Annotated in this window: 37 protein-coding genes (2 of these 37 cut by a window edge); 12 read left to right on the forward strand and 25 right to left on the reverse strand. The window is 48.1% G+C overall.

Annotation, left to right across the window (positions count from 1 at the left end; all coding sequences use genetic code 11):
• A protein-coding gene (locus tag P6910_RS07875) for a hypothetical protein (protein WP_317145718.1) crosses the window boundary here: on the reverse strand, positions 1–9,050 show its 5' portion. Its footprint begins 571 nt before the window's first position; 9,050 of the gene's 9,621 nt are visible here — the first part of the coding sequence; the start codon lies at positions 9,048–9,050; the stop codon falls past the left edge of the window.
• 183 nt (positions 9,051–9,233) lie between these two features.
• Between P6910_RS07875 and P6910_RS07880 the strand changes: the two genes are divergently transcribed.
• Positions 9,234–9,545: a hypothetical protein gene (locus P6910_RS07880; RefSeq protein ID WP_317145719.1), complete on the forward strand. Its 312-nt coding sequence runs from the start codon at positions 9,234–9,236 to the stop codon at positions 9,543–9,545.
• A 9-nt stretch (positions 9,546–9,554) separates the two neighbouring features.
• On the opposite strand, the gene P6910_RS07885 is transcribed toward P6910_RS07880, so the two are convergent.
• The 3 genes from P6910_RS07885 to P6910_RS07895 all read right to left on the reverse strand — a co-directional run bounded on the left by P6910_RS07885 (position 9,555) and on the right by P6910_RS07895 (position 21,345).
• Positions 9,555–14,282 carry a hypothetical protein gene (locus P6910_RS07885; protein ID WP_317145720.1) on the reverse strand — a complete coding sequence of 1,576 codons (4,728 nt, stop codon included), beginning with the start codon at positions 14,280–14,282 and terminating at the stop codon, positions 9,555–9,557.
• Positions 14,283–14,450: 168 nt separating this feature from the next.
• Positions 14,451–20,642 carry a hypothetical protein gene (locus P6910_RS07890; protein WP_317145721.1) on the reverse strand — a complete coding sequence of 2,064 codons (6,192 nt, stop codon included), beginning with the start codon at positions 20,640–20,642 and terminating at the stop codon, positions 14,451–14,453.
• Positions 20,643–21,081: 439 nt separating this feature from the next.
• The gene (locus P6910_RS07895) at positions 21,082–21,345 is read right to left on the reverse strand and encodes a hypothetical protein (protein ID WP_317145722.1); all 264 of its coding nucleotides are present in this window, start codon (positions 21,343–21,345) and stop codon (positions 21,082–21,084) included.
• Positions 21,346–21,598: 253 nt separating this feature from the next.
• Here P6910_RS07895 and P6910_RS07900 point away from each other — a divergent pair, with 253 nt between their 5' ends.
• From P6910_RS07900 to P6910_RS07920, 5 genes are all read left to right on the forward strand, one after another.
• Positions 21,599–21,979, forward strand: a complete 381-nt coding sequence (locus P6910_RS07900) for a hypothetical protein (RefSeq protein WP_317145723.1) — start codon at positions 21,599–21,601, stop codon at positions 21,977–21,979.
• A 356-nt stretch (positions 21,980–22,335) separates the two neighbouring features.
• Entirely contained in the window at positions 22,336–23,322 is a 987-nt protein-coding gene (locus tag P6910_RS07905; RefSeq protein WP_317145724.1) for a transposase, read from the forward strand.
• Between the two features lie 556 nt (positions 23,323–23,878).
• Positions 23,879–24,124 (forward strand): hypothetical protein, encoded by a 246-nt coding sequence (locus tag P6910_RS07910; RefSeq protein ID WP_317145725.1) that lies wholly within the window; start codon positions 23,879–23,881, stop codon positions 24,122–24,124.
• A gap of 6 nt (positions 24,125–24,130) precedes the next feature.
• Positions 24,131–24,655, forward strand: coding sequence for a type IV toxin-antitoxin system AbiEi family antitoxin (abiEi, locus tag P6910_RS07915; protein WP_317145726.1), 525 nt, complete (start codon positions 24,131–24,133; stop codon positions 24,653–24,655).
• A 1-nt stretch (position 24,656) separates the two neighbouring features.
• A complete protein-coding gene (locus tag P6910_RS07920) occupies positions 24,657–25,547 on the forward strand; it encodes a nucleotidyl transferase AbiEii/AbiGii toxin family protein (protein ID WP_317145727.1) in 891 nt (296 codons plus the stop codon).
• A gap of 230 nt (positions 25,548–25,777) precedes the next feature.
• Here P6910_RS07920 and P6910_RS07925 read toward each other — a convergent pair whose 3' ends face one another.
• From P6910_RS07925 to P6910_RS07935, 3 genes are all read right to left on the reverse strand, one after another.
• Positions 25,778–25,975, reverse strand: coding sequence for a hypothetical protein (locus P6910_RS07925; protein WP_317145728.1), 198 nt, complete (start codon positions 25,973–25,975; stop codon positions 25,778–25,780).
• Positions 25,976–26,219: 244 nt separating this feature from the next.
• On the reverse strand, positions 26,220–26,402 hold the full coding sequence (locus P6910_RS07930) for a hypothetical protein (protein ID WP_317145729.1): 183 nt from the start codon (positions 26,400–26,402) through the stop codon (positions 26,220–26,222).
• A complete protein-coding gene (locus P6910_RS07935; protein ID WP_317145730.1) occupies positions 26,341–26,517 on the reverse strand; it encodes a hypothetical protein in 177 nt (58 codons plus the stop codon). Before P6910_RS07935 ends, P6910_RS07930 begins: the two co-directional genes overlap by 62 nt.
• 17 nt (positions 26,518–26,534) lie before the next feature.
• Between P6910_RS07935 and P6910_RS07940 the strand changes: the two genes are divergently transcribed.
• From P6910_RS07940 to P6910_RS07950, 3 genes are read left to right on the forward strand one after another with little or no spacing between them, the layout of a single operon-like run.
• Positions 26,535–26,660, forward strand: a complete 126-nt coding sequence (locus P6910_RS07940; RefSeq protein WP_317145731.1) for a hypothetical protein — start codon at positions 26,535–26,537, stop codon at positions 26,658–26,660.
• Complete coding sequence (locus tag P6910_RS07945; protein WP_317145732.1) at positions 26,657–27,841, forward strand: AAA family ATPase; 1,185 nt, start codon at positions 26,657–26,659, stop codon at positions 27,839–27,841. Before P6910_RS07940 ends, P6910_RS07945 begins: the two co-directional genes overlap by 4 nt.
• Complete coding sequence (locus P6910_RS07950; protein WP_317145733.1) at positions 27,841–28,407, forward strand: DUF4276 family protein; 567 nt, start codon at positions 27,841–27,843, stop codon at positions 28,405–28,407. Before P6910_RS07945 ends, P6910_RS07950 begins: the two co-directional genes overlap by 1 nt.
• A gap of 177 nt (positions 28,408–28,584) precedes the next feature.
• Here P6910_RS07950 and P6910_RS07955 read toward each other — a convergent pair whose 3' ends face one another.
• A complete protein-coding gene (locus P6910_RS07955) occupies positions 28,585–34,266 on the reverse strand; it encodes a hypothetical protein (RefSeq protein WP_317145734.1) in 5,682 nt (1,893 codons plus the stop codon).
• A gap of 125 nt (positions 34,267–34,391) precedes the next feature.
• Between P6910_RS07955 and P6910_RS07960 the strand changes: the two genes are divergently transcribed.
• Complete coding sequence (locus P6910_RS07960) at positions 34,392–34,631, forward strand: hypothetical protein (RefSeq protein WP_317145735.1); 240 nt, start codon at positions 34,392–34,394, stop codon at positions 34,629–34,631.
• 171 nt (positions 34,632–34,802) lie between these two features.
• Here the strand turns inward: P6910_RS07960 and P6910_RS07965 are convergent, their stop codons facing one another.
• The 8 genes from P6910_RS07965 to P6910_RS08000 all read right to left on the reverse strand — a co-directional run bounded on the left by P6910_RS07965 (position 34,803) and on the right by P6910_RS08000 (position 62,940).
• Positions 34,803–40,628 carry a hypothetical protein gene (locus P6910_RS07965; RefSeq protein ID WP_317145736.1) on the reverse strand — a complete coding sequence of 1,942 codons (5,826 nt, stop codon included), beginning with the start codon at positions 40,626–40,628 and terminating at the stop codon, positions 34,803–34,805.
• Positions 40,625–45,514: a hypothetical protein gene (locus tag P6910_RS07970; protein WP_317145737.1), complete on the reverse strand. Its 4,890-nt coding sequence runs from the start codon at positions 45,512–45,514 to the stop codon at positions 40,625–40,627. Before P6910_RS07970 ends, P6910_RS07965 begins: the two co-directional genes overlap by 4 nt.
• Before the next feature lie 58 nt (positions 45,515–45,572).
• Complete coding sequence (locus P6910_RS07975; protein ID WP_317145738.1) at positions 45,573–45,965, reverse strand: hypothetical protein; 393 nt, start codon at positions 45,963–45,965, stop codon at positions 45,573–45,575.
• 77 nt (positions 45,966–46,042) lie between these two features.
• Positions 46,043–46,324, reverse strand: a complete 282-nt coding sequence (locus P6910_RS07980; RefSeq protein WP_317145739.1) for a hypothetical protein — start codon at positions 46,322–46,324, stop codon at positions 46,043–46,045.
• A 27-nt stretch (positions 46,325–46,351) separates the two neighbouring features.
• The gene (locus tag P6910_RS07985) at positions 46,352–51,385 is read right to left on the reverse strand and encodes a hypothetical protein (protein WP_317145740.1); all 5,034 of its coding nucleotides are present in this window, start codon (positions 51,383–51,385) and stop codon (positions 46,352–46,354) included.
• Positions 51,386–51,490: 105 nt separating this feature from the next.
• The gene (locus P6910_RS07990; protein ID WP_317145741.1) at positions 51,491–51,715 is read right to left on the reverse strand and encodes a hypothetical protein; all 225 of its coding nucleotides are present in this window, start codon (positions 51,713–51,715) and stop codon (positions 51,491–51,493) included.
• Complete coding sequence (locus tag P6910_RS07995) at positions 51,693–57,707, reverse strand: hypothetical protein (protein WP_317145742.1); 6,015 nt, start codon at positions 57,705–57,707, stop codon at positions 51,693–51,695. Before P6910_RS07995 ends, P6910_RS07990 begins: the two co-directional genes overlap by 23 nt.
• Before the next feature lie 28 nt (positions 57,708–57,735).
• Positions 57,736–62,940 (reverse strand): hypothetical protein, encoded by a 5,205-nt coding sequence (locus P6910_RS08000; protein WP_317145743.1) that lies wholly within the window; start codon positions 62,938–62,940, stop codon positions 57,736–57,738.
• A gap of 193 nt (positions 62,941–63,133) precedes the next feature.
• On the opposite strand from P6910_RS08000, the gene P6910_RS08005 reads away from it, so the two are divergent.
• On the forward strand, positions 63,134–63,361 hold the full coding sequence (locus tag P6910_RS08005) for a hypothetical protein (RefSeq protein WP_317145744.1): 228 nt from the start codon (positions 63,134–63,136) through the stop codon (positions 63,359–63,361).
• An 85-nt stretch (positions 63,362–63,446) separates the two neighbouring features.
• Here P6910_RS08005 and P6910_RS08010 read toward each other — a convergent pair whose 3' ends face one another.
• From P6910_RS08010 to P6910_RS08040, 7 genes are all read right to left on the reverse strand, one after another.
• Entirely contained in the window at positions 63,447–69,713 is a 6,267-nt protein-coding gene (locus P6910_RS08010; protein ID WP_317145745.1) for a hypothetical protein, read from the reverse strand.
• 9 nt (positions 69,714–69,722) lie between these two features.
• A complete protein-coding gene (locus tag P6910_RS08015; RefSeq protein WP_317145746.1) occupies positions 69,723–73,892 on the reverse strand; it encodes a hypothetical protein in 4,170 nt (1,389 codons plus the stop codon).
• A 396-nt stretch (positions 73,893–74,288) separates the two neighbouring features.
• A complete protein-coding gene (locus P6910_RS08020) occupies positions 74,289–80,777 on the reverse strand; it encodes a hypothetical protein (protein ID WP_317145747.1) in 6,489 nt (2,162 codons plus the stop codon).
• 63 nt (positions 80,778–80,840) lie between these two features.
• Positions 80,841–87,674 carry a hypothetical protein gene (locus tag P6910_RS08025; RefSeq protein WP_317145748.1) on the reverse strand — a complete coding sequence of 2,278 codons (6,834 nt, stop codon included), beginning with the start codon at positions 87,672–87,674 and terminating at the stop codon, positions 80,841–80,843.
• A 208-nt stretch (positions 87,675–87,882) separates the two neighbouring features.
• A complete protein-coding gene (locus tag P6910_RS08030) occupies positions 87,883–94,731 on the reverse strand; it encodes a hypothetical protein (RefSeq protein WP_317145749.1) in 6,849 nt (2,282 codons plus the stop codon).
• A 142-nt stretch (positions 94,732–94,873) separates the two neighbouring features.
• Positions 94,874–100,111 (reverse strand): hypothetical protein, encoded by a 5,238-nt coding sequence (locus tag P6910_RS08035; RefSeq protein ID WP_317145750.1) that lies wholly within the window; start codon positions 100,109–100,111, stop codon positions 94,874–94,876.
• Positions 100,112–100,183: 72 nt separating this feature from the next.
• Positions 100,184–107,464 carry a hypothetical protein gene (locus P6910_RS08040; protein WP_317145751.1) on the reverse strand — a complete coding sequence of 2,427 codons (7,281 nt, stop codon included), beginning with the start codon at positions 107,462–107,464 and terminating at the stop codon, positions 100,184–100,186.
• A 40-nt stretch (positions 107,465–107,504) separates the two neighbouring features.
• Between P6910_RS08040 and P6910_RS08045 the strand changes: the two genes are divergently transcribed.
• Complete coding sequence (locus P6910_RS08045; protein ID WP_317145752.1) at positions 107,505–107,687, forward strand: hypothetical protein; 183 nt, start codon at positions 107,505–107,507, stop codon at positions 107,685–107,687.
• Here P6910_RS08045 and P6910_RS08050 read toward each other — a convergent pair.
• Entirely contained in the window at positions 107,675–114,439 is a 6,765-nt protein-coding gene (locus P6910_RS08050; RefSeq protein ID WP_317145753.1) for a hypothetical protein, read from the reverse strand. The two genes, P6910_RS08045 and P6910_RS08050, sit on opposite strands and share 13 nt — an antisense overlap.
• A 96-nt stretch (positions 114,440–114,535) precedes the next feature.
• Positions 114,536–115,343, reverse strand: partial view of a hypothetical protein gene (locus P6910_RS08055; RefSeq protein ID WP_317145754.1) — the final stretch only. Its footprint extends 4,556 nt past the window's final position; 808 of the gene's 5,364 nt are visible here — the last part of the coding sequence; its start codon lies beyond the right edge, outside the window; it ends in the stop codon at positions 114,536–114,538.

Genomic DNA, 115,343 nt, shown 5'->3' on the forward strand with positions numbered 1-115,343 from the left:
ACCTGAACCCCTTGTCCGGAACCCATGGATTTCACTATTTCCGGTACCAGACGGGAAATACTGCGATACCTGTGCGGGTTGGCATTGTACTGTCTGGTAAACAGCGCAGAGCCGGTTCTTAACAGAATGACTGATGAAGCGGCTTTGCCCAGTGGCATGGCCAGCCCGCCCACTTCAGAGATTTGTTCAATGCCGCTGTGATAGGCGTATTGACCGGTTCGGTCAAGATCAACAGCGTAGCGTTCCAGCCAGTGTTGAAAAGGTGTGAGCATTCTGTGCAGGTAATCACCTCTGTTGGTCAGATCCAGAAGATAGAGGAATGACATGTTTGCAAGGGACAGTTTGGCAGCCTGCCAGTCGCTATGAGTTGCCAGAAGAGGTTTGTAGCTGGAGTAGTACCAGGTGACAGCCTGTACCAGGAAGGCTGAAGGTTTGGCCCAGTAATCATTGAGCTGCTGCTTAACCGCTTCGGCATGAGCCTGCATCAATGTGTCATGGACAATCTTGATCAGGTCTGATTCAGACATCCCGACAACATTGGCATAGGGTGTCAGGGTATCCTGAATATTGGTCAGGAAGGCTGCCGTCCTGCGGCCATTATCAAAGGCAATATCATCAAGAACATAGTTGGCGACGACAGCAGCTGCGTACTCTGTCATGCCGACAACAGACTCTTTCATACCTGCCGGGCCAGTCGCAGTCAGGGTCACAGGAGTAAAGGCACTCTGTATGAGTTCTTCAACACCCTGGTCGGACAGCATCTGGACAACAGCTTTGAAGTGAGACACCCTGATGCCGTGTTTGTAGCCAAGGAAGTGTTCAAATTCATCCACTGTCTGATAACCATCAACACCTCTGACAGCTTTCATGTAGTTCCCAAGCTCAATCTTGCTGATCAGACCTTCCCGAAGCAGAGCTATGATCTTGTTACCACTGGCAGAACGGGTAGCGAAGTATTCAGAGAAGCTTTTCAGGTCTCCTGGTTCTTGCTCGAAGTAGTGAATGCCTGCCAAGCCCATGCCGCGAATTTCGACGTCGTATTCTCGGGCCCCGGTTTCCAGGTGCATCCTGGCCCTGCACGCCAGAAGCTCGATTTCTTCCAGCACACTATGGGGTCGATCTTTTACAGACCCGGATGGGGATTCCGGGAAGGTTGCCTTCAGGTCATTGAAAATTTCTACAATCCGACCGGCCTGTTCAAACGTCAGTTCGTCTCCGATCATTGCCTGCAGGCGAATGGCTGCAAATTCATCGTCAAAATCGAAACTCGTAAAGAGTGGTGACTTGCCACGCTCTATCACTGCTTCTATCAGGCCAATTGCGGCTTCCAGAGCTTGTTTTTTGAGAGGGTGCTGCTTCGTGAACTTGTGGATGGCGTTCAGAACTTTTACCTGGTCCGGGGTGTACTGGAAGGGACCGCCATCACTTATGACGGCTTTTTCTGCAGTATTCAGGGCTTCCTTCAGTTTCACAATGTCTGCTTTTTGGGTTTCAATTTCGCCTTCCAGACGGGTCTGTTCCTGAATCTCTTCCAGTGATCCGAGGTCACCTTTTATCCGGGTGTTCAGATTTTTTGCAGCAGCTTCGTCGTCTTCATCCGGAGCAGGGTGAACGTCATTGTCAATAATAACGGCCAATTTTTTGCGTCGAAGATCATTCAGCTTACGATGAAGCCCTGCCAGCTTATTTTCAGCTTCCGGTATTGCTCGCCTGGCCATGGCCAGATCACGATCAAGAACGTAGCGGGGTTTAGGTCCCAGGCGAGCCATTTGCCTGTCAAGCTCGTCATCGATAGCTGCGATACGCTCATTAACGTCAAGCTGGACCGCTTTGAAAAATTCTGCCTCCAGCTGCTCAAGTTTCGCCTCAATCAGACTATTTTGTTCGTCTATACCGGCATCATCTCCATAGTCCTTAATACCAAGTTGCTCAGCAATTCTATTGTTTTTGATCCTTCTGACACCTTCATCGTCATAGATTTCGTTTACTTCTTTTCTTAATTTCTGAATTCTGTTTCTCAGTGCGTATTGTTTAGACAGTTTTGAATCGTCGTCATCAAACTCTATCTGCAGATCACTGGCCAGTTTAGCCAGGAAAGTTTTGCCTCTTGTTTTTGCAGCAGGGTTTTTATCAGGATCGATATTGAGCTCGTTCTCCAGAGCAAAAAGATAATCTGCCTGTTTTTCTATGGCTCGCTTATCCGATTCTTTGACTATAAAGGTAAGACGATCACGAATATGGAAGAGTTTGAAATCCATTCTCGCCTGCTCCAGATTTTCCCGCGACCTGTATCTTTCCGGCCAGAGGGTCATGTGCAGCTGATCCAGCTGATAATTGGAGATATCACCATCATCAAGCCTTGTAAGAACGCTCTTCAGTCTTGCCGCTTTGTAATCATCTTTATCGGTTTTGATGTTGAATAAGTTTTCCAGATAACTCAGTGTCATCAGGGCATCTTCCTCTGAACGCTGTCTGGCTTCTCTGATGAATGCCCTCATGTTGATAGAAATGTCCATGCGACGGAAATACACATCCTGCTCCTCAGTGAGGCGTTCATTATTCAGTGCTTTTTCCGCAGCACGAAGTGTCCTCAATACTTCAGACATGGCTTTTGGATGGCCTGGTGTTCTGATGTCTTCCAGTTCTTGTTCCAGCTCTGCAAGCTGGAAGAGCTTGTCACGAACAATTAACTCCAGGGCGGCACGATCTTCAGGAACCCGATCTAAACCAATAACCGCTGCCAGAGCATCTTTTCTGGCCAGGGTGTAAGAATGCTCTATATCCTGTTGATTGGCCATTGTATAAAGTTGTTGACGCAGACCTTGCTCCTGGGCATTTATTTCCTCAAATTTTTGAATCAGGAGTTCTTGTTGAACGTCAATATTTGCATTGCTATCAAAACCCTCAATGTTTGAATGTTCAGCAATGGTTGCAAAGCGGGCTTTCATTTCAGCTTCTGTTTCAGTCTCTGTCCCGGTGCTCTGTTGCTGAAGAAGTTGCTGAAGATCTTGATGAAGATGTTGCTTTTGTTGAGTGAGCCGGGCTAACTGCTTCATAAGGTCTCGTTTAACGGCCTGATGAAGGACTTCCGGTTCATTGTCTGGAGTAATATCGTACCTGCTTTCAATGGCAGTCAGTTTTTCCTCTGAATTTTCTTCCTGATAGTGTGCTGTTGAGGCAATGGAAGCTGTCGCAGCCGGCGTTGCGCTAACGGGTGTTGGGGCAATGGAAACTGTCGCAACCGTCGTTGCGCTTAGCGGTGTTGAGGCAATAGAAGCTGTTGCAAGCGGCGTTACGCCAAGCGGTGTTGAGGCAATGGATTTTACGGTAACCGATTGCCTGGTTTCATGAATTTTCTGGCCTTCTATCCGGGTGTTCAGATTTTTTGTGGCCACTTCGTCGTCTCCATCCGGAACAGGGGGAACGTCATTGCCAATCATAACGGCCAATTTTTTGCCTGGAAGATCATTCAGCTTACGATGAGGTCCTGCCAGCTTATTTTCAGCTACCAGTATTGCTTGCCTGGTCATGGTTAGATCACGATCAAGAACGTCTCTGGGTTTAGGTCCCAGGCGAGCCATTTGCCTGTCAAGCTCATCATCAATGGCTGCGATACGAACATTAACCTCAAGCTGACGCGCTTTGAAAATTTCTGCATCCAGCTGTTTAAGTTTTGCCTCAATTAGACTATTTTTTTCGTCTATACCGGCAACATCTCCATAGTCCTCTTCTCTGGTATCAGGGAATTGTTGTTTCATCTTTGAAAGAAGCAGATCCTGTTGAAGATTTAGTTTCTCGAGTTCTTGAAGCAGATATTTTTGTTGATCGCCAATATCTGCATCGCTATCAAAATTCTCAATGTTTAAATGTGCGGCAATGGTTGCATAGCGGGCTTTGATTTCAGCTTCTATTTCAGTCTCTGTGCCTGTGTACTGTTGCTGAAGATACTGCTGTTGTTGAGCGATTTGGGCATTCTGCTCCCCAAGGTGTTGCTTAATGGTCTGACAGCGAACTTCCGGGTCACTTTCGATATCCGGGGCCAGGCCGAGCTGACCTTCAATCCAGGCCAGCTTATTCTCGACTTCGCTAAAATCGGTTAATTCTGCATGTTTTTGCTGCAGGTACTGTTGCACAAACCGACAGCGGGCAACCAGATCATTTTCGTCGTCTGGAGTAATATTGTGCCTGCTTTCAATGGCTGCCAGAGTTTCTTTTAAAGCTTCTTGCGGAGTGTGTGCTGTTGCGGCATTCGTTGTGGTTACCGATAATGTTGCAGTCACCAATGATGTTGCGATAACCGGTGTCGGGGCAATCGTTGTCGGGGTCATTGATGATGCGGTAATCTGAGCTTCGGTAGCCGGTTGCTTGAGACCACGAATTTTCTGTCTAATGAGGCTGTCTTGTTGTTCCAGTGGCTGGGTATCATCCCAGTCATCAATTTCGAGCGCTGCTGCCAACTGAATGTTGTAATTTTTTCTGTTTTCCTCCAGTGACTCACGGGCTTCTTTTTTCGGTATTGTAATTCGATTAACTTCATTCTGAAGAAACTGTAGCCAGTTTCTCTGTTTTGCCAGTTCTTCCTGGTTCTCAACATGTTGCAGATAGACCCTGCGTGACTCCTTCTGAATGCCCTGATGCAGGCTCAGGAGACGGACTTCAGGGTCATCTTCGTTTTCCGGAACCAGGCCGAGTTTATTTTCAAAGAAATTCAGTCTTTCCAGGATTTCCGCATAGGGCAGTTCTTCGTTTTGTTCCAGGCGCTGTCGCTGTGGAGTGAAATGAAGGGCAGCCGGATCTTCTTCATCGACCGAAGTAATGCCGCGCTTTTGGCTAATGGTCGGCGGTTTTGCCTTTACAGTTTCTTCATCAGACTGTCCTGTTGTGGCAACTGATGGTTTTATTTCATTAATTTTTTCTCTAATGAGCCTGGCTTGTTCTTCGGATGACTGGGTATCATCCCAGTCCTCCATACCAAGCTCTGCGGCCAGTTGAGCGTTGCGAACTTTTGTGGCATCGGCTCTGGCAGTGAGTACTTGTTGTTCCAGCTCTGAAATTCGTTTGTCTTCCTGTTGCTGTTGATTCTGAAAAGGTTGTTGAGCAGTCTCAGTTACCTGCTGCTTCAGGTGTTGCTGAATGGCCCGGTGACGAGCTTTAAGGTCATCATTGTTTTCCGGAACCAGACCGAGATGACTTTCAAAGGCCGTCAGTTTTTCCCGAACTTCCTCATCGGCCAGTTCGGTGTTTTTTTGCAGCTGCTGTTGAATGAACAGAAGGGTGCCCGGATTGTTTTTATTGACCGAAGCAATACCACGCCTGCTTACAATGGGCGCGGGTTCTGTCGTTACAGCTTCTTCATCAGGCTGACCTGTTGCGGCCATTGATCTGTATATGTCATTAATTTTTTCTTCTATGAGTCTGTGTTGTTCTTCGAGTGGCAGGAGTTCATCCCAGTCATCCATACCAAGCTTTGCTGCTGTATGAGCGTAGCGAGCCATCCTGGCATAATTCCTGAGAGTAGCGATTTTCTGTTCCAGCTTTGGAACCATATCGGCTTTCTGCACAAGTTTCTCTAACTGGTTTTCCTCTTCTATCTGCATGGCCGACGGTTCCGCCTCTAAAGTTTCTTCATCAGACTGACCTGTTGTGACAACCGATGGTTTCATTTCATTAACTTTTTCTCTAATGAGCCTGGCTTGTTCTTCGGGTGACCGGGTATCATCCCAGTCCTCCATACCAAGCTCTGCGGCCAGTTGAGCGTTGCGAACTTTTGTGGCATCGGCTCTGGCCGTGAGTACTTGTCGTTTCAGCTCTGAAATTCGTTTGTCTTCCTGTTGCTGTTGATTCTGAAAAGGTTGTTGAAGGATCTCGGTTATCTGCTGCTTGAGGTGCTGTTGAATGGTCCGGTGACGGGCTTTGAGGTCATCAATGTTTTCCGGAACCAGGCCGAGATGATCTTCGAAGATAGTCAGTTTTTCCCGAACTTCCTCATCGGCCAGTTCGGTGTTTCCTTGCAGCCGCTTTTGAATGAGCAGAAGGGTGGCCGGATTGTTTTTATTGACCGAAGCAATCCCACGCCTGCTACTAATGGCCGCTGGTTCTCCCGTTACAGCTTCTTCATCAGGCTGACCTGTTGCGGCCATTGATCTGTATATATCATTAATTTTTTCTTCTATGAGTCTTTGTTGTTCTTCGAATGGCAGGGTATCGTCCCAGTCATCAATACCAAGCCTTGCTGCTGTATGAGCGTAGTTACTCTGCCTGGCAATTCTCCTGACAGTAAGAAGTTGCTTTTGCAGCTTTGGGACCGTATCGGCTTTATCCACAAGTTTCTTTACTCCTGTCTGCAGAAGCTTCTCCAACCGGTTTTTCCGTTTTCTCAGCTCTCTTTGACTGACATCAAATGCCTCTTGTTCAAGGTGTTTCAGAATGTTCTGGTGACGGGCTTGCAGGTCATCTTCTTTGTTCGGGACCAGTCCGAGCTGGTCTTCCAGGTCAGACAGTTTTTCCCGAATTTCCTCGTCGGGTTGTTCCGGATTTTGTTGCAGCTGCTCGTGGGAGATCAGAAGGGTTGCCAGCTGGTCTTCATCGACCAGAATGATGCGATCTTTTTTGCCAGTGCCCGCCGGTTTTGCTTTTACAGTTTCTTCATCAGGCTCTTCTGCTGCGGCAACCGATGGTTTGATTGCCTGAATTTTTTTTCTGATGAGTCTGGCTTGTTCTTCCAGTGGCAGGGTATCGTCCCAGTCATCAATACCAAGCTCTGCTGCCGTTTGAGCGTTGCGGTCTTTTGTGGCATCTGTTCTGGCATCATGAACCTTTTGTTCCAGTTCTGGAATTCGTTTGGCCTCCTGCTGAAGTTTCTGTAACTGGTTTTTCTGTTCTTCCTGCCCCTGTTGATCCTGAAAAAGTTGTCGAGCGGACTCACGCCCCATCTGCCTGAGGAGTTCGAGAATGCTACGGAAGCGGGCTATCAGGTCTTCGTCGTTATCCGGTCGCAGACCGAGCTTATCTTCTGCCATAGCCAGTGTCTGTTGGGCCCCCTTAAAGGCAAGTTCTGACTTTTGTAGCAACTGCTCGTAAATGGCTCTAAAGCGTTCACTCAGATCGTCTTTATCGACCGGAGTAATATGGAAAATGGTTTCAATAGCTGCCATTTCCGTACGCATAGCCTGTTTATAAAAATCAGCTTTTCCTGTTGTCGACACCATTTGGTTGATTTCATCAATTTTCTTTATGATTATTCTGGCTTGTTGTTCGGTTGGCTGGGTATTATCCCAGTTATCAATACCAAGCTTCTTTGCCAGTTGACTGTTGTATACTTTTGAGGCGTCTGCCCTGGCATCAAGAACTTGTTTTTCCAATGCCGGAATTCGTTCGACTTCCTGCTGTAGTTTCTGTGACCGGTTTTGCAGTTCTTCCAGCGCTTTAAGACTCTGCGCAAGCTCATGTTCAGCCTTTTGCCTGAGTTCAAGGCTGAGTTCAAGGGCTCTGATATTTTCCTTTGCATTGTCCTCCAGGCGTTTTAGAAGCCTGTTGTAATCGCCTTCTTTTGTCCGCATTGCCTCCATTTTGTTATAGGTATTAATCATCTGCACTGACATGCCTTTCAAGACTCTGGAAGTAAACTCTTCATCTCCGGGAGTATCGGTCTGCACTTTGTGGATATATCTGATAAAGGGTATCAATTCCTCCATATCCTGAATAAAGCGCTGGTCAGTCAGAAGAGTTTTCATTGCGTCATAGAAACCGAAATATTTTACCAGTTGATAATGTATCCAGGTTGGCGTGAGGACTGACGAAGTGACTTTGAGATGTTCTAATGTGAGTTCAAATTCATCTGCCCTAAGGGGCGTAGCGCTGGCCAATGCCTGCTGGAGAGATTCATAGTATGCAAGCGAAGTCAGTTTCTCTTTGCCGAACTCAGTATCGCCACGGGCAGCCAACTCCTCCAGCAGTGCCCACTGCCTGCTTCGAATAACATGCTGGTAGCTTTTGACCCTATATGTTTTAACCTTTGTTGTTGCGTGAGTGAGGCCATCAGGCTCAGCTTCTGCCAGGAGGTTATAGAGGTTTTCTACAAAAGCGATATCGGCTGGATTCAGTTTCTGACTATAGAAAACAATAGTATCTTCCTGAGTATGACTGGGTACCAGCTTTGGATAACCCGAAGGAGCAGGGTAAACCCCTTTGGAATCTTCGCTTTGCATAACATATCCGACGGGTTTGCTCAGTGCCAACAGTCCATCAAGAGCCTCCTGTTGTAACTCCTCTTTCAGGACATGAACCTGGATGTAGGCCGAGGTGGCTGCTGCCAGAAGCGCTTCATCATTGACAAAGAGCGATTGAGTAAGGCGGTTCAGTTCAGGGGTCTGATCGCCCGAAGCGATAAGACGCATAAACGTTCGCCCATTCACTTCAACGGGTTCTACTTTAATGGTGGCAAGGGCAACATAGTGATCGCTTGTGCCGAGGTATCCTGCTCTGTCATCGGCACCTTCCAGGACTGCATGCAGTTGTTCGGGTCTGGCTATTTTCGTTGAGGGTTCTAATGACGGTATGACCGTTAATTGATCACGAACGGCTTCAACGGTCTCCTGGTCGGTCATTCCGCCTCTGACTTCAATGATTAGCTCCCTTTCTTCAAGGCTATGGGTAAACTTGAAGACTTCCTCATCACCCACCTTCAGGACTTTGGTGTATTTCTGAGCAACGTCATTCTCGCCTGTTTCAAACAGATCAACACTGGTGACGTCAGCACTAACGGCAGAAAGAATGTCTGTAAAACCATCAGAGGGAACCGTATAGCCTTCTCTGGCTTGAGTCTGATCAAGGTAAGTAGTGGTAAAGGATTTGGGTATTGGTTGCTGATCACCCGCTAAAGTTGGCTGAACACTGACCAGACTCTGGGTAAACGGCAGATGTCCTTCGTTAGAAATATCAAGAGATTTTGTCTGCAGCTTGCGCTCGGTCATTGCCTGTGTACTGATGATGGAAGAGCTGAGGGCAATAGCTACTGCAAGGCTTAATGCATTGGGGCGGGCATTTATCATTCTACTACCTCAGAGTTGGTAATTTGATTAAAGTGAAAAGTGTTTGCCACACCTGGCCAGGAAACAGCTTACAAAGGCTCATGGCTGTCAATCGCTCATGGCTGTTCCGGTAAGCTGTTGAGAGAATTTAGTTCACAGTAGAAAATCCGCTAGCTGTTGAGCGAATTTAATTTACGTGGCAAAGTGACAACTCGTTCCCACGCTCTGAGGGTGTCGCAAAACTCTCTCCAGCGTGGGAACGAGTTGACTCCCGTCATTCCCGACTTCATTCTCGTCATTCCCGCGAAGGCGGGAATCCACACTGACTCACCACCAGAACCCTACTGCCCGGTGCCCCCTTGGCCTTGTCATCCCCGAGAAGGCAGAGATCGACCGTTGGTGCTGGATTCCCGCCTTCGAGGCTGTCGCAAAACTCTGGTTCCCACGCCGGGACCCACAGGGCCTGAAAGCATGGGAACCAGAGTTTTGCGGCAGGCTCCGGGGCAGGGTAGTTGATTGGTTTTTTCAGGGGAGTGATACTGCTTTCTTAACTGTGAAGGGAGCCTCAGGCGCTGCAGTCCCTGACTCAAAGAAAGCACCCAGGGTGTAGGAATAAGGAATACTCTCTGCGTGGGAGAGTGACCATTTGGGCACATTTTCCCTGAAGTATTGCTCCCAGCTATTCTCGAACAGTTTCATGGTGCGATCCCGGCGCTCAAGGAACTGCAGGTAATTTTCGTGTCGAGTCCAGCCATACACACTGTCGTTTGTCTTAACGCGATTTGCGTACTCTTCATCGGTTTCACTATAGCGTTGAGGTGTAGCAATGGCCGTACGTTTCACATATTCATCCCGGGTTTCACCGACGCCCCGCCAGCGATTAATCCTGTCAAGGCTACGACCCAGAGGTCCACCCAGCCATTGAGTGAGCATCTTGTTGTCGTTCATAAAGAAGTCGAAAGTGAGACTCGACGCCAGAGCGAATCCAAAGGTTTGAGCGTAGGTGAACCCGGATATAAGACCGTGGGCGTATGCTCCGGCAGTAGCTATCGGGCCCAGTACCAGACCGGCTGTGGCAGAGGCCAGCGTTTTTACTTTCTGTGGTGTCACCCTGTTTAGCAGCGGTACCTGAACCCCTTGCCCGGAACCCATGGATCTCACTATTTCCGGCACCAGACGGGAAATGCTGCGATAGCTGTGCGGGTTGGCATTGTACTGTCTGGCAAACAGCGCAGAGCCGGTTCTTAACAGAATGACTGAAGAAGCGGCTTTGCCCAGTGGCATGGCCAGTCCGCCCACTTCAGCGATTTGTTCAATGCCGCTGTGATAGGCATATTGGCCGGTTCGGTCAGGATCAACACCATAAGGTTCCAACCAGTGCTGGAAAGGTGTGAGCATTCTGTGCAGGTAATCACCCCTGTTGGTCAGATCCAGCAGATAGAGGAATGACATGTTTGCAAGGGAGAGTTTGGCAGCCTGCCAGTGGCTATGAGCAACCAGAAGAGGTTTGTAGCTGGAGAAATACCAGGTGACAGCCTGTACCAGAAAGGCTGAAGGTTTGACCCAGTAATCCGACAGCTGCCGCTCAACCGCCGCGGCATGAACCTGCATCAATGTGTCATGGATAGCCTGGATCAGTTCTGATTCAGACAGGCCGACAGCATTGGCATAAGGTGTCAGGGTCTCCTGAACATTGGCCAGAAATGCTGCCGTTCTGCGGCCATTGTCGAAGGCAATATCATCAAGAACGTAGTTGGCGATGACCGCCGCTGCATACTCTGTCGTGCCGGTAACCGACTCTTTCATACCTGCCGGGCCAGTTGCAGTAGCGGCTACAGGAGTAAAGGCACTCTCCATGAATTCCTCAGCCCCCTGATCCGACAGCATCTGGACAACCTTCCTGAACTCAGGCGTATGGATGCCGTGTTTGAAGCCAAGGAAGTGTTCAAATTCATCCACTGTCTGATAACCATCAACACCTCTGACAGCTTCCATGTAGTTCTCAAGCTCAATCTTGCTGATCAGACCTTCCCGCAGCAGAGCTATTATCCTGTTACCGCTGGCAGAATGGGCCTCGAAGTATTCCGAGAAGTCTTTCAGGTCCTTTGGTTCATGGTCGACGAAGTGAATGGCTCTTTTGCCCATGCTGTGAATTTCGTCGTCGTATTGTTTAGCTCCGGTTTTCATCTCATTCCTGGCCCTGTGCGCCAGATTCTGGACTTCTTGAATAACATTCTCAGGCTGACCTTCCAGAGGCTGGGCAGGGAAGCTCATTTTCAGACTTTTGAAGACTTGTACAATCTGACCGGCCCGATCAAATGTCAGATCATCCCTCACCATCGCCTGCAAGCCAAGTGGTGCAAATTCATCGTCAAAATCGAAAGTCGCAAGGTTGGGTGTTGTCTTGCCGGTGTTGATTGTTGACTCTACCTGGCCCAGTGCAGCATCCAGAGCCTGTTGCTTTTTAGCCACGCCAGGAGGCCGATCTTTCAGAGGCACGACAGGGGTGAGCGGAAATATCCTCTTCAGGCTCTTGAAGACTTCTACAATCCGACTGGCCTGATTGAACGTCAGTTCGTCTCCGACCAGTGCCTGAAGGCGAATCGGTGCAAATTCATCGTCAAAATCGAAAGTCGTAAGCTCTGGTATTACCTTACCGCTGTTTACTGCTGATTCTGCCAGACCCAGTGCGGCATCCAGAGCCTGTTGTTTGAGAGAGTGCTGCTGCGTGAAGGTGCCCATATCGGCCAGAACTTTGGCTTGTCCCGGCGAGAACTGGAATGGACCGACGTCATTTTCGATGGCTTCCTCTGCCGTCCTCAGGACTTCATTCATTCTTTCCAGCCCACTTTCACTTTTTTGTATTGTTTGTCTGGCTCTGGTTAGCTCACGTTCAAGAACATATCGGGGTTTGGAACCCAGCCGGGCCATTTGCCTGTCAAGCTCATTCTCAATGCCGACGATGCGATCATTAACCTCAGGTTGAACCTCATTGATCCATTCTTTGTCCAGCTGTCGGAGTTTTGTTGCAATCACCCTGTTCTGGTTTTTGATAGGGGCATCTGCTTTATAATCCTCAATGTTGAGTTGCTGAGCTATTTCGTTGTTCCAGGCTCTTCTGGCTGCTTCATCGTCGAAGAGTGCCTCTGATTTTTCGATTAATTCCTGAATTTTGGTTCTCAGGGTATTTTTCTGATCAGACAGGTCGTCATCCATGTCAAATGCTGCATGCAGATCTTCTGCCAGTTTTTCAGTGAAAGTCTTGCCTCTTTTTTTAGCAGCAGAGTTTTCGCTAATGTCGATGTTCAGCCTGTCCTCTAACGTTTTTAATATCGCTTTTTGTTGTCTTATGGCTCGCTCATTCGCGTCTTTCAGTGCCTCTCCCTCTGCCTGTTGACTGACTTTTGTGATGTATCTCTGAATTTCCCCGGAAATGGCTTCACGACGGTAGTACAAATCGTCCTCTCTACCGAGGATATTCATCGCCAGGGCTTTTTCCACGGCAGTCAGTTTTTCAATGACTTCAGGCATGGCTTCTGGGTGAACGGGTGTTCTGATGTCTTCCTGCCCGACAAGAAGATCTGTAAGCTCTGACTCAAACAGCCGATAGAGTCGTTCTGTTCTCAGTTTTTCCTCTTCATGTTTAGAGGCTTTCTCCGTTATGAGCTTTAACTGCTTTCTGACCTGGATGAGTTCGCCCTTTGTTGCCAGATTCTCTGCCAGTGAGCTTTCCCATTCAATCAGCTGTTGGGTCATATCGCTCAGGACTTTGGACAGAAACGGGTCGTCGTTGCGAAGGGCATTTCTCTGTGAGGCGTCAACAGAGGGTAGATGATTCAGAATACTCTTAACAAAATGCTGTTCAGTCAGACTATCTCTGAGTATGGGTTTGAAGCTGAAGTATTTTGCCAGTTGAATCTGCTGCCAGGTTGGCGTAATGGCTAATGAAGTGAGCCTGATGTGTTCCAGAGTGAGCCCAAATTGATTCGTTCGAGCCGCTACAGGGGGAGTGGCACTGACCAATGCCTGCTGAAGAAATTCATAGTATCCAAATGCATGCATCGCCTCCCTGTCTTCGTTTGTCATCGTCGGCGGTTGGTCTTTGTTAAATCCACCCGTGCCGTGTCGTGCAATAACCTCCTCCAGCAGAGCCATCTGCTTGCTTCGTATGACGTACTGGTAGCTTCTGACTTTTTGTCTCAAAACCTTTATTACTGCTGCCGCTTCCGGGGTGGGGTTATTAAGCTGAGCTTCTTTCCAGAGGTTATGGAGGCTTTCTACAAAAGCAATATTATCGGGACTCTGCATCTGACCATGGAAAACAATGACCTCTCCCGGAGTTTCAGCGACCTCCAGTTTCGGATAACCTGCAGGCACAGGATAAACCTGTGAGTCATCCTCGACGTGGACAACATATCCGACGGGTTTGCTATGTGCCAGAAGTTCATTAAGAGCCTGCTGTTGTAAATCCTCTTCCAGGATATAAACCTGGATATAGGCAGAGACCGCTGCTGCCAAGAGAACATCATCATTGACAAAGACTGTCTGACCCAGACGTTGCAGGTCAGGGGGCTGGTCGCCCGCAGCGATAAGACGCATAAAGGTACGCCCATCCACTGCAACTTTTTCTACTTTAATGGTGGCAAGGGGAACATAGTGATCACTTGCGCCGAACCATCCTTTCAGGAGATAAACAATGCTCAAAAACCGGAACATTTCTCTGGAGCTGGCGATTTTCGTCAGCGGCTCTAATGTTAGGCCGCCAGATGACAGAGAATGAACACCCACAAGTATATCCTGATCGGTCATTCTGTCTTTGACTTCAATGACCAGTTCGTTTTCTGCAAGGTTGTGGGTAAACCTGAAGATGCCATCGTCACCCATTTTCAGGACTTTGGTGTATTTCTGAGCAACGTCATTCTCGTCTGTTGCAAACACATCAACAACAGAAACGCCCTCAGTACAATCAGCAAGAACTTCCGTAAAGCCTACAGAATTAAAGTGATGGCCATACCTGTCACGTGGCTGAGCAGGGTAGGTGGTGGTAATGGATTTGGGTATTGGCTGCTGGTCATCCCCTAAAGTTGGCTGAACCCTGACCTCACTCAGGGTAATCTCCACATGTCCATTGCCCGGGATATTGGCAGCTTTTATCTGCAACTTGCGATCGGCCAGTGCCTGTGAACCAATGATGGAAGAACTGATTGCAATGGCCACTGCAAGACTTAATGCATTGGGGCGAGTATTTGTCATTCTACTACCTTGGAGCTGAGTATTTTTATTACTGTGGCAAGTGATTAACACCGCAAGCGGGGGAACGGCTGTTAATCGCTCATGGCTGTTAATCGCTCATGGCTGTTTCTATAAGCCGTTGAGAGAATCTAGTTCATTGCGGCAAATCCGGTAAGCTTATCCCTTTCGTCAGAGTTCGTTGCGGGTGTTCTTATTTTTATCAGGATCGAACTTCCCAACTTCATGATCAGTTGCTGCTGCCTTCCAGTCATAGAAGACACCCAGGGTGTAAGAGTAAGGAATACTTTCTGCGTGGGAGAAAGACCATTTAGGCACATTTTCCCTGAAGTATTTCTCCCAGCTTTTCTCAGACAGTTTCATGGTGCGATCCCGGCGTTCACGGAACTGCAGGTAATTTTCGTGCCGCGTCCAGCCGGGCACCGCGTTATTTGCTTTAACACGGTTTGCATACTCTTCATCGGTTTCATTGAAGCTTTGAGGCAAAGCAATAGCCTTGGGTTTCGCGCACTTATTTCGCGTTTTTATCGCGCATCTCCAGCGCTTCACATTGTCAAGACTGCGGCCCACAGGTCCACCCAGCCACTGAGTGAGCATCTTGTTGTCGTTCATAAAGAAGTCAAAAGTGAGACTCGACGCCAGGGTGAATCCGAAGGTTTGAGCATAGGTGAATCCAGATATAAGACCGTGGGCGTAAGCTCCCACAGTCGCTACCGGACCCAGCACCAGAGCGGCTGCGGCAGAGGCCAGCGTTTTTACTTTTTGGGGGGTCACCCGGTTTAGCAGCGGTACCTGAACCCCTTGACCGGAACCCATGGATTTCACTATTTCGGGCACCAGACGGGAAATGCTGCGATAGCTGTGTGGGTTGGCATTGTACTGTCTGGCAAACAGCATAGAGCCGGTTTGCAGCAGAATGACTGAAGAAGCGGCCTTGCCCAGGGGCATGGCCAGTCCGCCCACTTCAGAGATTTGTTCAATGCTGCTGTGGGAGGCATATTGCCGTCTTCGGTCAAGGTCAACACCGTAATGTTCCAGCCAGTGCTGGAAAGGTGTGAGCATCCGGTGCAGGTAATCACCCCGGTGGGTCAGATCCAGAAGATAGAGGTACCACATGTTTGTCAGGGACAGCCTGGCAGCCTCCAGGGCGGTGCGGGTCACCAATAGAGGTTTGTAGCTGGAGAAGTACCAGGTGACAACCTGTACCAGAGAGGCTGAAGGTTTGACCCAGTAATCAGTCAGCTGGTGCTCAAGGGCTGCAGCATGTGCCTGCATCAATGTATCATTGAGAGCCATGATCAGGTCTGATTCAGACAGGCCTGCGGCATTGGCATAAGGTGTCAGGGTATTCTGAACATGGGTCAGAAAGGCTGCCGTCCTGCGGCCATTGTCAAAGGCCATATCGTCAAGAATGTAGTTGGCGATAACAGCAGCTGCGTACTCTTTCATACCGACAACCGACTCTTTCATACCTGCCGGACCCGTTGCAGTGACGGTGACAGGAGTAAAGGCAATCTGCATGAATTCCTCAGCACCCTTGTCGGACAGCATCAGGATAACGGCATTCAAATGAGGCAGATTGACGCCGTGTTTATAGCCAAGGAAGTGCTCAAATTCATCCACTGTCTGATAACCATCGACACCTCTGACGGCCTTCATGTGGTTCTCAAGTTCAATCTTGCTGATCAGACCTTCACGAACCAGAGCTATGATCCTGTTACTACTGGCATATCGGTTAGCGAAGTATTCCGGGAAGCCTTCCTGGCCCTTTGCTTCATGCTCGACGAAGTGAATAGCTGTTTTGCCCATGCCGCTAATGACTTGGTCGTATTCTTGAGCCCCGTTTTGCAGCTCATCCCGGGCTTCGTTCACCAGCCCCTGAATGTTTGACAGGACTTTCGCGGGCTGAAATTCCAGAGGCTCAGGGTGGACCGGAAAACTATGGAGGGCCGGGAAGGTCTTCTTCAGGCTCCTGAAGACTTTCACAATCCGACTGGCCTGACCAACTGCCAGACCATCTCCGACCAGTCCCTGCAGGTGAAAAGGCGCAAGTTCATCGTCAAAATTGAACGTCGTGAACCAGAGTTCTGGCTTACCGCTTTTCACTGCTAATTCTGTCAGACCTATGGCGGCTTCGAGCGCTTGTTTCTTGAGAGTGTGCTGCTGCATGAAGTCTTGTATACGGGACAGAACGGTTACCTGTCTGGGCGTAAACTGAAAGGGACCACCATCATTTTCCACGGCTTGCTCTGCAACCTTCAGGTCTTCCTTCATTCTCTCAATGTCTGCTTCCCTGGTTTTAATCTCGCCTTCCAGGCGGGCCTGTTCCTGAGTCAGTTGCCAGATTTTGCCGCCGGTACCATCATGCCCACCCAGTTCTACATGCTGGCTTCTAAGGGCATTAACCCGTTGTTCACAGCTGTCAGTAAAGTCAGGTTTAAGGCCCAGGGCTTCTTCAGTAGCATCAAGAGCTGCCTTATGAAAATCCGTCAGAAGCTCTTGTGCTTTTGAAACTGCATCACTTTTTTGTTTCAGGGCTATATTCAGGCGAGCTATTTCGTTCTCATGTAAAGTTCTAGCCTTTTCATCAACATTTTCAGAGTGGATCATCTCCTGTTTTTTAAGATTCAGGTATTCTTGTGTATTCCTCTCTTCATGCCGTGCATAGGCCACTTCCATACTTTTTTTGTGGTGCTCATGCAGGAATTCCGTAATTTGAGCGTACTTTTTCCTGATTAGAGGCAGTTCCCCCAGGGCTTCATCGAATTGATCCGTGTCGTCCCGGCCAGAAGTATGTACATAGGCTCTGATGGTAATAGAGCTATCAGCCTCATCCCGTAAACTGAAGTCACCTTTTATCTGGATGTTCAGATCGGTTTTGGCTTCCAGTTTCTTTAGGGTTTCATCCCGTTTTTCGGCACTGACTCCCAGCAGGACATCTTTGATGAACTCCATTTGCTGTTCAGGGGTATCCTCATCTACTGAATTCAGATCCAACTCGGTCTGAATTTGTTTTATTGCCTGAACAAGTGCCTTGTTGTCTTCGTCCGGGATAGCGTTGAGATCAGTACGGCCACTTTCAAATACCACAGGTTTGCGAGCCAGAACTTTCAGCTTGCGATGAACCTCTGTAAGCTCACTTTCAGCTTTTTGTAATACCCGTCTGGCGACGGCCAGCTCACGATCAAGGACGAATCGGGGTTTAGGTCCCAAGAGGGCCATGTGCTTGTCAAGTTCATTTTCAATAGCTGTGATACGCTCATTAACGTCAGGCTGGCCCGCATTGAGAAGTTCTTTTTCCAGCTGTCGGAGTTTTGTTTCAATCACACTGTTCTGGTTTTCGATAGGGGCATCTTCTTTATAATCCCCAATGTTAAGTTGATAAGCTATTTCATTGTTCCAGGCTCTTCTGGTAGCTTCATCGTCGTAGAGAGCGTCTGATTTTTCGATTAATTCCTGAATTTTGCTTCTCAGGGTATCTTTCTGATCAGACAGGTCGTCATCCATGTCAAATGCTACACCCAGATCTTTTGCCAGTTTGACAGTGAAAGTCTTGCCTCTTTTTTTAGCAGCAGAGCTTTTGCTAATGTCGATGTTCAGCTTGTTCTCTATGGCGGCAAGCAAACTTGTCTGTTTTTCTATGGTTTGCTTATCCAGGGACGAATCTTCGACTCTATATTCAAGAATTGCACGAAGCTTGCTGAGATTGAGATCCCTCTCGTTCAGAGCTGTGCTGTCATCTTTCCAGAGGGTCTGACTTATCTGATCCAGCATAGCTTCTGAGACATCTTCGCCGAAAAGTACGCTGCAAACCCGGGCAATTCTTGCTGCTCTGTCATTCTCTTTATTGAGTTTGATGTTGAGTATTTTTTCTACGGCTGGCAGCAGGTGGGTCCCTTGTTCTCCGGCTGGCTTATCCGGGTCAGGGGCTTCGAGTTTATAGTGGAGATGCGCAAGAAGCCTGTTACGTTTGACATCTTTATCGTCTGGATGAAGCTTTCTTTCATGCATCCAGAGGATGCTATCTATCTCATCCAGTATCTCATTTAGTACCTCATCTGAGAGATCAACCTTGTCAAGTATTATAAAAATTCTGGCGAGCCTTTTTTCTATGCCATCCTCTTTACTGACTTTCATGTTGGGGGTTTCTTCCAGGGTTGTCAGTATGTCCAGGCTCTCTTGCTCTGTCAGCGACGTGTCTTCTCTGATTCCTGATGTTTTATCATTCTTATCATTGACCTGGAGATTGAGCTTTTCTTCTGCGACTTCCAGTATATCCCGGGCCTTTTCCTCTGCCAGCTGTCTGTAGTCTCTGATGTACAACTGTAAGTTGTTTGAAATGTACTGGCGACGAAGATAAACATCGTCGTTTATAGTAAGGCCAATCATCTCAAGGGCTTTTTCTGTAGCCCTCAGTGTCTCAAGTATTTTCGGTACCGCTGCAGAATCTTCCCCAGGCTGTCCTGCTGTGGCAGGCGATTGGTTGATTTCAAAATTTTTTTTACTGAAGAGTCTGGCTTGTTCTGCGAGTGGCAGGGTGTCGTCCCAGTTTTCAATACCAGGTTCTGTTGTCAGTTCAGTGTTGCGGGCCTTTATGACTTCTGCTCTGACATCAGCAACCTGTTCTTCCGGCTCCGGGATTCGTGGGACTTCTTCCTCCCGACGTTTCCGTAATTCTTTTTGCTGTTCTTCCATTGCATTAAGAAGCTGTTCAAGCTCATTATCAGCTTGTTGCTTAAATTGAAGTGCTATGAGCTTTTGCTTTTCACTGATAGTGGTTTTCTCCGATGTGAGCTTTAACCGGTTTCTAAGCTGGGTGAGTTCGACTTCTTTTGCCAGCAGCTCTTGCAGCTTGTTTTCCCTCTCAATCAGTTGTCTGGCTATGTCGCTCAAGACTCTGGAAGCAAAAAGTTCTCCTTCGTGAGAAACATCGGTCTTTAATACATAGGCAGCGGGTAAAAGGTTCAGAAAATTTTGAACAAAATGCTGGTTAGTCAGAAGATCTCTAAGTGCGGGTTTGAAGCTGAAGTGTTTTGCGAGTTGATTATGCATCCAGGCTGGCGTAATGAGAGACGCAGCGACTCTGAAGTGTTCTATTGAAAAATTAAATTCATCTGCCTGATCTGCAGTAGCACTGGTCAATGCCTGCTGGAGAGTTTCATAAAATGCAAGCACAAGTGTCGCCACCTGATCTTCCAATGCAAACGTCATCGGTTGAGCTTTGTTTACTGTAATATGGTGCCGCGCAACTAACTTTTCCAGCAGTTCCATCTGCCTGCTTCGAATAACGTACTGGTAGTTTTTGAACTTGTCTTTTTTAACCTGTGTTAATGATTCAGTAGCGGGGGTATTAGCATTAGCTTTAACCACGATGTCAAAGAGTCCTTCCACAAAAGCGACATCGGTTGGATTCTGCTTCTGGCCATGGAAAACGATAACCTCTCCCGAAGCCTCAGTCACTTGCAGTTTTGGATAACCTGCAGACACAGGATAAGTCTGCGTGTCATCCCCAGTGTGTACTACATAGCCGACGGGTTTATGATATGAAAACAGCTTATTCAGTGCTTCCTGTTGCAGATCTTCACCCAGAACATGAACCTGGACATAGGCAGAGATAGCTGCTGCTAAAAGCACTTCATCATTGACAACAAGCGATTGACCCAGACGTTGCAGTTCAGGAGGCTGATCGCCTGCAGCAATAAGACGCATGAAGGTGCGCCCGTCCACCTCAACTTTTCCTGCTTCAAGGGTGGCAAGGACAGCATAGTCATCAGCTTCGCCCAGGTTTCCTGCTCTTTCATTCGCCCCTTTCAGGACTGCGGCCAGATGTTCGGGGCTGGCAACTTTCGTTAAGGGTTCTAATATCCTTTGGTCGTCTAATCGGGCGCGAACAGCTGCAATGGAATCCTGATGGGTCATTTTGTCTCTGACCTCAATGACCAGTCGCTCCTCTGCAAGGTTATGGGTGAACTTGAAGATTCCTTCATTACCGACCTTGAGGACTTTGGTGTATTTCCGGGCAACGTCATTCTTGTCTGTTTCAAACAGATCAACAGTGGAAACACCTCCGTCGATGCCGGAAAGAACGTCTGTGAATCCTTCAGAGGGAACGTCATAGCCAGCTCTGGCCTGAGTCTGATCGGGGTAGGTGGTTGTACAGGATTTGGGTATTGGCTGCAGGTCATCACCCAAGGTTGGCTGAACCATGACCTCACTATGGGTAAACTCTGCGTGTCCAGTGCCTGTAATATCGACAGATTTTGTCTGTAGCCTTCGCTCGGCCAATGCTTGTGAAGCAATAATAGAAGAACTGATTGCAACGGTTACAGCAAGGCTTAATACATTGGGGCGAGCGTTTGTCATTCTGTTACCTCAGGGCAGAGTACTTCTACTACCGTATAAAGTGATTGCCAAACCGGGCGAGGAAGCGACTTCTAAATAATCATGGCTGTTAATCGCTTGTTTGAGCAGCTTCAGGCTCTTTTACCAGAGAAATCTCTGTGGTCTCAGAAGGAAAGGTTACACCTGGAACCATCACCGGTATTTCATTGGGCACTGGTTTAGTATTTCTGGTCATTACTTGTCGTGTAATTAATTCACCGGGGATTTCACACTTGTCTCACTTCTGATCAATTTCAGGCTGAGCGCTTGAAGCGGCAGTTAGAAAGCCTGATTGAGAGATACCTCTGTTATCATGAACAGGAGCTTTCTTATTATCGCCCTGTGCCATTTGTAGAAGGCCCCAAGAGTGTAGGAGTAAAGAATACTTTCTGCATGGGAGAATGACCATGTAGGCATTTTTTCAACGCGTTTCCTCGCTCTGAGGGTGTCGCAAAACTCTAACAACTCGTTCCCACGCTCTGAGGTCGTCATTCCCGCGAAGGCGGGAATCCAGCGCCAACGGTGGATCTCTGACTTCTTGGGGGTGACAAGGCCAGGGGGGCACCGGGCAGTATGGTTCTGGTGGAGAGTCAGTGTGGATTCCCGCCTTCGCGGGAATGACGAGAATGAAGCCGGGAATGTTGGGAGTCAACTCGTTCGCACGCTGGAGAGAGTTTTGCGACACCTTCAGAGTGTGGGAACGAGTTGTTGGGCTTTTGCGACAGCCTCTTTAGCGGGGGGATGCAAGTAACGAATCCGCAAGGATTCGCTATGCACAATACCTGAAGTCAATCAGAGTAGTTTTTCTAGCACTTAACCTTTTGCATCCCTTCTTGATTGTTGTGCTGGTTATTATTGTTTTACCTTCTATCGTACCGCCGCAATAGTCAAACCCGACTATACTCTGTCCACCCAAACAATAACCTACGGTAAAAACAATGCTTCACAAACCTTTGTATGCCGCTTTGCTGGAAGCCGGTGCGTCCGATGAAAAAGCAAAAGCAGGGGCGCAAATGGACTGGCTCATTACAGAGAGCCGACTGGACAGAATAGAAAAAAATCTGTCAATCGTCGGCAGCGACACTGCCGCACTGAACGACGGGCAGAAAAAACTGGACTCCAGAATGGACAAGCTGGAAAACAAAGCAGACAAGCTGGAAGACGGGCAGAAAAAACTGGACTCCAGAATGGACAAACTGGAGCGCAGTCAGGAAATACTCGTCAGTGACCATAAAAAAATAGTAACCAAGCTGGAGGACCACGACGTAAAATTGGAACTAATACTCGACTGCGTAAGAAACATCATGGACAACAATTAACAGGGCAATGGATGGAACCAATTAATGGATTAACAGTCAAAAGTTAATGAGATTCGTCTTTATTCGGTCAGATCGGTACTGCAAGGACAGGAATGAGGAAATCAGGTTCAGGGTTTTTCTTTGTATTAAAGATCTGAACGCTGATTTTCCAGAACTAATGGTATTTGTCTGTCCTGTAATTGTTTCGTACGAGAAACATATGCACTTCCTGTATATGGTTCGCTGAATCAACGGCGCTCTGGTGGAACGTTGTCGTTTGGAATTAGTAAATAATAGGACACCCTCATATTTGACAAACAAGCCAGCTCGTCTAATTTTTTTCCTGTCACTGATATTTAGTTCCGGCAGGAGAGGTTATGACCCGTGCACGAAGTTCTTTGATCGACCCAGGTTCTACGCCTTATTATCACTGTATAGCTCGATGCGTGCGCAGAGCGTATTTGTGTGGGGAGGATAATTTAACGGGTAAAAACTACGAGCACCGTCGGCAGTGGGTTGTAGATAAGCTCAGGGAACTGGTTTCAATCTTTTCCATAGAAGTCTGCGCCTATGCTGTCATGTCGAATCACTATCATGTGGTTTTGCATATCAATCAGAAACCTGCCAGAGAGTGGACACGAGATGAAATTTTGAGTCGATGGACAAGGCTTTTCACTGGGCCGCTTCTGGTTCAGAGGTATCTTGCTGCTGACCAGCTGAGTCATTCGGAACTGGCTCGCGTGGACGAATTTGTTGAAGAGTATCGAAATCGTTTAACGAGTATCAGTTGGTTCATGCGTTGCCTGAACGAATATCTTGCCCGTCAGGCTAACCAGGAAGATGGCTGCAAAGGTCGCTTCTGGGAAGGGCGGTTTAAAAGTCAGGCGTTGTTGGATGAGGCAGCGTTGTTGACCTGCATGGCTTATGTTGACTTGAATCCGCTCCGTGCCGAAATGGCGGAAACTCCAGAAGGATCAGACTACACGTCGATACAGGAACGAATAGAAAATTTGGAAGGTTCTGATATCCGAAAACAGCCAATCACCCTTATGCCTTTTCGATCACAGGAGCAAAATCCGGATAAGGCATTGCCTTATATTCTTCGCAATTATCTTGAGCTGGTTGACTGGAGTGGGCGTGCAGTCCGATCCGATAAGAAAGGTTCAATCCCTTCAGATATCCCACCCATTCTGACCCGACTGGAAATTGATTCAAATGAATGGCTCAAAACCATGAGATGTAATAACCGCTTCTATCGGGCAGTGGGCAGGCTGGAAGCCATGAAAACTTTTGCTCAGGAAATGGGGCAGCAATGGGTACAGGGGGTGTTTACCTGTAGTCGTTTATTTCATGGCGTAAGCTGATTGCCCGAACTTTCCATTGTTATTTATTTCTCCTGTCATTTGGAGAGCTTTGCTATTTCTGACTTTTCCCCTTTTGAGTGATTCGCCTGTCGTTTATTATGATAAACGATGATTTTGAGTGGCTGTCAGGGTTTGATGGGCTGCTAGGATTGCGGTTTATGGGCTGTATTTTTTATGAATGGCCTATTTCCTCATTATATGAATGTCTTACTTCCCTTTCTTCCTTGTATATTTACTTAGGGTAGACATTAAGCTCAAAAAAGATTCATTTCCAGCGGCAGAACTCACCTTGAACAGCCAAAATAAAGCTTCGCGAAAAGTATCAAGGCTGAACAAGATGAGTACTGCAAATAGTAGACTAGTTGAAAAAAACTGCTGACGTGTTTCGACCGGGCTGAACTTCTCAGTATGGCGGAACAGCTTGGTTTTACTATACGACAGCGAGATATCCGCCCTTTGGACTTTATCCTTTCACTGATTGATGCCCTTGCTGGTGATGGAAACTGCGATACTCAAGCCGATCTCCACCGAAAATTTAATGAGTTGACGGGGCTGAATGTCTCCTATCGTTCCCTGGGCAAATCAAGCTAAAAAAGACGCGATGCCTGTTCTTGTCCTCTGGCTATGGGTGCAGTGTCTGGAAGTCTTTACCCGCAAAGTCATGGCGTTTGATGAGGACAGTCCATTTTCAGAGTTTGAGCACATTCTGATTCATGACGGCTCATCGCAGGCTGTCTACGCTGGTATTGACAAAATCAAATATAGGTCTACAGTAAATTACACTATAGGTAATAATATGTAGACCTTTATGACCAAGAAAGATAGACTAGTTGCCGCACTATCAGAGTCAACCAAAGCGGGAGGTGGTATCAACACAGCGGCAGAGTTAGCCTATATGATTGGCGAGAGACTCACTCCCGCGTTCACCAAGTTTCTCACTGTTTGTGCAAAAAAAGGCTTGATACGCAGGGTCGCCAAAGGCGTGTTTGAGAGCACGTTGACGCCTCCAGACCCAACGACTGCGATCTATAAGATAGCGAAAAAACTTCGCGCCAATGTCATAAGCTACATAAGCCTTGAGAGTCAACTTAGTCATACTGGGGACATCTCTCAAATACCCATGGGAAGGCTGACGATTGTGACGAAAGGCCGCAGCGGCACCTTCTCAACACCCTATGGCGTCATTGAATTCACTCACTCAAAAAAAACTATCAGAAATATTGCACCAAACCTGTATTTTGATGAATCTGTTGGCATGTACAGAGCACAATCCTCGCAAGCCATCAAAGACCTAAAAAACTGCAAAAGAAATACCCATATGCTGGAGAGCTAATGTGCTAAAGGAACAACTAAAAAGAATCGTGGAAGCAAATCCGGAATACGCAGCCATCACGCCAGTGATCGAGAAGGAAATTCTTCATCACGACATTGTGCATGTGCTGGTTAAGCAAGGGGCTATGCAGTCACTCACCTTCATAGGGGGTACATCACTCAGGATGTGCCATAACAGCTCCCGTTTGTCGGAAGATCTGGACTTTAATGGAGGGCTTGACTTCAAGCCCTCCGACTTTGACGGGCTGGAAACCGAAATCCAACAATTCATCCAGAACAAGTACGAGACCAACGTTTGGGTCAACAAGCCTAACCAAGATGAGCAGGGCGACACGTCGTCGTGGAAAATCAGCATAGAGAAGGAGGCCAACCGGCCTGATCTGCCAAGGCAGAAAGTGCACATAGACATCTGTGCCATTCCCTCGTTTGACGCGAAAAAAAGACCCCTGATCAATCACTACAATATCGTGACGCCCACCGAGGGCCTGCTGGTACCGGTCCAGTCTCTCGAAGAGACGTTGGCGGACAAGTTTATTGCTCTGGCCTATCGGGCCAGACACATAAAACCTCGTGATGTCTGGGATATCGTTTGGATAAAACAAAAAGGAATTGATGTCTCTGCAGAGCTAGTCAATAAAAAACTGGAAGCAAGAGAAAAAAACAGGCAAGACTTCATGGAAATGCTCAGCAACCAAGTAACCAAAATATTAAAAGACGATGAGGTACGCATTAATTTCAATACTGAGATAAGTCGCTTTGTTCCTGAAAGCATAAAGCGGAGAACACTCGACAATCCGGAGTATTGGGATTACATCCAGAACGAGATCAAGTCCATGGCTAAGCTTCTTCTTGATGGCGACGAGCCCCGTAACAAGTTTGACATGAGCCTTTGACATTACTGCTCATTAAAATACTCAATTCTTAATTCTGACAGTCATACCGGCCTTTTGAACATTGCTGGTTCCGTACTTCAACATTATTGAAACAGGACATCCATATAAAAAATAAAATACAGCCCATAAACCGTGACCCCATGACTCAGCTGGTCAGCAGCAAGATAACTCTGAACATGAAGCGGGCCTGTGAACATGCAGGTCCAGCGTTCAGGGACTTCATCACGCGTTCACTCCTGGGCAGGTTGCTGGTTGATATGCAACACGACGTAGTAGTTCGACATAACGGCATAGGCACAGACTTCAATTGAAAAGACAGAGATTAGCTCCCTCAACTTGTCTACCACCCACTGACGACGATGCTTGTAATTTTTGCCAGTCAGATTATCTTCACCACACAGGTTAGCCCTGCGAACACACCTTGCCACACAGTGTCATTAAAGCGAAGAGCCGTGGATCTATCAGGCAGCTTCGAGCTCGGGTCATAACTCCTCCTGTTTGAAAAACTCAGGGACAGGAAGAAAGATCGAAGTTGAACTCGTCGATTAGTCGAATTTTATGGATGTCCTTATTTTTTTTTAATGGATGTCCTTATTTTTTTTTTATTTTTTTTTTATTTCGATTAGTCAAATTTTATGGATGTCCTTATTTTTCTTTTTTCATTTTTTTTCCTTATTTTTCTCTGAGGTCGTCATTCCCGCGAAGGCGGGAATCCAGCGCCAACGGTAGATCTCTGCCTTCTCGGGGATGACAAGGCCAGGGGGGCACCGGGCAGTATGGTTCTGGTGGTGAGTCAGTGTGGATTCCCGCCTTCGCGGGAATGACGAGAATGAAGCCGGGAATGACGGGAGTCAACTCGTTCCCACGCTGGAGAGAGTTTTGCGACAGCCTCCTTCGCGGGAATGACGAGAATGAAGCCGGGAATGACGGGACTCAACTCGTTCCCACGCTGGAGAGAGTTTTGCGACACCCTCGCTCAGCGTGGGGATGCATACCTCCTCTGAAAAACTGACTCTACCCGACACCATTCCAACCAAGGCAAACCCACCAGAAAGTGATACTCTGGAAGGACAACGACCACAACAACAGCCACTGACGGAAGCCGCCGGATGAAGCTTGAGTCCCTGACAATCAAAAACTACAAGGTTTTTCAGCATGTGGAGCTGAAAGCCCTGCCCGGCATGTGCGTGTTTGTCGGCGCCAATGGCAGCGGTAAAACCACCCTGTTTGATGTGTTTGGCTTTCTCAGGGATGCCCTGCACGGTAATGTCCGCACCGCCTTACAGAAACGGGGCGGGTTTCGGGAAGTCGCCACCCGTGGCGGTATTGATCAGCCTATCGAGTTCACCCTGCAGTTCCGCTTGCCCATTGGCGGCGTTGACCGGCTGGTGACTTACCTGTTGGAAATTCGACAGGACAAAGGTCGGCCCATCGTTGCCCGGGAGATACTCCGCTATAAACGGGGCAGCCAGGGTTCACCGTTTCATTTCCTGGATTTTCGGGGAGGCCGCGGTTACGCGATTCTCAATGAAGAAGACTTTAATAAAGCCGATTCAGAGCTGGAACGGGAAGAACAGACGCTGGATAGTCCGGATATTCTGGCCGTAAAAGGACTCGGTCAATTTCAGCGATTCCGGGCGGCCAATGCCTTTCGTCAGCTAATTGAAAACTGGCATGTCTCCGATTTTCATATCAACGATGCCCGCCAGACACGGGACGCTGGCTATGCAGAGCATTTATCGCCCCGAGGGGAAAATGCCGCGCTGGTGGCCCAGTACCTCTATGAGCAACACCCGGATATTTTCCAGCATGTACTGGATAAAATGAAACAGCGGGTGCCGGGAGTAGAAGATGTAAAGGCAGTAGAAACTGACGATGGGCGCATTGTCCTGAAATTTCAGGATGGCAGCTTTAAAGACCCTTTTGTGGCTCGTTATGTCTCCGATGGCACCATCAAGATGTTCGCTTATTTGCTGTTGCTGAACGACCCGAAGCCCCATCCATTGCTTTGTGTCGAGGAGCCGGAAAGCCAGCTTTACCCAAGCCTGTTGGTGGAGCTGGCGGAGGAGTTTCGCAGTTATGCCGAACAGGGTGGCCAGGTGATGGTGTCTACCCATTCGCCGGACATGTTGAACAGCATCCGGCTGAACGAGATTTTCTGGTTGAAGAAAAGTAATGGTGTTACCACCATTGAGCGTCCTGCGGATAATACGCTGATCAAAAGTCTGGTCGAAGGCGGGGATTTACCCGGTGCACTCTGGAAACAAGGGCTGTTTGACGGAGTAAACCCCTGATGACGCAGTTGGTCTTTTTGCTGGAAGAGCCCTCTGCTCAGGTATTGCTGGATACATTGTTACCCCGACTGTTACCAGCGGAAGTGTCTTTTCGATGTATTCCCCATGAGGGTAAGCAGGATCTGGAAAAGTCCATACCCATCAAACTGCGCCATTGGAACGTCCCCAATAGCTGGTTTGTGGTGGTACGGGATAAGGACCAGGACGACTGTGAACGTCTGAAAGCACGGCTGCAAAAGTTATGCGAAGAAAACCTTCGACCGGAGACACTGGTTCGCATTGCCGTTCATGAATTGGAAAGCTGGTTTCTTGGGGATCTTGCTGCTGTTGGAGCAGCGTTTAATAAGCCCCGGCTGGCTGAAAAGCAGAATGGTCGTAAATTCCGCAACCCTGATGCTTTGGCCAATGCTCAGGAAGAGTTGAAAAAACTGATTACCGGTTATCAGAAAGTCTCTGGTGCCCGAGCCATTGCGCCCCACCTTAACCTTGCTAACAATCGGTCGGTCAGTTTTCAGCAGTTTGTCAACGGTGTTCACACGTATCTGGAACGCATCAATACAATGTAAATTGTTGTTTTTAACTCGTTTCCTCGCTCTGCGTGGGGATGCGTTCCTCCCCTGAAAAACTGACTCTAAGCGCGAGATAAGGTATGGGTTCGCACGCTGAGACCCACAGGGCCTGAAAGCACGGGAACCAGAGTTTCGCAACACCCTCCATCAGGAAGGCACTTCTGCTGAGCAATCTCACTTCTGCTCAGTTTCAGACTGAGAGCCTGAGGCGGTAGTCAGAAAGCCTGGTTGAGAGGTACCTCTGTTATCTTGAACAGGAGCTATCTGATCATAGCCCTGTCGCCACTTATAGAAGGCTCCCAGAGTGTAGGAGTAAGGAATACTTTCTGCATGAGAAAATGACCATTCAGGCACATTTTCCCTGAAGTATTTCTCCCAGCTATTCTCGAACAGCTTCATGGTGCGATCCCGGCGTTCACGGAACTGCAGGTAGTTTTCTTGTCGGGTCCAGCCGTGCGTACTGTTGCTGGCTTTAACACGGTTTGCATAGTCTTCATCGGTTTCAGTGAAGCGTTGAGGCGAAGCAACAGCGGTACGTTTCCCATATTCATCGTCTGTTTCACCCATGCCTATCCAGCGATTGATTTTGTCCAGACTGCGACCCAAAGGTCCACCCAGCCATTGAGTGAGCATCCTGTTGTCGTTCATAAAGAAGTCGAAAGTGAGACTCGATGCCAGCGCGAATGCGAATGTTTGGGTATAGGTAAACCCTGATAAAAGGCTATGGACGTATGTACCGGTGGTGGCTACCGGACCCAGCACCAGACCGGCTGCGGCGGAGGCCAGCGTTTTCACTGTGTGTGGTGTCACCCTGTGCAGCAGCGGTACCTGAATCCCTTGTCGGGAACCCATGGATTTCACTATTTCCGGCACCAGACGGAAAATGCTGCGATACATTTGAGGGTTGGCGTTGTGCTGTCTGGCAAACAACATGGAGCCGGTTTTCAGCAGAATGACTGCAGAAGCGGCCTTGCCGAGTGGCATGGCCAGTCCGCCCACTTCAGAGATGTGTTCAATTCTGCTGTGGTAGGCATATTGGCCGGTTCGGTCAAGATCAGCACTGTAGCGTTCCAACCAGTGCTGGAAAGGTGTGAGCATTCTGTGCAGATAATCGCCCCTGTTGGTCAGGTCCAGAAGATAGAGGAACGACATGTTTGACAGGGACAGCCCGGCAGCCTGCCAGGCGCTACGATCTACCAGAAGAGGTTTGTAGCTGGAGTAGTACCAGGTGACAGCCTGTACCAGAAAGGCTGAAGGTTTGACCCAGTAATCCTTTAGCTGCTGCTCAACCGCTGCGGCATGAGCCTGCATCAATGTGTCATGGATAGCCTTGATCAGTTCTGATTCAGATATTCCAACAGCATTGGCATAAGGTGTCAGGGTATCCTGAGCGTTGGCCAGGAATGCTGCTGTCCTGCGGCCATTGTCAAAGGCAATATCGTCAAGAACATAGTTGGCGATAACAGCAACTGCGTACTCTTTCATGCCAGCAACCGACTCTTTCAAACCTGCCGGGCCATTGGCAGTCAGGGTCACAGGAGTCAAGACACTCTGTATGAATTCCTCGGCACCTTTGTCGGACAGCATCTGGACAACCTTCCTGAACTCAGACACCCTGATGCCGTGTTTATAATCAAGGAAGTGCTCAAATTCATCCACTGTCTGATAACCGTCGACCCCTCTGACGGCTTTCATGTAGTTCTCAAGTTCAACCCTGCTGATCAGACCTTCACGCAGCAGGGCTATGATCCTGTTACCACTGGCAGAACGGGCAGCGAAATATTCCGAGAAGCCTTTCAGGTCCTTTGGTTCATGCTCGACGAAGTGAAGGGCTGTTTTACCCATGCCGTAAATTTCGTCGTCGTATTCTTGTGCTCCGGTTTTTATCTCATTCCTGGCTCTGTGCACCAGAATCTGAACTTCTTCCAGGGCCGTCAGAGAACTCGTTTTCAGGCGCTTGAAGAGTTCCACAAGTCGACTGGCCTGGGCAAACGTCAGTTCGTCACCCACCAGTGCCTGCATGCGAATCGCTGCAAATTCGTTGTCAAAATCGAAAGCTGTAAGACAGGGTATTGTGTTACCGCTTTTTACTGCTGATTCTGCCAGAGCAAATGCGGCTTCGAGAGCTTGTTTATTGACAGCGTGCTGCTGCGCGAATGTCTGGATAGCGTCCCGAACTTCTGCCTGTTTCGGCGTGAACTGGAAGGGACCAGGATTATTTTCGACGGCTTTCCCGGCATTAATCAGGACTTCCTTCATTTTCTCAATGTCTGATTCCCTGGTTCTAATGTCATCTTCCAGAGGGGCTTGTTCCCGGACCGTCAGCTTATGTTCAGCTTCTTCTAATACTCGTTTCGCGATGGCCAGCTCACGATCAAGAGCGTATCGGGGTTTAGGTCCCAGGCGCGCTATTTGCCTGTCAAGCTCATTCTCAATGAATGAGATACGCTCATTAACATCAGGCCAACCCCCCTTGAAAGCAGCTTCATTAAGCTGTATGAGTTTTTCTGTAATCAGACTGTTCTGTTCCTCAACAGAGACATGAACTTTAAAGTCTTCGATGTTAAGTTGATGAGCCAGTTCATTGTTTCTGAGTCTTTTGACACTTTCATCTTCATAGTTTTCGTTTACCTTATCCATCAGTACAAAAGTTTTGATACATAGATCACGCCTTCGCTGAAACAGGCTGAGATCCTTTTCAAATTCTACCCCCAGATCATTGGCCAGCTTAGCGGTTAAAGCCATGCCTTTTTCCATAGCAGTAAAGCTTTTATAAGGGTCGATTTTTAGCTCTTCTTCTATAGCCATTAGATAAAATGCCTGTTTTACTTCGGCTCGCTTATCCGACTCTTCGACTTTAAAGGTAAGACGCTCACGAATACTGTCGAGTCTGACCCTGGCCACCATCTTCTCCGAAGCTTTGCTGCCATCTTCCCAAAGGACTTTATCCATCTGGTCCAGCATGTATTCCGAAATCTGATCGCCAGCAAGTTTTATACGAACCTGGTCTAATCTTGCAGTTTTGTCATCACCTTCATTGATTTTGATGTTGAATAATTCTTCTAAGGCTTCCAGTATCTTCAGGGCCTCTTCCTGCGATCGTTGTCTGGCTTCTTTGATATGGGTCTGCATAACATCAGAAATCGCCTGGCGTCGGAGATAGGCATCGTCCTCGACAGAGAAGAGATCCATCTTCAGGACGCTTTCCACGGCTCTGAGTTTCCCAAGTACTTCAGGCATGGCTTTGGGGGGGGCGGGGGTTTTGATGTCATCCAGTTCTTTTTTCAGCTCTACAAGCTCAAAGAGCTTGGCATTGACTGTTGATTCCAGAAGATCACGGCTTTCTGGTCTGTCGTCTGGACTCAGCTCTTTACCAAGTACCGCTGCCAGAGCATCTTTTCTGTCCCTGGTGTAAGAATTCTCTAAATATTGTTGATTGCTCAATTTCTGAGTTCTCTCAGCCAAAGACTCAAGTTTCTGGTTCATGACGTCTTCGTGACTGTCCATGGTCTTAAGTTTTTGAATCAGAAATTGTTCTTGGACATGCATTATCTTAATTCTTTGAAGCAAGCGTTTTTGCTGAAAGTCAATATCTGCATCGAAATCAAAATCCTCAATGTTTAAATGTACGGCAAAGGTTTTATATTGGCTTTTTATTGCAGCCTCTGCGCTGGTGGCCAGAAAATGCCGTTGCAACCGATCAAGAATGGCCTGGCGACGGGCTACCAGATCAGCTTCGTTATCTGGCGCCAGATTGAGCTGACTTTCAATGCTCGCCAGTTTCAGGCAGGTTGCGCCATCAGATGGGTCTGGCATTTGTTGCATATGCTGTTGAATGGTCTGATAGCGGGCATCCACATCGTTTTCATCCACCGGGATAATACCGAACTGGCCTTCAATGACTGCCAGTTTTGCAGTCAGAGTTTCCATACCGGATCTTCCTGCTGCCAGCCATTGTTTGATTTCATAAATTTTTTTTCTGATGAGTCTGTTTTGTTCTTCTGGTGGCTGGGCATCATCCCAGTTATCAATACCAAGCTCTGCGGCCATTTGAGTGTTAAGGGCTTTTGTGGCTTCTGCCCTGATATTACGAACTTGTTTTTCCAGCTCCGGGATTCGTTGAACTTGCTGCAGAATTTTCAGTTCCTGATTTTCCAGATCTTCCAGCTCGATGTGAACCCTTGCAAGCTCCTCCTCAACTTCCCGATAGCGCCGCTGTGCTCTCAGTTTTCCCTTCTGACTGACATTCGCTCTCTCTGTTGTGCGCCGTAAGTTGTTATGAAGTTGGACGAGTTCCTCTTCTTCTGCCTGTAGTTCCTCCAGTTTTTCAAGCAGCTGTCTGGTCATGTCTCTTATGACTTTGGCTGCAAACTTTTTGTCGTTCCCGCGAGAATCGGTCTGCACCTGATTGATATCGTTGATAACGGGTACAAAATTCTGAATATTCCGGGCAAAATTCGGGTTGATCAGAAGATTTCTGAGTACAGGTTTGAAACCGAAGTGTTTTACTAGTTGAGTATGCACCCAGAGTGGGGTGATGACTGACGAAGCGACTCTTATGTGTTCCAGTGTGAACTCAAATTCAGTGGCAAAAATCGTATGATCGGGAGTCGCACTGGCCAATGCCTGCTGGAGATATTCGTAATAAACAAGTGCATGCATTGCCAGTTTTTCTTCGTTTGTGAGCATCGTCGGCAGGTCTTCGTGAACCTCAGCACCGTGCCGCGCAACAAACTCCTCCAGTATTGCCATCTGCATGCTTCGAATGGTGTACCGATAGCTTTTGGCCTTATATTTTTTAACCTGTGTTACCAATGCAGCGGCGTGGGTATGACCCTCAACTTCCTGCCATAGTTTATAGAGGTTTTCTACAAAAACGATTTCACGGGGATTCAGTTTCTGACCATGGAAAACAATCATCTTCCCCGGAACTTCTGCTACTTCCAGCTTTGGATAACCCGCAGGCACAGGATGAATCTGCCTGTCATCCGCGACCTGTACAACGTAGCCGACGGGTTTGCTGTGTGCTAACAGTTTATTAAGAGCCTGTTGTTGTAACTCCTCTCCCAGGACATGAACCTGGATATAGGCAGAGGTGGCAGCTGCCAGGAGAACATCGTCATTGACAAAGAGTGATTGACCCAGGCGCTGCAGTTCAGGGGGCTGATCTTTCGAAGCGATATGACGCATGAAGGTGCGCCCGTTCACTGCAACTTTTTCTACTTCAATGGTGGCAAGGGCAACATAGTGATCACTGGTGCCGAGATTTCCTGTTCTGTCATAGACAGTATTCAGCAAATCATTCAGTCGAAAGGGGTTGGCGATTTTCGTTAAGGGCTCTAATGATTGGGCGCCGTACAGTGGCCAGGGAAATCCGGCACGAACCGCCTCAATGGAATCCTGATCGGTCATTCCGGCTCTGACTTCAATGACCAGTTCCTTTTCCTCAAGGTTATGGGTGAACCTGAAGACGCCCTCATCACCTACCTTCAGTACTTTGGTGTATTTCTGAGCCACGTCATTCTCGTCTGTTGCAAACAGATCAACAATGGACATGACGCCATCAACAAAAGAAAGAACTTGTGTAAAGCTTACATCAGGAAGGACCTGGTTCTCCTTGTCTGCAGCCAGAGCAGTGTAGGTGGTTGTACAGGATTTGGGTATTGGCTGCTGGTCAGGATCTAAAGTTGGCCGAACCATGGCTTCACTGTGGGTAAACTCCATATGTCCATTGACCAGAATATTGATAGATTTTGTCCTCAGCTTCCGATCGGCCAGTGTTTGTGTGGCAATGATCGAAGAGCTGATTACAATGGCTACTGCAAGGCTTAATGCACTGGGGCGAGCATTCGTCATTCCAATACCTCAGAAGTCTGTGGGCTCAGAAGGAGAGGTTACAGTTGGCGTAACCGCCGGTGTTTAAGTACTCAACCATACGAAATCATATTTTCTGATTCATTGTTCAGGCACTCTGACTGAGGGTGTCGCAAAACTCTCTCCAGCGTGGGAACGAGTTGACTCCCAACATTCCCGGCTTCATTCCCGCGAAGGCGGGAATCCACACTGACTCTCCACCAGAACCATACTGCCCGGTGCCCCCCCCTGGCCTTGTCATCCCCGAGAAGTCAGAGATCCACCGTTGGCGCTGGATTCCCGCCTTCGCGGGAATGACGACCTCAGAGCATGGGAACGAGCTGTTGAAGTTTTGCGACACCCTCTGACTGCGTTGCAACTCTGGTCACATAGCTTGCTATGTTCCCGTCGTTGTGCCTTGCAGAGCACCTGCCCAATAAACCAGAAATATTCGATTCCGTATGGCTGAGTACTTAATGGCTGCAAACTGATCGCCCGAGGTGTTGGTTAGAAAGCTTGATTGCGGGGCATTTCTTTTATCATTGGTAAATGGCTCCAAGAGTGTAGGAGTATGGAATGCTTTCTGCGTGGGAAAACGACCATTTAGGTACAATTTCCCTAAAGTATTTCTCCCAGCCATTCTCGAAGATTTTCATGGTGCGATCACGGCGTTCACGGAACTGCAGGTAATTTTCATGTAGGGTCCAGCCATACATCTTGTTGCCTGCTCTAACACGGTTGGCATAGGCCTCATCGGTTTCACTGAAGCGTTGAGGCGTGGCAATAACCGTACGTTTCACATATTCATCCTGCGTTTCACCGATGCTTCGCCAGCGATTAATGCTGTCAAGAGCGCGGCCCAGAGGACCACCCAGCCATTGAGTGAGCATCTTGTTGTCGTTCATAAAGAAGTCGTAAGTGAGACTCGACGCCAAGGCGAATCCGAAGGTTTGAGCATAGGTAAAACCGGATAAAAGACCGTGGGCGTACGTTCCGAAGGTGGCTACCGGGCCCAGCACCAGACCGGCTGTGGCAGAAGCCAGAGTTTTTACTTTTTGTGGTGTCACCCTGTGCAGCACAGGTACCTGAATCCCTTGCCCGGAACCTATGGATTTCATTATTTCGGGTACCAGACGGGACATGCTGCGATACATCTGCGGGTTGGCGTTGTACTGTCTGGCAAATAGCATGGAGCCGGTTTTCAGCAAAATGACGGAGGAAGCGGCTTTACCCAATGGCATGGCCAAGCCACCCACTTCAGAGATTTGTTCAATCCTGCTGTGATCGGCATATTGTTTGGTTCGGTCAAGATCAATACCGAAGCGTTCCAACCAGTGCTGGAAAGGTATGACCATCCGGTGCAGGTAATCACCCCTGTTGGTCAGATCCAGAAGATAGAGGAATGCCATGTTTGAGAGAGACAGTGTGGCAGCCTGCCAGGGGGTCTGGGTCGCCAGCAGGGGTTTGTAGCTGGAGAAGTACCAGGTGACAGCCTGTACCAGAAAGGCTGAAGGTTTGACCCAGTAATCATTGAGCTGCTGCTCAACCGCTGCGGCATGAGCCTGCATCAATGTGTCATGGACAGCTTTGATCAGTTCTGATTCAGAGAGTCCGGCAGCATTGGCGTAAGGTGTCAGGGTATCCTGAACATTGGCCAGAAACGCTGTCGTCCTGCGGCCATTGTCAAAGGCAATATCGTCAAGAACATAGTTGGCGATGACAGCAACCGCGTACTCTTTCATGTCGACAACAGAAGCTTTTATACCCGCCGCGCCAGCCACCGTCACAGGGTTAAAGGCACTTTCCAGGAATTCATCAATCCCCCTGTCGGACAGCATCCGGACGACCTTCCTGAACTTAAGCACCTTGACGCCGTGTTGGTAACCAAGGAAATGTTCAAATTCGTCCACTGTCTGATAACCGTCGGCACCTTTGACGGCCTTCATGTAGTTCTCAAGTTCAATCTTGCTGATCACGCCTTCACGCAGCAGAGTTATGATTTTGTTACCGCTGGCAGAATGGGTAGCGAAGTATTCCGGGAAATCTTTCAGTTTCCCCGGTGCATCTTTGACGAAGTGAATGGCTGTTTTGGCCATGCCGTTAATTTCGTCGTTATATTGTTGAGACTCGGTTTTCATCTCTTTTCTGGCCCTGTTTGCCAGAGTCTGGACTGCTTCCAGAACATTCAAGGGCCGATCTTCAACAGGTTCGAAAGGGCGTTCCGGGAAGTTTGTCTTCAAACGCGTGAAGAATTCCACAATTCGACTGGCCTGACCGAACGTCAGATCGTCTCCAGCCAATGCCTGCAAACGAATTGGCGCAAATTCATCGTCAAAGTCGAGACTTGAAAGAGGGCGTATATTCTCAGGTTTTTTTGCTGCTAATTCTGCCAGACCTAATGCGACGTGCAGAGCTTGTTTCTTGAGAGGGTGCTGCTCCATGAAGGTGTGCATATCGGTCAGAACTTTTAACTGCCCCGGCGTGTACTGGCAGGGACTACCCTCATTTTCGAGAGCTTCCTCTGCAGTCCCCGGGGCTTCCTCTGCAGCCCCAAGGGCTTCCTTTAACCTCTCAACATCTGCTTGCCTGGTTTCAATCTCCTGTTCCAGGCGGGCCTGTTCCTGAGTCAGTTGTTGGATATAGCCGCCAGTACCATCATCACCGCCTAGCTCTGCCTGCCTGTTTCTCAGGGCATTAACCCGGTATTCATTGGTGTTAGTGGCGTCTGGTTTAAGACCGATGAGTCTTTCCATCGAGTCAAGATGGGCTTCAAGATCCGTCAGGTCCTCTTCTGCTTTTGCTACAGCCTTACTTTTCTGCTCCAGGGCTTTATTCAGCTGAACTATTTCTTTCTTGTATACGGCTTCAGTCTTCTCATCGGTGTTTTCAAAACGCTTAATTTCCTCTTTCTTAAGTTCCAGATTCTCTCGTGCATTCCTCTCTTCAAGCAGTGCACTGGTCACCTGCCTGTTTTTCTTGTCGTGACGACGCAGGAACTGCCTGACTTGAATGTACTTTGCCTTGGCCAGAGGCAGTTCACCCAATGGTTCAGCAACTTTATCATCTTGGTCTTGATCATTATTATCTGGATTGCTCCGAAAGATAACAAAGTAATCATCATCTTCCCGAAAACTTTCGACATCTCCTCTCATCTTGAGGTTCGTATCTGTTTTGGCTCCCAGTTGCTCAAGGATTTCATTCCGTGTCGCTTTACTGTACCTCCCCAGGAAATGCATGATGTCCTCAATTCGCCCTGCAGGTCTTTGTTCATCACCTGCAGCCAGGCCGAGGCCGGTCTGCAATTGTTTCATTGCCTTAGTGAAAAGCATGTCGTCTTCATCGGAGATATGTTGGACGTCAGCACGGTTCCCCGCAAATAACACATTTTTGCCACGAATTTCATTCAGTTTGCGATGAACATCAGTCAGCTCGCTTTCAGCTTCTTTTAATGCTCGACTGGTCATGGCCAGATCACGATCAAGGACGAATCGAGGCTTAGGTCCCAGGCGAGCCATTTGCCTGTCAAGCTCTGCATTAATGGCTGCGATACGCTCATGAACCTCGGGCTGATCTACTTTTAAAACGATTTCATGCAGATATTGGAGAGTTTCCTTAATGAGATTGGACTGAACATCCACAGCCGCATCGTCTTTATAGTTCCCAATGCCAAGGCGATGGGCAATCTCGTTATTTCTGGTTCTTATGATACCTTCGTTATCGTAGAGTTCGTCTAGCTGATAAATCAGTGCCTGAATTTTGGCTGCCATAACTTCCTTCTGTTCATTCAGGCTGGCATCTTTTTCAAATTCTATTTCTAGAGCATTGGCCAGTGGAGCAATGAAAGTCTGGCTTGCTTTTTTAGCAGCAACGTTTTTACTTGTGTCGATACCCAGCTCGTCTTCTACAGTTTCAAGCATCCTTGTCTGTTCCTGTAAGGCTCGATGACCGGCGCCTTCGATATAAAAGACAAGACGCTTACCAAGCCTCCGAATTTTATCTTTCCAGTATTCGTTCTCAGGTATGAAGTCTTCTTGCCTGAAGGCATGCTCTAGATGATCCAGTTTTTTTTCGGTGATATCATCGCTGACAAGTTTTGTAAGAACTCTGTGAAGTCGTTTTTCGTCGTGATCACCTTCATTGACCTCGATCCCGAGGATTCCTTCGGCGTTTTTCAGTAACTCCAGTGCCTCTTCCTCTGTCCGCTGTCTGGCTTTTGTGATGAATGTCTGAATTTCTTCAGAAATGGCCTGACGACGACTGTACTCATCGTCCTCTCTACCGAGGACATCCATGTCCAGGGCTGCTTCCAGAGCACTCAGTTTATGAAGTACTTCAAGCTTGAATTCGGGGGGATTTTCTACACCTGCAAGTCTGTCGTCCCCGTGCTTAGTGTCTTCTGACAGTACCTGACGGTCTTCTAACCTGTTGCCTTCAATCAGTGTAAAACCAAGAACCTCCCTCAGGGTATCTTTCCTTAATTTGACGCAAGCTTCGTCCTCAGTGGCTTGAGCATTCAGGTTCTGAATACTCTGAATCAGGCGTTCTTGTTGAGCGTCAATATCTGTATTGCTATCAAAATTCTGAACGTTTAAATGTTCGGCAAGAGCTGCAAAGCGGGCTCTGATTTCAGCTGATTTTTCAGCCTCTGTGCTGGTGCTTTGTTGCCTCTCTTTCACCAGTGCCAGTTTTTCCGGGTCGGACAGGTCTGTCTGTTGTTGCTGATACTGTTGAATGGAGTGAGCGTTGGCAAGCGCTCTGTGCATGTCGTTAATTTTCTCCAGAAGGCGTATGGCTTGCTCATCCGGTGACCAGGTATCATCCCAGTCATCTATGCCAAGCAGTATTGCCATTTCAGAGTTGTAAACACTTCTGGCATCAAGGACTTGTCGTTCCAACTCGTCGTCGGTCTCAGTCAGCTGTCTGGCCATGTTGTCGGAGAAACTGACGACATTGGGTATATAGCTCAGAATCTTCTGAACAGAATGCTGGTCAGTCAAAAGATTTCTGAGTACGGGTTTGAAGCTGAAGTGTTTTAAGAGTTGGTCCTGCATCCAGGCTGGCGTGATAACTGACGAAGCCGCTTTGATGTGTTCCAGTGTGAGCTCAAATTTATGTGTTTTATCCGGAGTCGCACTGCTCAATGCCTGCTGCAGAGATTCATAGTTCGCAAGCGCAATCGCCGTCAATTTATCTTCCTGTGCAAGCGTCATTTGATCTTTGTTAACTCCGGCTTCGTGCCGTGCAACAAACTCTTCCAGTACTGCCATCTGCCTGCTTCGAATGACGTACCGGTAGTTATTGACCTTATGTTCTTCAATCTCTGTTGTTACTTTATGAATGGGGTCATTACCCTCAGCTGCTGCCAGGAGGTTATTGAAGGTTTCCACAAAAGCGATATCGGCTGCGCTCTGTTTCTGACCATGGAAAACAATAATCTCTCCGGGGGCCTCGGTCACTTCGAGTTTTGGATAACCGGCGGGCACAGGGTAAGCCTGCGTGTTATCCTCAACGTGCACAACATATCCGACGGGTTTATGGTACGACAGCAGTTTATTGAGAGCTTCCTGTTGTAACTCTCCTCCCAGTACATGAACCTGTACATAGGCGGAGGTGGCCGCTGCCAGGAGAACCTCATCATTGACAAACAGCGATTGACCCAGACGCTCCGGTTCAGGAGGCCGGTCACCCCCTGAGATAAGACGCATGAATGTGCGCCCATCGACATCAACCTTGTCTACTTCAATAGTGGCAAGGGCAACATAGTGATCACGCGAGCCGAGGTTTCCTGCTCTCTCATCGACGCTTTCCAGCACTGCAAGCATCTGTGTGGGTCTGGCGATTTCCGTTAAAGGTTCCAGGGATTTCATGTCAGCCCATTGAGAAAGAACAACCTCAACTGAGTCCTGATCGGTCATTCCGCCTCTGACTTCAATGACCAGTTTCTTTTCTTCAAGGTTATGGCTGAACCTGAAGACTCCCTCATCTCCCACCTTGAGGACTTTGGTGTATTTCTGAGCAACGTCATTCTCGCCGGTTTCAAACAGATCAACACTGGAAACCTGACAATCGAAATCGGAAAGAATGTTTGTAAAGCCTCCGGCAGGACCAATATAGCCCGCCCTGAGTCCAGAGAAAACAGGATCAGGGTAGGTGGTTGTATAGGATTTAGGTATTGGCTGCTGGTCATCATCTAAAGTTGGCCGAACGATAAACTCGCTCTGGGTAAACACCACATGTTTATCGCTCTGAATATCGATAGATTTTATCTGCAACCTGCGATCGGCCAGTGCCTGTGTAGTAAGCATGGAAGAATTGATTGCAATCGCCACTGCGAGGCTTAATGCGCTGGGGTAAGCATTTGTCATTCTACTACCTCAAACAAAGCATCCAAAGTGTAGGAGTAAGGAATACTTTCTGCATGGGAGAATGACCATTTAGGCACATTTTCCCTGAAGTATTTCTCCCAACCATTGTCAAACAGTTTCATGGTGCGATCCCGGCGTTCACGGAACTGCAAATAGTTTTCGTGTCGAGTCCAGCCATGCATCGTGTTGTTTGCTTTAACACGGTTTGCATATTCTTCGTCGGTTTCACTGAAGCGTTGAGGCGTGGCAATAGCCGAACGTTCCACATATTCATCGTTCGTTTCGCCGATGCCCCGCCAGCGATTTATCCTGTCAATACTCCGGCCCAGAGGTCCACCCAGCCAATGAGTTAGCATCTTGTTGTCGTTCATAAAGAAGTCGAAAGTGAGACTCGATGCCAGTGCGAATCCGAATGTTTGGGCATAGGTAAACCCAGATAAAAGACCGTGAGCGTATGCTCCGACAGTGGCTACCGGGCCCAGCACCAGGCCAGCTGTGGCAGAGGCCAGATGTTTTACTTTTTGCGGTGTCACCCTGTGCACCAGCGGCACCTGAACCCCTTGCCCGGAACCCATGGATTTCACTATTTCGGGCACCAGACGGGAAATGCTGCGATACCTGTAAGGATTGGCGTTGCGCTGTCTGGCAAACAGCATGGAGCCGGTTTTTAGCAGAATGACTGAAGAAGCAGCTTTACCCAATGGCATGGCCAGTCCGCCCACTTCAGAGACTTGTTCAACTGCACTGTGGCAGGCATATTGACCGGTCCGGTCAAGATCAACACCGAAGCGTTCCATCCAATGCTGGAAAGGTGTCAGTATCCTGTGCGTATAATCGCCCCTGTTGATCAGATCCAGAAGATAGAGGAACGACATATTCGAGAGGGACAGCTCGACAGCCTGCCGGGCGCTTTGGGTCACCAGTAGCGGTTTGTAGCTGGAGTAGTACCAGGTCACAGCCTGTACCAGAAAAGCTGAAGGTTTGACCCAGCAATCCTTTAGCTGCTGCTCAACCGCTGCGGCATGAGCCTGCATCAAGGTGTCATGGACAGTCTGGATCAGTTCTGATTCAGATATTCCGGCAGCATTGGCATAAGGTGTCAGGGTATCCTGAACATTGGCCAGGAAAGCTGCCGTCCTGCGGCCATTGTCAAAGGCAATATCGTCAAGAACGTAGTTGGCGATGACCGCAGCTGCGAACTCTTTCATGCCGGTAACAGACTCTTTCATACCTGTCGGGCCAGCCGCAGTTACAGGAGTAAGGGCACTTTCTATGAATTTCTTAACGCCCTTGTCGGACAACATCCTTACGGCCGCCTTGAAGTGAGTCAATTTGGTGCCGTGTTTGTAGCCAAGGAAGTGTTCAAATTCGTCTACTGTCTTATAATTATCAGCTCTTCTGATGGCCTTTATATAGTTCTCAAGTTCAACCTTGCTGATCAGGCCTTCATGCAGCAGCGCCATGATCCTGTTACCAGTGGCAGAATGGGTAGCGAAGTATTCCGGGAAGCTTTGCAGGTCACCTGGTTTATGATCGAAGTAGTGAATGGCTGTGTTGCCCATGCTGTGAATTTCTTCGTCGTATTGTTGAGGCCCTTTCTGTATCTCATTCCTGGCCCTTTGCACCAGCGACTGGACTTTTTCCAGGATATTCTGAGACTGATCCTCCGTAAGCTCGTGAGAAGGTTCCGGGAAGCGGGTTCTCAGGTTCCTGAAAACGGCCACAATTCGGCTGGCCTGGTCAAACGTCAGTTCGTCTCCGACCAGTGCCTGTAAGCGAACCGGTGCCAATTCATTGTCAAAATCGAAAGATCCAAGCCAGGGTATTGCCTTGCCGCTTTTTACTGCTGATTGTGCCAGACCCATTGCGGCTTCCAGAGCTTGTTTCCTGAGAGGGTGTTGTTGCACGAAGGCGTGCATATCGGCCCGAACTTTTTCCTGTCCTGGTGTGAACTGGAAGGGACCGCCGTTATTTTCGACAGCTTCCTCTGCAGACTTCAGGACTTCTTTTATTCTCTCAACGTCTGCTTTCCTGGCTTCAACCTCAGCTTCCAGACGGGTTTTTTCCTGAGTCAGCTGCTGGCTCATCTTGCCACCAGTACCATCATCACTGTCCGGTTGTGCCTGTCTGTTTCTCACGGCATTAACCGGTTGTCCATTGGTGTCAGTAGCGTCCGTTTCAAGATCCACGGCTTCTTCAATGGTATTAAGAGCGGGTTGTTGCGAGATACGTCGGAGGTAAGCACGGGTTCCGGTAAATACAAGTTGTTTGACGCGCATAACATCCAGTTTTTGATGAGCAGTCTCCAGCTCACTTTCAGCTTCTTTTAATAAGCGCCTGGCTGTGGCTAACTCACGATCAAGAGCGTATCGGGGTTTAGATCCCAGGCGGGCCATTTGCTTGTCAAGCTCATCCTCTACAGCCGCAATACGCTCATTAAGATCAAGTTTGCCCGCTCCGAGAACTGCTTTGCGCAGCTGTGTGAGTTTTTCTTTAATCAGACTGACCTGGTCGTCAATAGTGGCATGATCCTGATAGTCTTCAATGTTGAGTTGATGGGCAATTTCATTGTTTCTGTCTCTTTTGATACTTTCATTTTCATAGACTTCTGAAACTTCATCAGTGAGTGCCCAAGCCTTGGCTAATAGAAGATGCTTCTTGCCAGACAGGCTGAGATCCTTTTCAAACTCCACCTGCAGAACATTGGCCAGTCTGGCAGTCAGAGCCTTGCCTTTTTCTATGGCGGCATCGCTTTTATAAGGGTAGATCTCCAGCTCATCTTCTACAGACGAAAGATAATAGGTCTGTTGTTCTTTGGCTTGTTGTTCCCATTCTTCGACTTTAAAAGTAAGACGCGCATGAATCGAGTTGAGTCTGACATCCCTTCCTTCCAGATCTTCCGGGGCTGTGCTGAAATCCTGCCAGAGGATCTTGTCCATCTTATCCAGGTCGTAAGCTGAGACAGCTGGGCCATCAAGCCTTTTATGAATCCTCTCAAGTCTTGCTGCTTTGTCATCACCTTCATTGATTTCGATGTTGAAAATTTTTTCTATGGCTTCCAGTATGTTCAGGGCCTCTTCCTCTGAGTGCTCTCTGGCTTCTCTGATGTATTTCTGTATGTCTTCAGAAATGATCTGGCGATGGAGATACACATCGTCTTCATAACTGAGGCGGTTGTCCTCAAGGGCTCTTTCCACAGCTTTTAGTTTATTGAGTACTTCAGGCCTGGTTTTGGGGTGACATGGCGTTCGGTCTATTGTTTCTTCCAGTTTTTCAAGCTTATTTTCCGCTTCCCAATAGGGACTTTGTGCTTTCTGCTTTTCCTTGGCACTGGCATCGGCTCTTTCCGTTTCGCGCTGCAACTGGCTTTTAAGCTGGAAGAGTTTGGCCTCTATGGTCTGTAGCTGTTCTCGCCTGCTGTCCATCTTAATATGCTCTTTGGCCATGTCACTCAGGACTTTGGCAGCAAACTGTTCATCGTCGTAAAAAAAATCGGTCATTAAATGGGAGTAGACAGGTATAGTATTGAGAATATCCTGAACAAAATGCTGGTTAGTCAGAAGATTTCCAAGTGCGGGTTTGAAACTGAAGTGCTCTGAGAGTTGAATCTTCAACCAGGTTGGCGTCATGACTGACGAAGCGATTCTGAAGTGTTCCAGTGCAAACTGAAATCCATCTGCCTGATCTGAAGCAGCACTGGTCAATGCCTGCTGGAGAGATTCATAGTAGGCCAGCGTAATCAGTTGACTTTCGTCAAGGTCAGCATCGTGCTGAGCAGCAATCTTTTCCAGCATTGTCATCTGCCTGCTTCGGATGACGTACTGATAGCTTTTGACTTTATGTTTATTAACCCATACTGCAGGAGTCAGGTTATTTGCCTCGGCTTCTGCCCATGATTTATAGAGGCTTTCTACAAAAGCGACATCATCCGGACTCTGCATCTGACCATGAAAAACAATCACCTCCCCCGGAGCTTCTGCCACTTCCAACTTTGGATAACCGGCGGGCACAGGATAAACCTGTGTGTCATCCTCGACGTGTACAACATATCCGACGGGTTTGCTCTGTGCCAGCAGTTCATTAAGCGCCTTCTGTTGTAAATCCTCTTGCAGGACATGGACCTGGATATAGGCAGAGGTAGCTGCTGCCAGGAGAACATCATCATTGACAAAGAGTGATTGACCCAGACGATGCAGTTCAGGAGGCTGATTACCTGCAACGACAGGACGCATGAAGGTACGCCTGTTCACTTCAACTGCTTCTACTTCAATGGTGGCAAGGGGTACATAGTGATCACTTGTGCCAAGCTTTCCTGCCCTGATATTGGCAGCTTCGAGCACATTAGCCAGACCTTCGGGCCCGGCAATTTTTGTTAGCGGTTCCAATGCTTCGATGCCAGGAAATCGATCACGCACAGTCTCAACGGTATCCTGATCGGTCATTCCGCCTCTGACTTCAATGACCAGTTTCTTTTCATTAAGGCTATGGGTGAACCTGAAGACTTCCTCATCACCGACCTTCAGGACTTTGGTGTATTTCTGGGCAACCTCATTCGCGCCTGTTTCAAACAGATCAATGCTGGAAACGTCAGCACTGATGGCAGAAAGAATGTTTGTAAAGCCATCAGAAGGAACGATATAGCCCTCTCTGGTTGGCGTCTGATCCGGGTAGGTGGTGGTAAAGGATTTAGGTATTGGCTGCCCGTCTTCACCTAAAGTTGGCTGAACCCTGACCTCACTCCGGGTAAACTCCACTTGTCCATTTTTCACAATATCAATAGATTTTGTCAGCAACCTGCACTCGGCCAGTGCCTGGGTACCGATAATGGAAGAGCTGATTGCAAGTGCCACTGCAAGGCTTAATACATTGGGGCGGGCAACTGTCATTCTATTACCTCAGAGCTGCCAAACGCTGATGGCTGTTCTGTTAAACTGTTGAGTGAATTTAGTTCACGATGGCAAAGTTGGATATACTCTGGTTCCCATGCTCTGAGGTCGTCATTCCCGCGAAGGCGGGAATCCAGCGCCAACGGTGGATCTCTGCCTTCTCGGGGATGACACGGCCAGGGGGGGCGCCGGGCAGTAGGGTTCTGGGGGTGAGACAGTGTGGATTCCCGCCTTCGAGGCTGTCGCAAAACTCCATTCGAGGCTGTCGCAAGACTCCAACAGCTCGTTCCCATACTCTGAGGTCGTCATTCCCGCGAAGGCGGGAATCCAGCGCCAACGGTGGATCTCTGCCTTCTCGGGGATGACACGGCCAGGGGGGGGCGCCGGGCAGTATGGTTCTGGTGGTGAGACAGTGTGGATTCCCGCCTTCGAGGCTGTTGCAAAACTCCATTCGAGGCTGTCGCAAGACTCCAACAGCTCGTTCCCATGCTCTGAGATCTTCATTCCCGCGAAGGCGGGAATCCAGCGCTAACGGTGGATCTCTGCCTTCTCGGGGATGACAAGGCCAGGGGGGGGCACCGGGCAGTAGGGTTCTGGTGGTGAGTCAGTGTGGATTCCCGCCTTCGCGGGAATGACGAGAATGAAGTCGGGAATGACGAGAATGAAGTCGGGAATGACGAGAATGAAGTCGGGAATGACGAGAATGAAGTCGGGAATGACGAGAATGAAGTCGGGAATGACGGGAGTCAACTCGTTCCCACGCTGGAGAGAGTTTGGCGACGCCCTGAGAGCGTGGGAACGAGTTGTCAAGAAGGGATCACCCGCTGGTTTCTGATATCAAAGTTCGTCGCGGGTATTCTTGTCTTTATCAAGATCGAACTTCTCAACCTTGTGATCAGTCAGTGCTGCTTTCCGCTCGTAGAAGACACCCAGAGTGTAAGAGTAAGGAATGCTTTCTGAGTGAGAGAATGACCATTTAGGCACATTTTCCCTGAAGTATTTCTCCCAGCCATTGGCAAACATCTTAATGGTACGATCCCGGCGTTCACGAAACTGCAGGTAATTTTCGTGCTGCGTCCAGCCATGCATCCTGTTGCTTGCTTTAACACGTTTTGTATAGGCTGCATCGGTTTCATTGAAACGCTGAGGCGAGGCAATAGCGGTACGTTGCACATATTCATCTTGCCTTTCACCCATGCCTGTCCAGCGATTCATCTTGTCAAGGCTGCGGCCCAGAGATCCACCCAGCCATTGACTGAGCATCTTGTTGTCGTTCATAAAGAAGTCGAAAGTGAGGCTCGACGCCAGCGCGAATCCAAAGGTTTGAGCGTAGGTAAACCCGGATACAAGGCCGTGGGCGTATGCTCCGACAGTGGCTACCGGACCCAGCACCAGGCCGACGGTGGCAGAAGCGAGAGTTTTTACTTTTTGTGGTGTCACTCTGTGTAGCAGCGGAATCTGAACTCCCTGTCCTGAGCCCATGGATTTCACCATTTCCGGCACCAGGCGGGAAATACTGCGATACCTGTGAGGATTGGCATTGTGCTGTCGGGCAAATAACATGGAGCCGGTTTTCAGCAGAATAACCGAGGATGCGGCCTTGCCCAATGGCATGGCCAGTCCGCTCACTTCAGAGATTTGTTCAATCCCGCTGTGGCAGGCATATTGAACGGTCCGGTCAAGATCAACACCGTAGCGTTGCAACCAGTGCTGGAAAGGTGTGAGTATCCGTTGCAGGTAATCACCCCGGTTGGTCAGATCCAGAAGATAAAGGAACGACATGTTTGAGAGGGACCGCTCGGCCGCCTGCAGGGTGGTATGGGTCACCAGTAGCGGTTTGTAGCTGGAGTAGTACCAGGTCACAGCCTGTAGCAGGAAGGCTGAAGGCTTGACCCAGTAATCGTTGAGTTGCTGCTCAACTGCGGCGGCATGAGCCTGCATCAATGTGCCATGGACAGTCTGGATCAGTTCTGATTCAGATATTCCGGCCGCATTGGCATAGGGTGTCAGGGTATCCTGAAGATGGGTCAGGAAAGCTGCTGTTCTGCGGCCATTGTCAAAGGCAATATCGTCAAGAATGTAGTTGGCAATGACCGCAGCTGCGTACTCCTTCATGCCGGTAACAGACTCTTTCATAGCTGCCGGACCGGTCGTGGTCACAGGGGTGAAGGCAGTCTGTACGAATTCCTCGATACCTTTTTCTGACAGCATGCGGACAACGGATTTGAACTCAGCCACCCTCATGCCGTGTTTATAGCCAAGGAAGTGCTCGAATTCCTGCTCAATCTCGTAACCGCCGACACCTCTGGCGGCCTTCATGTAGTTTTCAAGTTCAACCTTGCTGATCAGACCTTCACGGAGCAAAGTGATGATCTTGTTACCACTGGCAGAACGGGCAGAGAAGTATTCCATGAAGCTTTTCAAATCTTCTGATCCATGCTCCATGTAATAAATGGCTGCAGAGCCCATACTGAAGATCTCATCGTCGTATGACTGTGCGCCTTTTCCGGCATGGGTGAAAGAATCTATCTGAGTATCAAAATCCTGCATGTCTGAATGTGCGGCAATGGTTGTATAGCGGGTCTTGATTTCAGCTTCTTTTGCAGTATTTTGTCTGGTGCTTTGTTGTTGAAGATGCTGTTTAGCGGTCTGAGCTTCATGCTTGTTAAGGTATTGCTGAATGGCCTGGCGACGGACTTCCGGGTCCTTTTCGTTGTCTGGAGTAATACCCTGCTCGCTTTCAATGGCCGACAGTTTTTCTCTTAAAGCCTCTTCCCTGGTCTGTCCTGTTGTAGCAAACGATGTTAGGGCAACCGGTGTTGCGACAACCGGTGATGGGACAACCGGTGATGGGACAACCGGTGATGGGACAATCGGTGATGGGACAACCGGTGATGGGACAACCGGTGATGGGACAACCGATGTGGGGGCAACCGATATTGGAGTAACAGTTTGACTGATTTCATGAATTTTCTGGTTGGTGAGTCTGGCTTGTTTTTCTGGTGGCTGGGTATCATCCCAGTTATTAATACCAAGCTCTGCCGCCATTTGAGAGTTGTAATCTTGACTGATTTCTTCTACGGCGGCACTAATTACTTTTTTCAGAATTGGGATTCGATCGACTTGCTCCTGAAGACTCTTTAACCAGTTTCTCCGTTCTGTCAGTTCTTTTGCGATCAGAGCGCCTTGTAACCTGATGTGTTGATGAACAGCCTGACAACGGATTTCCGGGTCCTTTTCGCTATCCGGAACCAGACCGAGCTGAACTTCAATGCGAGCCAGCTTCTTATGGATTATCCGGTGGGTTAGTTCTCTCTTTTGTTGCAGGTATTGTTTAAAGGACTGAAGGATACCCAGGTCATCTTTATTGACCGAAGTCATATCTCGCTTGCCTTCTGTGAGCGGTGTTTTTGCTTTTACAGCTTCTTCATCAGGCAGTCCTGTTGCGGGTATCAATTGCCTGATTTTATTCGTTCTTTTTCTGATGAGTCTGGTTTGTTCTTCGGGTAGTCGGGTATCATCCCAGTCATCAATACCAGGCTCTGCTGCCTGTTGAGCGTTGCGAACTTTTGTGGTGCCTGTTCTTGCATCATGAATTTGTCGCTCCAGCTCTGGAGTTCGTTCGACTTTCTGCTGAAGTTTTGTTCTGGTGCTCTGTTGTTTAATAGGTTGCTGATCACTCTTATCTTCCAGCTTCTTGTTGTCCTGTGGAAGGTCAGGGTCATCTTCGTTTTTCGAAATCAGGCTGGGCTTAACTTCAAAGACAGCCAGTCTTTTCGGGACTTTCTCATCGGTTACTTGTATGTCCTGTTGCAGCAGCTGTCGAATGAACTGAAGGTAACCCAGAGCGTTTTTATTGACCGAAGCAATACTGCACTCGCCTTCGGTGGCCACCGGTTTTGCTTTGACAGCTTCTTCATCAGACTGACCTGTTGCGGCAAATATTGCGGTAATCAATTGGTTGATTTTAAGCACTTTATTTTTGATGAGTCTGTCTTGTTCTCTAAATGGCAGGATGTCATCCCAGTCGTCAATACCAAGCTCTGCTGCCATTTGAGCGTTGCGAGCTGTTGTCAGGGCATAACGAATTCGTTGTTCCTGTTCTGGAAGTCGTTCAACTTCCGGCTGAAGTTTCTGTACCAGGTTGTTCTGTTGTTGCAGCTCATTACGAAGCTGCGTAAGCTCATCATCAATTCGTTGTTTGAGTTGATATGTTTTGAGATTTTCTTTTTCACTGGTAGTGGTTTTCTCTATTCTAAACGTCACTTGCCTTCTAAGATGGGTGAGACCGTATTCTTTTAACAGCAGCACTTTCCGATTGTTTTCCATCTCAACCATCTTAATCATCTGCCTGGTAGTGTCGCTCACGACTTTGAAAGCAAGCTTTTTGTTGATCTCAGGAGCATCATCCAGCACTTGGTTGATACGAATGTGAGCAGGTATCAAGCCCTGAATGTCTTGAATAAAGAGCTGGTTATTCAGAAGATTTTCAATTGCAGGTTTAAAGCTGAAGTGTTTTTCGAGTTGATTAAACATCAAGGCAGGCGTGAAGGCCGACGAAGTGACTTTAATCTGTCCTATTGAGAGGTCAAATTCATCTGCTCCATCTGACATAGCAACGGTCAACGCCTGCTGAAGATATTCATAGTATAAAAGCGTCGTCAGTTGCTGTTCGTATGAAAGCATTGACAGCTTCTGTTTGAGCGTAAGTGTCGTTTTTCTACCTTTGGCAGGTTCAGGATTGTTCTGTTCGGCTATCCTCTCCAGCATTGCCATCTGCTTGCTTCGAATGATGTATCGGTAGCTTTTGACTTTGTCTTTTTTAACTCGTGTTATTGCTTCAGGAGAGGGGGATTCGCAACCATACCATTGCAACCAGATGTCATATAGAACCTCTACAAAAGCGACATCGGCCGGGTTCTGCTTCTGACCACGGAAAACAATAACCTCTCCCTGAGCCTCAGTTACTTCCAGTTTTGGACAATCCTCAGGCACAGCATAAGCCTGTGTGTCATCCTCAACGTGTACGACGTATCCGACGGGTTTATGAAATGACAACAGATCGTTCAGAGCTATCTGTTGTAATTCTTTTCCCAGAACATGAACCTGGGTATAGGCAGAGGAAGCTGCTGCTAAAAGTGCTTCATCATTGATAAAGAGCGATTGACCCAGGCGCTGCAGCCCGGGAGGCTGATCACCGGCAGCGACAAGACGCATGAAGGTACGCCCATTCACTTCAACCTGGTCTACTTCTAGAGTGGCAAGGGCGACATAGTTATCAACTTCGCCAAGCTTTCCTGCTCTTCCATGGGCACCCTTCAGCACTGCAACCAGTTGTTCGGGGCTGGCGATTTTTGTTAACGGATCTAATGGTTGGATGTCGCCTGATTGAGTTCGAACAGCCTCAATTGAGTCCTGATCGGTCATTCCGTTTCTGACTTCAATGACCAGTTTCTTTTCTGCAAGATTATGGATGAATTTGAAGACCCCCTCATCACCCACCTTCAGAACTTTGGTGTATTTTTGAGCAGCGTCATTCTTGCCTGTTTCAAACTGATCAACGCTGGAAACGCCACCATCAATGCCTGAGAGAACATCCGTGAAGCACTCAGAAGGAACCTCGTAGCCCGCTCTGGCCTGAGTCTGATCAGGGTAGGTGGTTGTGAAGGATTTGGGTATTGGCTGCCGGTCATCATCTACAGTTGGCTGAACTATGACCTCGCTCTGGGTAAACTCCACATGTACATTACTATGAATATCGACAGATTTTGTTTGCAGTCTGCGATCGGCCATGGCCTGTGCAGTAATGATGGAAGAGCTGATTGCAACGGCCACTGCAAGGCTTAATGCATTGGGGCGAACATTTGTCATTCTACTACCTCAGAGCTGCCAAACGCTCATAGCTGTTCTGTTAAACTGTTGAGTGAATTTAGTTCAAGGTTGCAAAGTTGGATATCAGTAAAATTGAGTGGTTTTTCAGGGAAGGAATAGATTCATACTTGTACCGGTTTCACTCCCGTCATTCCCGGTTTCACTCCCGTCATTCCCGCGAAGGCGGGAATCCACACTGACTCTCCGCCAAAACCATACTGCCCGGTGCCCCCCTGGCCTTGTCATCCCCGAGAAGGCAGAGACCAACTGTTGGCCCTGGATTCCCGCCTTCGCGGGAATGACGACTTCAGAGTGACTCGAAGAAGACACCCAGAGTGAAGGAGTAAGGAATACTTTCTGTATGGGAGAACGACCATTTAGGTACATTTTCCCTGAAGTATTTCTCCCAGCCATTCGCAAACAGTTTCATAGTGCGATCACGGCGTTCACGGAACTGCAGATAATTTTCGCGCCGGGTCCAGCCATACATCCTGTTGTTTGCTCTAACACGGCTTGCATATTCTTCATCGGTTTCACTGAAGCCTTGAGGCGAAGCAATAGCGGTACGTTGCAAATACTCATCATCCGTTTCACCCAGGCCGCGCCAGCGATTAATTTTGTCAAGACTTCGTCCAAGAGGCCCAGCCAGCCATTGAGTGAGCATCTTGTTGTCGTTCATAAAAAAGTCGAAAGTAAGACTCGACGCCAGGGCGAATCCGAAGGTTTGGGCATAGGTGAACCCGGATAGAAGACCATGAGCGTATGCTCCGACAGTGGCTACCGGGCCCAGCACCAGGCCGGCGGTGGCAGAAGCCAGAGTTTTTACTTTTTGTGGAGTCATCCTGTGCAGCAGCGGAATCTGAACTCCTTGTCCTGAGCCCATGGATTTCACTATTTCGGACACCAGACGGGAAATACTGCGATACCTGTGGGGGTTGGCATTGTGCTGTCGGGCAAACAGCATAGAGCCGGTTTTCAGCAGAATGACTGAGGACGCGGCTTTACCCAATGGCATGGCCAGTCCGCCCACTTCAGAGATTTGTTCAATGCCATTGTGGAAGGCATATTGGCCGTTTCGGTCAAGATCAACACGGTAATCTTCCAGCCAGTGCTTGAAAGGTGTGAGCATTCTATGCAGATAATCACCCCTGTAGGTCAGGTCCAGCAGATAGAGGAACGACATGTTTGAAAGGGACAGCGTGCTAGCCTGTGAGGCGGTATGAGTCGCCAGTAGCGGTTTGTAGCTGGAGAAGTACCAGGCGACAGCCTGTACCAGGAAGGCAGATGGTTTGACCCAGTAATCCTTTAGCTGCCGCTCAACCGCGGCGGCATGGGCCTGCATCAATGTACCATGGATCACCTTGATCAGGTCTGATTCAGACAGGCCGGCAGCATTGGCATAAGGTGTCAGGGTATTCTGAACATGGCTCAGGAAAGCTGTCGTCCTGCGGCCGTTATCAAAGGCAATATCGTCAAGCATGCAGTTGGCGATGACTGCCGCTGCGTACTCTTGCATGCCGGCAACCGACTCTTTCATACCCGCCGGACCCGTTGCCATCACGGTCACAGGCATAAAGGCACGCTGCATGAGTGCCTCAGCACCCTCATCGGACAGTATACGGACAACGCCCTCGAACTCAGGTAACCTGACGCCATGTTTGTAGCCAAGAAAGTGTTTAAATTCATCCACTGTCTGATAACCGTCGATTCTTTTGACGGCTTTTATATAGCTCTCAAGTTCAACCTTGCTGATCAGACCTTCACGCAGCAGAGTTATGATCTTGTTACCACTGGCAGAATGGCTGGCGAAGTATTCCGAGAAGCCTTTCAGGTCCACCGGTTCATGCTCGACGGAGTGAATACCTGCTGAGCCTATTCCGCAAATCAGGTCGCTGTATTGTTGGGCCCCTGTTTTTATCTCATTCCATGCTCTGTCAACCAGATCCTGAATTTCTTTCAGGACATTCTCGGGCCGATCTCCTGAAGGCTCTGAGGGGTGTACCGGGAAGTTCCTCTTCAGGCTCTTGAAGAATTCCACTATCCGGCTGGCCTGGTCAAACGTCAGATCTTTGCCAACCCTTGCCTGCAAGAGAATGGTTGCAAATTCATCGTCAAAATCGAAACAATTGAGGCGGGGCACTACCTTATTATTTTTTGCAGCAGATACTTGCAGGCCCATTGCGACTTCCAGAGCCTGTTTCCTGAGAGGGTGCTGCTGCATGAATGTGTGGATAGCATCCAGAACTTTTACCTGTTTTGGCGTGTACTGGAAGAGGCCACCGTCACTTTCGACCGTTTTCTCCGCAATCGCCAGGACTACCTTCAGTCTGTCAATGTCTGCTTTCCTGGTTTCAATCTCAGCTTCCAGACGGGCCTGAACCTGAAGGTCAGCGCGACTCCCTGCAAACAACTCCTGATCGCGACGAAGAATAGCCAGTTTAAACTTCAGCACACTTTCAGCCCATTGTATTTGCTGTCTGGCCCTGGCCACCTCACGATCAAGAACATATCGGGGCTTAGGTCCCAGGCGGTCCATTTGCCTGTCAAGCTCATTCTCAATGACTGCCACACGCTCATAAACGTCAGGCTCACCGGCCTTAAAAACTTCAACATCCAACTGTCGGAGTTTTTCATCAATCAGATCGGTCTGGTGGTCGATAGTGGCATCATCTTCATAGTCTTTAATGTTGAGTTGATGAGCCATTTCATTGTTCCAGGCTCTTTTGGCAACTTCATCATCATAGTCTTTGTAAACTTCATTCAGTAATTCACGGATTTTTGCTCTCAGAACAGACTTCTGGCGACGCAGCAGGCTGACATGGTTTTCTGCAAAGGTTACCTCCAGGTCTCTGGCCAGATTTGCAGTCAATGCCAGACCTCTTTCTTTAGCTGCAACGTTTTGATCAGAGCAGATTTTCAGTTTGTGTTCTGCATGGGTAAGATCAGGAAAATCGCCATATCCTTCTATGGCTCGCTTATCGACCTCTTCGACTTTATAGGTAAGACACCTGCGAAGCATATCAAGCCATTTTGGCCGCCTTTCTTTCCCACGAGAAAAGGTAATATGGGCATCAGGGCTTTCAGGTTCGGGATCCTCTTTGAAGTACACAAGCTCAAAGGCCACACGCAGGTGGTCTGTCTGCCAGATATTTTGTAGCTTATCCCGTATGTACTCCTGGATATTATCGTCATTGAGCCTTGCACGAACCCTGGCAAGTCTTGCTGCATTGTCGTCATCTTCATCGATTTCGATGTTAAATACTTCTTCTATGGCTTCCAGCAGGTCCTCGGCTTTTTCCTCTGCCCACTCTCTTGATTTTGTGATGAATTCCTGCATTTCTTCTGAAATATAGTGGCGACGGAGATACACATCGTCGTTTTGATTGGGGTCATATATCTCCATGGCTTCTTCTACGGCACTCAATGTCTTGAGTACTTCAGGCATGGCTTTGGGGTGGCCTGGTGTTCTGATGTCTACCAGTTCTTCTTCCAGCTCTTTAATCCTGGAGAGCTTGTCTCTTATTGTCGACTCCAGGATGTCGCGCTTGTCCAGTGTGGTGTCTTGAGAGTGTGCTGTTGCGGCAACCGATGTTGCGGCAACCGTTGTTGTGCTAACCAGCGTAGTGCTAACCGGTGTTGGAGCAATTGATGTTGCGCTGACCGGTTGCTTGATTTCATGAGTTTTCTGGTTGATAAGCCTGGCTTTTTTTTCTGGTGGCCGGGTACTATCCCGATCATCAATGCCGGGGTCCTTTGCTGTTTGAGCATTGAGAACTCTTGTGGTATCAGCTCTGGCATCATGAGTTTGTTGTTTCGGCCCTGTCATTCGATCGGTTATCTGCTGAAGCTTTTGTAACGGGTTTTTCTGTTCTTCCTGCTCTTGTCGATTCCGATCAGGTTGTTGAATGAACTCAATCGCCTTCCTGTTAAGTTTCGGCCCTGTCATTCGATCGGTTATCTGCTGAAGCTTTTGTAACGGGTTTTTCTGTTCTTCCTGCTCTTGTCGATTCCGATCAGGTTGTTGAATGAACTCAATCGCCTTCCTGTTAAGTTTCGGCCCTGTCATTCGATCGGCCATCTGCTGAAGCTTTTGTAACGGGTTTTTCTGTTCTTCTTGCTCTTGTCGCTTCCAATCAGGTTGTTGAATGAACTCAATCGCCTTCCTGTTAAGGTACTGCAGAATTTCCTGGTGACGGGCTTCCAGGTCTTTTTCGTTTTTCGGAGTCAGACCGAACTCTTCTTCAATTTCAGCCAGTCGAATCTCTTCATCGATGGGGTCTGTATTCTGTTGCAGATGTCGTTGAATGTACGGAAAGATGGCTCTCCGATCGTTTTCATCGCCCAGGACTCTACCAAAACGGCCTTCAATGGCTGCCAATGTTACTTCTACGGCCTCTTCATAAAACGGTCCTTTTCCAGTAACTGCTGCGACCGCCGTCTGATGGATTTGATCAATTCTTTTTCCGATGCATCTGGCTTGTTCTTCGAGTGGTTGGGTATCATCCCAGTCATTAATACCCAGTTCTGCTGCCCGTTGGGTGTTGTAAGCTTTTCTGGCCTCTTCTCTGGCATCACGAAGTTGTTGTTCCAGCTTTGGAGTTTGTTTGATTTCCTGCTGAAGTTTCTTTAACTGGTTTTGCAGTTCTCCCGTTGCTTTACGGGTCTTTGCAAGCCCATTCTCAATTCCCTGATTGAGCACAATTACTATGGGTTTTTCCTTTTCGGTGGCAGAGGCTTTCCCCATGGCGTGTTTTAAGTGGTCTCTAAGCTGGATCATTTCTCTTTCTTTTGTCTGCCGGGCCTCCAGTTGGCTTTCCACTTCAATCAGCTGTCTGGAAATATCTCTCATGACTTTGGAAGTAAACTTTTCCACGTCCCCGGGAGTGTCAGCCTGTGCCTGATCGATATAACTGTCATCCGGTATCACTTTCAGAATATTCTGAATAAATAACGGGTTGGTAAGAAGATTTCTAAGTGCAGGTTTGAAGCTGAAGTGTTTTTCGAGTTGATTATGCATCCAGGTTGGCGTGACGACCGACGAAGTGGCCTCGATGTGTCCTATTGTGAGTTCAAATTCATCCACTCCATCTGAAGTAGCACTGGTCAATGCCTGCTGGAGATATTCATAGTATGACAGCGTCCTCAGTTCATCTTCGTATGGAAGCGTCGTTTGTCCATCTTGATCAGGTTTAGCATTGCACTCTGCAGCTAACTCTTCAAGCAGTGCCATCTGCCTGCTTCGAATGGTGTACCGGTAGCTTTTGACCTTGTCTTTTTTAACCTGTGCTGCTGTTTCAGAGGGGGGGGTGCAGGCAAATCCTTTCGCCCAGGTATCGTAAAGGCCATCCACAAAAGCGATATCGGCCGGATTATATTTCTGACCATGGAAAACAATAATCTCACCCGGAGCCTCAGTCACTTCCAGTTTTGGATAACCAGCAGGCACCGGATAAACCTGTGTGTCATCCTCAACGTTGACAACATAGCCGACGGGTTGATGATATGAAAACAGATCATTCAGGGCTTCCTGTTGTAAATCTTTCCCCAGAACATGAACCTGGGTATAAGCAGAGGTGGCTGCCGCGAAAAGCGCTTCATCATTGACAAAGAGCGATTGACCCAAGCGCTGCAACCCGGGAGGCTCATCGCCCGCTGCGATAAGACGCATGAAGGTGCGCCCGTTCACTTCCACGCCACCTACTTCAATGCTGGCAAGGGCAACATAATGATCAACTTCGCCAAGGTTACCTGCTCTTTCATTCGCGCCACTGAGTAATCCGGCCAGTTGTTGTGGGCTGGCGATTTTTGTTAACGGTTCTAATGGTCGGATATCACCTGAGTGCGCACGAACAGCCGCAATTGAATCCAGAAGAGTCATTCCGTTTCTGACTTCAATGATCAGTTTGTTGTCTTCAAGGTTATGGCTGAACCTGAATACCCCCTCATTGCCAACCTTCAGGACTTTGGTGTACTTCTGAGCAGCGTAATTCTCGTCTGTTTCAAACTCGTCAACACTGGAAACGCCACCTTCAATGCCAGAAAGCACATCCGTGAAACCTTCAGAAGGAACCTTATAGCCTGCTCTTGCCTGAATCAGATCAGGGTAGGTGGTGGTAAAGGATTTGGGTATTGGCTGCTGGTCATTTCCCAAAGTTGGCTTAACTATGATCTCACTCTGGGTAAATTCCACATGTCCACTGCCCTGAATATCGACAGACCTGACTTGCAGCCTGCGATCGGCCAGTGCCTGTGTAGCCGTAATGGAAGAGCTGATTACAATTGCCACTGCAAGTCTTAATGGACTGGGACGGGCATTTGTCATTCTTCTGCCTCAGAGTTGGGTGCTCTTATTACCGTGAAAAGCTTGATTGAGGCGCATTTCTCTTGTCATGATCTTGAGCTTTCTGATCATCGCCCCGTTGCTGCTCATAGAAGGCACCCAGAGTGTAGGAGTAAGGAATACTTTCTGCGTGGGAAAATGACCATTTAGGCACATTTTCCCTGAGGTATTTCTCCCAGCCATTCTCGAACAGTTTCATGGTGCGATCACGGCGTTCACGGAACTGCAGGTAGTTTTCGTGTCGAGTCCAGCCATACAGGGTGTTATTTGCCTGAATGCGGTTTGCGTACTCTTCATCGGTTTCACTATAGCGCTGGGGTGAAGCAATGGCCGTACGTTTCACATATTCATCCTGCGTTTCACCGACGCCTCGCCAGCGATTAATCCTGTCAAGACTTCGGCCCAGGGGACCACCCAGCCATTGAGTGAGCATCTTGTTGTTGTTCATAAAAAAGTCGAAAGTGAGACTCGACGCCAGGGCGAATCCGAAGGTTTGGGCATAGGTAAATCCGGATACCAGACCGTGAACGTATGCTCCGACAGTGGCTACCGGACCCAGCACCAGACCGGCTGTGGCAGAGGCCAGGGTTTTCACTTTTAGTGGTGTCACCCTATTCAGCAGCGGCACCTGAACCCCTTGTCCAGAACCCATGGATTTCACCATTTCGGGGACCAGACGGGAAATGCTGCGATACATCCGGGGGTTGGCGTTGTGCTGTCTGGCAAACAACATGGAGCCGGTTCTCAGCAGAATGACTGAGGAAGCGGCCTTGCCCAATGGCATTGCCAGCCCAACGACTTCTGAGACTTGTTCAATGGCATTGTGTTCGGCATATTGGAGGGTTCGGTCAAGATCAACACCATAGCGTTCCAGCCAGTGCTGGAAAGGTGTCAGCATCCTGTGGGGGTAATCACCTCTGTAGGTCAGGTCCAGAAGATAGAGGAACAACATGTTCGAGAGGGACAGCGCGCTAGCCTGCCAGGCGTTATGGGCCACCAGTAGCGGTTTGTAGCTGGAGAAGTACCAGGTGACAGCCTGTACCAGAGAGGCTGAAGGTTTGACCCAGTAATCATTGAGTTGCTGCTCAAGCGCTGCGGCATGAGCCTGTATCAAGGTGCTATGGATAGCCTGGATCAGTTCTGATTCAGATATTCCGGCAGCATTGGCGTAAGGTGTCAGGGTATCCTGAACATGGGTCAGGAAAGCTGCCGTCCTGCGGCCATTGTCAAAAGCAATATCGTCAAGAACATAGTTGCCGATGACTGCAGCAGCGTACTCTTTCATGCCAGCAACAGACTCCTTCATACCCGCCGGGCCAGTCGCCGTCACAGGAGTAAAGGCACTCTGTATGAATTCCTCAGCGCCGTTGTCGGACAGCATCTGGACGGCGGCTTTGAAGTGAGGCACATTGACGCCGTGTTTGTAGCCAAGGAAGTGTTCAAATTCATCCACTGTCTGATAACCATCGGCACCTCTGATGGCCTGCATGCAGTTCTCAAGTTCATCCTGACTGATCAGACCTTCACGCAGCAGAGCTATGATCTTGTTACCGCTGGCAGAATGGCCAGCGAAGTATTCCGAGAAGCTTTTCAGGTCTTCTGGTCCATGCTCGGCGTGGTGTATGCCTGCTGAGCCTATGTCGTAAATTTCGTCGTTGTATTGTTGTGCCCCTTTATTCATCTCATGCCTGGCCCTGTGCACCAGAGTCTGGACCTCTTCCAGAGGCTCGAAAGAGGATTCCGGGAAGGTCGTCTTCAAATGCTTGAAAACCTCCACAATCCGACTGGTCTGTTTAAACGTCAGTTTGTCTCCGGTCAGTGCCTGCAAGTGAATTGGCGCATATTCATCGTCAAAATTGAAGGTTGTAAGACAGGGCATTGTCTTACCGCTTGTTACTGCTGATTCTGCCAGACCCATTGCAGTTTGCAGAGCCTGCCGTTTAAGAGGGTGTTGCTGCGTGAATTTGTGGATAGCTTCCAGAACGTTGGCCTGTCTCGGCGTGTACTGGAAGGGACCGTCATCATTTTCGACGGCTTTCTCGGCAGCCTTCAGGGCATCCTTCATTCTCTCAATATTTGCCTCTCTGGTTTCAATCTCAGCTTCCAGAAGGGCGTGTTCCTGAATCAGTTGCTGGATCTTGCCGCCATTACCATCATTACCGCCCAGTTGTAACTGTTGGTTTCTCAGGGCCTTAACCCATCGTTCATTGGTATCAGCAGACTCCGGTTTAACACCCACGGCTGCTTCAATGATGTTGATAACTGCTTCATCCGGGATACATTTGAGGTAAGCAAAGGTCTTGGCATATACAATGTGTTTGAAATGAATAGCATCCAGTTCCTGATAAGCCTTCTCCAGCTTATTTTCAGCTCCTTGTAATGCTTGCCTGGCTCTGGCTACCTTAAGGTCAAGAACGTATCGGGGTTCAGGTCCCAGACGGGCCATTTTCCTGTCAAGCTGATGCTCAATGGCTACGATACGCTCATTAACGTCAGGCTCACCGGCACTGAAAACTTCTTCATCCAGCTGTTGCAGTTTTGTATCAATCTGACGGACCTGGTCGTCGATAGCGGCATCATCTCTATAGTCTTTAATGCTGAGTTGATGGGCGATTTCATTGTTCCAGACTCTTCTGTCAGCTTCACCGTCAAAGTCGTCGTACATTTCATCCAATAACTCACTGATTTTGACTCTCAGAGCAATCTTCCGGTCAGGCAGGTTGGCATGGTTTTCAAACTCTAACTGCAGCTCTCTGGCCAACCTGGCAGTGAAAGCCATGCTTCTCTGTTCAGCTGCAACGTTTTCATGAAGGTAGATCTTTAGACTGTTCTCTATAGCTGCAAGGTACTTTGTCTGTATTTCACTGGCTCGCTCATCGACCTCTTCGACTTTATAGGTAAGACGCCTGCGAAGTGTATTGAGCCATTCTGGTCCCCCTTTTTTCGGATAATAAAGGGTAATATCTGTATCAAAGCTCTCGAGGTCGATGTCCTTCATGCGCAGAAGTCTGCTGTCTTCTTGCCAGACAATCTTATATATCTTATCCAGCATGAACTCTGAAATATCCTTGCCATCCAGTCTTGAACGAACCCTGGCAAGTCTTGCTGCTTTGTCATCACCTCCATTGATTTTGATGTTGAATACCTGTTCCAGGGCTTCCAGTATTTCCAGAGCCTGTTCCTCTGCCCGCTCTCTGGCTTCTGTGATGAATTCCTGCATGTTTTCAGAAATGTCTTCGCGACGAAGGTACACACCGTCGTTTTTATCAATGTCTCTCATCTCAAGAGCTTTTTCTAAGGCTGTCAGTGTCTCAAGTACTTCAGGTCTGGCTTTGGGGATTCTGAAGCCTTTGTGTTTTTGTTTCGGTTTTGAATGCCTGTAGAGCTTGAGATTTACCTTTGATTTCAGAGGGTAGCGGTTTTCTGGTGTGCTCAGCTCAATATCAGGAATCTCTGCCAGAGCAGCTTTTCTGGCCTGAGCGTAAGTCTTTTCTAAACTCTGTCGTTCATTCAATGCCTCAACTTTCTGATGCAGGTTTTTTTGTTGAGCAGTCATTGTCTTGATTTTATCAAGCAGGTGTTCTTGCTGAACGTCAGTATCGTCATCTTTTTGCTTGAGTTTAAGTGCCCTGAGTTTTTCCCTTTTTAAAACAGTGTCTATCTCAACTATGTTCTCTAAATGGTTTAGAATATCAGCCAATTCGCCTTCTTTTTGCTGCAGCTCATCGATGTTCTTATAGGTCACAAACAGTCGCGTGGACATGTCTTCCATGACTTTGGAAGCAAATTTTTTGTCCTCAATAGCATCGGCCTGCACTGTGTCGATATCGCTGATAACGGGTATCACTTTCTCCATATTCTGAATAAATCGCTGGTCAGTCAGAAGATTTTTAAGTGTGCGTTTGAAGCCGAAGTATTTTACGAATTGATGATGCATCCAGGTTGACGTGACGACCGACGAAGTCAGTTTGAAGTGTCCTGAAGTAAATTCAAATTCATATGCGCTACGTGGTGTAGCACTGGTTAATGCCTGCTGGAGAGATTCATAGTATGCAAGCGACATCAGTTTTTCTTTGCTGAATTCAGCATCTTGCTGTGCAGCTAACTCCTCCAGCAGTGTCATCTGCCTGCTTCGAATAATATGCCGGTAGCTTTTGACGGCATATTTTTTAACCTTTGTTGATACTCTGTGAGTAGGGTCTTTAGCCCCAGCTTCTTTCAGAAGCTTGTAGAGGTTTTCTACAAAAGCGACATCGGCTGGATTCTGCTTCTGACCACGAAAAAGAATGATTTCTTCCCGAGCTTGTGCTGCTTCCAGCTTTGGATAACCCGCTGGCACAGGATAAAGCTCTCGGTTATCCTCGACGTGTACAACATATCCGACGGGTTTGCTGTGTGCCATCAGATTATTAAGAGCCTCCTGTTGTAATTCCTCTTTCAGAACATGAACCTGGATATAGGCAGAAGTGGCTGCAACGAGGAGAGCTTCATCATTGACAAAGAGCGATTGACCCAGACGCTTCAGTTCAGGTGGCTGATCACCCCCTGAGATAAGAAGCATGAATGTACGTCCATTCACTTCAACTTGTTCTACTTTAATGCTGGCAAGGGCAACATAGTGATCGCTTGTGCCCAGGTTTCCTGCTCTGTCATTGACACCTTCCAGCACTATATAAAGTTGTTCGGGTCTGGCTAATTTCGTTGACGGTTCTAATGATGAGGTGCAAGCCAATTGATCACGAAGAGCGTCAACGGTATCCTGATCGGTCATTCCGCCCCTGACTTCAATGACCAGTTCCTTTTCTTCAAGGCTATGGGTGAACTTGAAGACTGCTTCATCGCCCACCTTCAGTACTTTGGTGTATTTTTGAGCAATGTCATTCTCGCCTGTTTCAAACAGATCAACAATGGAGACAAGAGTACTGACGCTGGAAAAAACGTCTGTAAAGTCATCTGAAGGAACCTTGTAACCCTCTCTGACTGGATTCTGGTCAGGGTAGGTGGTGGTAAAAGATTTGGGTATTGGCTGCTGATCATCCCCCAAAGTTGGCTGAACCTTGACCAGACTCTGGGTAAACACCATGTATCCATTGTTCGAAATATCGACAGATTGTGTCTGCAGACTGCGCCCGGCCCGTGCGTCTGTAACAACGATGGAAGAGCTGATGGCAACGGCCACTGCCAGTCTTAATGCATTGGGGAGAGTATTTGTCATGCTACTACCTCAGAGCTGACCACCTTGATGAGCGTGAAAAGCGATTACCACACCAGACGAGAAAGCGACTTCTAATCGCTCATAGCTGTCAGTCGCTGATGGCTGTTTCGATAAGCCGTTGAGAGAATCTGGTTCACAGTGGCAAAGTCGGTAAGTTGTTGAGTGAATTCAGTTTACAGAGGCAAGAGCGAGGGTGTCGCAAAACTCTCTCTTCATTCTCGTCATTCCCGCGAAGGCGGGAATCCACACTGACTCACCACCAGAACCCTACTGCCCGGTGCCCCCCTGGCCTTGTCATCCCCGAGAAGGCAGAGATCCACCGTTGGCCCTGGATTCCCGCCTTCGCGGGAATGACGACCTCAGAGCATGGGAACGAGTTGTTGGAGTTTTGCGACAGCCTCTGACAGGGTTTAATCAATAGTTTGATGAGAGAGAAACCAGTATCTATAGCTTTGTACCGGTTTCTTTTGTATGGCCATTAAGGGATTATCCACTGGTTTCTGTTATCAAAGTTCGTCGCGGGTATTTTTATCTTTATCAAACTCGTGATCAGCCAGTGCTGCTTTCTTAGCTGTGGGAGGGGACTCAGGCGCTGCAGCCCCTGACTCAAAGTAGGCACCCAGAGTGTAGGAGTAAGGAATACTTTCTGCGTGGGAGAAGGACCATTTAGGCACATTTTCCCTGAAGTATTTCTCCCAGCCATTCTCAAACAGTTTCATGGTGCGATCTCGGCGTTCACGGAACTGCAGATAATTTTCGTGCCGGGTCCAACCATACATCCTGTTGTTTGCTTTAACACGGCTTGCATATTCTTCATCGGTCTCACTGAAGCGTTGAGGTGATGCAATAGCGGTACGTTGCAAATACTCATCCTCCGTTTCACCCAGGTCCCGCCAGCGATTAATTTTGTCAAGACTACGTCCAAGAGGTCCACCCAACCATTGAGTGAGCATCTTGTTGTCGTTCATAAAAAAGTCGAAAGTGAGACTCGATGCCAGAGCGAATCCCAAGGTTTGGGCGAAGGTAAATCCGGATATAAGACCATGAGCGTATGCTCCGACAGTGGCTACCGGACCCAGCACCAGACCGGCTGTGGCAGAGGCCAGGGCTTTCACTTTTTGTGGTGTCACCCTGTTCAGTAGTGGCACCTGAACCCCTTGTCTAGAACCCATGGATTTCACAATTTGGGGGACCAGACGGGAAATGCTGCGATACATCCGGGGGTTGGCGTTGTGCTGTCTGGCAAACAACATGGAGCCGGTTCTCAGCAGAATGACTGAGGAAGCGGCCTTGCCCAATGGCATTGCCAGCCCAACGACTTCTGAGACTTGTTCAATTTCATTGTGTTCGGAATATTGGAGGGCTCGATCAAGATCAATACCGTAGTGTTCCAACCAGTGCTGGAAAGGTGTCAGCATCCTGTGCAGGTAATCCCCCCTGTTGGTCAGATCCAGAAGATAGAGGAACGACATGTTTGAGAGGGCGAGCAGTTTAGCCTGCCAGGCGTTATGGGCCACCAGTAGCGGTCTGTAGCTGGAGAAGTACCAAGTGACAGCCTGTACCAGAGAGGCTGAAGGTTTGACCCAGTAATCATTGACTTGCTGCTCAACCGCTACGGCATGAGCCTGCATTAAGGTGCCACGAATAGCCCGGATCAGTTCTGATTCAGATAGTCCGGCAGCATTGGCGTAAGGTGTCAGGGTATCCTGAACATTGGTCAGGAAAGCTGCCGTCCTGCGGCCATTGTCAAAAGCAATATCGTCAAGAACATAGTTGGCGATGACTGCAGCAGCGTACTCTGTCATGTCGGCAACCGACGCTTTCATAGCCGCCGGGCCAGTCGCAGTCACAGTAGTAAAGGCACTCTGCATGAATTCCCTGGCTGCCGAGTCGGACAGCATCTGGACGGCATCTTTGAAGTGAGGCACATTAACGCCGTGCTTGTAGCCAAGGAAGTGCTCAAATTCATCCACTGTCTGATAACCATCGGCACCACTTATGGCCTTCATGTAGTTCTCAAGTTCAACCTGGCTGATCAGGCCTTCACGCAACAGAGCCATGATCTTGTTACCGCTGGCAGACTGGGCAGCGAAGTATTCCGAGAAGCTTTTCAGGTCCTCTGGTCCATGCTCGCCATAGTGAATGCCTGCCAAGCCAATGCGGTAAATTTCGTTATCGTATTCTGGTACTCCTGTTTCTATCTCATGCCTGGCTCTGTGCACCAGATGCTGGACTGCTTCCAGAATATTCACAGGCTGATCTTCTGCAGACTCGGAAGGGGAGGGCGGGAAATACCTTTTCAGGGCCTTGAAGACTTCCACAATCCGACTGGCCTGTTTAAACGTCAGTATGTCTCCGACCACTGTCTGCAAGTGAATGGACGCCAATTCATCGTCAAAATTGAAAATCGGAAGATAGGGTATTGTCTTACCGCTTATCACTGCAAATTCTGCCAGACCCATCGCGGCTTGCAGAGCTTGTTGTTTGAGAGGGTGTTGCCGTGTGAATGTGTGGATAGCGTCCAGAACTTTTGCCTGCTTCGGCGTATACTGGAAGGGACCGCCATCATTTTCCACGGCTTTCCCGGCAGCCTCCAGGACAGCCATCATTCTCACAATGTCTGCTCTCCTGGTTTTAATTTCATCATCCAGGGAGACCTTTTTCTGAATCAGTTGCCGGACCTTGCCGCTGATAACGTTTTCACTGCCCAGTTGTAACTGTCTGTTTCTCAGGGCATCTATCCGTTGTTCCAGGGGACAAGTAGCGTCTGGTTTAAGACCCACGTTTTCTTCGACGGCTTCAAGAGCTGCTTTATGATAATTCGTCAGAGCGACTTCTGCTTTTGATACAGCTTCACTTTTCTGCTTCAGGGCTGAATCTGGATCCGTGTCTCCAGAATGGATAATCTCATGTTTTTTAGCAACCAGACCCTCCTGCGCATTCCTCTCTTCAAGCCGGGCATTGGTCAATTCCATACTTTTCCTGTCGTGCTCATTCAGGAATACTGTGACATCAGCGTATTTTTTCCTGATTAAAGTCTGTTCATCCAATGCCTCATCGATTTCATCGATTGCTTTCCGAATAATCCTGCCTGAATTGCCATCAGTATCCATAAAGGAGTAAGCTTGTTTCAGCGAAATGACGTCATCTGTTGTCTGAGTGTCATCTATTCTGGCTCTCATCTTCTGAGCGATTTCATCTCGACTTCCTGTGAAACTTCGCAGGGTCTGTTCCATGGTTTTTGTTCGCTCTAACAGGAAATCCTTGAAGTCCTCTGCTCGCTCTTGAAGGGTTTGCTCATCACTTGCAGTCTGACCATACTCGACCTGAAGTTGTTTTATTGCCTGATCGAGAGCTTCTTTGCCTTCATCCGAGATTTCCTGGCGGACAGCAGGGTTCAAGCCAAGAAAAAAATATGTGACACGAATAGTAATCAGTTTTTGATAAGCAGACCTCAGCTCACTTTTAGCTTTTTCTACTGCTTGCCTGGCTCTGATTACCTCACGATCAAGAACGTATCGGGGTTTTGGTCCCAGTCGGGCGATTTGCCTGTCAAGCTCATTCTCAATGGCGGTGATATGCTCATTAACGTCAGCAAAACCTGCCTGGTATATTTTTTGATCCAGCTGTTGCAGTTTTTTACTAATTAGAATGTTTTGGTCTTCTATGGTGGCGTCATCTTTATAGTCGTCAATGTTGAGTTGATGAGCAATTTCATTGTTTCTGTCTCTTCTGACATCCCCATGGACATAGGCTTCGTCAACTTCGTCCATTAATGCCATAATTTTTTCGCTAATTTGATACTTGTTGTAAGTCATGTGAGCATCGTTTTCATATTTCACCCCCAGATCATTGGCCAGCCTGGCAAGGAAGGCTTTACCCTTTTCTATAGCCTCATTTTTTACAACGGAGTCGACCTGCAGTTTATCTTCTATTGCTATAAGCAGCTGTTTCTGTTGTCTTCTGGCTCGCCTGTCCGGCTCTTTGACGTGAAAAGTAAGACGCCGAAGAAGCTTCTCGCGTTGCATATCCCTTTGGCCGACAGGTGTGATGTCTTCTTTGCAGAAGGTTTGTTCTATTGTATTCAGCGTGGCTTCTGAGACATCATTGCTGTCAAGTTTTGTACAAATCCGGTCAAGTCGGGCTGCTTTGTCATCAGCTTCATTGACATGAATCTTGAGTATTTCTTCTGTGGTTTTCAGTACAACCAGCGCTTGTTGCTCTGCCCTCTGGCTGGTTTCTGCAATGTATGTCCGAATTTCCTCAGAAACGGCATCACGACGGAGGTACTCACCATCGTTTTCATCAACGTCATTCATCTTAAGGAGATTTTCCACGGATTTCAGTGTCTCAAGTACTTCATGCCTGGCTCTGGGGTGGCCCGGGGTTCTGACGTCTTTCAGTTCTTCTTCCAGCGCTGCAAGCCGGTAGAGCTGGAAATTTACCGTTGATTCCAGCGTCTTGCGGGCTTCTGGTGTGCTGTCTTCACTCAGCTCAATACCAGAAACGGCTGCCAGAGCAGCTTTTCTGGCCTTGGTGTAAGAATTCTCTATATTCTTTTGATCATTCAATATCTCAACTGTTTGCAGCAGGATTTTTTGTTGCGCAGCCATTGTCTCGATTTTTTCAATCAGGCGTTCTTGCTGAACGTCAATATCTGCACTGCTATCAAAATCCTGAATGTTTAAATGTCCGGCAATGGTTGCAAAGCGAGCTTTGCTTGCTGCTATTTTTTCAGCTTCTGTTCTGATGCCCGGTTGCCGAAAATATTCCTGCTCGACCTCAGCTGCTTGCTGCTTCAGGTGCTGCGGAAGGGATTGAGAGCGGGCGTCTGGATTGTTTTCATTGTCTGGAATAATACCGGGTTGACGTTCAATAGTGGCCAGATTGGTTCTTACAGTTTCTTGCTGACGCGGTTCTGTTGCGATAATTGCTGTGAAGATTTCACTGATTCTTTCTATGATGCGTCCGGCTTGTTCTTCTTGTGGCAGGGTATCATCCCAGTCAACTATGCCAAGCCTTGCTGCTCTTTCAGAATTGTAAACATTTCTGGCATTATGAAATTGTTGTTCCAGGGCCGGGAGTCGTTTACTTTCCTGTCGAAGTCTCTTTTCCTGGTTTTCCAGAGATTCCAGTTTGTCACGGAGCTTTGCAAGCTCACCATTGATTCGTTGCCTGATTTCCAGTGCTTCGAATGATTCCTTTACCCCAGTAACTTTCGTATCCACTACGTTCTGCAGCTCATTGTTGATCTCCAGGATTTTGGCTTCTTTTATATGTAGCTCCTCCATTCTGTTGTACATTTCAGGCAGCTGTCTGGCTATGTCGCTAATGATTTTGGTAGCAAAGGGTTCGTCGTCCCCACAAGCATTGAGCTGCTCTTTGTTGATCACGTCGACAACAGGTATTAACGCCCAAAAAAAGCGATGATTAGTCAGAAGATTTCTAAGTACGGGCTTGAAGCCGAAGTGTTTTTTGAGTTGAAAATGTAACCAGGATGGCGTGATGAGAGACGAAGCTGCTGTGATGTGTCCTAATGCGAATTCAAATTGAGAGGCATCATCGGGAGTAGCACTGGTCAATGCCTGCTGGAGATATTCATAGTATGCAAGTGTCGCCATTGGATGGCTGCTAAATTCACCATCGTGATGTTCGTGTTTTGCAGCGATCTCTTCCAGCAGTGCCATCTGCCTGCTCCGAATGATGTACTGGTAGAATCTGGTTTCATAGCTTTTAACCTGTGTTTTTACTGCATCAGGTAGGTTTTTACCATCAGCTTCTCGCCAGAATTTAAGGAGGATTTCTATAAAAGCGACATTGGTCGGATACTGTACCTGACTCTTGAACACAATAACCTCCCCCGGTGCTTCTGTTACTTCCAGCTTTGGATAGTCCGCAGGCACAGGGTAAGCCCGTGTGTCATCTTCGACGTGCACAACATATCCGACCGGTTTGCTGTGTGCTAACAGTTCATTAAGAGCCTGCTGTTGTAAATCCCGTTCCAGGACATGAACCTGAAAATAGGCAGAGGTGGCTGCTGCCAGGAGAACATCATCATTGATAAAGACTGACTGACCCAGACGCTGCAGGTCAGGGGGGGGGTCGCCTGCAGCGACAAGACGCATGAAGGTACGCCCATTCACTGCAACCTTGTCCACTTCAATGGTGGCAAGGGCAACATAGTGATCACTTGTGCCGAGTTTTCCTGCTCTGTTTCCGGCAGCTTCGAGCACTTCGTCCAGTATGTAGGGTGTGGCAGTTTTTGTTAAGGGTTCCAGTGATTCGAAGCCTTCCATTTGCTCAAGCACAGCGGCAACTGAATCCCGATCGGTCATTCCGGCCCTGACTTCAATGACCAGTTCTTCTTCTTCAAGGTTATGGATGAACCTGAAGACGCCCTCATCACCCACCTTCAGGGTTCTGGTGTATTTCTGAGCAACGCTATTCTCATCTGTTTCAAACAGATCAACAATGGAAACGCCCTTGTTGATGCCAGGAAGAACGCCTATAAAAGTAGGAAAGATATCGTCGTCACTGAAATGAGACCGATCAGGGTAAGTGGTGGTAAAGGATTTAGGTATTGGCTGCTGGTCATTATCTAAAGTTGGTTTAACTGTGGCCTCACCCCAGGAAAGCACCACTTGTCCATCGTCCTGAACACCGACAAATTTTGTCTGAAGCCTGCGTGTCGCCAGTGCCTGTGTTGCCATGATGGAAGAGCTGATGGCAATGGCCACTGCAAGGGTTAACGCACGGGGGCGGGCATTTGTCATCCTGATACCTCAGAGCTGTGTAGAAAGCTTGATTGAGGGGGCGTTTCTTTTATCGTGGCCGTGAACTTTTTTATCATCACCCTGTCGCCATTTGTAGAAAACTCCAAGAGTGTAGAAGTAAGGAATACTTTCTGCATGGGTGAACGACCATTTAGGCACATTTTCCCTGAAGTATTTCTCCCAGCCATTCTCAAACAGTTTCATAGTGCGAACACGACGTTCACGGAACTGCAGATAATTTTCGTGTCGGGTCCAGCCATACATCCTGTTGTTTGCTTTAACACGGCTTGCATATTCTTCATCGGTTTCACTGAAGCGTTGAGGTGATGCAATAGCGGTTCGTTGCAAATACTCATTGTTCGTTTCACCCAGGCCCCGCCAGCGATTAATTTTGTCAAGACTACGTCCAAGAGGTCCACCCAGCCATTGAGTGAGCATCTTGTTGTCGTTCATAAAAAAGTCGAAAGTGAGACTCGACGTCAGGGCGAATCCGAAGGTTTGAGCATAGGTGAATCCGGATATAAGACCGTGGGCGTATGCTCCGACAGTGGCTATCGGACCCAGTATCAGGCCGACGGTGGCCGAGGCCAGAGTTTTCACTTTTTGTGGTGTCACTCTGTGCAGCAGCGGTACCTGAACCCCTTGTCCGGAACCCATGGATTTCACTATTTCGGGCACCAGACGGGAAATACTGCGATACCTGTGGGGGTTGGCGTTGTACTGTCTGGCAAACAGCATGGAGCCGGTTCTCAGCAGAATGACCGAGGATGCGGCTTTACCCGGTGGCATGGCCAGCCCGCCCACTTCAGAGACTTGTTCAATTCCATTGTGATAGGCATATTGGCCTGTTCGGTCAAGATCAACACTGCAACCTTCCAACCAGTGCTGGAAAGGTGTCAGCATCCGGTGTAAGTAATCACCCCTGTTGGTCAGGTCCAGAAGATAGAGGAGCGACATGTTTGAGAGGGACAGCGTGTTAGCCTGCGAGGCGGTATGGGTCACCAGTAGCGGTTTGTAGCTGGAGTAGTACCAGGTGACAGCCTGTACCAGGAAGGCTGAGGGTTTGACCCAGTAATCCATTAGCTGCCGCTCAACCGCGGCGGCATGAGTCTGCATCCATGTACCATGAGCCACCTTGATCAGGCCTGATTCAGACAGGCCGGCAATGTTGGCATAAGGTGTCAGGGTATCCTGAACATTGCTCAGGAAAACTGCCGTCCTGCGGCTGTTTTCAAAGGCAGTATCGTCAAGCAGGTAGTTGGCAATGACTGCCGCTGCGTACTCTTTCATGCTTGCAACCGATTCTTCCATACCCACCGGGCTTGTTACAGTGACGGTCACTGGCGTAAAGGCACTCTGCATGAATGCCTCAGTACCCTCATCGGACAGCATCTGGACCACCTTCCTGAACTCAGGCACCCTGACGCCGTGTTTATAACCAAGGAAGTGCTCAAATTCAGCCACTGTCTGATAACCATCGACACCTCTGACAGCTTTCATGTAATGCTCAAGTTCAATCTTGCTGACCAGACCTTCACGGAGCAAAGTGATGATCTTGTTAGCACTGGCAGAATGGGTAGTGAAGTATTCCGGGAAGTCTTTCAGATTCTTTGGATCATGCTCGACGTAATGAATGGCTGTGTCCCCCATGCCATTAATGACGTTGTCGAATGGTTGAGCCCCTTTTCCTATCTCATTTCTGGCACTTTGCACCAGAGCCTGGATTTCTTCCAGAATGTTCAGAGGCCGATCTTCTTCAGTCTCGAAAGAGGGAGTCGGGTAGTTCACCTTCAGGCTTTTGAAGACTTCTACAATCCGGCTGGCCTGATTAAACGTCAGATCTTTTCCGACCATTGCCCGCAAGCGAATGGGAGCAAATTCATCGTCAAAATCAAAAGTCGTTAGCGATGGTATTGCCTTACCGCTTTCTATTGCTGCTTCTGTCAGGCCAATGGCGGCTTCCAGAGCTTGTTTTTTGAGGGGGGCCTGCTGTGTGAATGTGTGGATAGTGTCCAGAACTTGTGCCTGCTGTTGTGTGATATCCTCTGACCACTCTAAAGCTTCTTCTCTGTGCTGTTTCGGAATCAGACCGGGCTGTTCTTCAATGCTAAGCAGTCGGAGCTCCTCATTGATTGGCTCTACCCCTTGTAGCAGACCTTGTTGAATGAACTGAAAGAAGGCTCTGTGATTGTGTTTATTGTCCGGGGTAATGGCAAACTGACCTTTAATGATTGCCAATAATTCTTGTTCAGCGTCTGCATAAGACAGTTCTGGTGTAGCAATTTTTGCGACCAACCAGTTCGTTAGATGGATGTGCTCTTCGATGCGTCTGGCTTGCTCTGCGAGTGGCTGAGTGTCATCCCAGTCAACAATACCATGGTCTGCTGCCCGTTGGATGTAGTAAGCTTTTCTGGCCTCTTCTCTGGCATCACGAAGTGGTTGTTTCAGGTCTGGAATTCGTTTGACTTTCTGCTGAAACTTCCTTAGTTGGTTTTGCAGTCCTTCCATCACTTTGGGAATCTTTGCCAGCTCATTCTCAATTTCTTTGTTGAGCACAAGTGTTAAGGGATTTTTCTGTTCACTGGAACTGGCTTTCTCCATTATGAGTTTTAACTGATTTCTAAGATGGATGTATTCTCTTTCTTTTACCTGCTGCGCTAACAGTTGGATTTCTATCTCAATTAATTGTCTGGAAATGTCTCTCATGACTTTGGAAGCAAACGTTTCCCCGACCTCGGAAACATGGGCCTGAGCCAGATTGATATCACTGTAATCCGGTATCACAGTCTGAATATCCCGAATAAAGTACCGGTTAGTCAGAAGATTTCTAAATGCAGGTTTGAAGCTGAAGTGTTTTTCGAGTTGATAATGCATCAAGGTTGGCGTGACGAACCATGAAGCGACTTCTATCTGTCCTACCGTAAGGTCAAATTCATCCACTTCATCTGAAGTAGCACTGGACAATGCATGCTGAAGGTATTCGTAGTATGACAGCGTCCTCAGTTCATCTTCGTATGCAAGCGTCGTTTGTTCATCTTCGTTAAGTTCAGCATTGTACTCTGCAGCAAAACCCTCCAGCAGCGTCATTTGCCTGCTTCGAATGGTGTATTGGTAGCTTTTGACCTTGTCTTTTTTAACCAGTGTTTTTGCTTCAGAGGGTGGATCGAAGGCAAACTCTTGTGACCACATATCATAGAGACCTTCCACGAAAGCGACATCGGCAGGATTTTGTTTCTGACCCCGGAAAACAATAATCTCGCCTGGCGGCTCAGCCACTTCCAGTTTGGGATAACCAGGAGGCACCGGGTAAGCTTGTGTGTCATGCTCAACGTGCATAACATAGCCGACAGGTTGATGGTATGACAAAAGATTATTCAGGGCTTCCTGTTGTAAATCTTCCCCCAGAACATGAACCTGGGTATAAGCAGATGTGGCTGCAGCGTAAAGCACCTCATCATTGACAAAGAGCGATTGACCCAGACGCTTCAGCCCGGGAGGCTGAGCGCCCGCAGCGATAAGACGCATGAAAGTGCGCCCGTTCACTTCTACGTCATCCACTTCAATAGTGGCAAGGGCAACATAGTGATCAACCTGGCCAAGGTTTCCTGCTCTTTTGTGTGCACCTTTCAGCACTCTGGCCAGTTGTTCGGGGCTGGCAATTTTCGTTGATGGTTCTAATGGCTGGAGGTCGCCTGACTGATTTCGGACAGCTTCAATTGAATTCTGATTGGTCATTTCGTTTCTGACTTCAATGACCAGTGCCTTTTCTGCGAGGTTATGGATGAACCTGAAGATCCCCTCATTACCTACCTTGAGGACTTTTGTGTATTTCTGAGCAACGCCCTTCTCGTCTGTTTCAAACAGATCAACACTGGAAACGCCACCGTCGATGCCAGAAAGAATGTCCGTGAAGCCTTCAGAAGGGACGTCGTAGCCCGCTCTGACTTCTGTCTGATCAGGGTAGGTGGTTGTAAAGGATTTAGGTATGGGTTGCTGGTCATCATCTAAAGTTGGCTGAACCATGACCTCACTCTGGATAAACTCCACGTGCCCACTGCCGGAAATATCGACAGATTTTGTCTGCAGCCTCCGATCGGCCAGCGCCTGTGTATCAATGAGAGAAGAGCTGATTGCAATGGTTATTGCAAGGCTTAATGCATTAGGGCGAGTATTTGTCATTTTACTACCTTAGTGCTGAGTATTTTGATTAGTGTGAAAAGCGATTGCATCATCAGGAGAGGAAGCGACTTTTAATTGCTCATGGCTGTTTAATCGCGCATGGCTGTTTAATCGCTCATGGCTGTTTAATCGCTCATGGCTGTTTTAATCGCTCATGGCTGTTGCCTTAAGCTGTTGAGAAAATTTAGTTCACACTGGCAAATACTCCAGATGAAGCTAATTATTAGTGACAAAGTTCAACGCCAATAAAATTGACTTGTTTTTGCAGGGAAGAAATACATTCATATTTTCTAACAAGGTTTAATTGATAGCCTGATCTGAAAGAAACCAGTCTGTATTCCTTTACAATGGTTGCTTTTGGATGGTTATTAAGAGTTCATCTACTGTTTTCTGATGTCAAAATTCGTCGTGGGTCTTTTTATCTTTGTAGAGATCAAACCTTTCAACCTCATGATCAGCCAGTACTGCTTTTATGGTGGCGGGAGTTTTCTCAGGCGCTGCAGTCCTTGATTCGAAGAGGGCACCCAGAGTGTAAGAGTAAGGAATACTTTCTGCATGGGAGAACGACCATTTAGGCACATTTTCCCGGAAGTATTTCTCCCAGCCATTCGCAAACAGTTTCACGGTGCGATCACGGCGTTCACGGAACTGCAGATAATTTTCGTGCCGCGTCCAGCCATACATGGTGTTGCTGTTTTTAACACGGCTTGCATATTCTTCATCGGTTTCACTGAAGCCCTGAGGTGAAGCAATAGCGGTACGTTGCAAATACTCGTTGTACGTTTCACCCAGGCCGCACCAGCGATTAATTTTGTCAAGACTACGTCCGAGAGGTCCACCCAGCCATTGACTGAGCATCTTGTTGTCGTTCATAAAAAAGTCGAAAGTGAGGCTTGACGCCAGTACGAATCCGAAGGTTTGTGCATAGGTGATTCCGAATAAAAAGCTATGAACGTATGCTCCGAAAGTGGCTACCGGACCCAGCACCAGACCGGCTGTGGCCGAGGCCAGAGTCTTAATTTTTTGAGGTGTCACCCGGTGCAGCAGGGGTACCTGAACCCCTTGCCTGGAACCCATGGATTTTACTATTTCGGGCACCAGACGGGTAATACTGCGATACATATGCGGGTTAGCATGGTTTTGTCTGGTAAACAGCATAACGCCGCTTGCCAGCAGTATGACTGAAGATTCGGTCCTGCCATAGGGCATGGCCAGCCCGAGCACTTCAGAGACTTGTTCAACTCCGCCGTGGTAGGCATATTGGAAGGTTCGGTCAAGATCAATGCCGCAGTGTTCCAACCAGTGCTGAAAAGGTATGATCATTCTGTGCATGTAATCCCCCCTGTTGGTGAGATCCAGAATGTAGAGCTCCCACGTGTTTATCAAGGACACTTTGGCAGCATCCCAGGCCTTAGCCGATGCCAGTAGTGGTTTGTAGCTGATGTAGTACCAGGTGACAGCCTGTACCAGAGAGGCTGAAGGTTTGACCCAGTAATCCTTTAGCTGAAGCTCAACTGCGGTGGCCTGAGCCTTCATTAATGTGTCATGGATAGCCTTGCTCAGTTCTGATTCCAATATTCCGGCAGCATTGGCGTAAGGTGTCAGGGTATCCTGAATATTGGCCAGATAGGCTGCTGTCCTGCGGCCATTTTCAAAGGCAATATCATCCAGCACATAGTTGGTGATGACAGCCGCTGCGTACTCTTTCATACCGGCAACAGACTCTCTCATACCTGCCGGGCCGGTTGCAGTCACGGTCACGGGAATAAAGGCGCTTTGCATAAGCGCTTCAGTACCTTTTTCGGATAGCATCCTGACAGCCCTCCGGAAGTGGTACGTGTCGACGCCGTGTTTGCGGCGCATATAGTAATCAAGTTCGCCCTGTGCCGGATAACCAGGGGTACCTCCTTTGACGGGCTTTATAATTCTGATGATCTTGATGTAGCTCTCAAGTTCAACCTTGCTAATCAAACCTTCACGGAGCAAAGTCATGATCTTGTTACCACTGGCAGAATGGCTGGCGAAGTACTCCAGAAAGCTTTTCGGGTCTGCTGGTTCATGCTTGACGAAGTGAATGGCCGCTTTGCCCATGTCGTGAATTACATCGTCGTATTGTTGAGGCCCTGCTTCTTTCTGAAGGAAGGCCCGAAACGACAGAGCTTCGACCTGTTTGATAGCGCTCTCAGGTCGATATGAAATAGACTCGAGAGTGGATTCCGGGAAGGTCTTCAGGCTCTTTAAAGCTTCCACAATCCGACCGGCTTGTTCAAAGTTAATTTTGTCTCCGACCATTCCCTGCATGCGAATCGCTGCAAATTCATCGTCAAAATCGAAAGTCGAAAGTATCGGTGCCAACTTACCGCCTTCTCTTGCCGCTTCTGTCAGGCCAATTGCGGCTTCCAGAGCCTGTTTTTTGAGAGGATGCTGCTGTGTGAATTTGTGGATAGTGTCCAGAACTTTTACCTGTTTCGGCGTGTACTGGAAGGGACCAGGGTCAGTGTCGACAGTTTGCTCCGCAGCCTTCAGGACTTCCTTCATTCTCTCAATGTCTGCTTTCCAGAATTCAATTTCACCTTGCAGATCAGCCTGTTCCTGAATCAGGTGCCGGACAGTGCCGCCATAGCCATCATTCCCTCCATACTCTACCTGTCTGTTTCTCAGGGCATTAAGCCGTTGTTCAAGGGAGTCAGCGGAGGCTGCTCCAAGACCCACGTCTTTTTCAGTGGTTTCAAGAACCGTTTTATGGAAATCCGTCAGAGCGGCTTCTGCTTTTGATACCTTATCACTGGATTGCTCAAGGGCTAAATTCAGCCAGGCCATTTCGTTTTCACGTACGGCTTTAGCCTGCTCATCGAAGTCTCCAAAATCCATAACCTGCCGTTTTTTACGCTCCAGATACTCTTGTGCATTCTTTGCATGGGTCACTTCCATACTTTTCCTGTCGTGTTCACGCAGGAAGTCTGTGAGCTGAGTGTACCTTTTCCTGTTATAAAGCAGTTTACCCAAGGCTTCATCGTCTTCGTTCTGATCATGAGAATCTGCAATGGGTGTAGTGGCAATCAGGTAATCAGATTCTTCCTCTAAACCCGGGTCACCTGTTATCTGGATGTCCAGACCTGATTTGACTCTCAGTTCCCCAAGGATTTTACCTCGTTTTTCTGCACTGCATTCCTGCAGGAAATGCCTGATGTCTTTTAGCCGCTCTTTAGTGGTTTGCCCGTCATTTGCAGCCAGACCCAGGTCGATCTGAACTTCTTTTATTCTCTGGTTGAGAACCAGGTTTTCTGTATCCGGGATATGTTGGAGGTCAGCAAGGTTCCCCGCAAATCCCAGGTTTTTGCCACGAAGCTTGTTCAGTTTGTGATGAACAGTTGCCAGTTCATGTTCAGCTTCTTTAATTTCTCGTCTGGCCATGGCGACATCACGATCAAGAACGAATCGGGGCTTAGGTCCCAGGCGAGCCATTTGCCTGTCGAGTTCATTTTCAATGGCTGCGATACGCTCATTAACCTCAGGCTGACCGGCTTTGAACACTTCCTCATCCAGATGTTCAAGTGTTGCTTCAATCAGACTGTTTTGCTCGTCTGTACTGGCATCACCTCTATAGTCCTCAATCTTGAGTTGATCAGCCATTTGATTATTTCTGATTCTTTTGTCACCTTCATCGTCATAAATTCCCTTTAATTCTTCCATTAATTCCTGAATTCTGTTTCTCAGGGCATGCTGCTGGTTGGACAGACTGGCATCGTCTGCAAGCTCTATCTGCAGATCACTGGCCAGTTTAGCTATGAAAATTTTTCCTCTCTCTTTAGTTGCGGGGTTTTCATGAGGTGAGATATTTAGCGCGTCTTCCAGAGCAATAAGATGGTTTGCCTGTCGTTTTCTGGCTCGCTGATCCAATTCGCCGATCAATAAGTTGAGACAGTCATGAATATCAGAGAGCAAGACATCCGCCGGCACCGGATCACCCTCCAGAACTGGCCTGTCAATTGCTATCCGGAGGAGCTTGTCTATGACATCCAACTGCTCATTTGAGACATCACCGCCATCAAGTTTTGTACGAACCCTTGCCAGTTTTCCTGCTGTTCCATCACTTTCACTGACTCTGTGTCTGATGTTGAGTTTCTCTTCCAGGAAATCCAGTATGATCCAGGCCTGTGCCTCTTCCCGCTGCCTGGCTTCACTGACGTATAGACGTATGTCTTTAGAAAGGAAATGACGATTGAAATACACATCGTCCCTTTCATTGATGCGAGTCTGCTTTAGAATTCTTTCCACGGCACGCAGTGTCTCAAGTACTTCAGGCGTGGCTTTGGGCTGGCCTGGTGTGATAATGTCTTTCAGTTGTTCTTCCAGTGCTGCATTCTTGAGAAGCGTGGAATGCATTGTTGACTTCAGGGCATTGAACTCTTCTGTCGTGATGCCTTCATCCAGCTCAATCTGGTCTTGGCCAGGGGGCGCTGCCAGAGCAGATTTTCTGGTCCTGGTGCAAGAGTTCTCTGAGTCCTGTTGTTCATTGATTGTTTGAGTTCTGTCATGCAAGACTTCTGGTTGGACATTCATTGTCTTGATTTTTTCAAGCAGGCATTCTTGTTGAGCGTCAATATCTGCATTGCTATCAAAATCCTGAATGTTTAAATGTGCGGCAATGGTTGCGTAATGGGCTTTGACTTCAGCTGCTTTTTCAGCATCTGACAGGGTCCTCCGTTGCTGAAGATTTTGAAACACCTCAGAGCCTTGCTCCTTGAGGTGCTGCTGAATGGCCCGGTGGCGGGCTTCAAGGTCAGCGTCGTTATCCGGGCTCAGACCGAGCTGACCTTCAATGGTAGCCAGTCTGCGCCGGGTTCTCTCATTGGCCAGTGTTGCCTGATGTTGCATATGCTTTTGAATAGACTGAAAGCGGGCATCCAGATTGTTTTCATCGACCGGGGTGATACTGAGTTCGCTTTCAATGGCTGCCAGTTTTGCTTTTACAGCTTCTTTATCAGGCTGCCCACCTGCAGCAAATGTCGCGGCAATGGCCCGATTGTTTTCACGGATTTTATTTTTGATGAGTCTGGTTTGTTCTTCGAGTGGCCGGGTATCATCCCAGTCACCCATGCCAAGTTCTATTGCCAGTTCTGTGTTGCGAGCGTTTATGGTTTTTCCTATAGCATCACGGACTTCCTGTTTCAGATATGGAATTCGATCGACTTCCTGCTGAAGTTTCTGTTCGAGCCGCTCTACTCTGAGCTTTACCTCATTCTGATCAATGGCAATAGCCATTCTTTCAACGTCTTCCGCCATCTCGTGAAGTGATTTTTTGTTTAGCTCGGCGAGTTCGGCCGCTTTTGCATGCTGCTCTTTCAGCGTGTCCAGCTCGGCGAGTCGGGCCTCTTTTGCCTGCTGCTCTTCCAGCGTGTTTTCTAACTCAAGATGCTGACGGGCCATGTTACCAATGACTTTTTTAACAAATGTTGTATCTTCTCCAATAGCAAATTGCTGCATCAGTTTGTTGATAACGTCTGTACCTTTTTGAACGTTCTGAAGAAAATGCCGACTCGTCAAAAGATCCTTGAATGCGGGTTTGAAACTGAAGAGTTTTTCGAGTTGAAACAGCATCCAGCCCGGCGCGATAGCCAATGACGCAGCTCCGATGTGTCCTACTGTGAGTTCAAATTCATCGGTTCCATATGAAGTAGCACTGGTTAACGCCTGCTGAACAGCTTCATAGTACGCAAGCAATACCAGTTTATCCTCTTCAAGTTCAGCATCGTGATGTATAGCTAACTCAGCAGCAAACTTCTCCAGCAGCTCCATCTGCCTGCTTCGAATGATGTATTGGTAGCTTTTGACCTTACCTTCTTTAAACTGTGCAATCTGGTCATTATCATTAACGTCGAATCCTTCCCAGGGGTTATAGAGGCTTTCCACAAAAGTGAGATCGGTCGGATTCTGCTTCTGACCACGGAAAACAATAACCTCCTCCGAAGCCTCAGTCAGTTCCAGTTTGGGATAACCCCAAGGCACAGGATAAGCCTGAGTGTCATCCTCGACATGGACAACATAGCCAAGAGGCTGATTGTAGTATAAGAGATCATCCAGAGCTTGCTCTTGTAAATCTTCTCCGAGAAGATAAACCTGGGTATAGGCAGAGGTGGCTGCTGCGAAAAGCGCCTCATCATTGACAAAGAGCGATTCACCCAGACGCTCCAGTTCAGGAGGCTGGTCGCCGGCAGCGACAAGACGCATAAAAGTGCGCCCGTTCACTTCAATCTCACCTACTGTAAGGGCTGCAAGGGTGATATAGCGATCAGCCTCGCCAAGATTTCCTGCTCTTTCATTCGCACCTTTCAGCACTCCGGCCAGTTGTTCGGGACCGGCGACTTTTGTTAAGGGTTCCAATGGTCCGATACCACCTGATTGAGTGCGAACAGCCTCAATTGAATCCTGACGGGTCATTCCGTCTCTGACTTCAATGACCAGTTTGCTGTCTTCAAGGTTATGGCTGAACCTGAATATCCCCTCATTACCTACCTTCAGGACTTTGGTGTACTTCTGAGCAACGTCATTGTCGTCTGTTTCAAACTGATCAACAGTGGAAACGCCACCCTCGATGCCAGAAAGAACGTCTGTGAAGCCTTCGGAAGGAATGTCATAGCCCGCTCTGACTTGAGTCTGATCAGGGTAGGTGGTGGTAAAGGATTTCGGTATTGGCTGTTGGTCATGACCTAAAGTTGGCTGAACCATGACCTCACTCTGGATAAACTCCACATGTTTATTGCCCTGAATATCGACAGATTTTATCTGCAGCCTGCGATCAGCGAGTGCCTCTGTCCCAATGATTGAAGAACTGATTGCAATGGCCACTGCAAGGCTTAATGCATTGGGGCTGGCATTTGTCATTCTGCTGCCTCAGAGCGGTGTATTTTTATTACTGTGAAAGGTGACTGGACGAGCAAGTAGCTTTTAATCAAGACTGTCTGCTGAGATTGCAGGTAAAAAGCTTGATTGAGGGGCATTTCTCTTATCATGACTGTGAAATTTCTGATCATCGCTCTTTTGCGATTCGTAAAAAGCTCCAACAGTGTAGAAGTAAGGTACACTTTCTGCATGGGAAAACGACCATTTAGGCACATTTTCCCTGAAGTATTTCTCCCAGCCATTCTCAAATAGTTTCATGGTGCGATCACGGCGTTCACGGAACTGCAGGTAATTTTCGTGCCGCGTCCAGCCATACATGGTGTTGTTGGCTTTAACACGGCTTGCATATTCTTCATCGGTTTCACTGAAGCCCTGAGGTGAAGCAATAGCGGTACGCTGCAAATACTCATCGTCTGTTTCACCCACGCCCTGCCAGCGATTAATCCTGTCAATACTGCGCCCCAGAGGTCCACCCAGCCAATGAGTGAGCATCTTGTTGTCGTTCATAAAGAAATCAAAAGTGAGACCCGACGCCAGAGCGAATCCGAAGGTTTGAGCAAAGGTGAAACCAGATAAAAGTCCGTGGGCGTATGCTCCGACTGTGGCTACCGGACCTAATACGACACCGGCTGTGGCAGAGGCAAGCGTTTTCACTTTTTGTGGAGTCACCCTGTGCAGCAGTGGTACCTGAACCCCCTGTCCGGAACCCATGGATTTCACTATTTCGGGCACCAGACGGGAAATGCTGCGATACATCCGGGGATTGGCATGGCGCTGTCTGGCAAACAACATGGAGCCGGTTCTGAGCAGAATGACTGAAGAAGCGGCCTTGCCCAATGGCATTGCAAGCCCGCCCACTTCAGAGAGTTTTTCAATTTCAACGTGCCGGTAATATTGGCCGGTCCGGTCAAGATCAATACTGTAGCGTTCCATCCAGTGCTGGAAAGGTGTCAGCATCCTGTGCGTGTAATCAGCTCTGTTGGTCAGGTCCAGCAGATAGAGGAAAGACATGTTTCTGAGTGACAGTACTGCAGCCTGCCAGGCGTTAAATATCGCCAGTAGAGGTTTGTAGCTGGAGTAGTACCAGGTGACAGCTTGTACCAGAAAGGCTGAAGGTTTAACCCAGTAATCCTTTAGCTGACGCTCAACCGCTGCGGCATGAGCCTGCATCAATGTGTCATGAATAACCTTGATCAGTTCTGATTCCGATATTCCGGCAGCATGGGCGTAAGGTGTCAGGGTATCCTGAATATTGGCCAGAAATGCTGCTGTCCTGCGGCCATTTTCAAAGGCAATATCGTCAAGCACGTAGTTGGCGATGACAGCTGCTGCGTATTCTTTCATACCGGCAACAGATTCCTTCATACCTGCCGGGCCGGTTGCAGTCACGGTCACAGGAATAAAGGCACTCTGCATAAACTCCTCGGTACCCTTGTCGGACAGCTTCCTGACAGCCTTGCAGAAGTGAAGCATGTCGGCACCGTGTCTGCAGCCAAGAAAGTGTCCAAATTCGACCTCTGGCTGATAACCATCGACACCTCTGACGGCCTTCATAAAGTTCTCAAGTTCAACCTTGCTGATCAAACCTTCACGGAGCAAAGTGATGATCTTTTCACCACTGTCAGATTGGCTGGCGAAGTATTTCGGGAAGCTTTTCTGGACCCCTGGCTCTACGTAATGAATGGCTGCCGAGCCCATGCCGATAACTTCATCGTCGTATAGCTGTGCCCCATTTCTCAACTCCATTCTGGCGTTATCCATCAGACGCTGGACTTCCTCCAGGGCACTTAGAGGCTGATCTTCCAGTGGGGTTGCCGGGAATTGAGTCTTCAGACTCCTGAAGATTTCCACAATCCGTCCGGCCTGATCAAACGTCAGGTCGTCTCCGACCATCGCCTGCAAGCGAATCGGTGCAAATTCACCGTCAAAATTAAAAGTCGCAAGGTAGGGTATTAACTTACCGTTCCTTTCTGCAGATTCTGCCAAACTCATTGCGGCTTCCAGAGCCTGCTTCTTGAGGGAGTGCTGCTGCATGAACACGAGCATAGCTTTGCGGGCTTTTTCCTGCTTCGGTGTAAACTGGGAGGGGCCGCCCTCATTCTGGACGGCGTTTTCAGCAGTCTTAAGAGCTTCCTTCATTCTCTCAATGTTTACTCTCCCGGCTTCAATCCTGGCTTCCAGACGAGCCTGTTCCTGAATCAGTTGCCGGATCTTGCCACCAGTACCATCAGTCCCGCCCAGTTCTATCTGTTTTTTTAACAGGGCATCAAGCCGTTGAAACTCGGTGTCAGAAGCGCCTGGCTTGAGGCCCAGGGCTTTTTCAGTGACCTCAAGAGCCTCTTTATTCTCCGACAGAATTTTTTTCGCTCTTGAAAAAACTTCACTCTTCTTCCTCGGGGTGGGAATCAGCTGCTCTATTTCGTTCTTATTTCTGGTTTCAGCCTTCTCATCGATGCTTCCAAAATCGGTAGTCTTCTGCTTTTCAGGATCCGGATTCTCTTGTGCAGAATTCACTCCAATCATTTCATAGGTCAGATCGATAATTTTCCTCTCGTAATCACGCAGGAATTGCTTGATCAGAGAGTACCTTTTCCTGGTTAAAGGCAGTTCCCCCAATGCCTCATCGACGGTATTGATTTCGACAGGCTTATGAGAACTTGTGGAGACTTTAATGGGATAAGCAGATGCTTTCAGTGATCCGGAGTCGCCTTTTATCTGGATGTTCGGATCTTTTGCGGCAGCTTCCGGTTTATCAATGGCCTGATCCTGTAATTTGGCATCGATCATCTGAAGTGCACGTGTTAATTCGTCTATACGTTCTTCGAGGTTTTTCTCATCATCTGCAGGCAGAACCAATTCGGTCTGAATTCCTTTCGTTACCTGATTGAGAACGCTGCCGTCCTCATCCGAGACAGGCTGGACACCATCGCGAGTCTCAAAAAACCAAGGTTTGCGATGAGGCGTCAGAGTCGCCAGTCTGCGATGAGCATCTGTCAGTTCACTTTCAGCTTCATTGATTGCCCGCCTGACGGTGGCCAGTTCACGATCAAGAACGTATCGGGGTTTAGGTCCCAGGCCTGCCATTAGCCTGTCAAGCTCATCATCAATGGCTGCGATACGCTCACCGACATCAGGTTCACCCGTTTTTTTAACTTCAACATCCAGCTGATACAGTTTTTGTTCAATCAGACGGTTCTGTTGGTCGATGCTGGCATCGTCTTTATAGTCTTCAACCTTGAGTTGACGAGCCATTGCATTGTTTATGCCTCTTCTGACACCTTCATCGTCATAGACTTCGTTTACTTCATCCAATAAGGCGTAAATTTTGGCTTTCAGAACATTCCTCTGGTCAGACAGGCTGGCATCCTTTTCTAATACTACCCCCAGATCATTGGCCAGCATAAAAAACAATGCCTCGCCTCTCTCTTTTGCAAAAATGTTTTCACCTGGTTTGATGTTCAGCTTTTCCTCGATAGCTGCAAGCGAATTTGCCTGTTGATCTCTGGCTCGCTCCTCCGAACTTTCGACGCTATTGGCAAGATGCGCTCGAATCCTCTCGAATTTGACAGCTTTCTCATCGAATAGCGTTCTTTGTTCTTCTCCGAGCGCATGATGTATCTGATTCAGTATGTCTTCTGAGACATCATCGCCGTCAAGTTTTGAGCGAACGTTGCAGAGCCTTGCTGCCTTGTCATCATCTTCATTGACTTTGATGTCGAGTATTTCCTCCAAGTTTTCCAGTATTTCCAGAGCATCTTCCTCTGCCCGCTGGGCAGCTTCTTTGACGTATGTCTGCATATCATCAGCAATAGCCTGACGACGGTGATAGACATCGTCCTCTTCATTGATGTCTTGCATCTCCAGAGCTTTTTCTACAGCACCCAGTTTCAGGAGGACTTCCGGTTTGGCCCTGGGGTGCCCCGGATTGCTGATGTCTTTCAGCTTTTCTTGTAAATCTGCAAACTCGCAAACCTTGCTATAGGCTGCATCTATCAGAGCGCTACGATCCTCTAATGTGCGCTCTTCATTCATCTCAATACCGAGAATCGATGCCAGAGCATTTTCCTTGATCTTGAGGGAAGCTTCTTTCATCCTGTCTTGAACATTGATTGCCTCAAGTTTCTTAAGCAGGTGTTTTTGATGAGCATTGATGGTCTGTAGTTTCTCAAGCAGGCGATTCTGCTGCTCAAAAATATCTGCATTGCCGTCAAAATTCGCAATGTTTAATTGCGCAGCAATGGTTAAATAGCGGGCTTTGACGGCATTCAGTTCTTCAGCAGATGTTCCGGTGCTCTGAAGAAGTTCCTGATCGACCTGATCTGGATTCAGCTTCAGCTGCAGCTGTTGTTGAATGGTCTGGCAACGGACTTGCGGGTCATTTTCGTTATTTGAAATGAGTCCCAGCTGATTTTCAATGGTAACCAGTCTGTTGTGGATTGCCTTATCAGTGAGTTCTAACTTCTCTTGCAGGTGCTCTTGAATAAAATGGTAGCGGGCATCCAGATCGTTTTCACTGACTGGATTAATCTCAAGCTCGCTTTCAATGGCCGCCAGTTTTGCTTTTACAGCTTCTCCCTGAGGCTGTGCTGCCGGGGCATCTGTTGTCCCAACGGGTCTGCTGATTTCATTAATTTTCTGTCTGATGAGTCTGGCTTGCTCTTCTGGTGGTTCAGTATTATCCCAGTTCTCAATACCAAGCTCTTTTGCCAGTTGAGTGTTGTAATCTTCTCTTTCTGTCACTATTGAATCACGGAATTCTTTTTGCAGCGCTGGAATTCGACTGACTTCCTCCTGAAGATCCTTTAACCAGAACCGGTTTTTCAGTTGTTGATGCTGAAAAACTTGATGACCTGCCTGAGCTACCCGTTGTTCAAGTCGCTGTATAATGGCCTGATGACGAGCTTCCAGATCATCCTGGTTATCCGGATCCAGACCAAGCAGATCCTCAATAGCTGCGAGTTTTGCTTTAACTGCCTTTTCCTCAGACTTTTCTGTTACGGCAGCTGTTGAGGCAACCGCTCTGATGATTTCATCAATTCTCTCTATGATGAGTCTTTCTTGCTCTTCGGAGGGCTGGGTATCATCCCAGTCATCAATGCCAAGTTCTGCTGCCAGTTGAGAGTTGCGAAATTTTGTGGCTTTCGCTCTGGCGTCACGGACTTGCTGTTCCAGCTCCGGAATTTGATCGGCTTCCTGGCGAAGTTTATCTACCCATTTTTTCAAGTCTTTCCAGTTTTGAAGAAGCCGTTCCAGCATTCCGTCAATTTGCCTCTTGAGTTCTTGTGCTCTGTGCTTTTCCGCAACACTGATAGTGGCTATTTCGGTTAAATACTGTAAGAAGTTTTTAAACTGGGTGAGTTTGTCTGCTTTTAAATTCAGCCCCTCCAGCTTGTCTTCCATCTCAAGCAGCTGTCTGGTCATGTCGGCAAAGACTCTGGTAGCAAAGTCGACGTCGTCTCCAACAGCATCGGCAGGCCATTCGGTTACAGCGGGTATGACTTTCTGAACATTTTGAGCAAATTGTTCGTCGCTCAGAAGAGCTCTCAGTAAGGGTCTGAAGTTGAAGTGCTTTTCGAGTTGCACCTGTATCCAGACAGGCGTCATGAACGAGGAAGCAAGTTTGATGTGTGCCGCTGTGAATTCAAATTCATTTGCATTATCGGGATTAGCATTGGCCAATGCCTGCTGAAGCGTTTCATAGCGTGCAAGCATCAACAGTTTGTCTTCTTCAAATTCAGCATCGAACTTTACAGCCAGATCAGTAGCAAACTCCTCGAGTATTGTCATCTGCCTGCTTCGGATGATGTACTGATAGCTCTTGAGCCTGTCTTTTTTAACCTTTACTGTGACTGCTGGAGCGGGCTCATCACCGATAGTTTCCTCCCTCAGGTTAAAAAGACCTTTTACAAAAGCAATATCGGTTGGATTCTGCTTCTGACCATGGAAAACAATAATCTCCCCCGGAGTCTGTGTCACATCCAGTCTTGGATGACCATCAGGCACGTAATAAGCCTCTGTTTCGTCCTCAACGTGTACAACATATCCGACGGGTTTCTGGTATGCCAAGAGTTCATTAAGAGCTTCCTCTTGTAAAATTTTTCCCAGAACATAAACCTGGGTATAGGCTGAGGTGGCTGCGGCTAAAAGAGCCTCATCATTGACATAGAGCGATCTGCCCAGACTCCGCAGTTCAGGCGGCTGATCCCCTGAAACGACGAGACGCATGAAGGTGCGCAGGCTCACTTCAACCTTGTCTACTTTAACGGTGGCAAGCACAGTATACTTATCCGCTGCGCCAAGGCTTCCTGCTCTTCCATTAGCAACTTTCAATACCCCGGCCAGTTGTTCGGGCCCGGCGATTTTTGTTAGAGGTTCTAAAAGTTCCTTGTCACCCAATTGAGCGCGAACAGCCGTGATTGAATTCCTGGAGGTCATCCCGTCTCTGACTTCAATGATCAGTTCCTTTTCTGCAAGGTTATGGGTAAACCTGAAGACCCCCTCATTACCAACCTTCAGAACTTTGGTGTATTTCTGGGCAACGTCATTCTCACCTGTTTCAAACTGATCAACACTGGAAACACCACCTTCAATGTCAGAAAGAACGTCCGTGAAGCCTTCAGAAGGAACGTCATAGCCTGCTCTGGATTGGGTCTGATCAGGGTAGGTGGTTGTGAAGGATTTGGGTATGGGTTGCTGGTTATCATCTAAAGTTGGCCCAACCACGACCTCACTCTGGGTAAACTCTACCTGTTCATTGCCGGATATATCGACAGATTTTGTCAGCAGCCTGCGATCGGCCAGTGTCTGGGTGGCAATGATGGAAGAGCTGATTGCAACGGCCACTGCAAGGCTCAGCGCATTGGGGCGAGCATTTGTCATTCTACTACCTCAGAGCTAAGTATTTTTAGTACTGTGAAAAGCGATTGCCACAAGTGGCCACAACAGGTGAGGAAGCGGCTTTTAATCGCTTGTTTGATTGGCTTCAGGCTCTTCTGGTGCCGGGGTCAGAAGGAAAGGTCAGACTTACGTTACCGTCGGTCTTTTAGCGGTCACTGGTGCGCATTGCCGGTAATTGCCTGTTGTGTGATTAATTCAACAGGACTTTTCCGCTTATGCCACTTTTCCTGTTTGCCCCACTTGACATCACATTAACAGGCGCTTTCTTATCATCGCCCTGTTGCCAATTGTAGAAGGTGCCCAGAGTGTAGGAGTAAGGAATACTGTTTGCATGGGAAAACGACCATTTAGGTACATTTTCCCTGAAGTATTTCTCCCAGCCATTCTCAAACAGTTTCATGGTGCGATCACGGCGTTCACGAAACTGTAGATAATTTTCATGTCGAGTCCAGCCATACATCGTGTTGTTTGCTTTAACACGGTTTGCGTATTCTTCATCGGTTTCTGTGAAGCGTTGAGGAGAGGCAATAGCCGTGCGTTGCAAATATTCATCGTCTTTTTCACCCGCGCCCCGCCAGCGATTAATCTTGTCAAGACTGCGGCCCAGAGGTCCACCCAGCCATTGAGTGAGCAGCTTGTTGTCGTTCATAAAGAAGTCGAAAGTGAGGCTCGACGCCAGTGCAAAACCTAACATTTGAGCGATGTTAAATCCGAATATAAGACCATGAGCGTATGCTCCAACAGTGGAGACCGGGCCCAGCACCAGACCGGCTGTGGCGGAGGCCAGCGTTTTCACTGTTTGTGGTGTTACCCTGTGCAGCAGGGGTACCTGAACCCCCTGTCTGGAACCCATGGATTTCACTATTTCGGGCACCAGACGGGAAATACTGCGATACAAATGCGGGTTGGCATGGTACTGTCTGGTGAACAGTGTGGTGCCGGTTATCAAGAGTATGACTGAAGAACTGGCCCTGCCATAGGGCATGTACAGCCCGAGCACTTCAGAGACTTTTTCAACTCCGCTGTGGTAGGCATATTGGCCGGTTCGGTCAAGATCAATACCATAGTGTTCCAACCAGTGCTGAAAAGGTATGATCATTCTGTGCGTGTAATCACCCCTGTTAGTGAGGTCCATAATGTAGAGGCCCACCGTGTTTAACAAGGACGCTTTGGCAGCTTTCCAGGCCCCAGTCATTGCCAGTAGTGGTTTGTAGCTGGTGTAGTACCAGGGGACAGCCTGTACCAGAGAGGCTGAAGGTTTGAGCCAGTAATCCTTTAGTTGACGCTCAACTGCGGTGGCGTGAGCCTCCATCAATTTGTCATGGATAGCCTTGATCAGTTCTGATTCCGATATTCCGGCAGCATTGACGTAAGGTGTCAGGGTATCCTGAATATTGGCCAGATAGGCTGCCGTCCTGCGGCCATTTTCAAAGGCAATATCATCAAGTATGTAGTTGGCGATGACAGCGGCGGCATACTCTTTCATGCCGGCAACAGACTCTTTCATCGCTACCGGACCAGTTGCGATCGTGGGCACAGGTGTAAAGGCACTTTTCATAAATTCCTCAACACCCTTGTCGGACAGCATCCAGACAACCCTTTTAAACTGATGCACATTGACGCCTTGTCTACAGCCAATGAAGTGTTCAAATTCGTTCCTTGTCAGATAACCATCAATACTTCTGCTGATCTTCATATAGTTCTCAAGTTCAACCTTGCTGATCAGACCCTCCCGCAGCAGAGCTATGATCTTGTTACCACTGGCCGAATGGCTGGCGAAGTATTCCGAGAAGCCTTTCAAATTCTCTGTTTCGTGCCCGAAGTGTTGAATGCCTGTTGAGCCTATGCGTTTAATTACATCGTCGTAATGTTGAGCCCCTGTTTCCATCTCATTCCTGGCTCTGAAAACCAGATACTCGAGTTCTTCCAGCGCATCCACAGGCTGATTTTCCAGAGGCTTGTAAAGGCTTACCGGGAAGTCCCTTTGCAAAATCCTGAAGACTTCCACAATCTGACTGGCCTGCTCAAACGTCAGTCTGTCTCCGACCAATGCCTGTAAGCGAATGGGTGCAAATTCGTCGTCAAAATGGAAAGTTGTAAGGAAAGGTGTTCCGTACTCTATTGCTGCTTCTGTCAGGCCAAATGCAGCCTCCAGGGCTTGTTTTTTGAGAGGGTGCTGCTGCATGAATTCGAGGATAGCGTCCAAAACTTTTACTTGTCTCGGCGTGTGTTGGAAGGGAGCGCGATAATTTTCGACGGCTCCCTGAGCAGTCTTCAGGTTTTCCTTCATTTTCTTAATGTCTGCTTTCCAGACTTCTCTCTCAAATGTCAGACGGGCCTGTTCCTGAACCAGTTGCTGAATCTTGCAGCCATGACCATCATTACCACCCAGTTCTACCCTTTTGATTCTCAGGGCATTAACCCTTTTTCTGATGTCACTGGTGCCTGGTTCGAGACCCACGGCTTCTTCAGTGGTTTTAATATCCGCTTCATGAGCTTCCAGAACTTCCAAAGCTTTTGCTGCAGCGTCACTTTTCTTCTTCAGGGCTGCATTCAGCGGTTCAATTTCGTTCTCAGTCTCCTCTCTACTACGATCCGGATTCTTCAAGGCAATACTCTTTTGAAATTCTGCTAATGCCGCGTCCATACTTTTTCGGTCATGCTTATCCAGGAATTCCCTGACCTGAGGTTTATTTCTCAGGGCATTAACCCGTTTTCTGATCTCAGTAAAGTCTGGTTCAGGACTCTGGGCATTTTCAGTGGCTTTAATCTCTGCCTCATTAGCCTCCGGGGTTTTCAATGTTTCTGATTCAGTGTCACTTTTTTGCTCCACGGCTGTTTTCGGCAGTGCCATTTTGTTATCAAGTCCGGTTTTAGCCTTTTGATCTGCGTCTCCGGAACGGTTAATTTCCTCCTTTTTAAGATCCAGATTCTCTTGTGCACTCATTTTTTGCAACAATGTAAATGCTGCGTCCTTAGCTTTTCTGTCATGCTCATGAAGGAATTCTTTGGCCTGAGAATATTTTTTCCTGGTTAAAGGCAGTTCACCCAATGCTTCATCGGCTGCATTGATTTCGTCCCAACCATGAGCCTTTGCAGAGGCGGAAATGGCAATAATGTAGTCAGCTTTTTGCGGTGATCCCGGGCCGCCTTTTATCCGGATGTTCAGAGCTTTTGCCACAGCTCCCAGTTTCTCAACGATTTCATCTCGTCTATCTGCACCTTGCTCCCCCATGAAATGTCTGATGTCGTCTACTCGTTCTTCAGGGGTTTGCTCATCACCTGCAGGCAGGCCCAGTTCGGTCTGAATTTGTTTCATGGCCTGATTGAGAGCTCTGTCGTCTTCATCCGAGATGGGTTCAATGTCATCACGACTCACAAAAACGACTTGTTTGTGACCAATAGCATTCAGTTTGCGATTAATATTAGCCAGTTCACTTTCAGCTTCTTCCAGTCCTCGTCTGGCCATGGCTACACGACGATCAAGCACGAATCGGGGCTTGGATCCCTGAGGAGCCATTCGCCTGTCAAGCTCATCTTCAATAGCTGCGATGCGTTCATCAATATCAGGCTGGTCCGCTACAATGACTTCTTTGTCTATCTGTTGGAGTTTTGCATCAATCAGACTATTTTGGTCGGCTATAGTGGCATCATCCTGATAGTCTTCAATGTTAAGTCGATGAGCAATTCTATTGTTATAGACTCTCTTGATAACTTCAGCTCCATCTCTATCTTCAACGACTGTGTTTATTTTTTTCCGTACTACCTTAATTCTGTGTCTCAGATCGTACTTATTGTCAGACAGGCTGGCACCTGCAACAAACTTTACTTCTAGAATACTGGCCAGTTTAGTTGTCAAAGTTCTGCCTCTTTCTTTAGTGGCAGGGTTTTCATGAGGATCGATATTTAGCTCATCCTCCACAGTGGTAAGATATTCTGCCTGTTTTTCTCTGGCTCGCTGGTGCGATTCTTCGACTTTAAAGGTAAGACGCTCACGAAACCTGCTGAGTCTGATATCCCTCTCTGCCGGATCCTCCTGAGCAATGCTGTCAGCTTCCCAAAAGAGGATCTTGTCCATCTCGTCCAGCTCATAGGGCGTGATATCACCACCATCAAGCCTTGTACGAAGCCTTTGAAGTCTTACTGCTTTGTCATCCCCTTCATTGATTTTGATGTTGAATAAACTTTCCAGGTTTTCCAGTATGACCAAGGCTTCTTTCTCTGACTGCTTTCTGGCTTCTCTGATGTATTTCTTTATGTCTTCAGAAATGAACATGCTATGGAAATACAAATCTGTCTCTTCACTGAGGCGCTTCTGCAGAGCTATTTTCAAAGCTCTCAGCTCTCTGATTACTTCAGGCCTGACTATGGAGGGGGGCGGTCTTCCGGTGTCGTCCAGTTTTTCTTTAGAATTTGCAGGACTGGAGGAACGGTCATGTGTTCCTTCTATCAGTGTGTCGTCTTGTTCTATTGTGCTTTCTTCGTCCTTTGGAACAGGTAAATCTTTTGCCACAGTATCTTGCTTGACTTTGACGTCATCTTCTTGTGAACTGTATTTGGCATCTGGTTTCCGAATACTCCAAAGCAGTCTTTCCAGATCTTCGTCGATTGCAGCATTCGTTGACTGAAATCTGTTAAGCAGTTGATCTTGTTCAACATTCATTTCATCAAGACGCTTTAATGCAGCACTCAGTGACTTAAATCTGTGTAACAGCTGCTGTTCTTGCAAGTCAATGTCTGCATTGTTATCAAAATCCTTAATGTTTAAATGTCTGGCAGTGGCTGCATTGAAGGCTTTGATTTCAGCTTCTTTTTTAGCATCTGTTCTGGTGCTCTGTTGCAGAAAAGGATGTTCCTGGCCGACCAGAACTGTCGATTGCTCGAGGCACTGCTGAATGGCCTTATCAATGGCATATTGACGGGCTATCAGGTCATCATTGTTTTTCGGAGCCAGACCCAGCACTCTTTCAACGATACCCACTTTCTCCAGGAATACCTCAAGGTTTTGTTCTGCTTGTTTTTGCAAATGTCTTTGAATGAACCGAAAGTGGACAGCCGGATCCTTTTCATTGACCAGAAAAATACCAAGCCGTAATTCCAGAGCCGCCAGTATTTCTTCGGTAGAATCTCCCACAGGACGTTCCATTAAGGCCACCGAACTGAAGACTTCATCAATTTTTTTTCTGATCAGTCTGACTTGCTCTTTGAGTGGCTTGCTATCATCCCAGTCATCAATACCAAGATCGTCTGCCAGTTCAGCATTGAATGCTTTTTTGGCATTTGCTCTGACAGCTGCGATATCTACTCTGGTATCACGAACGCGTTGTTCCAGCTTTGGAATTCCTCTGACTTCCTGCTGAAGTTTCTGTGACTGTTTTTGCAGTTCTCTCATCAGGTTACGAACCTGTACAAACTCATCCTCAACTTGTTTCCTGCGTTGAAGTAGTCTGACTTTACTCTTTACATCATCAGAGAGTCTGTTCTTTATGAGCATCAATTCTTTTTCAAGCTGGATGAGTCTGACTTCTTTTACCTGCTGCTGCTCTTCCAGCTCGCTTTCTATCTTAGTCAGCTGTCTGGCTATGTCGCTTGTGACTTTGAAAGCAAACCTTCTGTTGTCCTCAAAGACATCGGCCTGCACTTCGTTGAGACGGCTTAAAATGGTTGTTACTTCCTGAATAGTCTGAATAAAGAGCTGACTGGTCAGAAAATTTTTAATGGCGGGTTTGAAACCGAAGTGTTTTACGAGTTGACTATGCATCCAGGTTGGCGTGGCCATTGACGAAGCCAATCTGATGTGTCCTGATGTGAATTCAAATTTATCTGCTTTTTCCGGAGTAGCACTGGTTAATGCCTGCTGGAGAGATTCATAGTATGCAAGCGTAATCAGTTTTGCTCTGCCAGATTCACTATTGAGCTGAACAGCTATCTCTTCCAGCAATGCCATTTGCCTGCTTCGAATGACATACTGGTAACTTCTGACCTTATCTTTTTCTACCTGTGTTGTTGCTGGAGGAATGCTGTTGTCATTGAAGTCTTTTTCAAGGAGCTTATAGAGGCTTTCCACAAAAGCGATGTCGGTGGGATTCTGCTTCTGACCATGGAAAACAATAGCTTCCCCCGGAGCCTGTTTCACTTCCAGCTTTGGATAACCAGCGGGCACAGGATAAGCCTGTGTGTCATCCTCAATATGTACAACGTAGCCGATGGGTTTATGGCAGGACAACAGATCATTCAGGGCTCCCTGTTGTAAATCTTTCCCCAGAAGATGAACCTGGGTATAGGCGGATGTGGCGGCTGCGAAAAGAGCTTCATCATTGACAAAGAGCGATTGTCCCAGGCGTTGCAGATCAGGGGGCTGATCGCCGGCTGCGATAGGACGCATGAAGGTGCGCCCGTTCACTTTAACTTCGTCTACTTCAATAGTGGCAAGGGCAACGTAATTATCAACTGCGCCAAGGTTTTCTATACTTCCACTGACGCCTTTCAGTACTGCGTTTAGTAGTTCGGGGCTGGCAACTTTCGTTAAGGGTTCTAATGCCTGGGTGTCGCCTGATTGAGTTAGAATAGCTGCAATTAACTTCTGATCGGTCATTTCGTTTCTGACTTCAATGACCAGTTCCTTTTTGGCAAGGTTATGGGTAAACCTGAAGACCCCCTCATTACCGACCTTGAGGACTTTGGTGTATTTCCGGGCAACGTCATTCTCGTCTGTTTCAAACAGATCAACACTGGAAACACCTCCCTCGATGCCAGAAAGGACGTCCGTGAAGCCTTCAGAAGGAACCTCGTAGCCTGCTCTGGTTTGAGTCAGATCAGTGTAGGTGGTTGTGAAGGATTTGGGTATGGGTTGCCGGTCATCACCTAAGGTTGGCTGAACCATGACCTCGCTCTGGGTAAACTCTACGTGTACACTGTCCAAAATATCGACAGATTTTACTAGCAGCCTGCGATCACCCAGTGCCTGGCTGGTAATGATGGAAGAGCTGATTGCAACGGCGACAGCCAGGTTTAATACATTGGGGCGAGCACTTGTCATTCTACTACCTCAGAGCTAAGTATTTTTAGCACTGTGAAAAGTGACTGGCACAACAGGTGGGGGAGCGGCTGTCAATCGCTTATTTGGTCAATCGCTTATTTGAGTAGCTTCAGGCTCTTTTAGTGGAGACGTCTCTTTGAGTTCAGAAGTTCCAAACTCTCACACTTATCCTATCATGAACCGGAGCTTTCTGATCATCGCCCTGTTGCAAATTGTAGAAGGCACCCAGAGTGTAGGAGTAAGGAATACTTTCTGCATGGGAAAACGACCATTTAGGCACATTTTTCTTGAAGTAATTCTCCCAGCCATCCTCAAATAGTTTCATGGTACGATCACGGCGCTCACGGAACTGCAGGTAATTTTCGTGTCGAGTCCAGCCATGCATCATGTCATTTTCTTTAACACGGTTTGCGTACTCTTCATCGTTTTCACTGAAACGTTGAGGTGAGGCAATAGCCGTACGTTTCAAATATTCAGCGTCCGTTTCACCCACGCCCCGCCAGCGATTAATCTTGTCGAGACCGCGGCCCAGAGGTCCACCCAGCCATTGAGTAAGCATCCTGTTGTCGTTCATAAAGAAGTCGAAAGTGAGACTCGACACCAGAACAAATCCAAATGTCTGAGCATAGGTGAACCAAGATACAAGACCATGAGCGCATGCTCCGATAGTGGCTACCGGACCCAGCGCCAGACTGGCTGTAGCCGAGGCCAGAGTTTTCACTTTTTGTGGTGTCAGCCTGTGCAGCAGCGGTACCTGAACCCCTTGACCGGAACCCATGGATTTCACTATTTCCGGAACCAGACGGGAAATGCTGCGATACCTGTGCGGGTTGGCGTTGTATTGTCTGGCAAACAGCATGGAGCCGGTTTTCAGCAGAATGACTGAGGAAGCCGCCTTGCCCAATGGCATGGCCAGCCGCCCGGCCGCTTCAGAGAATTTTTCAATTCCTCTGTGGTAGGCATATTGCCGGGTCCGATCAAGATCAACACCATAAAGTTCCAACCAGTGTTGAAAAGGTGTGAGCATTCTGTGGGCGTAATCACCCCTGTTGGTCAGATCCAGAAGATAGAGTAACGACATGTTTGAGAAGGACAGCTCGGTAGCCTGCCATACGTCATGGGTCACCAATAGTGGCTTGTAGCTGGAGTAGTACCAGGTCACAGCCTGTACCAGAAAGGCTGAAGGTTTGACCCAGTAATCATTGAGCTGCTGCTCGACCGCTGTGGCATGAGCCTGTAACAATGTGCCATGGATAGCTTTGATCAGTTCTGATTCAGATATTCCGGCAGCATGGGCATAAGGTGTCAGGCTATCCTGAACATTGGCCAGAAATGCTGCCGTCCTGCGGGCATTTTCAAAGGCAATATCATCTAGCACGCAGTTGGCGATGACAGCAGCGGCGTACTCTTTCATGCCGACAACCGACTCTTTCATAGCTGCCGGGCCAGATGCAGTCACGGACGCTGGTGTAAAGGCACTCAGCATGAATTTCTCAGCACCCTGGTCGGACAGCATCCGGACAGCGGCTTTGAAGTGAGGCACATTGACGCCGTGTCTGTAGCCAAGGAAATGTTCAAATTCGTCCACTGTCTGATAACCATCGAGACCTCTGACGACCTTCATGTAGTTCTCAAGTTCAGCCTTGCTGATCAGACCTTCACGAACTAAAGTGATTATCCTGTTGCCACTGGCAGAATGGCTAGCGAAGTATTCTGAGAAGCTTTTCAGATCCTCCGGTTCACGATCTACGCAGTGAATACCTGCTAAGCCTATATCGCGAATTTCGTCGTCGTATTCTTGTGCCCCATTTCCTGTCTCATCCCATGCCCCGTGCGCCAGACAGTTGACTTCTTTGATGGCATTCCGGGGTTGCACGAGAGTGGGGTCTGGGAAGGTCGTCGTCTTCAGTCTCTTGAAAACTTCTACAATCCGGCTGGCCTGTTTAAACGTCAGTTTGTCTCCGACTCCTGCCTGCAAGCGAATCGGTGCAAACTCATCGTCAAAATCGAAAGTGACAAGGCTTGGTACTGCCTTACCGCTTTCTTTTGCTGCTGTTCTCAGGCCAATGGCGGCTTCCAGAGCTTGTTTTATGAGAGGGTGCTGCTGCGTGAGTTTGCGGATGTCGTTCAGAACTTTTGCCTGTTCCGGCGTGTACTGGAAGGGGCTACCGTCATTTTCGATGGCTTTCTCTGTCGCCATCAGGAATCCTTTCATCCTCTCAATATCTGCTTTTCTGGTTTCAATCTCGTCCTCCAGACGGGCCTGTTCCCGCTCTGCGAGGGTTTGCGCTTGACCAGGCAGATTCAACTCGGTCTGAAGTGCTTTAATGCTTCGTATACGGTCGGTATCGTCCATATTGTTACTAAGCCTGTTTAGTCTGCAATGAACAACTGCCAGCTCGCTTTCGGCTTTTGCTATCATTCGTCTGGCTCTGGCTGCATCACTGTCAAGAATGTATCGGGGTTTAGGTCCCAGGCGAGCGATTTGCCTGTCAAGCTCTTCATCAATGGCTGCAAGACGCTCATTAGCGTCAGGTTGACCCGCTTTGAAAACATCTTCCTCCAGCTGTTGCAGTTTTGCCCTAATTAAACAGTTCTGGACGTCTATGCTGGTATCATCCTTATAATCTATAACCTTGAGTTGATGTGCAATTTTATTGTTCCAGGCTCTCCTGGCATCTTCATCTTTATGGATTTCGTACAGTTCATCCCGTAATTCCTGAACTCTGTCTCCCAGGGCATACTGCCGGTCAGACAGTTCTGCATCGTCTTCAAACTCTATATTCAGATCACTGGCCAGTTTGTCTGTTAAACTTTTGCCTCTCTCTCTGGCAGCAGAGTTTTCATAAGGGGCGATATTTAACTGGTCCTCCAGAACGATAAGATGAACTGCCTGTCGTACTCTGGCCCGCTGACCCGGTTCTTCAACAATATACCTGAGACGATCACGAATGATGTTGAGCTTAATATTCATCCCTGCCGGATTTTCCTCCAGATCTCTGTCTGGCCCGCCAGCATCCCAGAGTATCCTGCGCATTTCATCCAGCTCAAAATTTGAAACATGACGGGCATCAAGTCTTGCAAGAAGCCTTTCCAGTCTTGCAGCCTTGTTCTCACTTACATTGACTTTGATGTTGAGTAATATTTCCAGGCCGTGCAGTGCGTTCAGGGCCTCTTCCTCTGACCGCTTTCTGGCTTCCCTGATGTGTAGATGCATTTTTTCAGAAAGGGACTGACGAAGGTCATAGACATTCTCCTTTTCTCTGCAATGGAAATAACTCTTTCCCTCCAGACCTGTTAACGTCGCAAGAAGTCTCCCCAATACTTCAGGCATGACTTTGGGATGGCCTGGTGTTTTGATGTCTTCCAGTTCTGTTTCCAGCTCTGAAAGCTCGAAGAGCATGTCATTTACCTTTGCTTCCAGGCTGGCACGGTCCTCCAGGCAGGGGTCTTCTCCCGGATTGATCCCAAGAACCTCTGCCAGAGCGTCTTTTCTGGCTCTGGTGTAAAAAGCCTCCCTATCGAGCAGGTTTCTCATTGTGTTAAGTTGTTCGCGCAGATTTTCTTCCTGAGCACTCATTGCTTTAAGTTGCTGACGCAGTGTTTCTCCCTGAGCATTCATTGTCTTAAGTTTTTGAACCAGGCGTTCTTGTTGAACGTCAACATCTGCATCGCTATCAAAATCCTGAATGTTTAAATACCTGGCAATGGTTGCACAGAGGGCTTTGATGTCAGTGTCTTTTTCAGACACTGTAATGGTGCTCACTTGCGTGTCCATTTTGTTATCAGGGACCAGACCAGGCTGAGCTTCAAAAAAGATAGCCAGTTTATGCCGGACTGCCCCATGGATTAGTTCTTCATGTTGATGCAGGTATTGTTGGATATGCTGATAGCGTAAATCCAGATCGTTTTCATTGTCAGGAGTAATTTCGAGTGTGTTCTCAAGGTCCGCCAGTATTTCTTTTATGGCTTCTTTTCGAGACTTTCCTGTTGCAGAAACCCGTTGCTCGATTTCCTGAATTCTCTCAACAAAGTGCGGATTATTCAGAAGATTTCTGAGTCTGGGTTTGAAGCGGAAGTGTTTTGCGAGTTGAATTTGCAGCCAGCTTGGCGTGATGACCGAGGCAGCGACTCTGATATGTCCTGATGTCAATTCAAATTCATCTGCCTTGTCTGGAGTAGCAATGGTCAATGCCTGCAGGAGAGATTCATAGTACGCAAGCATCTCCAGTTGATAGGTATCAAATTTAATATCCTGATATGCAGCTAATTCCTCCAGCATTTGCATCTGCCTGCTTCGAATGGAGTATTGGTAGCTTCTGAGCTTGTCTTTTTTAACCAGTGTTGTTATCGCAGGATCGGGGGAGTCGCCGATACATTTCATCCAGGTGGAACAGAGAGTTTCCGCAAGAGCTATGTCGGCTGGATTCTGTTTCTGACCACGGAAAACAATAATCTTTTCCGAAGTCTCAGTCACTTCCAGTTTTGGATAATTTTCAGGTACATGATATGCCTGAGTGTCATCATCAACGTATACAACATAGCCGACGGGTTTATTATCAAACAACAGATCCACCAGGGCCTGCTGTTGTATATCTCCCCCCAGAACATGAACCTGGGTATAGGCAGAGGTGGCTGCTGCAAAAAGCGCCTCATCATTGACAAAGAGCGATTGTCCCAGGCGTTTTAGTTCAGGAGGCTGATCGCCTGCAGCAATAAGACGCATGAAGGTGCGCCCGTTGACTGCAACCTTTTTTACTTCAACGCTGACAAGGGCAACATAGTGATCAGCTTCGCCAAGACTTCCTGCTCTTTCGTTGGCCCCTTTGAGCACTCTGGTCAGTTGATCGGGAGTGGCAATTTTTGTAAAGGGGTCTAATGGTTGAATGTCACCTGATTGAGCACGAACAGCCGCAATTGAATTCTGATCGGTCATTCCTTTTCTGACTTCAATGACCAGTTTACCCTCTGCAAGGTTATGGGAGAACCTGAAGACACCCTCATCGCCGACCTTGAGAACTTTGGTGTACTTCTGAGCAACGTCATTCTCGCCGGTTGTAAACAGGTCAACGCTGGTAACGCCACCCTCGATGCCAAAAAGAATATCTGTGAAGCCTTCAGAAGGTATGTCGTAGCCCGCTCTGACTTCTGTCTGATCAGGGTAGGTGGTGGTAAAGGATTTGGGAATGGGCTGCTGGTCATCACCTGAAGTTGGCTGAACCAGGACCTCACTCTGGATAAACTCCACAGGTTCACTGCCGGAAATATCCACAGATTTTGTCTGCAGCCTGCGATCAGCCAGTGCCTGTGTACTAATGATGGAAGAGCTGATTGCAACGGCCACTGCAAGGCTTAATGCATTGGCGCGAGCATTTGTCATTCTAAAACCATAGAGCTGAGTATTTTTATTACCGTGAAGAGTGATTGTCACACCCGGCGGGTTTTAATTAAGTTAGTCTGCTGAGGCAGCAGGTAGAAAGCTTGATTGAGGGGCATTTCTCTTTTCATGAACAGGCGCTTTCTTATTATTGCCCTGTTGCCAGTCGAAGGAGGTTCCGAGAGTGTAGAAGTAAGGAATACTTTCTGCATGGGAGAATGACCATTTGGGCATATTTTCCCTGAAGTATTTCTCCCAGCTATGCTCAAACAGTTTCATGGTGCGATCCCGGCGTTCGCGGAACTGCAGGTAATTTTCGTGTCGCGTCCAGCCATACAGGGTGCTATTTGCTTTAACGAGGTTTGCATAGGCTTCATCGGTTTCATCGAAGTGTTGGGGCCTGGCAATAGTCGTACGTTGCACATATTCCTCTGTCGTTTCCCCCACGCCCAGCCAGCGGTTAATCTTGTCAAGACTGCGGCCCAGAGGTCCGCCCAGCCATTGAGTGAGCATCTTGTTGTCGTTCATAAAGAAGTCGAAAGTGAGGCCCGACGCCAGAGCGAACCCGAAGTTTTGGGCGTATGTGAATCCGGATATAAGGCCGTGGGCGTATGCTCCGACAGTGGCTACCGGACCCAGTACCAGACTGGCTGTGGCAGAGGCCAGTGTTTTCACTTTTTGTGGTGTCACCCTGTGCAGCAGCGGTACCTGAACTCCCTGTCCTGAACCCATGGATTTCACTATTTCCGGCACCAGACGGGAAATGCTGCGATACATTTGAGGATTAGCGTTGTGCTGCCGGGCGAATAACATAGAGCCGGTTCTCAGCAAAATGACTGAGGAAGCCGCCTTGCCCAATGGCATGGCCAGCCCGCCCACTTCAGAGATTTGTTCAATGCCACTGTGATAGGCATACTGGCCGGTTCGGTCAGGATCAATGCCGTAATGTTCCAGCCAGTGCTGGAAAGGTATGAGCATTCTGTGCAGGTAGTCACCCCGGTTAGTCAGATCCAGAAGATAGAGGTACGACATACTTGAGAGAGACAGTTTGGCCGCATTCCGGCTGTCAGTGGTCGCCAGTAGTGGTTTGAAGCTGGAGTAGTACCAGGTGACAGCCTGTACCAGGAAGGCAGAAGGTTTGATCCAGTAATCTGACAGCTGTCGTTCAATTGCGGCGGCATGAGCCTGCTTCAATGTACCATGGATCACCTTGATCAGGTCTGATTCAGACAGACCGGCAGCATTGGCATAAGGTGTCAGGGTATCCTGAACATTGGTCAGGAATACTGCCGTCCTGCGGCCGTTTTCAAAGGCAATATCATCAAGCACGTAATTGGCGATGACAGCAGCTGCGTACTCTTTCATGCCGGCAACAGATTCTTTCATACCTTTCGGGCCAGTTGCTGTTATGCTCACCGGAGAAATGGCACTCTGCATGAATTCTTCAACACCCTTGTCAGACAGCTTCTGAACAACGGCTTTGAAGTGAGGCACATTGACGCCATGTTTGTAGCCCAGGAAGTGTTCAAATTCAGCCACTGTCTGATAACCTTCGACAACTCTGACGGCTTTTATATAGTTCTCAAGTTCAACCTTGCTGATCAGACCTTCCCGTAGCAGAGCTATGATCCTGTTACCGCTGGCAGAACGGCTAGTGAGGTATTCCGAGAAGCCTTTCAGGTCCCTCGGTTCATGTTGGACGTAGTGAATACCTGCTGAGCCCATGCCACGAATTGCTTCGTCGTATTCTTGTGCCCCTGTTTCTATCTCTTGCCTGGACAATTGCACAAGCCTGTGGACTTCTTCCAGGACATTCTGAGTCTGATATCCTGCAGGCTCGTCAGGGGTGTGCGGGAAGCTGGTCTTCAGATTCCTGAAGACGTCCACAATCCGGCTGGTCTGATCAAAGGTCAGATCGTCTCCGGCCATTGCCTGCAAGCGAATGGGTGCTAATTCATCGTCAAAATCGAAAGTCGTAAGGAATGGTATTGGCTTACCGCTCCGGCTTGCTGCCTCTGCCAGACCCATTGCGGCTTTCAGAGCTTGTTTTTTCAGAGGGTGCTGCGTGAATTTGTAGATAGCGTCCAGAACTTTTACCTGTCGCGGCGTGTACTGAAAAGGACCGTTATCATTGATGACGGCTTTTTCGGCAGCCTCCAGGACTTTTTTCAGTCTCTCTATGTCTGCTTTCCTGGCTTTAATCTCAGCTTTCAGACGACCCTGACGGACCAGTTCCTGAATCGGTTGTCGGATCCCGCGGTCATTAACGCCCAGTTGTCTCTGTGTGTTTCTGAGGGCATTAATCCGTTGTTCATGGGTTTCAGAGGTGTCTGGTTTAAGGCCCAGGGCTTCTTCAGTGGCGTCAAGAGTCGCTTCATGATGATCTGCCAGAGCTTTTTCTGCTTCTGATACAGCTTCTCTTTTCTGATCCAGAGCTGAACACAGCAGATCCCAATCGATCTTGTTTGAGCTTGTCGATTTCTCATTGATGTTTTCAGATTCGAACATCTCCCGTTCCTCAGGAACCGCATTCGCTCGCGCAAAAATCTCCTGTTCTTTACCAACCAGATTCTCTCGCGCAACAGCTTCTTCAGTGATTGCCTCGGCTAAATCCTTACTTTTCCTGTCGTGCTCACGCAGGAAATCTGTGACCCGGGCGTACTTTTTCCCGGTTAAAGACAATCCATCCCGTGCTTCATTGATTTCATCGGTTGCGTCCCGGCCATGACTATCTGAATTGTATTCAATAGACATAATGCATTCACCTTCTCCCACTGATTCGGGGTTGGGATGCATCTGGATGTTCAGATGGGTTCTGGCCCTCAGTTCCTTCAGGACTTCATCTCGTATTTCTGAACTCTGTTGCAGCAGGAAATTCATGATCTTATGAAATCGCTCTGCATCGGTCTGCTCGTCACCTGCAGGCAGGCCCAGCTCAATCTGAATCTTTTTTACTGGCTGATTGTCAGCCGGGTCATCTTCAACCGAGGGATGTTCGAGGTCAGTAGGGCTCTGTGCAGATAGCCATTGTTTGCGACCCATAGCATCCAGTTTGCGATTAGCCGTCTCCAGCTCACTTTCAGCTTCTTTCAGTGCTCGCCTGGCTCCGGCTACTTCACGATCAAGAACGTATCGGGGCTTCGGCCCCAGGCGGGCCATTTGCCTGTCAAGCTCATTCTCAATGGCGGAGATACGCTCATTAACATCAGGCTGACCCGCTTTGAAAATTTCTTCATCCAGCCATTGAAGTTTTCCATTAATCAGACCGTTCTGGTCGTCGATCCTTTCAGGATTTTTATAGCCCCAGATGTTGAGTTGATGAGCTATTTGATTGTTCCGGATTCTTTTCACAGCTTCATCGTCATAGACTTCGTTTACTTCATCCCGAATTGCCTGAATTTTGGCTGTTAGAGCATCCTTCAGGTCAGACAGGCTGACATCGTGCTCGAACTTTACCTGCAGATCACTGGCCAGTTTAGTAGTGAAAACCTTGCCCCTTTCTCTGGCAGCAATGAATACAGAAGGGTATATCTTCAGATTGTCCTCTACGGCTGCAAGCAAACGATTTTGTTGTTCCCTGGCACGCTGATCCACTTCTTCGACTTTATAGGTCAGACGCCTGCCAAGTAGATCAAGCCATTCTTGCCTTCCTTTTTTCTCATCAGAAAGGGTAATACTTTTGTGAGGGCTCTCGACCCCGGGTTTGAAGTTCTTCATCATCAGCAATGTGTCGTCTTGCCAGAGAATGTTAACGATCTCATCCAGCATCTGCTTTGAGACGTCATCGCCATCAAGCCTTGTACGAACCCTGACGAGTCTTTCTGCTTTGCCATCATCTTCGTTGACATTGATGGCGAAAACTTGTTCTATGGCTGCCAGTACGCTCAGGGCCTCTTCCTCTGCCCGCTGTCTGGCGTCTGCGATGTGTGACTTGATGTCGTCAGAAATGGCCTGGCGGCGTTGATACTCATCCTGCTCTTCACTGGGTGGATTCATCTCCAGGGCTTTTTCCACGGTAAGCAGCTTCCAAAGCACCACAGGCGTGGCTTTGGGGTGGCCTGGTGTTCTGATGTCATCCAGTTCTTTTTCCAGATCTCTGAGCCTGAAGAGCTTGGAACGTATTGTTAACTCCAGGCCGGCGCGATCTTTCAGTGTCTTGTCTTCAGTCAGATCAATACCAGGAACCGCTGCCAGAGCATTTTTTCTGGCCCTGGTGTAGGAATTCTCTGAATCGCGTTCAACGGCCATTGCATAAAGTTGTTGACGCTGCCGTTGCAGTCGAGCCTTCATTCTATCAAGCCTTTGAATCAGGCGTTCTTGTTGAGCGTCAATATCTGTATTGCTATCAAAATTCTCAATGTTTAAATGTGCGGCAATGATTGCATAGCGGGCTTTTATTTCAGCGTCTTTTCCAGTCTCTGTGCTGGTGCTCCCTTGCGGCAGGTGCTGTTGAAGGAACCGATAGCGGGCATCCGGATTGTTTTCATTGTTTGGGGTAATACCGTGTTCGCTTTCAATGGCTGCCAGTTTTGCTTTTACGGCGTCTTCGTCGGGTGTTGCGGCTAAGAATGGGTTGACTTCAGCAATTTTTTCTCTGATCAGCCTGGCTTGTTCTTCGGGTGGCTGGGCATCATCCCAGTCATCAATACCAAGCTCTGCTGCCAGTTGCGCGTTGCGAGTTTTTATGGCATCTGCTCTGGTATCCCGAACGAGTTGTTCCAGCTCTGGAGTTTGCCTGGCTTCCTGTTGTTGATCCTGGAAAGGTTGTTGAACGATCTCGGTTGTCTGCTGCTTCAGGTGCTGCTGAATGGCCTGGTGTCGGGCATTAAGGTCATCTTTGTTTTCCGGAACCAGACCGAGATAATTCTCAAAGATAGTCAGCCTTTCCGATACTTCCCGATCGGGTCTTATACTGTATTGTTGCAGCCGTTGTTGAATGAACAGAAGGGTGCGCGGATTGATTTTATTGACCGGAGCAATGCCTCGCCAGCTACCAATAGCCGTTGGTTCTGCTGTTAGAGTTTCTTCATCAGGCTGCCCTGTTGCGGCCATCGAACTGTATATTTCATTAATTTTCTTTTCTATGAGTCTGAATTGTTCGTCGTGTGGCAGGGTATCATCCCAGTCATCAATACCCAGCTTGGCTGCCGTATAAGCGTAGTGAGTTTTTCTGGCAATTCTCCTGACGGTAAGAAGTGTCCTTTCCAGCTCTGAAACCCGATCGGCTTTCTGCTGAAGTTTCTCTAACTGGTTTTTCTGTTCTGTCTGCTGCTCAAAATGTTTCAGAAGCCTCTCGTGACGGGCTTTCAGGTCATCTTCTTTATCCGGGACAATGCCCAGCTGAGCTTCCAGGGCCGCCAGCTCATCTTCATTGACCAAAATAAAGCGTTCTTTGTTTCCAATGCCCGCCGTTTTTGCTTTTACAGTTTCTTCATCAGACTGTTCTGTTGTGGTAACCGATGGTTTTATTTCCTGAATTTTATTTCTGATGAGTCTGGCCTGTTCTTCGAGCGGCAGGGTATCATCCCAGTTGTCGATACCAAGCTCTGTAGCCATTTGAGCGTTAATCGCTTTTGTGGCCTCTGTTCTGATATTATGAACTTGTGTTTCCAGTTCCGGATTTTGTTCAACTTCCAGCAGACGTTTCAGCCTCAGATTTTCCAGATCGTCCAGTTCGACATGAAGCTTTGCAAGCTTATCCTCAATTTTCCGATACTGGCGTTGTGCTTTCAGTTTTTCCTTTCGACTGACATGGACTTGCTTCAAAGTGTCCTTTAAGTTGTCTCGAATTCCGAAGAGTTTATTTTCTTCTTCCTGCAGCTTGTCCAGTTTCTTTAGCAGCTGTTTGGTCATGTCTCCTATGACTTGGGCGGCAAACTTTTTGTCCTTCTCAAGAGGATCGGTCTGCGCTTGGTTTATATCGTTGAAAACGGGTATAAAATTCTCAATATTCTGAACAAAATGCGGGTTTATCAGAAGATTTCTAAATGCGGGTCTGAAGCCGAAGTGTTCCAGGAGTTGAGTATGCACCCAGGGCGGCGTGATAACTGCCGAAGCAACTCTGATGTGTTCCATTGTGAATTCAAATTGCCTGAGATCCGTCGAACGAGTTGCACTGGCACTGGCTAGTGCCTGCTGGAGATATTCATAGTGAACAAGCCCATGCATTGCCAGTTTATCTTCGTTTGTGAGCGTCATCGGTTGATCTTCGTGAACTTCAGCATCGTGCCGCGCAACAAACTCCTCCAATATTGTCATTTGCCTGCTTCGAATGACGTACCGGTAGTTATTGACATGATGTCTTAGTACTTTTGCTGCCACTGCAGGGACGAGGTCATTAGCCTCAGCTTCTTTCCAGAGGTTATAGAGGCTTTCTGCAAAAGCGATATCATCCGGTTTCGGCATCTGACCATGAAAAACGATGACCTCTCCCGGAGCTTCTTTAACTTCCAGCTTTGGATAACCCGCAGGCACGGGATAAACCTTTGCATCATCGTCGGCGTGTACAACATAGCCGACGGGTTTGCTGTGTGCCAACAGTTCATTAAGCGTCTGCTGTTGTAAATCCTCTCCCGCGACATGAACCTGGTAATAGGCTGAGGTGGCTGCTGCCAGGAGGGCATCGTCGTTGATAAAGAGTGATTGATCCAGATGCTGCAATTCAGGGGGTTGATCGCCCGAAGCGATAAGACGCATGAAGGTGCGTCCGTTCACTGCAACTTTTTCTACTTCAATGGTGGCAAGGGCAACGTAGTGATCGCTTGCACCCAGGTTTCCTGTTCTCTCATAGACAGCTTCCAGTAACCCAACCAGTCCTAAGGGGGCGACGCTTTTCGTCAAAGGTTCTAATGCTTCAGCATCATCTACCCAATGATATGCACTAACAGCATCAACTGAATTCTGATCAGTCATTCCGGCTCTGACTTCAATGACCAGTTTCGTTTCTTCAAGGTTATGGGTGAACCTGAAGACTCCCTCATCACCTACCTTCAGGATTTTGGTGTATTTCTGAGCAACGTTATTCTCGTCAGTTTCAAACAGATCAACACTGGAAGCGTCGCCATTTAGACCAGAAAGAAGTTGTGTAAATGTTAACAGAGGACGGTCAGGGTTTATGCTTATTCTGTCTGCAGCAGGGTAGGTGGTCGTAACGGACTTGGGTATTGGCTGCCCGTCAGGACCTAAAGTCGGCCGAATCATGACTTCACCATTGGTAAACTCCTTATGCCCATTGACCAGAATATCGATAGATTTGGTCTGCAGCTTCCGATCGGCCAGTGCCTGTGTGCCAATGATGGAAGAGCTGATTACAGCGATCACAGCAAGGCTTAATGCATTGGGGCAAGCATTTGTCATTTAACCACCTCAGGGCTGAGTCAATTGATTACCGTGAAAAGTGATTTCCACAGCAGGCAAAGAAGCAACTTACAATAGACCATGGCTGCCAAAGGGGCTAATCGATAGCCTGCTTCGCGGGAATGACGACCTCAGGGCGTGGGAACAAGCTGTTGGAGTTTTGCGACACCCTCGAAGGCGGGAATCCAGCGCCAACAGTGGGCTTCTGCCTTATTGGGGATGACCATGAACAGCAGCTTTGTTATCATCGCCTCGTCGCCATTCGTAGTAAGTTCCGAGGGTATAGAAGTAAGGAATACTTTCTGCATGGGAAAACGACCATTTAGGTACATTTTCCCTGAAGTATTTTTCCCAGCCATTCTCAAACAGTTTCATGGTGCGATCATGGCGCTCACGGAACTGCAGATAATTTTCCTGTCGAGTCCAGCCAGGTATCGTGTTGTTGGCCTTAACACGGTTTGCATAGGCTTCATCGGTTTCACTAAAGCCTTGAGGCGGAGCAATAGCCGTACGTTTCAAATACTCATCGTCCGTTTCACCCAGGCCCCGCCAGCGATTAATTCTGTCAAGACTACGTCCAATAGGCCCGCCCAGCCATTGATTGAGCATCTTGTTGTCGTTCATAAAAAAGTCGAAAGTGAGACTCGATGCCAGAGCGAACCCGAAGGTTTGTGCGTAGGTGAATCCGGATATAAGACTATGAGCGTATGCTCCGATAGTGGCTACCGGAGCCAATACCAGACCGGCTGTGGCAGAGGCCATCGTTTTCACTTTTTGCGGTGTCACCCTGTTTAACAAGGGTACCTGAACCCCTTGTCCGGACCCCATGGATTTCACTATTTCGGGTACCAGACGGGAAATGCTGCGATACCTGTGTGGGTTGGCGTTGTGCTGTCTGGCAAACAGCGCAGAGCCGGTTTTCAACAGAATGACTGAGGACGCGGCTTTACCCAATGGCATGGCCAGCCCACCCACTTCAGAGATTTGTTCAATGCCACTGTGATAGGCATATTGGCTGGTTCGGTCAAGATCAACACCGTAACGTTCCAACCAGTGCTGGAAAGGTGTCAGTACCCGGTGCAGGTAATCCCCCCTGTTGGTCAGATCCAGAAGATACAGGAACGACATGTTTGAGAGGGAGAGCGCTTTAGCCTGCCAGGCAGTATGGGTTACCAGTAGCGGTTTGTAGCTGGAGAAGTACCAGGTGACAGCCTGTACCAGAAAAGCTGAAGGTTTGACCCAGTAATCATCAAGCTGCTGCTCAACCGCTGCGGCATGAGCCCACATCAATGTGCTATGGATAGCCTTGATCAGTTCTGTTTCAGAGAGTCCGGCCGCATTGGCATAAGGTGTCAGGGTATCCTGAACATTGGCCAGAAACGCTGCCGTCCTGCGGCCATTGTCAAAGGCAATATCGTCAAGAACATAGTTGGCGATGACCGCAACTGCGTACTCTTTCATGCCGGCAACCGACTCTTTCATAGCTGCCGGGTCAGTTGCAGTCACGGTCACAGGAGGAAAGGCACTGTGCATGAATTCCTCAGTACCTTTGTCGGACAGCATCCGGACAACGGCCTTGAAGTGAGGCACATTGACGCCGTGTCTGTAGCCAAGGAAGTGCTCAAATTCATCCACTGTCTGATAACCGTCGACACCTCTGACGGCTTTCATGTAGTTCTCAAGTTCAATCTTGCTGATCAGTCTTTCACGCAGCAGAGTTATGATCTTGTTGCCACTGGCAGAATGGGCGGCGAAGTATTCCGAGAAGCCTTTCAAATCCCCTGGTTCATGCTCGACAAAGTGAATGGCTCTTTTGCTCATGCTGCGTATTTCGTCGTCGTATTGTTGAGCCCCGGTTTTCATCTCATTTCTGGCCCTGTCTGCCAGAGCCTGGACTTGTTCAATGAGATTCTGAGGCTGACCTTCTAAAGGCTCGGCAGGGGAGGGCGGGAAGCTCGCCTTCAGGTTTTTGAAGAGTTGCACAATCCGGCTGGCCTGGTTAAACGTCAGATCGTCTCCGACCACTGCCTGTAAGTGAATCGGTGCAAATTCATCGTCAAAATCGAAAGTTGCAAGGTCTGGTATTCGCTTACCGCTGTTGACTGCTGATTCTGCCAGGCCCAGTGCGGCATCCAGCGCTTGTTGCCTGAGAGAGTGCTGCTGCGTGAAGGTGTTTATGGCGGCCAGAACATTGACCTGTCCCGGTGAGAACTGGAAGGGGCCACCGTCGTTTTCGACAGCTTCCTGTGCAGCCTTCAGGGTTTCCTTCATTCTCTCAAGGTCTGCTTGTCTGTTTTCAATCTCCCTTTCCAGACGAACCTGTTCCTGAGTCAGTTGCTGGATTTTGCCGCCGGTACCATCATGTCCACCCAGTTGTACCAGTTTGTTTCTCAGGGCATTGATCCGTTGTTTATTGGTGTCAGCAGGATCTGGTTTAAGACCCATAGCTTTTTCAGCAGTGCCCAGAAGGGCTTCCTGATTCGCCAGTGCCTTTTTTGCTATTGATACAGCTTCACTTTTTTGATTCAGGGCTGAATCCAGCATAGCTATTTCGTTCTTATGTATGGTATTAGCTTCATTATCGGTGTTTTCAGAATTGCCAAAGGGCTTTTTTTTTCGATCCAGATTCTCTTGTGCAACAGCCTTTTCAAGCATTGCATGGGCTACTTCTGTACTTTTTCTGTCGTGTTCAAGCAGGAATTTTGTGACCCGATTGTACTTTTTCCTGGCCAAAGGCAGTTCACCCTCAATTGCATAGGTTTCATCAAGACCATAAGTTTTTTCAGAGGCTTTATTGGCACTAAAGTAATCAGCTTCTTCAGGCAAACCGAGCTCACCCTTTATTTGGATGTTCATAGCTTTTGTGGTTTTCTCAATGACTTCATCGCGTCTTTCTGCACTGCATACCGACAGGAAGTGTTTGATGTCGTCTAATCGCTCTTTGAAGGTTTTCTCATCACCTGCAGGCAGTCCCAGCTCGGTCTGAACGTGTTTCATTGCCTGATTGAGGGACGTGTCGTCTTCATCTGGAACAGGTTGCAGGTCGCTCTGGGCGAATACCCATTGTCTGCGACGAATAGCATCCAGTTTTTGACGAGCAGCTTCCTGTTCACTTTCAGCTTCTTGTATTGCCTGTCTGGCGACTGCCAGCTCACGATCAAGAACGTATCTTGGTTTAGGTCCCAGACGAGCTATTTGCCTGTCAAGCTCATTTTCAATGGCTTCGATACGATCATAAATATTAGGCCAACTCACCATGCAAATTTCTGCATCCAGCTCCCGAAGTGTGTCTTCAATGACGCTAGCCTGTTCATCCTCAGAGGCATCATCTTTATAGTCCTCGATGCACAGAAGACGAGCAATTTCATTGTGTGTCTCTCTTGTGAGCTCTTCATTGTCGAAGAGGTTGTTTAGCTCTTCCCTTAATGCCAGAATTTTGTCTCTCAGGGCATCCTTCTGGTCATTCAGGCTGGCACCTTCTTCAAATTCCACTTTTAGATCCGAAGCCAGTTCAGCAATAAAATCCATGTCTCTTCTTCTCTTGGCAGGATTTTCACTTATGTCAATGTTCAGCTCTTCCTCTATGGCTTCAAGCATCTTTCTGTCTTCTCTTATGATGCGTTCATTCAGATCCGGGATTTCGATATAAAAGGAAAGACGGCCTTTTAGTTTCTCGAGTTTTGTTTCCCACTTTTCCCTCACAGGTGGGAAGTCTTCTTGCCAGAGGGTATCTTCTAACTCATCCACCATGGATTCTGAGAAATCACCTGTGTTCAGTTTTGTAAAAATCCTTTCAAGCCTTGCTGCTTTGTGATCATCTTTATTGACTTCGATTTTGAATATTTCTTCCACTTTTTCCAGTATTTCCAAAGCCTCTTTCTCTGCCTTCTGTCCGACTTTTGGCATGTATAACTCCATTTCCTTAGAAATGGCGTTACGACGTTTATACACATCGTCCTCGCCATTGAGGTCATCCATCTTCAGGGCTTTTTCCAGGACAGTCAGTGTAGCAAGTACTTCAGGCCTGACTCCGGGGTGGCCCGGGGTTTGACCCATTTCTTGTTCCAGGTCAGAAAGCCTGAGTAGTCTGGAATGTACTGCCAATTCCAGGGCTTTGAGACCTTCTGGTGTGATGTCATCACTCAGTTCAACGCCGGGCATCGCTGCCAGAACACCTTTTTTGGCCCGGTTGTAAAAATCCTCTGGGTCTGGTTGCTCACTCGTTGTCTGAATTTTCTGAAGCAGGAGCTCATATTGAGCATACATTGTCTTAATTTGTTGACGCTGACGTTCATCCCGGGCTTTCATTGTCGTAAGTTTTTTAAGCAGCTGTTCCTGTTGAGCGTCAATATTTGTATTGCTGTCAAAGTCCTGAATGTTTAAATGCGCGGCAAGGGTTGTATAACGGGCTTTGATTTCAGCATCTGTTCTGGAGTCCTGCTGTTGACGAAGTTGTTGAGTGACCCAGGCTAGATGTTGTCTGAGGTTTTGCTGAATGACCTGTCGACGGACTTCCGGATTCTTTCCGTTGTCTGAGGCCAGACCGAGCTTTCTTTCAAAGTCAGTCAGTGAGTTCTGGATGACCACATTGTTCGGTTTTGCTCTTTGTTGCAGCTGCTGTTGAATGGACTGATAGAAGGTATCCAGATCATCTTCATTGTTTAAAGTAATGCCTAACCTGCTTTTAATGGGCGCCAGTCTTGCTTTTACAGCTTCTTGCCATGGTTGTCCTGTTTCGGCATCTTTTTCGTCAGGAGATCTTTTGATATCAAGAATTTTCTCCCTGATGATTCTTTCTTGTTCTTCCAGTGGCCGGGTATCGTCCCAGTGATCAGTACCCAGCTCTGCTGCCAGTTGAGTGTTGATATCTACTCTTGCTTTTGCTGCGGTATCACGAAGGTTTTTGTCAATCGTTGGAAGTAGATTGACCATGTGCTGAAGTTTCTGTAGAAAGCTTCTCTTTGCTTCCAGTTTTTGTTGATATTGATGCTGAAAATGTGGCTGTTGACCCACCTTGGCCAGTCTCAGCAAAAGGTGCATTCGAATGGTCTTTTGACGGACCGCCGGGTCATCTTTCCTGGTTGGAGCCAGACCGAGCTGACCTTCGATTATCGTCAGTTTATCCCCGAATAACTCACCAGTCTGGTCTGGATGTTGTTGCAGATGCTGTAGAATGAACTCAGTGCGGCCACCCAGATCGTTTTCATTGTCTGAAACAATGCCGAGCTGGCCTTCAATCGCTGCCAGTGTTTTTTTTACAGCCTGCTCCAGAGCCAATTCTGTTCCAATAAATGTTGCGGCTACCGACTGGTTCATTTCATCAATTTTCTTTCTGAGGAGTCTGGCTTGTTCTTCTGGTGACAAGGTATCATCCCAGTCATCAACACCCAGTACTGCAGCCATATGAGCGTGGCGAGCTTTTGTGGCATCTGCTGAAGAATCAGTGACTTGTTTTGCGGTCAGTTCGGTCTCCCTTGCCCGAAACTTTTCCAGCGTACTCACCATCTCAAGCATTTGTCTGGCAATATCGCCCGTGACTTTCCGGGAAAATTTTGTGCCTTTGCCAACCGCAACCGCGTTTATCATGTCGGTGACATAGGGCATTAGATTCTGAATATTCTGAACAAAATTATGGTTAGTCAGAAGATTTTTAAGGACGGGTTTGAAGCTGAAGTTTTTTATGAGTTGAAACTGCACCCAGGTAGGCGTGATGACTGATGAAGCCTCTCTGATGTGCCCTGTCGCGAATTCAAATTCATCGGTTCCATCTGGAGTGGCACTGATTAATGCCTGCTGAAGAGATTCGTAGTAGGTAAGCTTCGACAGTTTATCCAGGTCAAGTCCGGCATCCTGTTGCGCGGCCAACTCGGCAGCAAGCTCTTCCAGCAGCGCCATCTGCCTGCTTCTGATCACGTACTGGTAGTTTTTGATTCTGGCTTTTTTAACTTCTGCAGTGAGTGCTTTAACACTATATACATCCCATAATTGGTAGTGGCTTTCGACAAAAGCGATATCGATCGGATTCTGTTTCTGACCACGGAAAACAATGATCTCCTCCGAAGCCTGTTCCACTTCCAGCTTTGGATAACCAGCAGGCACGGGATAAGCCTTTGTGTCATCCTCAACGTGTACAACATAGCCGACAGGTTTATGGTATGACAATAGATCATTCAGAGCTTCATACCGTAATTCTTCCCCCAGAACATGAACCTGGGCGTAGGCAGTGGTGGCGGCTGCGAAAAGCACCTCATCATTGACAAACAGCGATTGACCCAGCTGCTGCAGTTCAGGAGATTGGTCGCCTGCAGCGATAAGACGCATAAAAGTGCGCCCGTTCACTTTCACTTGCTCGACTTCAATAGCGGCAAGAGTAACGAAGTCATGGCTTGCGCCAAGGTTTCCCGCTCTTTCATTGGCACCTTTCAGCACTCCGGCCAGGTGTTCGGGACTGGCGATTTTTGTCAAAGGTTCCAGATGCAGGTGTCCAGCTAATTGAGCGCGAACAGTTGCAACTGAGTCAGGATCGATCATCCCGATTCTGACTTCAATGAGCAGTAGGTTGTCTTTAAGGCAATGAGTAAACCTGAAGATCTCCTCATTAGCGACCTTCAGAACTTTGGTGTATTTCTGAGCAACGCCGTTCTCGCCTGTTTCAAACTGATCAACACTGGAAACGCCCCCTTCGATGCCGGAAAGAACGTCTGTGAAGCCCGTGGAAGGAACGTCGTAGTCAGCCCCGGCCTGATCCTGATCGGGGTAAGTGGTTGTAAAGGATTTGGGTATTGGCTGCTGGTCATCACCCAAGGTTGGCCAAACCATAACCTCGCTCTGGATAAACTCCAGATGTCCATTGCCCGGAATATCGGCAGATTTTGTCTGTAGCCTGCGATCGGCCAGTGCCTGTGTACCAATCATGGAAGAACTGATTGCAATGGCCACTGCAAGGCTCAATGCATCGGGGCGAGCCGTTGTCATTCTACTACCTCAGAGCTGAGTATTTTTATTACCGTGAAAAGAGATTGCTGGTCGGCGAGGAAGCAACTTTTAAAATCGCTCGTGGCTGTTAGTCGCTCATGGCTGTTCCGGTAAGCTGAAATATTCACCAGTATCGTGATGGTCTGCTGAGGTCGCAGTTGGAAAGCTTGATTGGGGGGCATTTCTCTTATCATGAACGTGAACTTTCTGATCATCACCCATTTGGCATTTGTAAAAGGCTCCAAGAGTGTAGAAGTAAGGAATACTTTCTGCATGGGAGAATGACCATCTCGGGACATTTTCCATGAAGTATTGCTCCCAGCCATTCTCAAACAGTTTCATGGTGCGATCACGGCGTTCACGGAACTGCAGATAATTTTCCTGTCGAGTCCAGCCAGACATCGTGTTGTTGGCTTTAGCACGGTTTGCATAGGCTTCATCGGTTTCACTGAAGCGTTGAGGCGAAGCAATAGCCGTACGTTGCAAATAGGTATCTTGCGTTTCCCCCACACCTGTCCAGCGATTAATCTTGTCAAGACTTCGGCCCAGAGGCCCGCCCAGCCACTGAGTGAGCATTTTGTTGTCGTTTATAAAGAAGTCGAAAGTGAGACTCGACGCCAGAGCGAATCCCAGGGTTTGAGCATAGGTGAACCCGGATATAAGTCCGTGGGCGTATGCTCCGACAGTGGCTGCCGGACCCAGTACCAGGCCGACGGTGGCTGAAGCCAGGGTTTTCACTTTTTGTGGAGTTATCCTGTGCAGCAGCGGTATCTGAACTCCCTGTCCTGAACCCATGGATTTCACTATTTCCGGCACCAGCCGGGAAATGCTGCGATAACGATGAGGATTGGCATTGTGCTGTCGGGCAAATAACATAGAGCCGGTTTTCAATAGAATCACTGAG

It is taken from the genome of Endozoicomonas sp. 8E, assembly GCF_032883915.1.
Lineage (GTDB): Bacteria > Pseudomonadota > Gammaproteobacteria > Pseudomonadales > Endozoicomonadaceae > Endozoicomonas_A.

What these genes read in the sequence shown, in the direction of transcription:
- P6910_RS07885 (WP_317145720.1), bottom strand. Translation starts at nt 14,282, where the DNA reads ATGACAAATACTCGCCCCAATGCATTAAGTCTTGCAGTGGCCATTGCA.
- P6910_RS07890 (WP_317145721.1), bottom strand. Translation starts at nt 20,642, where the DNA reads ATGACAAACGCTCGCCCCAATGTATTAAGCCTTGCTGTAACCGTTGCA.
- P6910_RS07900 (WP_317145723.1), top strand. Translation starts at nt 21,599, where the DNA reads ATGCTTCACAAACCTTTGTATGCCGCTTTGCTGGAAGCCGGTGCGTCC.
- P6910_RS07905 (WP_317145724.1), top strand. Translation starts at nt 22,336, where the DNA reads ATGACCCGTGCACGAAGTTCTTTGATCGACCCAGGTTCTACGCCTTAT.
- P6910_RS07910 (WP_317145725.1), top strand. Translation starts at nt 23,879, where the DNA reads ATGTCTCCTATCGTTCCCTGGGCAAATCAAGCTAAAAAAGACGCGATG.
- abiEi (WP_317145726.1), top strand. Translation starts at nt 24,131, where the DNA reads ATGACCAAGAAAGATAGACTAGTTGCCGCACTATCAGAGTCAACCAAA.
- P6910_RS07940 (WP_317145731.1), top strand. Translation starts at nt 26,535, where the DNA reads ATGCATACCTCCTCTGAAAAACTGACTCTACCCGACACCATTCCAACC.
- P6910_RS07945 (WP_317145732.1), top strand. Translation starts at nt 26,657, where the DNA reads ATGAAGCTTGAGTCCCTGACAATCAAAAACTACAAGGTTTTTCAGCAT.
- P6910_RS07950 (WP_317145733.1), top strand. Translation starts at nt 27,841, where the DNA reads ATGACGCAGTTGGTCTTTTTGCTGGAAGAGCCCTCTGCTCAGGTATTG.
- P6910_RS07955 (WP_317145734.1), bottom strand. Translation starts at nt 34,266, where the DNA reads ATGACGAATGCTCGCCCCAGTGCATTAAGCCTTGCAGTAGCCATTGTA.
- P6910_RS07965 (WP_317145736.1), bottom strand. Translation starts at nt 40,628, where the DNA reads ATGACAAATGCTTACCCCAGCGCATTAAGCCTCGCAGTGGCGATTGCA.
- P6910_RS07970 (WP_317145737.1), bottom strand. Translation starts at nt 45,514, where the DNA reads ATGACAGTTGCCCGCCCCAATGTATTAAGCCTTGCAGTGGCACTTGCA.
- P6910_RS07975 (WP_317145738.1), bottom strand. Translation starts at nt 45,965, where the DNA reads ATGGAGTTTTGCAACAGCCTCGAAGGCGGGAATCCACACTGTCTCACC.
- P6910_RS07985 (WP_317145740.1), bottom strand. Translation starts at nt 51,385, where the DNA reads ATGACAAATGTTCGCCCCAATGCATTAAGCCTTGCAGTGGCCGTTGCA.
- P6910_RS07995 (WP_317145742.1), bottom strand. Translation starts at nt 57,707, where the DNA reads ATGACAAATGCCCGTCCCAGTCCATTAAGACTTGCAGTGGCAATTGTA.
- P6910_RS08000 (WP_317145743.1), bottom strand. Translation starts at nt 62,940, where the DNA reads ATGACAAATACTCTCCCCAATGCATTAAGACTGGCAGTGGCCGTTGCC.
- P6910_RS08010 (WP_317145745.1), bottom strand. Translation starts at nt 69,713, where the DNA reads ATGACAAATGCCCGCCCCCGTGCGTTAACCCTTGCAGTGGCCATTGCC.
- P6910_RS08015 (WP_317145746.1), bottom strand. Translation starts at nt 73,892, where the DNA reads ATGACAAATACTCGCCCTAATGCATTAAGCCTTGCAATAACCATTGCA.
- P6910_RS08020 (WP_317145747.1), bottom strand. Translation starts at nt 80,777, where the DNA reads ATGACAAATGCCAGCCCCAATGCATTAAGCCTTGCAGTGGCCATTGCA.
- P6910_RS08025 (WP_317145748.1), bottom strand. Translation starts at nt 87,674, where the DNA reads ATGACAAATGCTCGCCCCAATGCGCTGAGCCTTGCAGTGGCCGTTGCA.
- P6910_RS08030 (WP_317145749.1), bottom strand. Translation starts at nt 94,731, where the DNA reads ATGACAAGTGCTCGCCCCAATGTATTAAACCTGGCTGTCGCCGTTGCA.
- P6910_RS08035 (WP_317145750.1), bottom strand. Translation starts at nt 100,111, where the DNA reads ATGACAAATGCTCGCGCCAATGCATTAAGCCTTGCAGTGGCCGTTGCA.
- P6910_RS08040 (WP_317145751.1), bottom strand. Translation starts at nt 107,464, where the DNA reads ATGACAAATGCTTGCCCCAATGCATTAAGCCTTGCTGTGATCGCTGTA.
- P6910_RS08050 (WP_317145753.1), bottom strand. Translation starts at nt 114,439, where the DNA reads ATGACAACGGCTCGCCCCGATGCATTGAGCCTTGCAGTGGCCATTGCA.